The organism is Aquaspirillum soli, from assembly GCF_054781915.1.
The window spans coordinates 115,343-203,784 of the sequence record NZ_BAAGTM010000005.1 but is presented as its reverse complement, the minus strand read 5'-3'; the positions used below and the strand labels follow the sequence as shown (position 1 = coordinate 203,784).

General features: G+C 50.0%; 75 protein-coding genes (1 of these 75 cut by a window edge). 39 read left to right on the top strand and 36 right to left on the bottom strand.

Annotated elements, in window-relative coordinates; translation table 11 throughout:
• Window positions 1-2 precede the first annotated feature (2 nt).
• Window positions 3-107 (top strand): zinc ribbon domain-containing protein, encoded by a 105-nt coding sequence (locus ACYVJG_RS07310; protein ID WP_460430472.1) that lies wholly within the window; start codon window positions 3-5, stop codon window positions 105-107.
• A 321-nt stretch (window positions 108-428) separates the two neighbouring features.
• On the top strand, window positions 429-668 hold the full coding sequence (locus tag ACYVJG_RS07305; RefSeq protein ID WP_460430469.1) for a zinc ribbon domain-containing protein: 240 nt from the start codon (window positions 429-431) through the stop codon (window positions 666-668).
• Between the two features lie 173 nt (window positions 669-841).
• Here ACYVJG_RS07305 and ACYVJG_RS07300 read toward each other — a convergent pair whose 3' ends face one another.
• The 7 genes from ACYVJG_RS07300 to ACYVJG_RS07270 all read right to left on the bottom strand — a co-directional run bounded on the left by ACYVJG_RS07300 (window position 842) and on the right by ACYVJG_RS07270 (window position 6,534).
• A complete protein-coding gene (locus ACYVJG_RS07300; RefSeq protein ID WP_022653646.1) occupies window positions 842-1,027 on the bottom strand; it encodes a YgaP family membrane protein in 186 nt (61 codons plus the stop codon).
• An 81-nt stretch (window positions 1,028-1,108) separates the two neighbouring features.
• A complete protein-coding gene (locus ACYVJG_RS07295; protein ID WP_460430468.1) occupies window positions 1,109-2,287 on the bottom strand; it encodes a YbfB/YjiJ family MFS transporter in 1,179 nt (392 codons plus the stop codon).
• A 67-nt stretch (window positions 2,288-2,354) separates the two neighbouring features.
• A complete protein-coding gene (gene pyrI / locus ACYVJG_RS07290; RefSeq protein ID WP_460430467.1) occupies window positions 2,355-2,813 on the bottom strand; it encodes an aspartate carbamoyltransferase regulatory subunit in 459 nt (152 codons plus the stop codon).
• Between the two features lie 14 nt (window positions 2,814-2,827).
• A complete protein-coding gene (gene pyrB / locus ACYVJG_RS07285; RefSeq protein WP_460430466.1) occupies window positions 2,828-3,751 on the bottom strand; it encodes an aspartate carbamoyltransferase in 924 nt (307 codons plus the stop codon).
• A gap of 125 nt (window positions 3,752-3,876) precedes the next feature.
• Window positions 3,877-4,923 carry a Tim44 domain-containing protein gene (locus tag ACYVJG_RS07280; RefSeq protein WP_022653650.1) on the bottom strand — a complete coding sequence of 349 codons (1,047 nt, stop codon included), beginning with the start codon at window positions 4,921-4,923 and terminating at the stop codon, window positions 3,877-3,879.
• Window positions 4,924-5,000: 77 nt separating this feature from the next.
• Entirely contained in the window at window positions 5,001-5,705 is a 705-nt protein-coding gene (tsaA, locus tag ACYVJG_RS07275) for a tRNA (N6-threonylcarbamoyladenosine(37)-N6)-methyltransferase TrmO (RefSeq protein WP_460430465.1), read from the bottom strand.
• Between the two features lie 58 nt (window positions 5,706-5,763).
• Window positions 5,764-6,534, bottom strand: coding sequence for a GNAT family N-acetyltransferase (locus ACYVJG_RS07270; RefSeq protein ID WP_460430464.1), 771 nt, complete (start codon window positions 6,532-6,534; stop codon window positions 5,764-5,766).
• Window positions 6,535-6,726: 192 nt separating this feature from the next.
• Between ACYVJG_RS07270 and mnmG the strand changes: the two genes are divergently transcribed.
• The 15 genes from mnmG (at window position 6,727) to ACYVJG_RS07195 (ending at window position 20,092) form a co-directional block, all read left to right on the top strand.
• Window positions 6,727-8,625 (top strand): tRNA uridine-5-carboxymethylaminomethyl(34) synthesis enzyme MnmG, encoded by a 1,899-nt coding sequence (gene mnmG, locus ACYVJG_RS07265; protein ID WP_460430463.1) that lies wholly within the window; start codon window positions 6,727-6,729, stop codon window positions 8,623-8,625.
• 4 nt (window positions 8,626-8,629) lie between these two features.
• Window positions 8,630-9,256, top strand: a complete 627-nt coding sequence (gene rsmG / locus ACYVJG_RS07260) for a 16S rRNA (guanine(527)-N(7))-methyltransferase RsmG (RefSeq protein ID WP_460430462.1) — start codon at window positions 8,630-8,632, stop codon at window positions 9,254-9,256.
• 1 nt (window position 9,257) lies between these two features.
• Complete coding sequence (locus ACYVJG_RS07255; RefSeq protein WP_460430461.1) at window positions 9,258-10,040, top strand: ParA family protein; 783 nt, start codon at window positions 9,258-9,260, stop codon at window positions 10,038-10,040.
• Window positions 10,037-10,912 (top strand): ParB/RepB/Spo0J family partition protein, encoded by an 876-nt coding sequence (locus ACYVJG_RS07250; RefSeq protein ID WP_460430460.1) that lies wholly within the window; start codon window positions 10,037-10,039, stop codon window positions 10,910-10,912. Before ACYVJG_RS07255 ends, ACYVJG_RS07250 begins: the two co-directional genes overlap by 4 nt.
• Window positions 10,913-10,952: 40 nt before the next feature.
• On the top strand, window positions 10,953-11,363 hold the full coding sequence (locus ACYVJG_RS07245) for an ATP synthase subunit I (protein ID WP_460430459.1): 411 nt from the start codon (window positions 10,953-10,955) through the stop codon (window positions 11,361-11,363).
• 14 nt (window positions 11,364-11,377) lie between these two features.
• Complete coding sequence (gene atpB / locus ACYVJG_RS07240; RefSeq protein ID WP_460430458.1) at window positions 11,378-12,169, top strand: F0F1 ATP synthase subunit A; 792 nt, start codon at window positions 11,378-11,380, stop codon at window positions 12,167-12,169.
• Window positions 12,170-12,269: 100 nt separating this feature from the next.
• Entirely contained in the window at window positions 12,270-12,551 is a 282-nt protein-coding gene (atpE, locus tag ACYVJG_RS07235) for a F0F1 ATP synthase subunit C (RefSeq protein ID WP_460430457.1), read from the top strand.
• A gap of 52 nt (window positions 12,552-12,603) precedes the next feature.
• On the top strand, window positions 12,604-13,074 hold the full coding sequence (locus ACYVJG_RS07230; RefSeq protein WP_022653660.1) for a F0F1 ATP synthase subunit B: 471 nt from the start codon (window positions 12,604-12,606) through the stop codon (window positions 13,072-13,074).
• Between the two features lie 7 nt (window positions 13,075-13,081).
• A complete protein-coding gene (locus ACYVJG_RS07225; RefSeq protein WP_460430456.1) occupies window positions 13,082-13,618 on the top strand; it encodes a F0F1 ATP synthase subunit delta in 537 nt (178 codons plus the stop codon).
• Window positions 13,619-13,626: 8 nt separating this feature from the next.
• Window positions 13,627-15,171 (top strand): F0F1 ATP synthase subunit alpha, encoded by a 1,545-nt coding sequence (gene atpA, locus ACYVJG_RS07220; RefSeq protein WP_460430455.1) that lies wholly within the window; start codon window positions 13,627-13,629, stop codon window positions 15,169-15,171.
• A gap of 31 nt (window positions 15,172-15,202) precedes the next feature.
• Complete coding sequence (gene atpG, locus ACYVJG_RS07215; RefSeq protein WP_460430454.1) at window positions 15,203-16,069, top strand: F0F1 ATP synthase subunit gamma; 867 nt, start codon at window positions 15,203-15,205, stop codon at window positions 16,067-16,069.
• Window positions 16,070-16,107: 38 nt separating this feature from the next.
• Window positions 16,108-17,484 (top strand): F0F1 ATP synthase subunit beta, encoded by a 1,377-nt coding sequence (gene atpD, locus ACYVJG_RS07210; protein WP_460430453.1) that lies wholly within the window; start codon window positions 16,108-16,110, stop codon window positions 17,482-17,484.
• Window positions 17,485-17,499: 15 nt separating this feature from the next.
• Window positions 17,500-17,922, top strand: coding sequence for a F0F1 ATP synthase subunit epsilon (locus tag ACYVJG_RS07205; RefSeq protein ID WP_022653665.1), 423 nt, complete (start codon window positions 17,500-17,502; stop codon window positions 17,920-17,922).
• Between the two features lie 95 nt (window positions 17,923-18,017).
• Window positions 18,018-19,394, top strand: a complete 1,377-nt coding sequence (gene glmU / locus ACYVJG_RS07200; RefSeq protein WP_460430452.1) for a bifunctional UDP-N-acetylglucosamine diphosphorylase/glucosamine-1-phosphate N-acetyltransferase GlmU — start codon at window positions 18,018-18,020, stop codon at window positions 19,392-19,394.
• Entirely contained in the window at window positions 19,391-20,092 is a 702-nt protein-coding gene (locus ACYVJG_RS07195; protein ID WP_460430451.1) for a thermonuclease family protein, read from the top strand. Before glmU ends, ACYVJG_RS07195 begins: the two co-directional genes overlap by 4 nt.
• Window positions 20,093-20,166: 74 nt before the next feature.
• On the opposite strand, the gene ACYVJG_RS07190 is transcribed toward ACYVJG_RS07195, so the two are convergent.
• The 6 genes from ACYVJG_RS07190 to ACYVJG_RS07165 all read right to left on the bottom strand — a co-directional run bounded on the left by ACYVJG_RS07190 (window position 20,167) and on the right by ACYVJG_RS07165 (window position 35,766).
• Entirely contained in the window at window positions 20,167-30,606 is a 10,440-nt protein-coding gene (locus tag ACYVJG_RS07190) for a DUF5801 repeats-in-toxin domain-containing protein (protein WP_460430450.1), read from the bottom strand.
• Between the two features lie 261 nt (window positions 30,607-30,867).
• Entirely contained in the window at window positions 30,868-31,083 is a 216-nt protein-coding gene (locus ACYVJG_RS07185) for a hypothetical protein (RefSeq protein WP_460430449.1), read from the bottom strand.
• A 99-nt stretch (window positions 31,084-31,182) separates the two neighbouring features.
• On the bottom strand, window positions 31,183-31,893 hold the full coding sequence (locus ACYVJG_RS07180) for a pseudouridine synthase (RefSeq protein WP_460430448.1): 711 nt from the start codon (window positions 31,891-31,893) through the stop codon (window positions 31,183-31,185).
• Window positions 31,894-31,896: 3 nt separating this feature from the next.
• Window positions 31,897-33,036, bottom strand: a complete 1,140-nt coding sequence (gene ccsB / locus ACYVJG_RS07175; protein ID WP_022654176.1) for a c-type cytochrome biogenesis protein CcsB — start codon at window positions 33,034-33,036, stop codon at window positions 31,897-31,899.
• A complete protein-coding gene (locus tag ACYVJG_RS07170) occupies window positions 33,037-35,067 on the bottom strand; it encodes a cytochrome c biogenesis protein ResB (protein ID WP_022654175.1) in 2,031 nt (676 codons plus the stop codon). It abuts the gene before it with no gap.
• 78 nt (window positions 35,068-35,145) lie between these two features.
• On the bottom strand, window positions 35,146-35,766 hold the full coding sequence (locus ACYVJG_RS07165) for a c-type cytochrome (protein ID WP_460430447.1): 621 nt from the start codon (window positions 35,764-35,766) through the stop codon (window positions 35,146-35,148).
• Between the two features lie 89 nt (window positions 35,767-35,855).
• Between ACYVJG_RS07165 and yihA the strand changes: the two genes are divergently transcribed.
• From yihA to ACYVJG_RS07150, 3 genes are all read left to right on the top strand, one after another.
• On the top strand, window positions 35,856-36,527 hold the full coding sequence (yihA, locus tag ACYVJG_RS07160; protein WP_022654173.1) for a ribosome biogenesis GTP-binding protein YihA/YsxC: 672 nt from the start codon (window positions 35,856-35,858) through the stop codon (window positions 36,525-36,527).
• 131 nt (window positions 36,528-36,658) lie between these two features.
• Complete coding sequence (locus ACYVJG_RS07155; protein ID WP_460430446.1) at window positions 36,659-39,376, top strand: hypothetical protein; 2,718 nt, start codon at window positions 36,659-36,661, stop codon at window positions 39,374-39,376.
• The gene (locus tag ACYVJG_RS07150; RefSeq protein WP_460430445.1) at window positions 39,373-39,882 is read left to right on the top strand and encodes a DciA family protein; all 510 of its coding nucleotides are present in this window, start codon (window positions 39,373-39,375) and stop codon (window positions 39,880-39,882) included. The genes ACYVJG_RS07155 and ACYVJG_RS07150 overlap by 4 nt, the downstream gene beginning before the upstream one ends.
• Here the strand turns inward: ACYVJG_RS07150 and ACYVJG_RS07145 are convergent.
• The 6 genes from ACYVJG_RS07145 to bioB form a co-directional block, all read right to left on the bottom strand.
• Window positions 39,776-40,669 carry a patatin-like phospholipase family protein gene (locus ACYVJG_RS07145; RefSeq protein WP_460430444.1) on the bottom strand — a complete coding sequence of 298 codons (894 nt, stop codon included), beginning with the start codon at window positions 40,667-40,669 and terminating at the stop codon, window positions 39,776-39,778. The genes ACYVJG_RS07150 and ACYVJG_RS07145 overlap by 107 nt on opposite strands.
• Window positions 40,666-41,568 carry a malonyl-ACP O-methyltransferase BioC gene (gene bioC, locus ACYVJG_RS07140; protein WP_460430443.1) on the bottom strand — a complete coding sequence of 301 codons (903 nt, stop codon included), beginning with the start codon at window positions 41,566-41,568 and terminating at the stop codon, window positions 40,666-40,668. Before bioC ends, ACYVJG_RS07145 begins: the two co-directional genes overlap by 4 nt.
• Window positions 41,568-42,332: a pimeloyl-ACP methyl ester esterase BioH gene (gene bioH, locus ACYVJG_RS07135; RefSeq protein ID WP_460430442.1), complete on the bottom strand. Its 765-nt coding sequence runs from the start codon at window positions 42,330-42,332 to the stop codon at window positions 41,568-41,570. The genes bioC and bioH overlap by 1 nt, the downstream gene beginning before the upstream one ends.
• A gap of 16 nt (window positions 42,333-42,348) precedes the next feature.
• The gene (gene bioF / locus ACYVJG_RS07130) at window positions 42,349-43,521 is read right to left on the bottom strand and encodes an 8-amino-7-oxononanoate synthase (protein WP_460430441.1); all 1,173 of its coding nucleotides are present in this window, start codon (window positions 43,519-43,521) and stop codon (window positions 42,349-42,351) included.
• A 2-nt stretch (window positions 43,522-43,523) separates the two neighbouring features.
• Window positions 43,524-44,144 carry a hypothetical protein gene (locus tag ACYVJG_RS07125; RefSeq protein ID WP_460430440.1) on the bottom strand — a complete coding sequence of 207 codons (621 nt, stop codon included), beginning with the start codon at window positions 44,142-44,144 and terminating at the stop codon, window positions 43,524-43,526.
• 62 nt (window positions 44,145-44,206) lie between these two features.
• Entirely contained in the window at window positions 44,207-45,196 is a 990-nt protein-coding gene (gene bioB, locus ACYVJG_RS07120) for a biotin synthase BioB (RefSeq protein ID WP_460430439.1), read from the bottom strand.
• 25 nt (window positions 45,197-45,221) lie between these two features.
• Here bioB and ACYVJG_RS07115 point away from each other — a divergent pair, with 25 nt between their 5' ends.
• The 4 genes from ACYVJG_RS07115 (at window position 45,222) to ACYVJG_RS07100 (ending at window position 50,215) form a co-directional block, all read left to right on the top strand.
• Window positions 45,222-45,914: a ComF family protein gene (locus tag ACYVJG_RS07115; RefSeq protein ID WP_460430438.1), complete on the top strand. Its 693-nt coding sequence runs from the start codon at window positions 45,222-45,224 to the stop codon at window positions 45,912-45,914.
• 39 nt (window positions 45,915-45,953) lie between these two features.
• A complete protein-coding gene (gene trmL / locus ACYVJG_RS07110) occupies window positions 45,954-46,418 on the top strand; it encodes a tRNA (uridine(34)/cytosine(34)/5-carboxymethylaminomethyluridine(34)-2'-O)-methyltransferase TrmL (RefSeq protein ID WP_460430437.1) in 465 nt (154 codons plus the stop codon).
• Window positions 46,419-46,503: 85 nt separating this feature from the next.
• Window positions 46,504-47,439 (top strand): septal ring lytic transglycosylase RlpA family protein, encoded by a 936-nt coding sequence (locus tag ACYVJG_RS07105; RefSeq protein ID WP_460430436.1) that lies wholly within the window; start codon window positions 46,504-46,506, stop codon window positions 47,437-47,439.
• Between the two features lie 136 nt (window positions 47,440-47,575).
• Window positions 47,576-50,215, top strand: a complete 2,640-nt coding sequence (locus tag ACYVJG_RS07100; protein ID WP_460430435.1) for a beta strand repeat-containing protein — start codon at window positions 47,576-47,578, stop codon at window positions 50,213-50,215.
• A gap of 92 nt (window positions 50,216-50,307) precedes the next feature.
• On the opposite strand, the gene ACYVJG_RS07095 is transcribed toward ACYVJG_RS07100, so the two are convergent.
• The 4 genes from ACYVJG_RS07095 to dusA are packed head-to-tail and all read right to left on the bottom strand — an operon-like array spanning window position 50,308 to window position 53,527.
• Entirely contained in the window at window positions 50,308-50,691 is a 384-nt protein-coding gene (locus ACYVJG_RS07095) for a RidA family protein (protein ID WP_460430434.1), read from the bottom strand.
• A 23-nt stretch (window positions 50,692-50,714) separates the two neighbouring features.
• On the bottom strand, window positions 50,715-51,926 hold the full coding sequence (gene hemW / locus ACYVJG_RS07090; RefSeq protein WP_460430433.1) for a radical SAM family heme chaperone HemW: 1,212 nt from the start codon (window positions 51,924-51,926) through the stop codon (window positions 50,715-50,717).
• Window positions 51,923-52,522: an RdgB/HAM1 family non-canonical purine NTP pyrophosphatase gene (rdgB, locus tag ACYVJG_RS07085; RefSeq protein WP_460430432.1), complete on the bottom strand. Its 600-nt coding sequence runs from the start codon at window positions 52,520-52,522 to the stop codon at window positions 51,923-51,925. Before rdgB ends, hemW begins: the two co-directional genes overlap by 4 nt.
• Window positions 52,523-52,546: 24 nt before the next feature.
• Entirely contained in the window at window positions 52,547-53,527 is a 981-nt protein-coding gene (gene dusA / locus ACYVJG_RS07080; RefSeq protein WP_460430431.1) for a tRNA dihydrouridine(20/20a) synthase DusA, read from the bottom strand.
• 203 nt (window positions 53,528-53,730) lie between these two features.
• On the opposite strand from dusA, the gene ACYVJG_RS07075 reads away from it, so the two are divergent.
• Window positions 53,731-56,424, top strand: coding sequence for a glycosyltransferase (locus tag ACYVJG_RS07075; protein WP_460430430.1), 2,694 nt, complete (start codon window positions 53,731-53,733; stop codon window positions 56,422-56,424).
• Here ACYVJG_RS07075 and ACYVJG_RS07070 read toward each other — a convergent pair.
• The 6 genes from ACYVJG_RS07070 to ACYVJG_RS07045 are packed head-to-tail and all read right to left on the bottom strand — an operon-like array spanning window position 56,401 to window position 63,255.
• Window positions 56,401-57,174, bottom strand: a complete 774-nt coding sequence (locus ACYVJG_RS07070) for a PIG-L deacetylase family protein (protein WP_460430429.1) — start codon at window positions 57,172-57,174, stop codon at window positions 56,401-56,403. The two genes, ACYVJG_RS07075 and ACYVJG_RS07070, sit on opposite strands and share 24 nt — an antisense overlap.
• The gene (locus tag ACYVJG_RS07065) at window positions 57,125-58,333 is read right to left on the bottom strand and encodes a glycosyltransferase family 4 protein (RefSeq protein WP_460430428.1); all 1,209 of its coding nucleotides are present in this window, start codon (window positions 58,331-58,333) and stop codon (window positions 57,125-57,127) included. The genes ACYVJG_RS07070 and ACYVJG_RS07065 overlap by 50 nt, the downstream gene beginning before the upstream one ends.
• Complete coding sequence (locus ACYVJG_RS07060) at window positions 58,333-60,543, bottom strand: GNAT family N-acetyltransferase (RefSeq protein WP_460430427.1); 2,211 nt, start codon at window positions 60,541-60,543, stop codon at window positions 58,333-58,335. The genes ACYVJG_RS07065 and ACYVJG_RS07060 overlap by 1 nt, the downstream gene beginning before the upstream one ends.
• Complete coding sequence (locus ACYVJG_RS07055; RefSeq protein WP_460430426.1) at window positions 60,540-61,745, bottom strand: ABC transporter ATP-binding protein; 1,206 nt, start codon at window positions 61,743-61,745, stop codon at window positions 60,540-60,542. The genes ACYVJG_RS07060 and ACYVJG_RS07055 overlap by 4 nt, the downstream gene beginning before the upstream one ends.
• Window positions 61,735-62,544, bottom strand: coding sequence for an ABC transporter permease (locus tag ACYVJG_RS07050; RefSeq protein ID WP_460430425.1), 810 nt, complete (start codon window positions 62,542-62,544; stop codon window positions 61,735-61,737). Before ACYVJG_RS07050 ends, ACYVJG_RS07055 begins: the two co-directional genes overlap by 11 nt.
• Before the next feature lie 18 nt (window positions 62,545-62,562).
• Window positions 62,563-63,255, bottom strand: coding sequence for a Crp/Fnr family transcriptional regulator (locus ACYVJG_RS07045; RefSeq protein WP_460430424.1), 693 nt, complete (start codon window positions 63,253-63,255; stop codon window positions 62,563-62,565).
• Between the two features lie 167 nt (window positions 63,256-63,422).
• On the opposite strand from ACYVJG_RS07045, the gene ACYVJG_RS07040 reads away from it, so the two are divergent.
• The 9 genes from ACYVJG_RS07040 (at window position 63,423) to ACYVJG_RS07000 (ending at window position 73,287) form a co-directional block, all read left to right on the top strand.
• A complete protein-coding gene (locus ACYVJG_RS07040) occupies window positions 63,423-64,796 on the top strand; it encodes a FecR family protein (RefSeq protein ID WP_460430423.1) in 1,374 nt (457 codons plus the stop codon).
• A 4-nt stretch (window positions 64,797-64,800) separates the two neighbouring features.
• Window positions 64,801-66,693 (top strand): CHASE2 domain-containing protein, encoded by a 1,893-nt coding sequence (locus ACYVJG_RS07035; RefSeq protein ID WP_460430422.1) that lies wholly within the window; start codon window positions 64,801-64,803, stop codon window positions 66,691-66,693.
• Window positions 66,671-67,975 (top strand): tetratricopeptide repeat protein, encoded by a 1,305-nt coding sequence (locus ACYVJG_RS07030; RefSeq protein ID WP_460430421.1) that lies wholly within the window; start codon window positions 66,671-66,673, stop codon window positions 67,973-67,975. The genes ACYVJG_RS07035 and ACYVJG_RS07030 overlap by 23 nt, the downstream gene beginning before the upstream one ends.
• A complete protein-coding gene (tcdA, locus tag ACYVJG_RS07025) occupies window positions 67,969-68,745 on the top strand; it encodes a tRNA cyclic N6-threonylcarbamoyladenosine(37) synthase TcdA (RefSeq protein WP_460430420.1) in 777 nt (258 codons plus the stop codon). Before ACYVJG_RS07030 ends, tcdA begins: the two co-directional genes overlap by 7 nt.
• Window positions 68,746-68,975: 230 nt before the next feature.
• A complete protein-coding gene (locus tag ACYVJG_RS07020) occupies window positions 68,976-69,881 on the top strand; it encodes a glutamate/aspartate ABC transporter substrate-binding protein (RefSeq protein ID WP_460430419.1) in 906 nt (301 codons plus the stop codon).
• A 106-nt stretch (window positions 69,882-69,987) separates the two neighbouring features.
• The gene (locus ACYVJG_RS07015; protein WP_460430418.1) at window positions 69,988-70,734 is read left to right on the top strand and encodes an amino acid ABC transporter permease; all 747 of its coding nucleotides are present in this window, start codon (window positions 69,988-69,990) and stop codon (window positions 70,732-70,734) included.
• On the top strand, window positions 70,734-71,399 hold the full coding sequence (locus ACYVJG_RS07010; RefSeq protein ID WP_460430417.1) for an amino acid ABC transporter permease: 666 nt from the start codon (window positions 70,734-70,736) through the stop codon (window positions 71,397-71,399). The genes ACYVJG_RS07015 and ACYVJG_RS07010 overlap by 1 nt, the downstream gene beginning before the upstream one ends.
• The gene (locus ACYVJG_RS07005) at window positions 71,396-72,130 is read left to right on the top strand and encodes an amino acid ABC transporter ATP-binding protein (RefSeq protein ID WP_460430416.1); all 735 of its coding nucleotides are present in this window, start codon (window positions 71,396-71,398) and stop codon (window positions 72,128-72,130) included. The genes ACYVJG_RS07010 and ACYVJG_RS07005 overlap by 4 nt, the downstream gene beginning before the upstream one ends.
• A 74-nt stretch (window positions 72,131-72,204) precedes the next feature.
• A complete protein-coding gene (locus tag ACYVJG_RS07000) occupies window positions 72,205-73,287 on the top strand; it encodes an asparaginase (protein ID WP_460430415.1) in 1,083 nt (360 codons plus the stop codon).
• Window positions 73,288-73,360: 73 nt separating this feature from the next.
• Here the strand turns inward: ACYVJG_RS07000 and ACYVJG_RS06995 are convergent, their stop codons facing one another.
• From ACYVJG_RS06995 to ACYVJG_RS06985, 3 genes are all read right to left on the bottom strand, one after another.
• Entirely contained in the window at window positions 73,361-74,863 is a 1,503-nt protein-coding gene (locus ACYVJG_RS06995; protein ID WP_460430414.1) for a TRAP transporter large permease, read from the bottom strand.
• A gap of 1 nt (window position 74,864) precedes the next feature.
• Window positions 74,865-75,398, bottom strand: a complete 534-nt coding sequence (locus ACYVJG_RS06990) for a TRAP transporter small permease subunit (protein WP_460430413.1) — start codon at window positions 75,396-75,398, stop codon at window positions 74,865-74,867.
• A gap of 247 nt (window positions 75,399-75,645) precedes the next feature.
• Window positions 75,646-77,664 carry an oxidoreductase gene (locus tag ACYVJG_RS06985; protein ID WP_460430412.1) on the bottom strand — a complete coding sequence of 673 codons (2,019 nt, stop codon included), beginning with the start codon at window positions 77,662-77,664 and terminating at the stop codon, window positions 75,646-75,648.
• Window positions 77,665-77,902: 238 nt separating this feature from the next.
• Here ACYVJG_RS06985 and ACYVJG_RS06980 point away from each other — a divergent pair, with 238 nt between their 5' ends.
• From ACYVJG_RS06980 to ACYVJG_RS06970, 3 genes are read left to right on the top strand one after another with little or no spacing between them, the layout of a single operon-like run.
• The gene (locus ACYVJG_RS06980) at window positions 77,903-79,108 is read left to right on the top strand and encodes a multidrug effflux MFS transporter (protein WP_460430411.1); all 1,206 of its coding nucleotides are present in this window, start codon (window positions 77,903-77,905) and stop codon (window positions 79,106-79,108) included.
• A 42-nt stretch (window positions 79,109-79,150) separates the two neighbouring features.
• Window positions 79,151-81,388 carry an AAA family ATPase gene (locus ACYVJG_RS06975; protein WP_460430410.1) on the top strand — a complete coding sequence of 746 codons (2,238 nt, stop codon included), beginning with the start codon at window positions 79,151-79,153 and terminating at the stop codon, window positions 81,386-81,388.
• A complete protein-coding gene (locus tag ACYVJG_RS06970) occupies window positions 81,388-81,957 on the top strand; it encodes a YqiA/YcfP family alpha/beta fold hydrolase (RefSeq protein WP_460430409.1) in 570 nt (189 codons plus the stop codon). The genes ACYVJG_RS06975 and ACYVJG_RS06970 overlap by 1 nt, the downstream gene beginning before the upstream one ends.
• Before the next feature lie 51 nt (window positions 81,958-82,008).
• On the opposite strand, the gene ACYVJG_RS06965 is transcribed toward ACYVJG_RS06970, so the two are convergent.
• The 4 genes from ACYVJG_RS06965 to ACYVJG_RS06950 all read right to left on the bottom strand — a co-directional run bounded on the left by ACYVJG_RS06965 (window position 82,009) and on the right by ACYVJG_RS06950 (window position 85,576).
• Window positions 82,009-82,770 (bottom strand): cytochrome c1, encoded by a 762-nt coding sequence (locus ACYVJG_RS06965; protein ID WP_460430408.1) that lies wholly within the window; start codon window positions 82,768-82,770, stop codon window positions 82,009-82,011.
• A gap of 18 nt (window positions 82,771-82,788) precedes the next feature.
• Complete coding sequence (locus tag ACYVJG_RS06960) at window positions 82,789-84,108, bottom strand: cytochrome b (RefSeq protein ID WP_022653797.1); 1,320 nt, start codon at window positions 84,106-84,108, stop codon at window positions 82,789-82,791.
• A gap of 17 nt (window positions 84,109-84,125) precedes the next feature.
• The gene (petA, locus tag ACYVJG_RS06955) at window positions 84,126-84,710 is read right to left on the bottom strand and encodes a ubiquinol-cytochrome c reductase iron-sulfur subunit (RefSeq protein WP_460430407.1); all 585 of its coding nucleotides are present in this window, start codon (window positions 84,708-84,710) and stop codon (window positions 84,126-84,128) included.
• 119 nt (window positions 84,711-84,829) lie between these two features.
• A complete protein-coding gene (locus ACYVJG_RS06950) occupies window positions 84,830-85,576 on the bottom strand; it encodes a Nif3-like dinuclear metal center hexameric protein (RefSeq protein WP_460430406.1) in 747 nt (248 codons plus the stop codon).
• Window positions 85,577-85,811: 235 nt separating this feature from the next.
• Here ACYVJG_RS06950 and ACYVJG_RS06945 point away from each other — a divergent pair, with 235 nt between their 5' ends.
• Window positions 85,812-87,590, top strand: coding sequence for a type I secretion system permease/ATPase (locus ACYVJG_RS06945; protein WP_460430405.1), 1,779 nt, complete (start codon window positions 85,812-85,814; stop codon window positions 87,588-87,590).
• Between the two features lie 23 nt (window positions 87,591-87,613).
• A protein-coding gene (locus tag ACYVJG_RS06940; protein WP_460430404.1) for an HlyD family type I secretion periplasmic adaptor subunit crosses the window boundary here: on the top strand, window positions 87,614-88,442 show its 5' portion. It continues 527 nt past the right edge of the window; only the first 829 of its 1,356 coding nucleotides appear in the window; it begins with the start codon at window positions 87,614-87,616; the stop codon falls past the right edge of the window.

Here is an 88,442-nt window from a genome sequence, read left to right as displayed (position 1 = left end):
GGATTTGCAGCGAATGTGGTGCAACACACGACCGCGATACCAACGCTGCCAAAAACATTCTCGCGGCGGGACTTCGCCGTCTGGCAGCAGGAATCCTCGCTCTTTAGGGCGGGGAGGAAGTCAAAGGGGACATCAGGCACATAAGGGCACGTTTTGGGGTTTGGTTTTGAGGATGTAAAGCAAAAAAATAAATCGATGTAGGAATTGCCCAGTTCAACAGCCAAGTGCGTGGTCTGCAAGGCAACCAGCAGCAGGAACCCACCGAAGCGACTTTAGATTGTGTTAACCCAAAGCGTCGTAGGTATCCCCGTTCTTTAGTGCGGGAAGGAAGGCAAATAAACGACTTTAAGTCTTCAAATTTCAACTGATACCCAACGGCCAGCAGAAAGTACACGATTGTATGCATTGAAGATTTGCAGGTGAAAAGTATGTCTAAGTCGGCGGAAAGGAAAAATGTTCGGGCGAAATCTGGCCTGAACAAATCTATCCTCGATCAAGGCTGGGGTGAGTTCCGGCAGCAGCTGGATTACAAATTAGCGTGGAACGGCGGTCATCTCATCGCCGTACTACCGCAAAACACCAGCCGAACGTGTCCGAGTTGCGGTCATGTATCAGCAAAGAACCGCCAGACTCAGGCTAAGTTTGCCTGGGTGCGATCAATGTTTTAAAGCGCGGCCAAGCGATTTTAGCTGCCGCATAGGCATCAAAAAGGGCAGGACTTGCCCAGTTGTTGTGAGTGGTGCAGCAAGGGTCGCCAACAGCAGGAACTCAACAAAGCGACTTTAGGCTGTGTTAGTCCAAAGCGCCGTAAGAATTCCTGCTCTTTAGGGTGGAGAGGAGGTCATTTCTTGCAGGTATTGATACCCAAGATGGCATAAGGTGGGCACCATCCCAACAGGCCGGTTGCCACGGGAACCAAACCTAAAAATGCCCAAGGGCTGGCTGGCCCAACAAAAGCCAAACTCACGATACCTAATCCTGCAATCACGCGAATCACGCGCTCTGTTTTACCGATATTGCATTGCATTTTTGGACTCCTGTGACACAGTAGAAAGAAGAATGTCGTAGGTAAATAATACACTAAAAAACATTATGTAAAAAAATATATTTAAGCCTTTGGTGTCCGTAATGTCCACAGCCATGCCCACACCAACGCCACGCCACCCACCAAGTAGGTATCGGTCATGCTGGCGCCATGGTCAAGCCACCACCGTGCCATCCACGGCCCTGTCAGTTGGGTAAAAGCATATAACGTCACCAAACCAGCAGAAATTCTTGGCCCTTGGTGGGGGTGGAGGTTGCGGCCCAAGCGTTGGCTAAGCAAAACACTGCCGAGGAAAGTGGTGCCGACCAACACAGCACATAACAACACACCAACACTGCCGCTGAACAACAGCGGTGCAAATACCCCAGCGCCTTGAATAGCATAATTCAATAACAACGCTGTTTTGTCCCCTAAGCGTGCGCCGAGTTGATTCCACAGCCACGCCGCGCCCAAGGTGCAACACGCCAAAATAGTCCATGCTCCACCCAGTAGCCAGTGATCGGCAGGCAGTTGTTCTTTGGCGACAACCGGTAGAAAAGTGGTGGGCAAGATATAGCCTAAACCTGCACCAGCATAGGCCATAAAGAGTGGCAAACTTTTGCGGTCGATCAATGGTGTGGTGGTATGAGGCGTGGGCGCAGCGGCTTGTGGTGAATCCGGTCGATCTAGCCGCATTAAATGCCAACCACTGAATGCGGCCAGCGGAATAGCACATAAGGCCATTGGCCACCAGCGATCCATACCATGCAATATCTCATGCGGCCACCATGCCAACGCATTCGACAGTAACAATCCCGTCCCGACACCAAAGTATACCAACCCACTTAATGCCAACTTGCCATGCCGCGATAACCATTCCAACACCAAGGCCGGCGCTTGCACAAACACAATGCCATTGCTAATGCCGTTGAATAAACGCAGCAATAAAAACAGTGTGGGATCCGTTGCGATAATTTGTAGACTGGTGGTGATAGCACTGGTTGCCAGCGCGAGCGGCAGGGCACGGCGAATGTGGTCGGGATGGTGAAAGCGAATTGCTAACACGGCTCCCAGCAAATAACCGATGTAGTTCCATGTTGCCATCGTGGCACCGGTTTGCAAAGAAAAAACCCCGTCAGCAACCAACATTGGCAACAACGGGGTATAGGCAAAGCGTCCAAGACCGTGGACGACAATCAAGGCGATTGCTGTGGCAAGAATCGGCAACCACAGCTTAGGAGGAGGGTGGTGAGCAGGGGACACGACTGGCCTCAACAAAGTTTGGCCCCATACCCTAACGGTTTTTGCCTGCAAAGGCCAGTCGATTGGCCTAGCTTAAACCAGTAAAAACTTCTTTTGCGTAAGCCTTTTCACAGTATTTACATTTCAGGCGAATTTCACCGTGGCGGCTGCGGACACTAAAGTGACTTGTGACCGGTTCAACATGGCTAATACAGTTGCTATTTGGACACACTAACACCCCTGCGATGGATTCTGGGACGCCTAGTTTGTGTTTTGCCACTACCTCAAAGTCTTCAATGACATTCACTGTGGCATCAGGAGCGTACAGCGCTAACTGGTTAGCGTCTTCTGCGCTTAATAAGATATTTTCGACCTTAATCAGGTCTTTTTTTCCCGAGCGTTGGCTAGGGAGATTAAACCCCATATATACCCGCTGCCCGCTTTCTGATAAACGTAACAGCTTCGCAATCCGACGACCTTGACCCGCCGGAATATGGTCAATCACAGTGCCATCTTTTAAGGCTTCAACGGTAAGTTTGTGTTCCATTACAGCGGTCTTTCTTAAAGCGTCTCGTTAAGAACCAAAGCCAATAAGGCTTGGCGGGCATAAACGCCGTTTTCTGCTTGTTGGAAATAATAGGCATACGGGGTTTGGTCAACACCCGTTTCAATTTCATCCACCCGTGGCAAGGGATGTAACACCCGCAAGTTGGGACGGGCCTGCGCCAGCGTGTCTGCGGTCAACACGAAACGCGATTTGACCTGATGGAATTCCGTTTCTTCAAAGCGTTCTTTCTGCACCCGCGTCATATACAGAATATCCAGCTCTGGTACCACTTCTTCGATGTCTTCATGGTCGGAATAGTCGATATTGCGCTCGTCTAACTCTTCATAAAGATAGTCAGGTAAGGCTAAGGCCGGCGGGGCAATAAAATAGAAGCGACAGCCAAATAACGATAGGGCCTGCACCAAGGAATGCACTGTGCGCCCATATTTCAAATCTCCGACAAAAGCCACTTTCAACCCATCAAGCCGACCTTGGGTTTCATGCAAAGTAAACAAATCCAGTAGGGTTTGTGTTGGGTGTTGGTTGGCACCATCACCGGCATTGATGACTGGCTTAGTTGAACATTCTGCAGCCAACCGCGCTGCACCATCACGAGGATGGCGCATTACATAAGCATCCACATACGAGGTGATAATTCTCACCGAGTCGGCCAGTGTTTCCCCTTTTTTGGCGAGGGAGGTATTGCCTGCATCGGCAAACCCAATCACCGAGCCGCCTAGCCGTTGCACTGCGGTTTCAAACGATAGCCGAGTGCGGGTTGACGCTTCGAAAAAACAGCTTGCTACGACCCGATCTTTTAATAGGTCGTTGCGGGGATGTCGTTTGAGTTCAGCTGCAGTATGTACCACCAGCTCTAATTCTTCACGGCTCAGATCAGAGATGGAAATGATATGTTTCTGGTACAGCGGATTGGCCATCGCCTTACCTCTTCGCTTGGGGATGAAAGACAAAAGATGGTCTAGATTATACGCGCTGCGTGAAATTCAGGCCGAAAAAAAGCCCAACCGAAGTTGGGCCAAAGGGCTTTGCGGGAAGCCGCTAGTTAACCTTGTTGAATCCCTGCCACAATCCATTTGTTGTCGGTTTGTGCGGATTTGATGTAGTGCCATGTTTCGCTAAATGGCATCAAAGGTGCGTTCACCGACTCGCTGACCATACCGTGGAAGCGCACGCTTGCGACGTAACCGCCATTTTCCTGTTCTGCATTTAAGAAGTCGCAATTCAGCGTTGGGAAATCGGCAGGCTCCATGTTGTCGCTAATATCAGCACGCAAGGCATCAAACAGTTGGGGCGTCAGATACTTACGAATTTCATCCAAGTTGGCAGGATTATTCATGCTTTGCACATGCAAGAAGGTGGCTTTGGCTTGGCGCAAAAAGTGAGGTACTTCGGTGCCATCAGGCAAGCGACCAGAGGCAAAGTTAGAAGCCGCACTCATCCCACCGCCGCCTTGGGCATAGGGTGTGTTATTGAACAGTGAACTGCCGGGGGTTTGATTGCGTTGCATATCCTGACCATAAGGCACGCCACCCGCTGGCGCTAAGCCACCACCCAATGGACGTTGTGACAAAGGCGAGGCAGTTTTCTTTTTCTTCATGAACATCATGACTGCGCCACCTAACAACATCAGCAAAATCAAACCACCCCAAGGGAATCCCCCCCCTTCTTCAGTGGGAGCCGGTGCTGGGGTTGCTGCAGCGGCAGCAGGTGCAGCGGTGGTCGCAGCTGTCGCAGCGCTATTTGCTGCGCCTTCTGCGGTTTTCGCGGCAGTATCGGCGGCGGCTTTTTCATCATCGCTGAGGGCCTCGCTCAGCATATAGCCGGCGGCAGCACCCGCGACACCTGCGGCTACCATACCACCTACTCCGGGGCCAGAGGAGGCTGGGCGTGCGGTTTGTGGCGCCATCGGTGCAGGCGCTAACGGTTGTGGTTTTGCTGCTGGCGTTTGTTGGTTATAGCTTTGGGTCGGGGTACTGCGCTGCATTCCACTGGATTTCCCTTTCCCCAGTCGGGCGGCTTCTGCAAGCGGTGCCGCGAGCACTGCGGTCAGCGTCAAACATAAAACAAGGCGGCTTGGTTGCAAGGTCATGATGGTTCTCCAGCAAAATCTAAAAATGAGCGCGAATACGCACAGTGACAGTGTAGATGGTGGGCCTTAGCCGAGTCTTAAAGGGGGGGCTCAATGTCAATCACCTCCGCACCCTGTGGCAATACCCGCCAACGCACATTCCCTACTTTGAGTTGCATACCATAGATTCGTTCTGGCTCAGTTTGTTGATAACCGGGGCGAGGGTCTTGTTGTAACAGTTCGGTAATTAACATGCGATCTTGGCTAGGGTGTTGACTCAGTTGCAATAAAGCCTGTTGTGCCTGTGCTGTCCAAGTGACATGCTCAATAAAACGTTGTGGTGGTGGTGCGTAGCCTGTGGTGGCGTGAGGCAGGCTATCGGCATAGGGAAGATAAGGTTTGATGTCTAACACGGGTGTGCCATCAAGCAAGTCTACGCCACCGAGGGTTAAGCATACGCCCGAGGTGGTATCGACCTCTAACAGCTCGACTACCGATAAGCCAATCGGATTGGGGCGAAAAGTAGAACGGCTGGCAAACACACCAACCCGTGTATTGCCACCCAATTTAGGCGGACGAATCAGCGGTTTCCAGCCTTGTTCTACCGTTTGATGAAAAACAAACGTCAGCCACAGATGGGAAAACTGTTCAAGGCCGCGCACCGTGTCGGCTTGGTCAAATGGCGGCAATAGGCGCAGTCGGCCTTGTGCTGCCGCCACTAAACCGGGTTGGCGAGGAATACCGAATTTCTCGCAAAAGCAACTTTCAACAATACCAATTGGCTGTAAGGGATACGACGACACGGCCACACTCACATTTTCACCCAACAAAGCACGCTATTGTATGGCCTTGGTGCAGGTTTTAGGCTGCCTGAGCTAAAAAGTGTCGGCCATAACGTTGGCTGATTTGTTGCCGAGACCAGATCACAAAAAAATCGGCACAGTGAAAGTCACTATCCCATGCTGGCTCAGGGACGATTTTCGCTCCAGCGCGCAAATACCCTTTTATTAAAGGCGGAAGCGCGGGCAACTGGTCAGCTGTATCGAACGAAGACAACACCAATGGCTGATAGGGACAAATACCCCAACCGCTGGCTTGTTGTGCTGGGTGTTGATGTAAATGTTGTTGGACTGCAATCACTTGGGCTGCGTTGTCGGCCAAGCCCACACTGGCACATCCAATCAGATATTCATGACCACTATTGAGTAAATACTCGGCTAAGCCTGACCACAGCAAGGTAATCACTGCACCACTACGAAAATCTTTATGAACGCAAGAACGGCCAATTTCGATCAGGTGGTGGCGAATCGGTGCCAGCCCAGACAAATCAAACTCTTGTTCTGAATAGAGTTGGGACAGCTGTTGTGCCCGATGTGGGGGCAATAAGCGGTAGGTTCCTACCACTTGTCCACTCATCTCGTCACGGACAATCAGATGATCGCACACTGCATCGTAGTCATCCTCGTCCAGCTCTACATGGGCAGAAGACAGTTTTGCGCCCATTTCTTCAGCAAAGACTTGATAACGCAAGCGTTGTGCTGCTTGCACATCCCATTTGTTTTGAGCCAAACCGACGCTAAAGCGTGGGCGCGAGAATGTCTGAGACTGAAGCGTCGAGCCGTGTTGCAACATGGATTTCTCCCGAATTGAAACGACCGCTTTAGCCTAGAGAGGGAAAGTGAAACCCGAGTGAATGGAAGGTTAAAATCTTATGGCTTTGATGTGTAAGTGATTTTTTGTTTTTGCTGCATCTGTGTTGCTGACGTTGTTGGGCGAATTCCCGTACAATGCCGCACTTGATTTTTTGCAGATTAGCGACGGCTCATGTTGTTCCCAACAGAATTCGAAGTCATTGTCGTGGGTGGAGGTCATGCTGGTACTGAGGCGGCACTGGCCGCTGCTCGCATGGGACGGACCACCCTACTATTGACTCACAATATCGAAACCCTCGGCCAAATGTCGTGCAATCCCTCCATTGGTGGGATTGGCAAGGGACATTTAGTGAAAGAAGTCGATGCTTTAGGTGGGGCGATGGCCTTAGCCACGGATATGGGCGGGATTCAGTTTCGTACCCTCAATGCCAGTAAAGGCCCTGCTGTTCGCGCAACCCGTGCCCAAGCCGACCGTGTTCGCTACAAAGCCGCCATTCGCACGATGTTGGAAAATCAGCCAAATTTATGGCTGTTTCAACAACAGGTTGATGACTTGTTACTCGAGGGTGAGAGAGTCAGTGGTGTGGTGACCACCATCGGGATTCAGTTTAAAGCCCGTTCAGTGGTGTTGACAGCGGGGACTTTCCTCTCTGGAAAAATTCATGTCGGCTTAGAAAACTATACCGGCGGTCGTGCGGGTGATCCGGCTGCGGTGACACTCGGCGCACGTCTTCGTGAGTTGGCTTTGCCAGTCGGCCGCTTAAAAACTGGCACCCCACCGCGTATTGATGGCCGCACGATTCGCTTTGATATCTTGGAAGAACAACCGGGGGATAACCCCGAACCTGTTTTCAGCTTCCGAGGTTCTCGCGCACTACACCCAAAGCAATTGCCCTGTTGGATTGCCCATACCAACGAGCGCACCCACGACATTATTCGGCAAGGGTTCGATCGTTCTCCGATGTTTACTGGGGTGATTGAAGGCGTGGGGCCGCGTTATTGCCCCTCTATTGAAGATAAAATCAATCGTTTTGCTGATCGTAATAGTCATCAGGTATTTTTGGAACCAGAAGGGCTAGATACAAACGAGTTTTATCCTAATGGGATTTCAACCAGTTTGCCCTTCGATATTCAGTTGGCAGCGGTACGTTCGATTGTTGGCTTAGAAAACGCCCATATTCTGCGCCCTGGCTATGCCATCGAATATGACTACTTCGACCCGCGTAACTTAAAGAGCAGTCTAGAAACGAAATCTATCCAAGGGTTGTTCTTTGCCGGACAAATTAACGGCACCACGGGTTACGAAGAAGCAGCGGCACAAGGGCTGCTGGCTGGTATCAATGCGGCACGCTATGCCCGTGAGGAAGCCAGCTGGTGTCCAAGTCGAGCCGAGGCCTATATCGGGGTGTTGGTGGATGACTTGATCACCCGTGGTGTATCCGAGCCCTATCGAATGTTTACCAGCCGCGCCGAATATCGCTTGCAACTGCGTGAAGACAATGCTGACTTACGTCTGACTGAACAGGGGCGCGCTCTAGGTTTAATCAGTGATGCCCAATGGGAAGCATTCTGTCGCAAGCGTGATGCAATTGACGCTGAAAACGCTCGTTTGCAACACACTTGGGTCAATCCACGCTTGGTGCCCGCTGAGGAAGCGCTGGCCGTTCTTGGACAAACCATTGAACGTGAATACACCTTGGCCGACTTACTACGCCGTCCACAAGTGAATTATCAGACTTTGTCTGGTCTGACTGCCTTTGGTGAAGCGGTAGCAGCGGCAGAGGTGGCGGAACAGGTGGAAATCCAAATTAAGTACCAAGGCTATATTGCACGCCAACAAGAGGAAATTGCGCGCCGCGATCAGTTGGAAGATGTCCGCCTACCACAAAACATTGATTATGCTTTGGTTTCAGGTTTATCGAAGGAAGTGCAACAACGTCTGAACCAACATCGTCCCGAGACCTTGGGTCAGGCTTCACGGATTCAAGGCATGACGCCAGCGGCGATTTCTTTACTCCATGTCCATCTCAAGCGGGGTTTGTCGTCAACAACTCGCTCCACGAAAAATTAACACTATGTCTTCTTCTCGCGATGAATTGCAACATGGCCTTACTACACTGGGTCTTACTGCTAGCCTCGAACAAATCGACCAATTATTAGCCTATGTCGATCTGTTAGATAAATGGAACCGCGTATACAACCTGACAGCGGTACGCGAATCGGAACGGATGTTGTCTTACCATGTGTTAGACAGTCTGGCTGCCTTGCCACATATCACGGCTCGGCGAGTATTGGACGTGGGGTCTGGCGGCGGGATGCCGGGAATTTTATTCGCTATCTTACGGCCCGATTGGCAACTGACATTACTTGATGCCAACCACAAAAAAACCACTTTCTTAAAACAAGCAGTGATTGAGCTGGGCTTATCTCAAGTTGAGGTGGTCTGTGATCGGGTGGAAGCCTATCAACCAGCTGACAAGTTTGATGTCATTACCTCGCGTGCATTCGCTGAACTGAATGAGTTTATCCGCTTGACCCGTCACTTATTAACAACCGACGGTTATTGGGCCGCACTCAAAGGGGTGTATCCCTATGAAGAGATTGCACAATTACCGGCTGATATTCGGGTTCAAGCTGTTGAAGCTTTGCAGGTGCCGAACTTAGAAGCTGAACGTCATTTGGTCAAATTAGTGGTGGCTTAATATGCAGCATTGCATTGCAGTGGCAAATCAAAAGGGTGGCGTTGGCAAAACCACGACGGTCGTGAACCTTGCTGCCAGCTTAGCAGCCCGTGGTCAACGAGTATTAGTGGTGGATCTTGATCCACAAGGTAATACCACCACCGCCTGTGGCATTGATAAACACGGTTTGCGGCTCAGTGTGTATCACCTCTTGATTGGTCGGGCAATGGTGGCACAGATCTTACAGACTGCAGAAAAAGGTGGCTTTGCGGTGTTACCTGCCAACCGGCACTTGGCTGGCGCAGAACTAGAACTGGTCGAGTTGGAGCAACGCGAGTTACGGTTGCGGCAGGCTTTGCAGCCTATTGCAGCAGACTATGATTTTATCTTGCTTGATTGCCCACCCGCACTCAACCTGTTGACCTTAAATGGGTTAACTACGGCAGAGCGGGTGTTGATTCCGATGCAATGCGAATACTATGCCTTAGAAGGCCTGACTGATTTACTGAATACGTTAAAAAAACTGCGTGCTGCATTAAATCCACGCATTGAACTGCTTGGTTTGCTACGAACCTTATTTGATGCGCGTAGTACGTTATCAAAACAAGTTGTCGCTGAGTTACAACAACATTTTCCGGATCAAGTATTAGAAACGGCGATTCCTCGCAATGTGCGGCTTGCCGAAGCGCCTAGTTATGGTATGCCGGTATTGGCGTATGATAAGTCGGCACGAGGCACTAAAGCTTATCTCGCTTTAGCAGATGAAATTTTGGCCTATTACGGTAAAGCACAGGCGAAACCATGAGCAAGCCAAAGTTAAAAGGGTTGGGACGTGGTCTAGATGCTTTATTGGCCCATGAAAATCAGGGTGAAGATCGGTTGCAGTCACTACCTGTGACTGCATTGCAAGTGGGTGTGTATCAACCTCGCTCTCACATGGATCAAGCGGCGCTGGCAGCTTTAGCGGATTCAATCCGAGTACAAGGGGTCATTCAACCGGTTGTCGTGCGAGAAATTGGCTTGGGTCGTTATGAGATAATTGCCGGTGAACGTCGTTGGCGAGCCGCCCAATTAGCCGGTTTAGCTGACATACCGGCCGTTATTCGTACTGTCCCTGACCAAGCGGCTTTAGCGATTGCTTTGATTGAAAACATTCAACGAGAGCAGCTTGACCCGCTCGAAGAAGCCACTGGGGTGCAACGTCTGATTGATGAATTCCACATGACCCATGAAAGCGCCGCTGCTGCCTTGGGTCGGTCACGCAGTGCAATCAGTAATTTATTGCGATTGTTGACCCTGCCCGAGCCGGTGCAAGTCTTGGTGCATGAAAAAAAACTCGATATGGGACATGCACGGGCCTTATTGGCTTTGCCGGTATTGCAACAAATCGAGTGGGCACAACACGCTGCAACGCAGCAATGGTCAGTGCGAGAAACTGAACGTCGTGTCCAGCATTATCTCCATCATTCCGCAGTGCAAAAAAAGGTTGCACTGCAACAAGATCCCGATATTCGTCGTCTCGAAGAGACCCTATCTGACCAATTAGGTACCACCGTACATATTCGGCATGGAAAGCGTGGGAATGGTCGTCTGACCATTGAATATAGCGATTTGGCTCAGTTAGACGAAATTTTGCATGGCTTACAAAAAAAGACTGCGAAAAATAAGGGTTTATAAATACAATTTAATCATCTGATATAGGTCTGCTTGCGTTGACGTGAATGGCAGGCCTCCCGTACAATCCAGCGGTTTTGATTTGGCGCCAGACGTGATTACACGAGAGGTTGCAAAGGTTTTACGTTGGCAAGTCCGATTGACTGCGGTTTCCATGCTGCTAGGCAGCATTTTAGTGTCACCGCCCCTCATCGGATTGTTGTCAGCTTTGGCTGGGGGGATGTTAGCTATCCTCCCGGGCTTGTTGTACGCGAAATTGGCTTACTCGCGTCGCAGAGTTGCGCCCCAAGTTTTACTTAAGGCCCACTTCCGCGCCGAAGCAGCGAAATTACTACTGACCATTGCGCTATTTGTGGTGGTTTTGTTGGTTTTCAAGTCAGTTTCAGCACCAGCGCTCCTTGGAGCGTTTGTGCTTGCTCAGGCAGCGTACTGGATCAGTCTTCTATCTACATAAACCGAGAGCTGACTATGGCAGGTAACGCGACAGAGTACATCAAGCACCACCTTACACATGCGACAGTGCCGCATGATGGCGGGTTTTGGGCAATTAATATCGACACATTCAGTGTGTCATTGGCTTTGGGCTTTATCTTTCTATTTGTTTTCACGCGTGTGGCGAAAACATTTAGCATGGAAAATCCTGGCCGCCTGCAATTATTCGTTGAAATGATTGTTGAAATGGTGGCAAACCAAGTGAAAGATGTGTTCCATGCTAAGAGTGCAGTGATTGCCCCTTTAGCTTTGACCATTTTCGTTTGGGTGTTCTTAATGAACACCATGGACTTGTTGCCAGTTGACTTACTGCCTTACATCGCTCAACTGATTGGTGAGCATGTTTTTGGTGCAGATCCTCATCACGTGTATTTGCGCGTGGTGCCATCTGCTGACGTGAACGCAACTTTCGCTATGTCGTTGTCGGTGATGTTCTGCATTATCGGTTTCTCGATCAAAGCTAAAGGTTTGGGCGGTTACATTCACGAATTGTTCTCGGCTCCATTCGGCCCTAAAGTTGGTCCAATCAACTTTGTGTTCCAAATTATTGAGCTGTTGGCAAAACCAATCTCTCTGGCACTTCGTTTGTTCGGTAACATGTACGCCGGCGAACTGATCTTCATCTTGATTGCCCTGTTGCCATTCTGGGCACAGTGGTTGTTGGGTGCGCCGTGGGCCATCTTCCACATCTTGGTGATTACCTTGCAAGCTTTCGTGTTCATGATGTTGACCATCGTGTACCTGAGCTTGGCAGTTGAAGACCATTAATTTTCTGGGTTGATGCGGTGTATCACACTGCATCAACCCTAATAACCGTGTTTTTTTCGTGTTTTTCTTAACCATCCTTGACTTGATTTAGGAGATATCAATGGAAGCTCTCGTTACTCAGATCCAAAGCATGACCGTGCTGGCCGCTGCCCTCATCATCGGTCTGGGCGCTATCGGTACGGCTCTTGGCTTTGCCATTCTGGGCGGCAAATTCCTGGAAAGCTCGGCTCGCCAGCCAGAGCTGATTCCTGTGCTGCAAACCAAGCTGTTCATTATCGCCGGTCTGTTGGACGCCATCTCCATGATTGGTGTCGGTGTTGCTCTGCTGTACACCTTCAACAACCCGTTCCTGTCTGCTGCCAAGGCCGCGCTGGGCGCGTAATCCTTGAGGCCGCACAGCGGATGTCGTTGTTGAACTAAGGAGGAAAACAAGCGTGGATATCAACGCAACACTGCTAGGGCAAGCGATTACTTTCGCTATCCTAGTGTGGTTCACCATGAAATTTGTTTGGCCTCCGCTTACTAACATGATGGATGAGCGTGCCAAGCGCATCGCTGACGGTTTAGCTGCTGCAGAACGCGGCAAGCAAGATCTGGAACAAGCTTCTAAGCGTGTCGAAGAACAGATCCGTCAAGCGAAGCAACAGGCAACTGAACTGGTGATGGCTGCTGAAAAGCGTGCTAACCAGATCATTGAAGAGGCGAAACAAGCTGCGAAGGTCGAAGGTGAGAAAATTATCACCGACGCCCGTGCTGAGATTGGTCAAGAAGTACAACGAGCTAAAGAAGCTCTGCGTGCTCAAGTGGCCGATATCACTGTCGCTGGTGCAGAGAAGATTCTGCGCCGCGAAATCGATGCAGCTAAACACGCTGATTTGTTGGCTTCCATCAAAGCGGAGTTGTAATTACCCCATGGCAGAGCTCATTACCGTAGCAAGGCCCTACGCCGAAGCGGTATTCCGGTTGGCCAAAGAAGAGAAGCGTCTCCCCGCATGGAGCGAGGCGCTGGCTTGGCTGTCGGCGGTGGTTAACCACCCCGACGTACAAGGGATCGTAACCCACCCGGAACGTACCCCAGACGAGGTCGAAAAGTTGTTGGCCGGTTTGATTGGTGATCGTGCCGATGCACAGGTGAAAAACCTGCTCAGCGCTTTGGCTGAGAACCGCCGTCTGACGCTGCTACCGGAAATTGCCAGCCAGTTTGAACTCCTGAAGAAGCAGGAAGAAGGTGTGCTCGATGTAGTCGTGACATCCGCCTTCCCGCTCACCGAAACCCAAGCCGCCGAGCTTGCCGAAACGCTGAAAGCCAAATACGGCAAGCAGGTTGCTCTGACCTCGAAAGTCGATCCCGAACTCATTGGCGGGGTTTGCCTGCAGGTGGGGGATGACGTGATTGATGCGTCGGTGCGCGGCAAACTGCACGCAATGGCGGTAAGCCTCAAAAGTTAGGAGACATCATGCAGTTGAATCCTTCTGAAATCAGCGAGCTTATTCGCGAGAAGATTCAGAACCTGCCGTCCTCGACCGAAGCGCGTACCACCGGTACCGTCATTTCGGTGACCGACGGTATCGTCCGCATCCATGGTCTGAAAGACGTGATGCAGGGTGAAATGCTCGAATTTACCGGCAATACGTTCGGTCTGGCCATGAACTTGGAGCGTGACTCGGTCGGCGCGGTGGTTCTTGGTGAATACGAACATATTTCCGAAGGTTCGGAAGTAAAATGCACCGGTCGCATTTTGGAAGTGCCAATTGGCCCCGAGCTGGTTGGTCGCGTTGTTGATTCCCTCGGTCGTCCTATCGACGGCAAAGGCCCAATCAACACCAAATTGACCTCGCCTCTCGAAAAAGTGGCGCCTGGTGTGATCGCGCGTAAATCAGTTGACCAGCCATTGCAAACTGGCTTGAAGTCGGTTGACTCGATGGTGCCAATTGGTCGTGGTCAGCGTGAGTTGATCATTGGTGACCGCCAAACCGGTAAAACTGCCGTTGCTTTGGACGCGATCATCAACCAAAAAGGTACTGGCGTAATATGTATCTATGTTGCAGTGGGTCAAAAGGCCTCCTCGATTGCTAACGTGGTGCGTAAGTTAGAAGAACACGGCGCGATGGGTCACACCATCATCGTCGCGGCTTCGGCTTCTGATACCGCTGCTTTGCAATTCTTGGCACCTTACGCCGGTTGCACGATGGGTGAATATTTCCGCGACCGTGGCCAAGACGCGCTGATCGTGTATGACGACTTGTCCAAACAAGCCGTTGCTTACCGTCAGATTTCTTTGCTATTGCGCCGTCCGCCAGGTCGTGAAGCCTACCCAGGTGACGTGTTCTATCTGCACAGCCGTCTGTTAGAGCGTGCTGCTCGTGTGAATGCTGACTATGTTGAAGCTTTCACCAATGGTGAAGTGAAAGGCCAAACCGGTTCTCTGACCGCGTTGCCAATCATTGAAACCCAAGCCGGTGACGTGTCTGCATTCGTGCCAACCAACGTGATTTCGATTACTGACGGTCAGATCTTCTTGGAAACTGACTTGTTCAACTCTGGTATCCGTCCTGCTATCAACGCCGGTATTTCCGTGTCGCGTGTTGGTGGTGCAGCGCAAACCAGCGTGATCAAAAAACTGGGCGGTGGTATTCGTCTGGCTTTGGCTCAGTATCGTGAATTGGCCTCGTTTGCGCAGTTCGCTTCCGATTTGGATGAGACAACCCGTAAACAGTTGCAACACGGTGAAATCGTCACTGAGCTGATGAAACAGAAGCAATTCTCGACACTCAGCGTATCCGAAATGGCGTTGACACTGTATGCCGTGACCAAGGGTTTCTACGAAGGCGTGCCAGTGAAAAAAGCATTGGGCTTTGAAGCGGCATTCTTGTCGCACATGAAGGCCAATCATGCTGACGTGCTGGCCGACATCGAGAAAAGCGGCAAGCTGTCTGACGAGAACGACAAGAAATTGGCTAAGGCGCTCGAATCGTTCAAATCCGGCTACAACTTCGCCTGATCTTTCCAGACGATACTGAAAGGATTGGGATATGGCAGTCGGGAAGGAAATTCGCACCAAGATCAAAAGCGTGCAAAACACGCAGAAGATCACCCGCGCAATGCAGATGGTCGCAACTTCCAAGATGCGTAAGACGCAAGAACGTATGCGTCAAGCGCGTCCCTACGCGGAGAAAATCCGCGAGGTGATGGCGCATCTGGCTGAAACCAATACGGATATTAGCCATCCGTTTTTGGATGCCAGAGACGACGTCAAGCGTGTTGGCATCATTCTGATTTCCTCGGACAAGGGTTTGTGCGGTGGCTTAAATGCAAACGTATTGCGTCAGTTCTTTAATGACGCGCAAGCGTTGATGGACAAGGGCGTCGAAATTGACGTCTGCGCCCTCGGTCAAAAAGGCTACACCGCTGCCCAACGTCTGAAGATGAACATTGTGGCGAGCGCAACACATCTGGGGGATACCCCTCAGATGGACAAACTCATCGGCCCGGTGTCGGTGATGTTGAAGGCTTATCAAGAAGGTCGTATCGACGCTCTGCACATCGTGTACTCGAAATTTATCAACACGATGAAACAAGAGCCGAAGAGCGAACAGTTGTTGCCACTCAAACCAGAAGAGCTCGAACAAGAATATCCATATTCTTGGGAATATCTGTACGAACCGGATATTTCCTCTGTGATCGAGTTTTTGGTGAAACGCTACATTGAATCCGTGATTTACCAATCCGTTGCTGAAAATATGGCATCGGAACAAGCAGCACGGATGGTGGCGATGAAGGCTGCAACTGACAATGCGGCTAATGTGATCGAGACCCTCAAGCTCACCTACAACAAGGCCCGTCAGGCAGCGATTACCACCGAACTTTCGGAAATCGTCGCCGGCGCAGCCGCCGTGTAAGGCGCGCGGGAAACAGTATTGATTTATAGGAACCGATAATGAGCCAAGGCAAAATCGTACAGATCATTGGTGCGGTTATCGACGTGGAATTCCCGCGCGGTAGCATCCCCAAGGTCTATGACGCCCTTCGCGTGGTGGACACCGGTCTGACCATGGAAGTACAACAGCAGCTTGGTGACGGCGTGGTTCGTGCCATTGCGATGGGTAGCTCGGATGGCCTGAAACGTGGTCTTCCGGTCGTGAACTCCGGTACACCGATTTCGGTGCCCGTGGGTACCGCTACTTTAGGTCGTATTATGGATGTGCTGGGGACCCCAATTGACGAATTGGGTCCGATTGGCACCGAAGAGCGCATGCCAATTCACCGCGCTGCACCTAAATTCGACGAATTGTCCTCTGCCACCGAATTGCTGGAAACCGGTATTAAGGTGATTGACTTGCTGTGTCCGTTCGCTAAGGGCGGTAAAGTGGGTCTGTTCGGTGGTGCCGGTGTGGGCAAAACCGTGAACATGATGGAGTTGATCCGTAACATCGCTGCCGAACACAGTGGTTTCTCTGTGTTTACCGGTGTGGGTGAGCGGACTCGTGAAGGTAACGACTTCTATCATGAAATGAAAGAGTCGAACGTTCTCGATAAAGTGGCGCTGGTTTATGGCCAGATGAACGAACCTCCTGGCAACCGTCTGCGCGTGGCACTGACTGGTCTGACCATGGCCGAGAAGTTCCGTGATGAAGGTCGTGACGTGTTGTTGTTCGTGGACAACATCTATCGTTACACCTTGGCCGGTACCGAAGTGTCTGCGTTGTTGGGCCGTATGCCTTCTGCTGTGGGTTATCAACCTACGCTGGCAGAAGAAATGGGTAAATTCCAAGAACGTGTGGCGTCGACCAAAGTGGGTTCGATTACCTCGATCCAAGCCGTGTATGTGCCAGCCGATGACTTGACTGACCCATCCCCTGCAACCACTTTCGCCCACTTGGATGCAACCGTTGTGTTGTCTCGTGATATTGCTGCTTTGGGTATTTACCCTGCAGTGGATCCACTGGACTCCACCTCTCGTCAGCTCGACCCATTAGTGGTTGGCGAAGAGCACTACAACGTCGCACGCGGTGTGCAAGCAACCCTGCAGAAATACAAAGAATTGCGTGACATCATTGCGATTCTGGGTATGGATGAATTGTCTGAAGAAGACAAACTGGTGGTGGCTCGTGCGCGTAAGATCCAGCGTTTCTTGTCCCAGCCGTTCTTTGTGGCTGAAGTGTTTACCGGTTCGCCAGGTAAGTACGTGAGCCTGAAAGAGACCATCAAAGGCTTCAAGGCTATCTTGTCCGGTGAATACGATGCCCTGCCAGAACAAGCGTTCTATATGGTGGGTGGTATCGAAGAAGCGGTCGAAAAAGCCAAGTCGCTGTAATTGAGGGGTTAACCCATGAGTACGATGCATGTGGAAGTGGTGAGTGCCGAAGCCCAAATTTATTCTGGTGAAGCCGAATTTTTGGTTGCGCCAGCAGAAATGGGTGAAATCGGTATTTATCCACGTCATGTGCCGCTCTTGACCCGTATCAAACCTGGTCCGTTGCGCATCCGCGTTGCGGGTCAGGCACAGGAAGTATTGGTGGTCGTGTCTGGTGGCATGATGGAAGTGCAACCAAATGCGATTACCGTGCTAGCAGATACGGCGATTCGCGGTGAAGAGCTGGATGAGCAGCGTGCGCTTGAAGCCAAGAAAGCGGCTGAAGCAGAATTGGCAAAAGCCTCTGATGATAAAGATGTGGCACAAGCTCGTGCTGCGCTGAAACAGGCCATTGCCGAACTGCACGCGCTGGAATATCTGCGCAAGCGGGTACACTAACCGTACTGAGCATTTACGGTGTGACGGGCTGTTACTGAATCAGTAACAGCCCGTTTTTCGTTTAAGATCTCTATTTTTTAGTCTGATTATTAAGTATGAACTCTCTCTCGATTGTGATTCTTGCCGCAGGGCAAGGCAAACGGATGCGTTCAGACCTGCCTAAGGTACTGCATACGCTCGCGGGTCGTTCTTTATTAAGTCATGTCGTTACTACCGCTCGACGCTTGCAACCACAGCAATTGGTGGTGGTGTATGGTCATGGCGGCGAACAAGTACAACAGGCCTTCGCCACAGAAACAGATATTCAGTGGGCACATCAAGCGCAGCAATTGGGCACAGGCCATGCACTACAGCAAGCCTTACCCTTTTTGCCTAGTGATGGAACAACGCTAGTGCTGTATGGAGATGTACCACTGACTTCAGCCGAAACATTACAACAGTTGTTAACCCTTGCTGGTGACCAAGTTGCTTTACTCACCGATCACTTACCACAACCGCAAGGCTATGGTCGGATTGTTCGTGATGCCGCAGGTCAGATTCGCGCTATCGTAGAAGAAAAAGATGCCACGCCAGCACAAAAAATGATCACTGAGATCAATACCGGTATTTTGGCATTGCCCAATCGTTATCTAGCCGCTTGGTTGTCACGTTTATCAAACAGTAATGCACAGGGTGAGTATTATCTTACGGATGTGATTGCATTAGCCGTGGCGGAAGGTGTGGAGGTGCGCGGTTGTGTTGTACCAAACTCATGGCAAGCCGCAGGGGTCAATAGCAAATTACAACTGGCTGAATTAGAAAGAATTTACCAGCGACAACAAGCCAATACCTTGCTAGAAGCAGGGGTACAGCTTGCCGATCCAAACCGCTTTGATCTACGCGGTGAGCTGCGGTGTGGTAAGGATGTCTTTATTGACATCAATGTGGTGATTGAAGGTGTCGTTGACTTAGGCGATGGTGTGACGATTGGGCCAAATTGTGTCTTACGCGATGTCACCATTGCCGCAGGGACTGATGTTGCGGCTTTTAGTCATTTACAACAAGCCCAAGTGGGGGCTTCATGTCGTTTAGGGCCGTATGCCCGTTTGCGTCCCGGGGCTGAACTGGCCGATCAGGTGCATATTGGTAACTTTGTTGAAGTGAAAAAATCTCACATTGCCCAAGGGAGTAAGGTCAATCACCTGAGCTATATTGGGGATGCGGTAATTGGTGCAGGTGTCAACATTGGGGCGGGAACAATCACTTGTAATTATGATGGTGTAAATAAATTTACCACTCGTATTGCCAATGGCGCTTTTATTGGCTCTGGGACGATGCTTGTTGCACCCGTTGTGGTTGAAGAAAACGCCACCATTGGTGCCGGTTCTGTCATCAGTAAAACGGCGCCTGCCGATGCGCTTACGGTTGCACGGAGTAAGGCCATTACCCTTACCGATTGGAAACGGCCGCAAAAATTAAAGGATATAAAATGAAACAGAGTGTAGGTCGTTGGTTGGCCGTTCCCATCTTGGCTTTTGCTTTAGTGGTGCCAAGTTGGGCAGCAAAAACAATTGAGGGGAAAGTGATTTCTGTTGCCGACGGTGACACCTTGACTTTGGTTGATGCTAACCGCGAAAAGGTGAAAGTACGCCTAGGTCAGATTGATGCTCCCGAATCGGCCATGCCTTACGGCGGTAAAGCCAAACAAGCTTTGGCAGATAAAGTGTTTGGTAAACAAGTCTCTATCGCTGTGGAAACTAAAGACCGCTATGGTCGTGTGGTAGGTGTGGTGTGGTTACAGGGTAAGGAAATTAACTTACAGTTATTAGAAGAAGGGATGGCGTGGTGGTATAAAGAATACTCATCTGACCCACGCTACCAAGCTGCTCAAGAACAAGCACGGCGTGCCAAGAAGGGCCTATGGGAACAGGCTAACCCTCAAGCCCCGTGGGAATGGCGCAAACAGCAACGCAGTGGGCAGTTTGTTCCCAATAGCTCAGCCAAAACAGACCCCTCCATTCCTCCATTAGTCAAAACCCCACCAGCAGCCAACGGTACCGCTGATTGTCGTAAAACACGTTGCAGCGAAATGCGTGATTGTGCTGAAGCCAAGGCCGTATTACAGCAATGCCGTGTGCCCTCGTTAGATAAAGATGGCGATGGGGTGCCATGTGAGGCATTGTGTCGTTGAGCGGTATGATGATATGAACTAAGAAGCAAAAAACCCCTGTAAAAACAGGGGTTTTTATTGCGCTGAAGGCGCTGTTAGATTGGCGAAGTTGTGGGTTCTGGTGCTGGGATATCAGTTGGAATCTCAACAATAAACAGGTTATCGCTGCCTGTCGAATCCAGCCAATCACTTGCCGGTGCACCCGGATCACCTAAATCTGGGAAATCGAAGAACGGATCAACTGCCGAGTCAATTGCAGCCAAATTCTGTTCAATCGTTTCCAAAATTTGCTCTTCCGTGAATGGTGTTGGCGCAGGTGAATGACTGTCTGGTAGTTCTTGTCCTACTGTACCTGGCGTTGTCTGTACTACATCATTACCAGCACCACCGATCACAGTGTCGCCTAACGTTGTTTTGAAGGTATCGTCATACGAACCACCCAACATCACATCATTGTTAGCTCCACCATCGAGGGTATCGTTTCCTGAACCACCTAACAGTGTGTCGTTCCCTGTTCCACCATTCAGATTGTCATTGCCTGTTCCTCCAGACAAAATATCTTGTCCAGCTTGGCCAAGGATTGTGTCATTACCTGCTCCACCATCCATAATGTCATTACCATTACCGCCTTCGATACTGTCGTTACCATCGCGACCTGCGATTTTATCATTGCCATCGCCACCATAAACACTGTCGTTATCACTGCCAGCATCGATGATATCGTTGCCACTTTCACCATAGAGCTGATCACTACCACTACCGCCCATGATGGTATCGTTGCCTGCTCCAGCTCTAACAGTATCGTTACCCGCACCTGCATCGATGTTGTCATGACCGGTACCAGCAGTGATTGAATCATTGCCATCACCACCGGCAACAGTGTTGTTGCCATCACCGGCATTAATTGTATCGTTGCCAACACCACCATCAATGCTATCTGCACCACCACCTGCATTGATAGTGTCATTTCCAACACCACCAATTAGGGTATTGTTACCTGCTCCAGTAACGGTAATGCCATCGTTACCACTGCCACCATCGACAGAGTTATTACCACCATCGGCTGATAACGTGTCATTACCATCTCCGCCAATGATCGTATTATCACCACCACCTGCATTGATAACATCATTGCCAGAACCGCCATCAATACTATCGGCACCCCCGCCGGCATTAATCGTATCGTTACCAGTGCCGCCGGTAATCGTGTTCGAACCATTACCTGTTGTGGTGATTTTATCGTTGTCGTTACCGCCATCGATGATGTTATTACCAGTACCTGTAGTAATGGTATCGGTACCATCTCCACCTTGAATGGAGTTGTTTCCAGTCCCAACCGTAATGGAGTCGTTACCAGTCCCTCCGTCTATGGTGTTATTACCCGATCCCGCTGTGATGATATCGTTACCAATTCCCCCCACAATCGAATTATTACCATCAGTCACTGTAATTCGATCATCTCCATAGCCACCATCAATCGTGCTATTGCCTGTTCCACCGGTAATACTGTCATTGCCGATGCCGCCGATGATGCTGTTATTTCCGCTACCGCCAGTGATAGTGTCGTTACCAGATCCAGCATCGACCGTGCTATTACCACTCCCTAGGGTAATTTTGTCGTTACCTGCACCACCCTTGATAGTGTTGTTGCCATCACCAGAGTTCACATCATCATTACCTGCTCCGGCATCGAGTACATCGTTACCTGCACCACCCTGCAATGTATCGTTACCAACTCCACCGATTAGGATATTGCTTTGGTCATTGCCAATTAAGCGGTCGTTTCCTGAGCCGCCGGTCAGGTTTTCAATTCCATCAAGAATGGACGTTTTGCCATCGTGGGTTGCTTTTCCGGTAGTCAAATCTGCTGTGACATTTTTAGTCAGATTTTCAAACGAAGCAGTATCACTGCCACTTCCACCCGTTAAGGTGTCTTGGCCACCACCACTGATCAAAGTGTCGTTACCGGCATTGCCTTCTAACAGGTTATCCTCTGCATTGCCTTCTAAGCGGTCACTGCCCGCACCACCAATGAGGTTTTCGACATCAGACAACTCATCTTTACCTGCTTGGCTACCAGATGCCTTATTAGAAGAGAGAGAAGCATCTACGGCAGAGGTATTGTCAATATACGATACCGTGTCGCGGCCAGTACCACCACGCAGGGTGTCATTACCGGTACCGCCCATTAAGGTATCATTACCTGCGCCACCGTCCAACGTATCGCGACCCGCACCACCAGACAGCAAATCATTCCCATCACCAGCAGCCAAACTGTCGTTACCGACACCTCCATCTACTGTGTCATCACCGGTGCCTGCATCAATGGTGTCATTCCCTGCATTGCCCTGCACGCTGTCGTTGCCTGCTCCTGCATCGATACTGTCATTGCCAGCATTGCCTTGAATAGTGTCATTGCCAGCACCACCCGAGATAGTGTCATCATCATCTGCTGTAGGTTGTGGAGTGGGTCCCAGCAGAGGGTTGCTGCTAATCACATTGCCAGCAGGGTCACTTCCGCCCCCACCAAACACCAAATCATTACCATCGCCAGCATCAATACTATCTTTACCTGCACCCCCACGTAAGGTGTCGTCGCCCCCCAGTCCAACGATAGTATCGTTGCCGGCACCTCCAGAGATCACATTGGAATTGTTATTGCCAATTAATGTGTCATCCTGACTACCACCAATCAGGTTATTGATATCAGTTAATACATCCTGATCCACTGTGCCGTTGGTTTGGGTTGCTGTTGCAGCGCCAGTGGTTAAGTTGGCATTCACTGCAACATTATGGTCAGCATAAGAAGCCGTATCGTTACCACCGCCGCCGATTAAGGTATCGCTACCACGACCGCCAGTGAGACGGTTATCGCCGCCATCACCAGTCAATTTGTCATTACCGGAGCCACCAATGAGATGTTCTATTGCGACTAAGTCATCAACATCGTTACCGGTGATACCTTTATCAGTTTGCAAATTGGCATCGACATCTTCGCTGTGATCGTCATACGAAGCCGTATCTCCACCCCCACCACCATCGATAGAGTCGCTACCTTTGCCTCCGCGCAGGAAATCATCACCGCTACCCCCAAGCAGCGTGTCATTTTGACTGCCGCCATAGAGCTCATCGGCACCAGCGCCACCTTTCAAAACATAACCTTGGTCGTTGGCTGCTTGTAACACGTCACTATCGCCGTAAACTTTGCCAAGCGTATCCAAAATGCCGGTATTGATGACTTGCTCAGTTTCGGTATTGGTGGTGGCGGTTTGGGTATGACCAGCGATAATTTCGCCTTTTTCGTCATAAACATTAACGAGGGTCGTTGTCGTTTCTTTTACCACTACGGTCGATTCACCTGTATCGACAGCCTCAGCTTTACCATCACCATTGGCATCAATGGTCAGATGGAAATTGGTTTGCGCTTGATCGCCATCACCATCGGTTACCGTTGCAGTAAACGAAATTGTCACATCGTAGGCTTTGGTTGTTGTCGTTGTGGTTTGGGTTTGTTTGGTAGCGTCAACCTTAATGTCTTGTTGTTCCTGGTATTGGTATTTCACCCCAACACCAGCCACTGAAAAACCATCTGCGCTGGTTTTATCAGTTGGATCAACTTTTTCCATCTGTACATAGACTTTGTCGATGCCGTTACTATCGGTGACGTTCACCGTTTCGCGAGTATCAACATTATTGCCTTGTGTCGCCGTACCAATCTTTTCTGCGCTGACTTTAAGGCTGCCATCTGCATTTAACTCAGTACCCAACAAGGCTTTTTCATTCGAGCCAAGTTTGGTGGTTGTTACAGTTACTTCCGTAATTTTGATACCGCCTGTTGGATCCAGGTCGATAATTAAACGCTCGCCTTCATCACCGTCGTCATCACCTTTATTTGTTGGATCGTCATTATTGATTTGACGGTTATCAATGCCAACCAATGAACCGCCTGTTTGACCGTCGCTACTGGCATTAATTTGTTCGACAGCTGTTGTATCAGTAAAACCTTGTGCCGTTGAACTATCCTTTTGTGCCGATAGAGTGATATCAACGGTGCCAATCGATTTACCCGAGCCATCGACTAGGTCAACATTCGTGAGTGCTTTTTGATCTTCAGGTTGATTAGTCAGTTTATCGAGTGGTAACTCGACAGTTTTTTCTACGGTTACCGTTTGCGTACCGGTGGTAATTTTTGTTTCTTCAGTGGTAGTGGTTTTCGATTCCTCTTTCACTTCATAGGCATCGACCTGACCCTTCATCTCAACCGTGTACGAACCTTGGTTCGGCTTGACAGTGAACACAACCTCACCTGAGGTTTCTTTGACTGCACTGACCAAACCATTGGCATCAGTTTTATAGACTAAGCGATCACCACCAGAAGTGACATAAATCGCATCACCATTGGCTGCAACACCCGTGACATATTTCACCTCGGCTATTTCACCGCCTGCAGCTTGCTTGCTGTGTGTCAGCGACGTGTCTTTGCCATCATTTGGGGTGGTATCTGCAAACGGTTTCACCGCCAGCGTATCACCCTCAATCTTGGTCTCTTTCCAACCATCGGCACCAATGGCGACATTCAAACTCGCCGTTGCACTGGTATCCGTTTGGTTCGCAATGACTACGTTTTGTGATAGACCTGCCTCGGGGGCATCGTCTTGCACCTTAACGTTAAAGCCTTGCTTTTCAACAGTGCCATCAGCAGTTTTCTTTTCGGCAACAAACTGTAAGAACAAATCTTCGTTTTTGCCGGCAACAGGATCGTTATTGTTGTGATCGATAGCGCCTTTCAGCTCAACTTGGTATTCGCCCGTTGCTTTATCCATGGTCACCGCAACGACAGCCTCACCGCCTGCTTTCGTCCCGACTAAAATGGTATTGCCATCGCTGTCGGCGGATTTACTCCATTGCACCTCTTGGCCGCCAGAGGTGATTTTTTGCATTGGAGCGTTGAAGTCGTACTCTGCTGCACCCATGCCAAGTTTGCCCTGTGAGTTAGCCAGTTCAGCCTTCTCATCGTAGCTAAATACTTTCGGGAACCAATCAGCATTACCACTTACCAAACCATCTTCGTGCACCGTGGCAACGTTTTTATCATAGGTTTGATTGAGATTGATCGTCAGGTTTGCGCTGTCGGTATCACCGTCACCATCGGTTAACTGATATTGGAAAACCTCTTGTGTGTTTTCAGCCACTTCACCGGTGTAGGTCATGCCCTTCACCAGATAGTTACCGCCACTACCCGTGGCCTGATCTTGATTGACCTGATTTGAGGTTAATACTAAGTTTTGGAACAAAATTGGGTTGCCATCAATGCCGATGACTTCAATTTCGGCTGTGCCATCGGCATTCAGCAAACCATTTTGGCCACCGATATAGCCTTCACCGACTTTATTGCCCTCAGCATCAAATGCCTCCCAGCGGGCGGCTTCCGACTGATCAAGGTTGTCTAGTTTGACTTCGGCACGAACTACATTGCCATCAAACTTCACACCCACCGATTGTGTTTGGCCCACACCCACACCACCACCTGTTGTGACAGAGGCATCTGCCGGTGTAGTGTCCTGACCGTTGCTATCGGTGACATTGAGACTGGTGTTTTGATTGGTGACACGCCCGCTGTCTGTGGTAACAGCCTGATCGGCATAAGGGCTGTTGTTGCCGTAGCCTTCAATTGTCACACCGCCAACAGTGATCTTACCGTTGGCACCGACGGTGGCTTGCGATAAATCGACACTGTTTTCTTTACCGGTATAGGTATAGACATAGCTACCATCTGCGTTCATGGTCAGTTGGCCATGCTCGCCTGCGACTTGCAACCCGTCGGCATTACTCTCATCAGAGGTCGAGCCAAAGCTGATTTTAGTGACTTTCGCACCATCAGCTCCGAGAGCATCTTTACCAGTATCACCGCTGGTTGTTGCAGCACCGGTGATTACATTGCCATCTGTTTTGTTACCCAGTTGACTGCCACTGATTTGCACACTATCGGTATCGTCTTTGGCAACAGCAGTATCGTCTTCTACGGTAACAGTCATGGCTAATTTGTCTGTTAATCCGCCGGTTTTATCTGTTGTCACCAATTCGAATTTGAGACTGGTTGTATCCGAGTCTGCAGAATAAGCGTCACCCACTTTCGGATGGTCAATTGCCCCTTTGAGTTCAACATTCGCCGTATAGGATTTTTGACCATTCTGGTAATCACCCGTTACGGTGACTTCCAACACCGGCTTAGCCGTATCAGCATTACCATCAGATCCTTTTACATAACCCTTGGCGACGGCACCTTCGACCACCCACACGACATCCTCACCTCCGGAAGTGAGTTTGGGCAATACGGAGGGATTGAAAGTAACGGTTGGTTTGTCAGTTACATCTGGGTCGGCGATGCCAAAATCTTGCTTCCCAGAAGTGGTTTTTGCCCCTTCCCATTCAGCGACATGACCTGTGCTCAGCGCATCTTCCTGTACATTGAATGTTAAGCTGTCATTATTAGCATTGGAAAAATGAGAAACCTCACCTTCATCTTCATTGCCGTCTTTATCTCGGTCGATGAAAAGCTTTTCGACCTTATCACTGCCAACGATAAATTCGGGCGCATCGTTTGCGCCTTGCACCTTGACCGTGACATTTGCCGTGTCAGTATCCCCATCAGCATCTTTCATCTGATAGTTAAACTGTTCGGTGATTTCTTCGCCTTCTAATAGTGCTTTAGCCAGTAGGTCGGCGGTATAGGTTGCTGTGCCACCTTGGTTAATACTGAGCTCACCGTAGTACTTATTTCCGCCCGTAGCATCGTTACCTGTTTGACCTTTCGCAACAAACGTGTCTCCTGTGAGATCGGTTTGGGCATAGCTACGATCGATTTCGACTTCACCGCCCTCACGGTTGAAAGTCACTGCTGCTTTGGCACCGTCTTCTTTCCCTTCATGGGCGTCATTGGCTAAAACATCAATTTTACTGTTGTTGGATTTCGAGAGATCAACAACCAAACTGTCATCAACAGCAGCAGGCCCGCTGTCTTGAAAATAAATTTGTTTGCCCAGATCAAAAGAAGCAACATTCGATTGATCAAGGTCGTTATCCGTTGCTTGTGCAGTGAGACGAATGACATCCGAACCGATGGTCGTCAATTCGTGTGGATCATTAGACTCATGGACCACTGCGCGGAACTGCTCAATCGATACTTCACCGGTGGTTTTATCTACCTCGACCGCAAATACTTTCTGTTCTTTGCCATCGACAGTGATGTAACCGACGGCCTGACCGTCAACCAACTTCACCTGTACCAGTTCACCAGATGCAGAGTCTTTTAAGCCAGAGTCTGTTTTGGCAATTTGCAAACCAAAGGATTTACCACCGCTATCTAGCTCGCCATCGGCACCAAAATTGAATTGGAATTTACCAGCTAAAGCGGTATCGCCGAGATCTTGATCGTTATCAACACTGCTCCCCGCTGAGGCATCACTGTCTTTGACATGCAGGGTCATACCACTCCAAGACAGTTTTAGGTTGAGATCATCAAAATCTTTATCCGAACCTGTCCCATCTTGTGCCGTGACTTTTAAATCTTCCCAGTTAAAATTGCCGCCCAGCGTTTTACCAATCTCAGTATCGGAGCGTGTACCTTGAACGTGCGATTGCCCATCACTATTGAGCTTGCTATCCGAGAAGAACACTTGGCCATCGGCAGTCTTGATTTCAGTATTACCAAGCTGAGCAACCCACGTATCCCCTTGTTTAGTAAAAGAAAGCTTGGAACCTGTATCGAGCATCTGCAACGATGACTGGTTTGTTGGATTGGTTAAGTCATAAGGCAGCAGGAAAAAGCCGACTTGGTCAGGTGTCACACCTTCTGGTAAGGCAATATTGAAGGGTGACATACCTTCGCTTGGTGTATCCCACAACAAGGTGCCTTCAGTCGGGTTACCATTCGCATCTTTGACATACCAACCGAAACCGTGATCGTACTTCGCTTCGCCACGGCCCATATACTCAATGGTTAAGTTTGCTGCTGGTGCTTGGGTATTATCTACGGTCACCACGGGTACATCATCGCCGAAGGCAATTCGCCCCCCTAAATCAAGTTCAGCGACCGCCTTGTCATCATCTCCATCGGTTGCTGTGGCAACCACTTTTAATGCACCATTGGCCAGAGATTGTAATTCGTCACCCCCCCCTGGTTTACCGTCAGGGGCATCATGCTTAATGGCGCCTTGTTGCGTCAGGGTCACTTCGCCGCTAGTGCTGTCGATTTTCAGGGAGAAGATGGCGTCACCATTGGCGTTACGGCCTTCGACTTCGCCAGTCTCTGTGTTCTTATAGAGTTTGATGTCGCTACCGGTGGCGGTGTCTTTCAACCCACTGTTGGCTCCGTCCTCGAATTGGAAGCCATAGCGCATGCCATCAGCAATGGTTTTGCCATCGGCATCAACAGCCATTTTTTGGCCATCACCACCAAAATTGACAGTGAAACTGGTTTGGAAAGCACCTTTATCCGCTGCTTGTGGTGCACCAGTACCGTTCTGTAAACCAGAATCACGTTGGACCAAGCTAGGGCCTTGGTCTTGCAAGGCAGCGAGGTTCGGACCGTCATCTTGGAAGGCAATCCGACTGCCTAAATCGATCTCTGCCGCTGCCGTATCCGCATCACCATCGGTTGCGGTGGCGACAATTTTCAGTGCATCTTTTGCCAGTGATTGCAGTTCGTCAGCACCGCCTGCTTGACCATCAGGGGCGCTGTGTTGGATGGCGCCTTTTTGGGTCAGCGTGACTTCGCCGCTGGTGCTGTCGATTTTCAGGGAGAAGATGGCGTCACCATTGGCGTTACGGCCTTCGACTTCGCCAGTCGTTGGGTTGGTGTACAGTTTGATGTCGCTACCGGTGGCGGTGTCTTTCAACCCACTGTTAGCGCCTTCATCAAATTTGAAACCATATTGCATGCCATTAGCGACCAACTGAGCTTGATCACCTTGGCCAACCACGGTCATTTTTTCACCATCTGCACCAAAGCCCACTTTGAACGAGGCTTTGAACTCGCCCGTCGCGGCATCTTGTTGGCCAAGCGTGCCGTTAGCGAGACCTGCATCACTCTGGATAAATTGTGGTGCTTGGCTTTCTTCCGCCGCAATGCTTGGACCATCATCCGTAATGGTGATACCGATTTTGCCACTGGTCACGACATTGCCGTTGTTAATCACCTGAGTCACAAAATCATCAGGCAAGGCATTGTCTTGACCTTGTGTTTTATCGTGTTTGACTGCACCGTCGAGTTGATACTCATATTGGTATTTACCATCCACGAAGGACACGGTTAATTTACCATGTTGCCCTTCAACGACCACCGGCCCACCATCACGACTCAGCTCAACGGCTTGGCCATTTTTATCCAAAATAACCAGCTTATCCCCACCAGCAGAACCGGGGGTAAAAGTGAACGTGCCAGTTGTTTTCTCTGTGTCTAGCTCGGCTTCGCTTCCACCTTGGTCTAGCGCTTTTTCTTCTACTTCACTTTGTGCAGAAGATAAGTTCGGCGGGGTTGGAGCCGGTTCAGGTATGGGACGAGCTGGCGGCTCTGGCTTTTCCGGTTCCTTTGGCGTATCTGGTGTTGGCGTAGGGGCTGGCTCAGGTGTCGGGACCGGTGTTGGTGTAGGTTGCGGCGTAGGCACTGGCTCAGGCGTAGGCACTGGTTCAGGCGTAGGCACTGGTTCAGGCGTAGGCACTGGTTCAGGCGTAGGCACTGGTTCAGGCGTAGGGGCTGGTTCAGGCGTAGGTACTGGTTCAGGCGTAGGCACTGGCTCAGGCGTAGGCACTGGTTCAGGTGTAGGCACTGGTTCAGGTGTAGGCACTGGTTCAGGTGTAGGCACTGGTTCAGGCGTCGGGACCGGTGTTGGTGCAGGTTGTGGCGTTGGGGTGGGTTGAGGTGTCGGAACCGGTTCGGGTGTCGGTACTGGCGTTGGAGTGGGTTCTGGAGCAGGTGTTTCTGTGGTTTCAGGCGTCGGTGTTGGCGTGGGTTGAACGTCAACAATTGGATCTAGCACCGGATCGAGCTGGGTCGTTGAGTTTTGCTGTTGATCAGGGACAGAAAACGCCATGGCTTGTAAATCGCCGGCTAAGGCTGAAGCCACGACTGATTCATTGGCATCTCCAGCGTCTGCCAAACGTTGTTCTGCTGCGCTTTCTGGTACTTCAACCATCAACTGTTGAGCGACTTCAACCGGATTGGCAACAAAACCACGAGTCAAAGCTTGTGCTCGGGTACCTGTGGTTTCCCCTGCTGCAGAAGAAAAGCTTTGTGAAAGCACCGTGTTTTCGGTGGGGACATAACCTGTTGCCAACTGTGCCATTTCAAAACTGGCTTCCAGTTGACGCTTACTCATCATAATTTGGTCTAACGCTTCATCCCGCGCCGCTGCTTCAATATTTTGTGCAGCAGGATCGTCAGCCAAATTCACCGCACCTACGTCACGCGCTAAGGTGGTGAGTTCTTCGTTTAATTGGTGATCGTTATCGACGTTTGGGTTATTGACATTATCCATGATTCACTGCACTCCTGAATTGAAGCAAGGTTAGCTGGCTGACACGCCACGCTTTTCCTAATAGAAACAGTCCTCTTCCGTCATCTTAAATGCAAATCGGGTTGAGCGCATCTATTTTTTAATGCGTTAAATTTTTCGCCATACGGTTTAAAAAACAGAGCTGAAACAAAAAGAAGAATCGATTTTATCTTGGTAGAAACGTCTAATTCACAGAAAACAAAAAAAACGCTTTTTGCCTTCAGTAATAAAATCTATTTATGGCTAAAACTTGTCTTCTGAAGATAATAATGTGCTGGGTTCTTCAATGTCGGGGATGACCATTTCGTGAACCACCAGATCAAAAAACAAATCGTGTTCGCGATCGGCTTGATGTTCGGCCTGGCTAACTGCCTCTTGTAATTCCGCGCTGGACAAAGGGGAGACAGCAAGACGGACCTTAAAACACTGCGCGAGCTGTTTTTTCTTGCGGCGGATCATGGCATTTCCTTTTGACGTTCATACGAACAGCATCGTAAGCCAATTGACGCTAACTGATTTTTATCACACGTCATCTGACTAAACGCAAGGAAACCAGTATCACTTTGTTAAAAGAGAATGTTGTTGCGCTGAAAGTGTGGCCCATTGACCACAGGCTAAATCAGGTGGAAGCATAAGCGCACCAATCGCCTCGCGATGCAAAGCCACGACGCGATTGCCTACCGCGGCCAGCATCCGCTTCACCTGATGGTAGCGCCCCTCGGTAATCACCAAACGCAATTGGTGGGAATCGACCTGTTCTGCGGCTTGAGCAAACACAGGGTGAGGATCATCACGCAATACCACCCCCGCCAACAAATCCGCCAACATCTTGGGGGTGAGCGCATGGGTCGTAATGACCAGATAGGTTTTCGGAACGTGATGTTTTGGCGAGGTTAAAGCATGATTGAGAGCACCGTCATCGGTCAGCAATAACAGTCCGGTGGTGTCTTGATCTAAGCGACCGACACACTGTAAGCCACGTTGACGCAAGCGGATTGGCAATAGTTGATGGACGGGAGGGTGGTGGCTAGGATTGTGGGAACACTCGACCCCAGCCGGTTTATGCAGCAACACCGTCAGCTTGGTTTGGCTGAACCATTGTTCATCGTTAAAAGATAACAAAGTGCCATCGCGGGGAAATGTTTGCTGCGGATCGGTGACCGGCTGTTGGTTCACCGACACCGCTCCCGCCATAATCCAACCACGGCATTCACGCCGGCTGCCAAGCCCTTCGGCTTGTAGCAGGCGCTCTAGGGTAACAACTGACATCGCTTATAGTGCACCATAAGAATGTAGGCCAGACAGGAACATATTCACGCCAATAAAGGCGAAAGTGGTCACAAAAAGACCAATAATGGCCCACCACGACAACACTGCGCCACGCCAACCTTTTACTAACCGCACATGCAACCAAGCGGCGTAGTTAAGCCATACAATCAACGCCCAGGTTTCTTTCGGATCCCAGCTCCAATAGCCGCCCCACGCATCCGCTGCCCACATTGCGCCGAGGATGGTCGCAATCGTGAAGAATAAGAATCCAACCGCAATCGCGCGGTACATCACTTCTTCCATAATATCGGCACTGGGCAGTCGGTCTGCCAAAACACCACGCGACACAAGGCGCTCGGCAATTCCCAACATGGCAGCAATGGCAAAGGCACCATATCCAATAAAATTAGTTGGAACATGAATTTTCATCCACCAAGACTGCAAGGCAGGGATAAGCGGTTGAATTTCATGCGCCTGACGATCAAAGGTGTACCACAAGATGAAGCCGACGGCAGCACAGATAATCGGCAGCACAAATGCCCCCATCCGACGTGTTGCCACCCGCTCTGCGTAGTAGAGATACATTAAAGCAGTGATTAAACAAAACAGCACAAAGACTTCGTACAGATTCGACACTGGAATATGGCCGATATCAGGAGAAATCAGATAGCTTTCGTCCCAGCGGACAAAAAGCCCTGTCAGTCCCATGACCGAGGCTGCCCAAGTTAATCCCGTCGCGAATTGTTCTAAGAAGGCCGAGCGTGAAAATAATGCGGCCCAAAACACGGCCATAGCGAGGAAAAACAAGGTGCACATCCACATAATCGCCGATTGTGACGACAGCAGATAGCGCAGGAAAAACCGACTTTGGCCTTGGTTAATATCCCCTGCATAAAGCGCAATCGCAGCAAGGGCTAAGGCACCCGTTAAAGGAAAAAACCAGCGCCACGATTTCCAAAACCAACCTAAAGCAATCAAGCCGAGCGTGCTGCCAATCAAAATGGAGTGCTCATAAATATCCATATACTGGCCATATTGCTGCTCGGCCACCACAGCCGCCACCACAATCAGGGCAGCATAGAGCCAATCAAATACATCCAACCGCTTTTGGCTGGTGTTCAGTTGCGAATGAACCAATTCCATTTAGGCTTTTCCTTGCACGATTTCCAATAAACGAGCCTGATGACGGGCAAAATCTTGCTCGAGGTCGCGGTTTTTGCGGTTACTTGATACCGCTAGGCGTGTATCTTGTGCGCCAAGACGAACCCATACTCGCACCTCACGGATATAGAACATACACAAGATTCCCAAAACCAAGATTAAGGAACCGAAGTAGACGACATTTTTTCCGGGAGAACGAGTGAGCTGTAACCCTGTGGCTTGGACTTGTTCAAAGCCAGAAAGTTGTAGGAAAACTGGCGAACCGTAGTCACGCACTAAAATCCCTGCGGCCACCAAGCTATCTAGCAAAAAGCGGTAGTTATTTTCGTTAAGTTGAAACGGGGCGAGGCCAGCACGCTGATGAGCAATTTCCATCATGTCCACCACGACCGCCTGCAAAATCTTGATATAGGTTTGCCCCACTTCGGCTTGTTTATCCGCTGGCACTCGCGCTTGCACAAATTCATCTAAAGCACGGAATCCCCCCTCATGGAAACGATTGAGGACAAATTCAACGCTAAATTGAAATTGTTGTTGCATCTCGGGGCTGATAGACGAACCCGCTAACGCCTTCGCAGCCGCGCGGCGAGCAATCTCAGGATACAGGCTTGTATCGTGCAAAGTGGCATACAGCCGCATAAAGCTTTGCAGCGAGCCTTCTTGATCCAACGGTAGGCGCAAATAGGAGAATGGTTGACCGACTTCTTTACGTACACCGGTCACGATATAACTGCGCCCTTCTAAAACCAACGGCGACATATACGTGTGGTATTCAAACGCCTGACCTTGATTATCACGCAGTTTGAATTGAATGGTCGGGCCGGCATTAGCGAGGTTTTTCTCGTGTTGCACACTTTGCGCCTGTGACAGCAATTCGTTAAAAGTTTTGTTCACTGCAACGGTGGAGTTGTCGCGCATGTCTTGGATATTAAAAACACGCAACTCACCAAACTCAAGCGAATACGGTTTGCCATTGGCGATCAACGGTTGTTGATTCATTGACCGCCCCTCAACCTTGATCGGGCCCATTGCTGGTGCCGCGAGGTTCCATGCGGTCAGTGCTAGGGGCGACCCACCATCCCCAAAGCTGGCCTGATAAATGGCCACACCATCGACATGCACTGGATGGTTCACTTTGACGGTTTCTTCTCGGGTCTTACCGCTGGCCTTATCGGTAATCACAATATCGCTGGCAAAGAGCTTTGGCATCCCTGTTGGATAGTACTCAACGCGGAATTTCTTCAGGGTGATGATAAAGGGTAAATCCTGTACCAAATAGCCCCGCCCTGCATTCAAAAATACTACATCGGCACTGCTGTTTTCTGGGATAGTGACATTGCCACGAAAAGAGAGATTGCTCGTAGAGAGACGACTTTCTGCAGGCACTTGGCCTTGTGGAATATCGCGAGTTTCGGGTCGAATGGTGCCGACAAGTTCACCGATTTTGAGTGGCAAATTGCCATCCATGAGGCCACCAATACAGATCACCACCAACGCAATGTGGGCAAAGAAATAGCCTAATTTATTGCCTGCCCCACGCTTACCGACCACCATGGTTGAGCCATCTTCGCGTTGGGCGGTTTTGATTGCAAACCCTTGGCTGGTCAGGTAGGCCTGTACTGTTTCGGGTGTGCCTGTGCCTTGGAGTAGGGCAGTATGGCTCATGGCTGCCAGCGAACGCTCGGAAGCATGCTCACGCCACCCACGCATTTCTTTGAGAAAGCCGGGGGTGTTGCGCCAGATGCACAAGCTGGTGGAGAGCACCAAAAACGCTAACAGAATTAAAAACCATGCCGAGTGATAGACATCAAACAGCCCCAGCCATTCAAATACTGTGAACCAAAACTGACCAAATTCAATCACGTAGTTTGGATAGGGTTGGTTTTGTTGCAATACCGTACCGATGACCGAAGCAATCGCCAAAATGGTGAGTAAACCAATGGCAAAGCGCATAGAACTCAGTAAGTCAAACAGCGAGGCCCAAAAAACCGTAGAGCGAGTAGGTGTTTTCATAGTCATCAAAATGGAAAGAAGGGAGAGCCGCCAAGGCGTGCTCCCCCCTCTGATTGCCAAACTCGGGTTAAGTTGCGCTTAACGCAGGCCAGCAATATAGTTTGATACCGCTTTGATCTCAGCGTCGGTCATGCGCGAAGCAATATCCATCATCACGTTATTGTTAGCGCGTTCGCCTTTCTTAAACGCCAACATTTGTGCTTCGATATAACCCGCATGTTGTGCACCTAAGCGAGGGTATTCAACAGGAATCCCCGCACCGGTTGGACCGTGGCAAGCCATACAGGCAGGCACTTTAGACGCTGCAATCCCACCACGGAAAATCTTGCCGCCAGCCTCTTGCAACTTAGCATCAGGGGCTTCACGTGGCTTTAACTTTTGCTGAGAAAAGTACGCAGCCAAGTTTTTCATGTCATCATCTGACAAAGCAGCGGTCATCCCCAACATAATAGCGTTGTTACGCTTGCCGGTTTTAAACTCGACTAACTGCTTATACAGATACTCTGGGTGTTGGCCAGCCAGGACAGGGTTGGCCGCTGCCACGCTGTTACCGTCCACGCCGTGACATGCTGCACAGACCTGTTCGGCAATCGGCTTGGCGGCTGCCGCATTTGCCGGCTTTGTGCTAACTGCCGGATTGGCAAATGCAGCGCTGGCGCTTACCAGCCCGACCGCTGCCAACAGCATAGAAACTCTCATGGTTGCTCCTTGATTTTTCGCCTGAATCTTGTGGCACAGATGATAGCTATAAACCCGCGATTCTATACCAACTGACTTGACCATTCACCATGTCTCTTTTCCAAAACGCTCGTTTTCACATTACCGTTAACCACTTGAAGGATCTTCCTGACACTGGAGCCGAGATTGCTTTTGCCGGCAGATCCAATGCTGGCAAGTCCAGCGCCCTGAATACGATGGCCAATCGTACGCGTCTGGCATTCGTTTCTAAGACTCCGGGACGAACCCAACACATCAACTATTTTGACCTCGATCAAAACCGTTTTTTGGTGGATTTGCCCGGCTATGGCTATGCACAAGTCCCCGAAGCAGTCAGAACGCATTGGGTGGCGCTGTTAGGGCGCTATCTCCAAACTCGTCAACCGCTGATTGGGTTGTTGTTGATTATGGATGCACGGCATCCATTGAAGGACTTAGACTGGGCAATGCTGGATTTTTTCCGCACTACCGGTAAGCCCGTGCATATTTTGTTGTCCAAATCGGACAAATTAAACCAGCAAGAGAAGCAAGAGACTTTGCGTAAAGTCAGAGCGGCCCTACAAGACCGGCCTGAAATCTCTGTGCAATTGTTCTCAAGCTTGAAAAAACAGGGTATTACCGAAGTAGAGGCCGTGGTGGAACGTTGGTTCGCACATCACGCCGAAGAACAAGCCTCTCTGCAACGCGGCATGGAAGCGGCTCGCGATGAGGCTGCAGAGGGCGATGAAGTGGCTGATTCATAACACGGTTTCAGGTGGACATCTTTCGATAGCACGAAAAAATAGCAAAATAGCGGCGCTAATTGGTGTTGTTCTGCAAAAACTTGTGCTATCTCCACTAAAATAGCTTTCCTTACTAAGAATCCTGTCTGACTATGACCCACGCTACTCACCTTCCTGATGATGAACACCGCCTCTTTGCTGGCATCAGCCAACTTGCCCCTGCTTTACCTGCAGTGGCCTTTGATGCAGCGTTGTTTGCCACAGATCGGCAGCGTTATGAACGAGGGTTGCTAGCGTGGTTGCGTGGCGCAGATCCAGCAGGACTTAAAATCATGCGCGATTCGTTAGAGCGCGCGGCACGCCATGAGCCTGATCCGGTATTAGCGGGGTTTTGGAAACTAGCCAGTATCAATGTTGACACGTTTGCCGGTGATCACAGTGAGGGAGCGCGCTTGTTGCCTGCGCAGTTGGCACGGCAGCTGAAAAAACGGGGCGATGACAGCCAGCCTTATTCCCCGCCGGTATCGTTAGCGCGTCAGCTGTGGGAGCGTTTGTATCAACAAGAACATCATCCAGCGGTTGAAGCCAGTCTGGCTTTATTGGAGATTGGTGCCGATCATGCCGCCAGTTTGTTAGAGCAACTGGAAGATGAAAGTTTGCCAGCCGACACACCGTTATTGGTGGAGGAACCACCAACAGCGGTAAGTGTTGCACCTGCACAACACATTCGCCCAACGCCACCGCGTATTTCTGCCAGTGCAGCGGTTGTAGCGGCTTTTGCAACCACCGCTGCGGCATCTGCACCCGTACCTGAGCCGGTGTCTGAGCCAGTACCTGAGCCAGTGCCTGAGCCAGTGCCCGAGCCAGTGCCCGAGCCAGTGCCCGAGCCAGTGCCCGAGCCAGTGCCCGAGCCAGTGCCCGAGCCAGTGCCCGAGCCAGTGCCCGAGCCAGTGCCCGAGCCAGTGCCCGAGCCAGTGCCCGAGCCAGTGCCTGAGCCAGTGCCTGAGCCAGTGCCTGAGCCAGTGCCTGAGCCGGTGCCTGAGCCGGTGCCTGAGCCAGTGCCTGAGCCGGTGCCTGAGCCGGTGCTTGAACCCGTACCTGAGCCAGTGCCTGAACCGGTGCCTGAACCGGTGCCTGAGCCAGTGCCAGTGCCTGAGCCGGTGCTTGAACCCGTACCTGAGCCAGTGCCTGAGCCGGTGCCTGAGCCGGTGCTTGAACCCGTACCTGAGCCAGTGCCTGAACCGGTGCCTGAACCGGTGCCTGAGCCAGTGCCAGTGCCTGAGCCGGTGCTTGAACCCGTACCTGAGCCAGTGCCTGAGCCAGTGCCTGAGCCAGTGCCCGAGCCAGTGCCCGAGCCAGTGCCCGAGCCAGTGCCCGAGCCAGTGCCTGAACCAGTGCCTGAACCGGTGCCTGAACCGGTGCTTGAGCCCGTGCCGGCAATGTCTTTGCCGCCGGTACTAGAGGACATTCCCGAGCTAACCTTACCTGTTGAGGAAGATCCCTTGCCGGGCTATGTGCCGTATGACACGACACCGTTAACGCTGCCGCCAGCACTGGAAATCCCCGCGCCAGAGGTGCCTGCTGCTGCGATACCGGTCGCCGACATCCCTGTGCTTGAGCCCTTAGACCCCATCACAGAGTCCATTCCGACGGTAACAGATCAAAATGCACCGACAGCCCCTGCTCTACCTGCCGAGCCTCTTAAGGCGTTGGATGACTTTGCTCTAGAAGATTTTCTCAACCCCACTTTCCCAGAAGTGGCGTTGCAGCAAGTGAACACTGCGGCCAGTTTCACGCCGCCGTTAGCTCAAACAATGGCAGAGGGGGAGCCGGTGAGTGCGTCTCCGTCATTAGCCAACGTTGAGATGTCCGAATCCGAGCGCAGCGAACTTCCTGCATCTGAAGCAGCTTCGCCTGCCCACGAACGTGTATTACACACAAACATTTTTTCGAGCAAAGATGCGGCCAGTAGCAGCCTGATGCCGCCCAAACATATCGACCAAGCCTATCCGCGTTTAGTGGTCATGCGTACCCTAGCGGCAGCTTTACAGTCTAATTGGGCTCGTCTTGTCGCCGGCAGTACCTCTCACTTTGGCTTATTCCGTGATGCACTGACGGTACTAGAACAAGATGCCCCTGAACTCGATAATGCGTTAATTAGCGATGCCATCAGTACACTGGTCAACATGGCTGACAATTTGCCGCTGTCTGGGCCTAGCGATTGGCAAGCCCAACATACTGCTTCTGTGCTGGCTGAATTGGGTAAAACCTTGGATCGTTTCCCCACGGCAGATGCCACAACCTTGCAACAGCTCACTGAAGCGTTGGCACAGCTCAAAGCGGGGGATCCTAATCCACCACGTTTTACTTTTGCGCCCACACCGGTTGCATCAACAACTGCTCCAGCCGAGCCTAACACGCCGGCCCCGATGGCTGCGCCACCAGAACTACCCCTGTTAGAAAGCATCGCGATTGATGATATTCCCCATCTCAACACCCCTGTGGTTGAAGATGCCTTGGAAGACAGCGAAGGCCAAGCGGCGATTGAACATGCTGCATTTTGTGCACAATCGCGAGGTTTGTTCGCCGCCATCACCCGCGAACGGCTGACACATGGGGTGGAGTCTGCACAACGCATGGCCGCTGCTTCGCTGTTATTGGCGGAAGCCGCCGTCGTGGCAAAACAGATGGCGATTGCAGAATTAGCTGTGACATTAGCCGATACGCTGCAACGTCATGAAATTACTGGCAATCTGATTGAGTTGGTTGCCGATAGTGTCACGGTGTTGTCAGGGATGTTAGAGGAAGTGCGGCAAGGCCTACCGGCCACCCCTGCCCCCGATTTAATTGCAGCCTTGCGTGGATTATGAGTCGTCATCCCATCCATGACCTCGCTCGACAGGACAGCGGGTTAGGTCAATTACTGCAACAAGCGCGCACATTTGCCCGTATGAACCAACTGTTTTTAACATTACTGCCCACCAATTTACATGGCAGTTGTCAGCTGGTTTGTGCCCGTGAGGATGGTTTGGTGGTGTTTGCCCAATCGGGGATGGCGGCAAGCAAATTGCAGCGTTTTGAACGAGTCATTTTGCAGGGCTTTGCTGCACGAGGATTGCACTTTCCGGCGGTCAATATTGTGGTAAAGCCCAAGCAGCGCGATAGGACAGCCCCTAAAGCTGTCCCGATCAGCGACCAAACCTTAGCGGAATTTGAACAGCTATCTCATCGCATTCAACATCCTAAATTGCGCGCCAGTTTGGAACAACTTACCGCCCACCACCGCCGCGCCATGCCGCCAACTTGCGCTGAATCTCCGGCAGCGCCGCTTTGGCCGCCCGCTCCCCCTCCAACATCGCCTGATGTTTTTGGTTGAAATCTGCTGCACCAATACCCGCAATTGCAGGGCGAATCACCACATCGGCGCGGTTAAGTTCTTGTGCACTTAACTTTTGTCCCATGATGGTAAAGGTCTGATCGAGGATAGACAGTGCACCCTCTGGGCGGCTATGACCGGCTTTGCTAGAAATATCCACTGCGATCACCACATTGGCCCCCATTTCGCGTGCGGCTTCTACTGGGACTGGACTGCTTAACCCACCATCGACAAAGCGCCGTTGACCAATGACCACCGGTTCAAACACCCCAGGTACACTGCTTGATGCTCGTACCGCTTGGCCAGTATTGCCGCGTTGAAATAACACCCGTTTGCCGGTATCAAGATCTGTGGCAACCGCACCAAAGGGCTTGGCTAATTTTTCAATTGGGCGTTTGTGGACCAATTGATTGACATAGTCTTCGAGCTTTTGTCCCTTGACTACACCACCACTGCCAAAAGTCAAATCACGGACTTTCGACTCATCTAATCCAAAGGCCAGCGTTTGTAAGCGAAAGCCATCATAACCAGCGGCATACAGCGCCCCGACGACACTGCCAGCGCTGGTGCCGGTGACAATATGAACGGGAATGCCGGCAGTTTCCAAAACTTTAATCACCCCTACATGAGCAAAGCCCTTCGCGGCGCCCCCGCCGAGCGCCAGACCCACTTTTAACGGTGGTGGAGGCGTGGTGGACGGTGTCGTTGGTTGCAAGAGAGGGGACACATGGCCACACGCGGTCAGCATCGCTGTGGCACATGCGGCCAAAAAAAATCTTCGATTCATGATGTTTTTTGTCGAGGTTGAAATTCGATGATCTGACGGCCATCGGCAAGCGCACGTGGTTTTTTCGGTTCGGCTTTCCAAGCGTGGCCATAAATGACTTCATAAGTCGCCGGCAAGCGCCCTTCACGCCGTAGGGTTTCATAGCGTTGTTCAATCTGTTGCCATGCCCGTTTCCCCATCAAACCACGGCCACGTCCTGCCATCGCATTGTGTGCGCCAATGGCTTTCAAATCACGCATCACACTTTTGACATCTTCATAGGTCAACACGATTTTTTCCATGTCCATCACCGGCTCGGCAAAGCCAGTTCGCACCAGCGCATCCCCGATGTCGTGCATATCAATAAAACGGTTGACGTGGGTATGGCCATCGACACCAGCAAAGGCTTGCCGCAATTCCATCAATGTATCTGGCCCTAACGTGGCAAACATAAATAAACCGCCCGTATGCAACACCCGTTGTACTTCGCTAAATGCCGTGTCGGGTGTATTGAGCCATTGGATAGCGAGATTCGACCATACCAAATCAATACAGCCGCTGTGCAGTGGTAGAGCTTCTAAATCTGCACAGACCAAAGGTGGGTCTTTGTGTAATAAACGCCCGAAGAAACCACGCTCATGGCGCTGTTTGTCGCGAGATAAGGCCAACATACGCGGTGCCAAATCCAGTTCAATCACTTGTGCTGCTGCATAGTGTTGGCGTAACTGTTGTGCGCCATAGCCGGTACCACTGCCGGCATCTAACACCCGTTGAGGCTGATGGCGAATATAACCGAGCCGTTCTGCCATGCGGTCGGAGACTTCACGTTGCAACACCGCCGCACCGTCATAGCTGGCAGCCGCCCGATCAAACGAGGCGCGTACCCGTTGTTTTTCCGTATCAAATAAAGAGGCTTCCATTACACATGTTCCGCTAAAAAGGGGCGTAAAGCCTGTAAAAATTCCGTTTCATGCGACAAAAACGGTGCATGTGAAGCTTGCGGGAAGACCTGTAACCGGCCATCGGCCACCCCATTGGCCCACGTTTGCGCCGCAGCCAAAGGCGTCAACGCATCGCGCGCGCCTGCCAATACCAAGGTCGGTACGGTGATGTCAGCCAGATGGGGCCGATAATCCGTGTTTTGTAATAGCTGTAGCGCCGCTAATAAACCACTCGGACGGCCGTGGGCAAACACCAATTCTCGCAAGGCAGCTAGCGTGGTTTTGGCACTGTCTGAACCCAAGGTTTGCAGGGCTAAAAAACGTTGAATCGTGGTATCAAATTGTTGGTCAAGCTGCTGAGCCAGTTGGTTCACTGTCTCTGCTGCTTGAGCATGGGGCCAGTCCGGTTGTCGAATAAAACAGGGACTCGAGGCCACTAAGGTCAGGCTTTTGATGTGTTGAGGGTAGCGCCGCGCCCAATGTGCGGCGATTAACCCACCTAATGACCATCCCACCACTTGCACAGGCAAGGGAAAGCAGTTGTGCAAGCTTTCCACAATTTCATCCAACATAAATGCGGATACTGCTGAACTGCGGCCATGCCCGGGTAAATCTGGCAGATGCACACAGTATTCCTCCGCAAGCGCCTGTGCCACCCGTTGCCAGACGCCACCATGTAATGCCCAACCATGCAGCAATACCACGTCATGGCCAACGCCTTGGCTAGAAAAGTAAATCGACATTAGGTGTATTCCAAAATTAAGACTGGGCAATCTGCCACAAGGCCGCGACAAGTGCGGCGATATCGGCCTGCTGATGTGCGGCCGACAGAGAGATACGCAAGCGAGCACTACCCTCGGGGACGGTAGGAGGACGAATGGCAGGCACCCAGAACCCTTGTTGCCGCAGTTGTTGTGAGGCAGCCAGTGCTTGCTTGTCTTCTCCTATCACGACCGCTTGAATGGGTGTTCGTGATGGCAAAATTGGCCATGGTAACCCTGCCGTTGCCTCACGGAAGAAAGCGATATGGTTTTGTAAGCGTTGCTGTGCCGTGTTATCTCGAATCAGCGCTAAACTGGCTAATAAGGCACAGGCCAGCGCCGGAGGGGGGGCTGTGGTATAAATGGCTGTAGCAGCACGGTTTTCGAGCCAAACAATCAACGATTGTGACCCAACCACTACCGCACCAGCCACACCAGCTGCCTTACCCAAGGTTGCCATCACAACCACCTGTTCAGGCAGTTGGCTGGAAGCGGATAACACCCCCTGTTCAAACAAGGTACCTTTACCTGCACCGAGCACACCAAAACCGTGGGCATCATCGATATACAACCAAGCATGATGTTCTTCTGCCAATTGCAACAAATCTGCTAACGGCGCTTCATCACCATCCATGCTATACACCGCATCGACGGCAATCAGTTTGCACTTGGCTTCGCTATTGGCAAGTAAGTGGCGCAGCTGTGACATATCGTTATGGTGAAAACGGTGAAGTTGGGCCCGTGATAGCTGAGCGGCAGCATTAAGTGAGGCATGGTTAAGGCGGTCGGCAAAAATCGCATCTCCGCGCCCAACTAACGCCGGTATAACCCCTATATTGGCCAAAAAACCATCACCAAATAACAGCCCTGCTTCGGCCTGTAGCCACTGTGCTAAGGTATGCTCAAGTGTGGCGTGGGGGCGAAGATGCCCATTCACCAATGCTGAAGCCCCTGCCCCCGCACCCCATTGCGCTGCCCCATGTTGTAGTGCCGCAATGACTTCCGGATGATTAGCAAGGCCTAAATAATCGTTGCTTGCAAACGACAACAGCGCTTGGTCAGCCGTGGTGAGTGCACGTCCTTGCGGACTGTCTAAAACGTAGCGATGGCGCAGCCGATGAATGGCGGCAAGGTGGTCTAGGGCAGGGCTGAGTTCGGCTGGGGTAGGCATCTTTACATCACGTCAAAACTATCCAACAAGACAAGACCTGTGGCAGCTAACAAGAGCGCTTTACCATTGAGGCCATAGAGTACGGTGTTGGGCGGTAAATAAATATCCGGCAATACATGGGCCGGAATGGGTTGGGCATAAATCCACACATCAGTCGGCAGTTGTTTCCCGCGAATCAGTTTTTTCTGCCAACCGTGGGGTAATCCTTTACTGTGGGCAAGATGCTTCTGCAACCCAGGGGGGAGCCCATTAAAGTTGCGTGGATGTGAGGCATCAAAATAGTCGGGAAATTCTTTGGCAAATAGCATGATGTCGGTGCGGTGATGGCGCTGAAAACGCGGCATCCGTTGCATGGTGGACATGCTCTGCATCTCAACCATTGGCTGCATGTCCCTCATGGACTGCATTTGCTGCATCGGTGCCATGTCCCGCGCCCGATGTTCACGCAAGCTGGCCCCCGCATTGACTTCCCAACCACCACCATGCTGCGGATGGTGTTCGGCTTCGCTATGGGTTTCACGCTGTGGTTTGCTGCTGTAGCTACGGCTGTGGACGGGGGGATTGGCAAACGCCAAGCTGGTGGACAGCGCCAATAAGGTTGCCAACACGGTGGATTTGGTCATGCGAGGTCTCCTCCTCTGAGATCACAAAAGCAATCCGTGCCGGCGTGCTGATAGCCTATCGGTTATGACAGTGGGCGCAAATCGAGTTTGGCCATCAGTTTTCGGTCGTGGTCTGATTCCGGATTGCCTGTTGTCAGCAGCTTTTCCCCGTAAAAGATCGAGTTAGCGCCGGCCATGAAACACAGCGCCTGCATGGCTTCTGGCATCTCATGGCGGCCTGCTGACAGGCGAACATAGCTTTTAGGTAGGGTGATGCGTGCTACAGCAATGGTGCGGACAAATTCTGTCCAATCAAGGTCTTCTGCTTCCGCTAACGGGGTACCTTCGACTTTAACCAGTTGGTTGATCGGTACGGATTCAGGTTGTGGATCGAGGTTTGCCAGCTGTGCAATCAGTCCAGCGCGGTCTTGGCGAGTTTCATTCATCCCCACAATCCCACCACAACAGACATGCAAACCAGCATCACGCACTTTGCCTAAAGTATTGATACGGTCTTCATATTGGCGTGTATGAATAATATCGTTATATTTTTCTGGGGCGGTATCCAGATTGTGGTTGTAATAGTCGAGGCCAGCATCTTTCAGCTGTTGGGCTTGGTTATCTTTCAACATACCCAAGGTGGCACAGGTTTCTAAACCCAACGCTTTCACGGCACTGACCATTTCTTTTACCGCTTCAAGGTCTTGTTGTTTTGGTCCACGCCATGCTGCGCCCATACAAAAACGACTGGCTCCACGCTCTTTCGCCGCTTGTGCTGCGGCTAATACCTCATCTAGCGCCAATAGCCCCTGTTTATCCACGCTACCGCTGTGATGAGCAGATTGTGGACAATAGCCGCAATCTTCAGGACAGCCACCGGTTTTGATCGACAGTAAGGTCGATAGTTGAATGGTTTGTGGATCGAAATGTTCACGGTGCACACTGGCAGCACGATAGACCAAATCTAAGAATGGCAGATCGAACAAGGCTTCGATATCGCTCACCTGCCATTGGTTGGCCACAGGATGAGGTGTTGCGGGGGTCGCAAAACGAATGGGGGTCGCAGTAGTCATGGCAGCCAAATACAGAGAAAAGAAAATGCCTCAAGCATCGTCAGCTAGGGCGGTGCTGTCAAACTTATTTCTGGATTTTTTGAACAATAGCTTAAAAATTCATCAAACCTGTTTGCTCTGTGGTCAACGTTGTCAGGATGACTTTTGCTCTGCCTGTGAACAGGACTGGCAGCGACAACACCAACAGTGCCCACAAAAAAACGTTGCACCTTTACAACAGATTACAGCGGCCTTTCCCTACCACTGGCCACTGACCCGTCTCGTCCAACAATTTAAGTACCACCGCCAGCTCACTTTAGCGGCGCCCTTAGCACGTTTGATGCACCGTTATTTGCCTCCGCTCTCGCCTGATTTCGCCCCCGATTTTTTGGTACCGATTCCGCTACATCCACAGCGTTTTGCCAAAAGAGGGTTTAACCAAAGTGCTGAATTGGCCTTACAGCTAGGGCATTTGCGGCAAATTCCGGTTTCTTTTCACTGTCTGGCGCGTACAATCGCCACCCCAAGCCAAGTCGGTCTTAATGCACAGCAACGACAACACAATCTCGGTCATGCTTTTGCTGTCAGTTGCCCTGTCGCAGGGCAAAAAATTGTGTTGATTGATGATGTAATGACCACTGGTACCACCTTGGCTCAAGCAGCAAAAACGCTGTTAGCAGCAGGGGCAAAACAGGTTGATGCTTGGGTATTTGCAAGCACCCCTGCTCATTTTTCTTGACCAAGTCTTTGATAAACCGTAAAAATCGGCACGCTTTGTATGTTTACTGTTGTTTTGTACCAGCCGGAAATCCCGCCCAATACGGGCAATATCATTCGTCTATGCGCCAATTCCGGCTGTGAGCTGCACCTTGTAAAACCACTCGGTTTTCCCCTCGAAGATGCCAAATTACGGCGTGCGGGGCTGGATTATCACGAGTATGCGCAGATGGTTGTGCATGAAGATTGGCCTAGCTGTCTCAAGGCTCTTGAGGGGCGGCGAATCTTTGCCTTTACCACCAAAGGCCAAACCCGATTTGATCGGGTAGCGTATCAGGCAGGAGATGTCTTTCTCTTTGGTCCTGAATCGCGTGGTCTGCCTGCCGAGGTGCGAGACATCCTTCCTCAGGATCGTCAGCTTCGTCTTCCCATGCGGCCCCAAAGCCGCAGTATGAATTTATCGAATACGGTCGCTGTGGCCATATTTGAGGGATGGCGGCAGCTTGATTTTGCTGGAGGATGCTAAACCCAGTAAGCGATCTGTTTTTTGCCCTGACGAGGTAGAGTCAACAGAGCAAAGCCTTGGCGCAGCCGCATAAGGAGCTCAACTGATGCAAGCTAGTATCCGATGGTTGTGCTTAGTGTTTGCTGTCAGTCTTTTGGCCGCTTGTGCCACCCCTCAAACGGGGAAAAAGACATCATCTGCCAGCATTCGCAAAGCACAAACACCTTCGCCTACCACTTCCATCTCCTCCCCATCTTCTGTCACAGACGGTGGATATTTTCAAAATGACGGCCCGGCAGCGTTTGTGCCGGTTAACCTTGATGCCGTCCCCGATGCTTTGCCTAAAGTCGAAGCACTCAATCCGTGGGCTAATCGTCCTTACACTGCCCTTGGGCAAACTTTTGTGCCAGATACTACCGACCGCAGCTATCAAGCGCGTGGGATGGCATCTTGGTATGGCAGACAATTTCATGGTCGCAAAACCTCATCAGGTGAGCCCTATGATATGTTTTCCATGAGTGCAGCCCATCCTACGTTGCCCATCCCGAGCTATGCCAAAGTCACAAATGTGCGCAATGGCAAGTCGGTGATTGTCAGAATCAATGACAGGGGCCCATTCCATAAAAGCCGTTTAATCGACTTGTCGTATGCGGCAGCACATCGCTTGGACTATTTAGATAATGGTCGGGCGGAAGTGGTGGTGGAACGGGTATTGCCGACGGATGGTTTTGGGGAAGACTTGCGCCGAACTGGTTTGGCAAAAATCAATCAAACCGATTCGCCACTTTCTCGCCCCGAAACACTGCGCAGTGCTGATGGCAGCTCAGTATTTCTCCAGCTCGGTGCCTTTAGCACGCATGTCAACGCGGAAATTTTCCGCAGCCGGATGCAGAGTATGCTGGATGATCAAGACACGGAGGGAGAAGTGGAGATCATCAACCACGACGGTCTTTATAAGGTTCGTCTTGGGCCATTTATCACCGTTTCTCGTGCCCGCGATGTGGCACAACGGTTAAATGTGCAAACGGTCGTCATGCGTTAAAAAAGGCTGACCTCACACAAAAAAGCGCGCGTTGAGTGCGCTTTTTTTATTTTCGAGCGCCATTTGCGAGTCATGGTCAACATGGTAGATTGGCGGTCAACTGATTTCTGCTGATGTTTTATTAAGGATTTGATCAATGATTAGCGAAGCACAACAAACGCAACTGGTACAAATGACAGTCGGGCTGTTTAACGCTGCACCGGGTGTGACCTACATGAATGACTTTGCCAAAAGTCTCAACGCGGGTAGTGATGTGGCAAGCTTGGCAAAGGGGCTGGTGAATTCTCCTGCTTTTACAGCGCTCTATCCCTTATTTGACACCAATACCCAATTTGCTAACAAATATATGAGCAATCTGCTCGGCAATACGGTTTCAGTTGCGAATAAAGAGTGGGCCGCAAACTGGATGGCTGGGCAATTAAATGCAGGGGTATCGCGTGCAGATGCTGTGTTGACTACCTTGGTCACGCTGCTAGGTATCTCAAGCAGCGACCCTAATTGGGGGTTGGCAGTACAACAATTTAACAACCGTGTTGATGTGGCGAAATATTACACATTGACTAAAAACGGTAACGCTACCGACTTGGCCAGTTTGCAAGGGACGATCAGCAGTGTCGGCAGCGATGCGGCCAGCGTTACACAGGCTAAAACGCAAATCGATAATAATGGTGTTGTCATCACACCCCCTCCTCCGGTTACTTCTCCTGTTTTTGCGCTTACCACTGCCGCTTCGGACTCTCCTTCGTTAACAACAGGGAATGACACCGTGACCGCAGGTGTTGATGCGCTTAACTCAGGGGATTTGATTATTGATCAACAAACGACAGATGCAGATGTGTTAACCGCAGTAATTGGTTCTGGGAATGATGATCAAGCACCTACGATTCGCAAAATCGAAATGGTTAATCTCGATTTCCAAGGTTTTGGTTTAACATTTGATGCTATCAACACGCAGGATTCTACTTTTAATCTTTCTACATCTCAGGCAGGTAACAGTGCAGCGACTGTGACAGGTATTAACAACAAGAATGTTAACTTTGCTCCTGCTGCTAGCATTAAAACCCTGACTTTGGGCGGTACTGCTGTAACCACCGATGCAACCACTGTTAAGCTGGCTGGCAATCCCTTAGCATTGGATATTGGTGGTGATGATGCCCCCATCGATTTGGTAACGCTGAACAGCACCACTGCTGCCAATACTGTGACCCTGTCCGATACCAAAGGTGATTTTGACCTTACGACCAGCAAGCTGATTCTCACTGGTGACAAAGACATTACTGTCAAGTCGACTGATACGATTCTTAACACCGTAACTGTTACCAATAGCTTGACCAGTGGTGCCAAAGCCACTCTGGAACTGACGGCTGTTGCAGGTACAAAGGATCTGTCTTATGCGGATTCGACCGTTGGCTTGAAAATCACCGGTACCGCTGGCGGTGGTCTTACAGTGGCCAAGGGAGCAACCGTTGAGCTTGCAGTAGCAGATGCCTTGGGTACTCACTCACTCAATACAGCAGTTAAGTCTGTAGCGACAGATGGCACCTTGAACGTTAGCATCACCAAGGCAGATCAATCGACGGTGAAAACTGGGGCAAACGTTCTCACGCTGAATTTGTCTGCTGATGTTGCAGATTCCAAAATTGATACAAAGTTGGATACCTCTGCAGTAAAGAGCACCGTGAATGTCCTTGGTACAAATGCCCTTACTATTGCTGACTGGGCGGCGAAGGATAAGAGCGTCTTTAACGCCACTGGTACGTCAGCAAATGTGACGATCACTCAGGCTTCTGGCGTAACGACAGATGGTGTTGTTATTCTGGGTGGCGCAGGTGTTCTGACCGCGACCGGCACTGCTAAGGCTGATACCATTGTTGGTGGCGATAACGCTGACGTAATTGGTACAGGTAACGGTGGTACTGCAGCTGCCGATCAGTTGACTGGTGGTGCGGGTGCAGACACCTTTGTTATTGCCAAGGGTGATTCAACGGCTACTACTTCTGTCACGATTACCGACTTTGTGAAAGGTACCGACAAGCTGGTTCTGACGGGCACGCTCTCGACCGCTGACAATGTGGATCTGACAGCTGTTGCAGCAACCATTACTAACGGTGTTTACGCTTTTGGTGCCGGTACCGATTTCCAAGTTAAGCTGGAAAATGCCGGAACTGCTCTGTCGGCAACGAATATGGCTGATAGCGTTCAGTTGGGTAGCGCAACTGCAGCATTTGCTGCAAGCGGCACCTCTCTGAAGGCTGGTAACTATGCAGATAACGTCGATATGACGGGTGCTGCTGGCACTACCACCATCACTATGGGCCTTGGCGCTGACAAGATCAAAGTCGACGGCGATAAGTCGGACAAGATCGTAATCGCTGCTGGTGATAGCACGGTTTCTGCTTACGACTCGATTACCGGCTTTGATTGCGCTGGTAGCAGTAGCGGTGACAATAGTGCAGCTGACAATGATGTTCTTGACCTTGTTAGTACTGTTATTAAAGCAGATGGTATCTATACCAATAAATTTGCTGGTGCTGATGTCAGTTCTTCTCAAGGCATTCTGACCGTCCAAGGTCTGACAGTAACGAATTTCAATGCATTCCTGACTTATTTAGGGACTGAAGTTGCTGATGGTGATACTGTTGGTTTTGCATACGGTGGTAATACCTATGTGTTCCAAGGGAATGCTACTGCTGACATCTTTATTGAACTTATTGGTGTGACTGGCGTTACTGCATTAGCAGGCGCTGCTGCGGCTAACACTATTGTGATTGCCTGATCCTCTTTCTAAATCATTCATTATTGAGTAGCTTGCGCTAATCCTGATAAGCCGCCCCTCAATTGAAGGGCGGTTTTTGTTAGTGTGTTTGATTAACTCAACACCATCACCCCATCAGCCTCGACCATCACGCCGCGTGGCAAGCTGGCAACGCCGATGGCAGCGCGGGCGGGATAAGGTTGGGTGAAGTATTGCGCCATCACTTCGTTAAAGACAGCGAAATTGGACAAGTCAGTTAAAAAAGCATTTAACTTCACAATATCGTTCAGCGATCCCCCAGCGGCTTCACATACCGCTTGCAGGTTTTTGAACACTTGGTGGGCTTGTTCAGCAAAACCCCCTTCAACACATTGCATCGTGGTGGGATCTAATGGGATTTGACCTGACAAATAGACCGTGTTGCCAGCGCGAACAGCTTGGGAATAAGCGCCAATTGCTGCAGGGGCATGTTCAGTATGGATGATGGTTTTGCTCATCAAAGTGACTCCTTGTGGGAATGTTAGTCGGGAAGAAAAATGGCCAGTAAATCGTTCAAGAAACGACGCCCTTGTTGGGTCGGGATAATATCTTGAGCGGTATGCGTCAACAAACCACGTTGTTGTGCGGCATCTAACTCATACAAAATCGCACTGATTGATAGCCCTGTGCGCTCATGAAACAGACTTTTGGCAAAGCCGTGATTGAGCCTTAGAGCATTCATCATAAACTCAAAAGCTAAATCATCTGCGGCAATGACATGGTCCGTTTGAACGGGTTGACCTGCCTCAATCGCTGCCAAATAGGCTTGAGGTTGTTTAACGCGCATTTGGCGCACGATTTTATCGTGAAAAGACAGTTTACTATGGGCACCGGCGCCAATGCCGAGGTAGTCGCCGAATGTCCAATAATTCAGATTATGGCGGCTAGGCTGTTGCGGCAAACAAAACGCTGACGTTTCATAGTGCTCAAACCCCGCCTGGGCTAAGCGTTGTTCAATCGCCTGCTGCATGTCTGCTGACAATTCATCATCGGGCAGATCTGCCGGAGGTTGTGCTGCAAATAGGGTGTTGGGTTCGAGTGTCAGATGGTAAGCGGAAAGATGAGTTGGGCCAAAACTCAAAGCAGTTTCAATATCACAGATTGCCTGTGACAAGCTTTGCGCTGGTAAGGCATACATCAAATCAACATTGAAGTTGTCAAAATGTTGGCCAGCAATTTCAAGCGCTCGCCGTGCCTGTTCTCCGTCATGAACCCGACCTAAACGCTGTAATTTTTCAGCATCGAAACTCTGAATTCCAACGGACAGGCGGTTAATGCCACTGGCGCGATAAGCACGAAAACGTTCTGCTTCAAAAGTGCCTGGGTTGGCTTCGAGCGTAATTTCAGCATCGGGGTTGATTTTCAGTCGTGCATGTAAAGCCAAAAGCAGTCGGTCCAACGCAGCTGGCGATAACAGGCTTGGGGTGCCGCCACCAAAGAAAATACTGCCGATGCGCCGCCCCCAAATCGATGGTAAGGCCAGTTCGACATCGGTAATCAAGCTATCGATGTAGCGTGTCTCTAAGGCCAACTTTTCTGCTTCAGAGCCTTGCGGTAGCGCGTGAGAGTTGAAGTCGCAATACGGGCACTTCCGCAAACACCACGGAATATGGACATACAGCGACAGGGGCGGCAAGCTATTCAGTTGGGTAAGATGTTCTGGGCGTTGAAACTGTAAAGGTGAAACACTCATTTTTGCAGCGCTTGTAAACGATTGACCAACTGAGCCAAGGCTTGGGCACGATGGCTCACGCGGTTTTTCTCGACACTTACCATTTCCGCTACGCTTATCTCGTAACCCTGTGCTTGAAACAGTGGGTCATAACCAAATCCGCCTTCTCCACGTGGTGCGGGCAAAATATGGCCACGCCACACGGCATCGGCAATGATCGGTTGGGGATCTTCTGCAGAACGGACCAGCACCAAAACACAGTAATAATGTGCTTGCCGATTTTCCGTGCCATCGAGTGCTGCTAATAGCGCTTCGTTATTGCGCTGATCCGATTTGGGTTCACCAGCATAACGCGCAGACAGCACCCCAGGGGCACCGCCTAGTGCATCTACACATAAACCGGAATCGTCAGCTAAAGCAGGTAAGCCACTCAAGCGGCTGGCGTGGCGTGCTTTGGCCAAGGCATTTTCAATAAACGTCCCATAGGGTTCTTCAGCCTCGGGAATACCTAATTGCCCTTGTGGCACAATTTGTGAAATACCGAGTGGTGCCAATAGTGCTGAAAATTCTTTCAGCTTGCCTGCATTGTTCGAGGCAAGAAGCAGTTGAGTTAGCATGGTGTCACACATCCGAGAGAGGGTTTAGTCGGCACAGAGCTGGGCGGCGCGCAGCAGAAGTTGGCCGTCGGCATCTTTTAACTGGGTTGCATCCGACAACAGTTGACGGAATTTACGTCCCCCTGCTACCCCAGTCATTAAACCAAGAAGATGGCGTGCAATGTCGCGCATTTTACCTCCCTCAGCAAGATGGCTTTCGACATAGGGAAGGAATGCGTGCAAGGCTGCCTGACGCGAAGTGTTTGGGTTATGTGCTGCGGCAAAGAAGCGGGTGTCAGCATCATGGAACAGCCACGGTTGGTGATAGGCTTCACGACCAATCATGACCCCATCGACTTGCTGCAAATGTTGTTCGGTGTTTTGCCAAGTTTTAATGCCACCGTTGATGATGATTTCTAACTGTGGGAAATCCCGTTTTAATTGATAGACATAGTCGTATTTTAATGGCGGGATTTCGCGGTTTTCTTTGGGAGACAGCCCCTTCAAGATTGCATTCCGAGCATGAACAATAAATGTCCGGCACCCTTGTTCGGCAAGCTGACCGACAAAATCTAATAGCACCTGATACGACTCATCTTGATCAATCCCAATACGATGTTTGACCGTGATATCCAGCGTACAGGCATCTTGCATCGCTTTGAGGCAATCAGCGACTAAGTCAGGCTCTTTCATCAAACAAGCCCCAAAAGCCCCACGTTGTACCCGTTCGGAAGGACAGCCGACGTTGAGATTAACTTCTTGATAACCCCATTGTTCAGCTAATTTCGCGCAGCGTGCCAGATCCTTGGGCTCTGAACCACCGAGTTGCAGCGCCAAAGGTTGTTCGATTTCGCTAAAGCGCAAATGTCGTGCTGCATCACCATACAACACAGCGCCGGTATTCACCATTTCGGTATAGAGCCAAGTATGGCGGGAAATTTCACGAAAAAAGCGCCGGAAATGGCGATCTGTCCAATCAAGCATGGGCGCTACAGCAAGACGGCGAGGAGGAAAAGAAACAGACATATTCACGTCAGGCAAATCACTGGAGAGCAGAAACCGAGCATGATACCGCCTGTGTCGTGGGATTCGTGCTTTTTTGTTTGCTTAGACACCGTATGCTAAACTAGCGGGCTCTCTTCAAGCCATAACTTTTTGATTCAATTCTATTTTATTGTCAAAAGCTCAATTGGCTTCGTGTTATTTTTTAATTTTTAATTTCGCTCATAATGAAACCAGAAACACCGCTTGTCAGCGTTTTGATTCGTAGCACAGGTCGCCCAGAATTAACGCAGGCGCTAGAGTCAATTGCCCAACAACATTATCAAACAATAGAAGTGTTGATTGTTGACGCTGGAGGAGGTGTGCGCCCTCTGGATCAATATATCCCAGAAGATTTTCCTTTTTCACTAGAAATTATTGACAGTGACACCCCTTTGCAGCGCTGCGTAGCAGCTAATCTGTTGCTTGAAAACGCAACAGGCCAATATGGTATTTTTCTGGATGATGATGACTGGTTCCTCCCAGAACATATTGAAAAACTAGTCACTGCCCAACTTGCCCATCCTGAATCTTGGATATATAGCGGTATCCGTTGTGTTGAGAATAATGGTCAAGAAGTGAGAGTATTTGACGAGCCCTTCAACCCAACAAGATTGTTGATTGAGAACTATATTCCAATCCACGCGGTGTTATTCGATTGCAAAAAAATTCGACAAAAGAATATTCTTTTTGATCCTGCGTTTGATTTATTTGAAGATTGGGATTTTTGGCTACAGTGTTTGAGTGTTCAGCACTTTATTCATGTACCAGGTGTTTCTGCTGTCTATCGTATTCATGGTCAGTCGGGCGCTGGGGTCAAAATTGATCGTGCTGAACAAGCCGAACAAGCCTTACAACAGATTATTACTAAGTGGCGACAGCGTTGGACGGCACAACAACTACAAGATTTATTTGGTTATGCACGCTATGTCAAAATTTTAGAAAAAAATATTGCTGATTTAAGTGCTAAATTAGAACAGCAAAAACAGTTTTATGAAAATAGCCGATCATGGCGATTAACAGAGCCGTTACGGACTACAGCAAATAAGATACGTCAATTTGAAGTGCAAAAGACGATTAAAAAACTTCGAACCTATGTTGCTCGAACTGTATTAGATATAGCAACAGATATCTATCGCAATCCTGCTTTCTCACGTTTGATTGCGTGGATTCCAGCTGATGTTAAAAGACAGGTTCGTAACACCCTAATGGTGTATTCACAAACAGATACGCCACCAGTCAATACCGGGTTGCGTGTTTACCGTCCATTAGGTAAACAACCTTTAGTTAGCATTATTATCCCTGTTTATAACCACGCAAATTATATTGAAAAATGTATTCGCAGTGCTTTGGCGCAAGATTGGGAGAATTTAGAAGTCGTGGTGGTGAATGACGCTTCACCCGATCCTGAGGTGGGACGTATTTTACAACGCTTAGAAGGTGAGCCGCGATTACAAATCCACCATCTCAGTGAAAATGTTGGTATTTGTCGTGCTCAAAATGAAGCGTTAATGAGAACCCAAGGCGATATTATTGCCTTTTTAGATTGCGATGATTATCTCCCTGCTAACGCTATTTCCTGCTGTATACAGGCATGGCGTGATGATACGGTATATTTACACACTGGTCGTGTGAATGTTGATGAAAATGACCAAGAAATCAACCGTATTCACTTTATGAGTTTGCCTCGTCAGGATTATTTTGCCGAAAATTTGCGGGCGATGTATGCCACACATTTGAAGCTTATTCGGCGTGATGCTTTTTCTCGGGTTGGCTTATTTGATCCACGGTTTGACTCTGCACAAGATTATGAAATGCTGATGCGGATTGCCTTTCATTATCCTTCGAGCAGTTTTGTTCATGTACCAGATTTCCTGTATTTCCATCGTTTACATGGCCAACAAACCACACAAACCCAAAAACGTAAGCAAGATCGCTTAACTCAGTTAATTCAAAATGAAGCCCGTCTACGTGAAAACATCCGCCACGGTAAATTTGAACATTTTATTTCATTTATTATGCTTTCCTACGGTAAGCATACCCAAACCCTTAAAGCGATTCAGGGATTAACCGAGACGGTAACTATTCCACATGAAATTATCTTATATGATAATGGCTCTACAGCTGAAACTGTGGATTTTATTCGTGAGCATATTGATGGAAAATTTCCTCAGCTAAAAGTGCATTATGGTGATCGTAATCTAGGCCCAGCCCAAGGACGACGTCAAGCTCTTGAATATGCAAGTGGTGATTGGTTTATTATTTTTGACAATGATGAAATTCCTGAACCAGGTTGGTTAGAGGAATTATTACTGCGTGCTCATGCTTATGATGATGTCGGCGCAGTATGCTGTAGAGTAGTATTCCCTGATGGGAAATTACAATTTAGTGGTGGGAGAGTTTTATCACATCAAAATCAACGCGATGTGATTGATTTAGCGTTATTTGATCGTGGTGAGTCGTTTGAGGCACTGCCTTCTTGCCAATTCCGCCAAGTTGATTGGTGTCCAATTGGTGCAACGCTGTTCACGTTAAATATCAAAGAATACTTACATGATGGTTATCCTAATACCTTTGAGGATGCTGGCGTGTCGTTTGCTCTGAAAAAACGTGGCTTGCGCCTATTAAATGCACCTGGGGCATTAGTATGGCACGACCACATTACCTTTCAACCAAAAGCAGAAATGAAAGAGCAGTATTTACGTGACCGTTATCACCCAAAAATGATGTTAAAGAGTGTGGCGAGCTTTTATCACGAAAATGGTCTGCTGATTTATGATGAATATATTTGGCGTGAGAATGGGTTGCACGCCTTTTCTCGGCCACAAATTGAACAAAAATTACAAGAAGTCGCACAATTAAAAACGGATTTTACGCAGTAAAGATAAGCCAATTTGTTGAATCTGTTTTATTAAATCGGTGGAGAAGGGCAAGCTCTCAACATAAAATGCCTCGGCAAGTTTTCCTTTGCCGAGGTATAAGCCACGATAACGGTTTAATCCCAACATCGCTTCTTCATAATCTGCACAAGCCATGGCTGTTGCATGTGCTTGTAGTGCCTGTCGTTTTTGCTCTACTACAGCACTGATGTCAACCACGTGACTCGCCGGCAATGGCGCCCAAATTTCATAAAAAAGCAAGGTCTCAATGCTTTTTACACGCTGACACAGCCCCGATAAGGCATGGCTGAGTTTGACGTGATCGCGGTGATAATCCAAAGGTGATGGCAGAAACACCCAGTTTGGCTGATAGTCACGCAAGATTTGATCAAGATGAGTCATCACTTCTGCCGTAGCTTCGAATGCGCCATCTGGTTGCTGTAAGAGCAGATAATCGGTGATACCGAGATGGGCCAATGCAGAAATAAACTCTTGTTGACGAATAAGATCGCTACCTGCGGGCAATCCACCTGCACCGCTGCCGTCGGTCACTAACACCACCTTTACAGGGCAATGTTGTGCTAAGCGAGCCAGTGTGCCACCACACCCAAGGCTTTCATCATCAGGATGCGGCGCAAAAACCAGCACTTTTTTTGCCGCGTCGAGTGCTAAGGGACGTGGCAGGGGACATAAGGTCAACTCGCTAAGTGGTGGAGGAATGGTTTGCTGCCACCGTTTGATAAAGCGCAGCATAGGCGGCTCCTATTTGTTGTTTATCTGGCCACTGTTGAGCGTGTTGTTTGGCACATTGTTGCCAATACGCTAAGTGTGTTGGCTGTTGTAAAAAACCTTCGATAGCTTGTTGTAGAACGGTTTGCTCACCATGAATCAGTTGTGCACCAGCTCCCACCACCTCAGGCACACCGCCTACGGCCGTACACAAGCTGGCAGTGCCGGCGACTAAAGCCTCTAAGTTGGCTAAGCCAAATGATTCTGTGGCAGACGTGCTGATATATAAATCAGCAGCGGCAAGATAAGGGCTGACGTCTTCAGTACTTAAACAAAACAGTCGATCAGCAAAACCAGCCGCACTCGCTTGTGCGTATAGGTGATCTCGGTGTCCCTCACCTAGAATACACAATCGCAACTGTGGGTAGCGTGCAGCGAGTGCGGCACAGGCTGTGACTAATAAATCAAATCGTTTTAATGGCACTATTCGGCCAACTGCTAAGACATAAAACGCCCCTTTGTCCCATTGCAACTGCTGGCGTGCGTCATCTCGGCTAGGCACTGACAATTCTGGTCGGGCATGGGGAATGGCATACCAGTGGTGAGGAATGGAAGGCAACGCCAAATCGCGCGCAAGTTGTTCTAACGAAAGTTGGGTGGGTGCGACAACCCAGTGAGCAGCGTCTAAAGTGCGTGCCTCAAGGCGGCGTAACCAACGCTGTGCACGTGGTCCTTGAATTAAACCATCATCGTGAGTGGCACGGCTATAACAGCCAAATCCATGTTGAGTCACTCCCCAATAAACCCCCTTTAATCCCAGTCGCCGATAGGCCCATGCAAAGCCTGTGGCTAGCCAAGGATCGTGCAGATGGACAAAGCGATATTGTTCTTTGTGGGCAATTTCAGCAGCTAGCCACCCCATCTGCAGCCGTTCCGCCCAAGCACCCAACATCAAGCGCCGACCCATGTGGTGTCGCAATAACGGGACATGATTGAAATAGCGTAGATATCGCTGACGTTTTGCTAGATCGGCAGCGGTTAAATCGTGTTGACACAGGTAACGCACATGCCAACCTTGTTGCTCGAGTGCAGTTTGAATGGGGGTGATACTGCGCCCAAGACCATAGCGACGATCGGCCAAATGTTCACGCGTCACCATTAACAAACGGGATGAAGACTGCATTAGCGAAAATCCGTATCGCCAGCCATTAACCACCAATGATTTTCAAGGGTGGTAACGTCTGGGCCAGGTGACCAAATGTTGGTGGGAATGACAATATCGAGCGGGTGGCACGTTGCGGCAGTAGCGGTTGCAACAGCGGGTGCATGACTTTGAGTGAGCCAGGCAAATAATTTTTTTCGGCCAGCCCGCAAAGCAAAACGGCGGGCCACCCCCACTGCGATGGAAAAATGTTCGGGCGTGGCAATCATGTCCACCAATTCTACCGCCTCTTCCTGAGGTCGATCACGCAATATGACGACGGCCAAAGGCTGATGTCGCCAGCGGCGACGTACCAACAATAACTGATAAGAAACCGTAGGATGTGCTAAATAACGATGTGCAATAAAAGCCCAATCACGCACCCCAATAATGCTGTTCTGAAAAGCGGCTGCCATGTCCTCCCAGAGCGTGTTGACAATGCCTGCCTCGTTTGGGGTGATCGGACGAGCGTAAACACGTGGGCTCCATCGTCTGGCAGCAGGCGGCCAATGTAACGCCACCATCTGATCGACTTGTGCATACAGGCCTAACCGTGTTGCCAGTTTTAAAGCCTTACTTTCGGGAAAACCAAATCCCAATAAGTGGGGTTTGCCATAACCAATTTGATATTCCAAAAAGGTGGCAGCAGCGAGCTGGAACGGGCCATTCTTAGTTAACACCCCCCGTTCAGTGGGATGGACCATCACATCCCCAATTTGTACTGCTCGGCTAGGTTGTCCAAAATAGCGAATCGCACGCGGCATACCACCGTAAAAAGCCACCATTGTCTCTTCACGAAACACGGCGACTCCAAAGGGATTGGCATGGGCATATTTCCACTGCCGTTGAGCTTCGGGCATCACATAGCCAAAAGCCGCAGTAAACAAACTTGCCCAAGCCTGTTCATTTTTACCTTGTTCTGCCCATGCTAACGACCAGCGTGGCTGCCGCTGTTTTTTCCAGCAAGCCTGATCGCTGTCCCACATCCAACCAAAACGTTCTGCTAACGGCTGATGTTGTGGCGATAGCTGTGAGGCGCTGAGTGTGTGTTGTGCAGCAAACTGTTGAGAAAGATCATGTAACGGTTGCAGTAAAGTTGAATAGGCGGCTTGTTCGACAAGAGGCTTATCCCACTGAAACCGTTGGCTTTCACAAAGATCTGTCGCAGAGAAAGGGCTGAGTCGTGCCCAGTAGCGGCCACTGCCTAAACATTGCCAAACCTCGTTGCTGACTGTCGCAATGCTGCCTTGTCCACGCTGATAAGCGGCTGGGATAAACAAAGGATGTGGACTCAGTTCCAGCAACCAATCATCTTGCCATGCTTCCGGTACTGGCCACTGCGGCGGTTGTGAACATGACCCTAGCTCAGTCGCTGTCGGCAGTCTGGGTTCAGATGGCTGTGCCAAACGCCACTTATATTGTTGATAATCATCAGCAAAGTGTTTTGTCAGATAGTAGCGGTGGCTGGCTTGACTCAGTGCCATTTTGCTCGGTGCAGCCTGCCATTCATGTACCACTTGTGCGGTCGGTAAGAGATAGAGCGTTAAACCTAAGGCTTCGATACGGCGGCATAAGTCCGTATCTTCGTAATACATAAAAATAGCTTCATCAAACAAACCACCGAGACGATCAATGACCGCTCGAGTCAACATCAGGTGGGCACCAGACAACATGGTTTGCGGCACCGCAGCGGTTGTGTAGAGTGCAGCACAAGCTTGTTGTCGGCATTGATAGCTGGCAATTTGGCCTTGTTTTTGATCGGCCAATGCTTTTTGCATTGCATATTCTGTGCGTGGACTGACTGCTTGGCCGGGGGGAAGAAGCCAACGTTGTGCTTGATCCCAATAACTGATCGGAGAAACAGCACCCGCGTCGGGAGTCTGTAATAAGAAATGATGAAGTTGTTGTAGAGCTTCAGGCAATACTAAGGCATCTGGGTTCAGCAAAAAAATGACATCTTGTGTTGCAGCTTGATAAGCCAGATTACAACCACGACCAAAACCGAGATTGCGCTCAGCAATAATAAGACGGCAATTGGCAGACAGCGCCTGACGTAATCGTTCGGCTTCCTCTGGCGATTCACTGTTGTCTACCACAATCACTTCGGCAGACGGACATTCACGGAGTACGCTAGACACCGCACGAGAGGTCAAGGTAGCGCAATGATAGTTAACAATAAGGACGGAAATCATTTGACCGCCCCTGCCAGATGCCATTGCCGTGGCAAGTGGAAGATGCCTTGTTCCGTGCTGCTCTGTGTGACATCTAATACCAATTCGTGCGGCATCGCGTCATAAAAGTGTAAGCCGCGTTCACAAGTTAAATAGACACTCAGACTATAACGCCCCTTTAACAAAGGCAGCGCCTTGAGATGCAGTTGCACCGTGGCTGAGCCATCCGCTTGCCGTATGATTTCCCCCGCTTCTAACGACAAGGCACTGGCAACCATACGCCACTCGGCATTATCAATGGTGAAGGCGACAGCAGGCGCGGGCAGGTTAGGGTCGGATTGAAATGACACCTCACAGACAATGTCCGATTGCAAACTACGGGCAGAGAGCTGCTTACCTTCGACACCATCACATAGCAAACGAATCTTTGATAAGCGTGCATGTCCGTTTGCTGCGATTGGGATGTCGGTACTTTGCTCGGTTGCAGTGTCATTCAACGACGCTTGATAATCGGTGACAATTGCGGCTGGTGAGCCAAATGCTTTTTGTTGACCTTTTTCTAACCAAATTGCCGTATTACAAATGCTCTCAATTTGATACATCGAATGAGAACAAAATAGGATAGTCACGCCTTTTTCTCGCAAACTCATGATCCGATCAAATGATTTACGTGAAAAAGCACCATCTCCGACAGACAATGCCTCATCAACAACCAAAATATCAGGATCCACACTGGTCGCAATGGCAAAGGCCAAACGAACATACATACCGCTGGAGTAAGTTTTAACCGGCTGATGAATAAAATCGCCAATGCCTGCAAACTCAACGATGCTGTCGTAGCGAGCATCGATTTCGTCTTTAGACAGACCTAACACTGAGGCATTCAGATAGACATTTTCTCTGCCAGTAAAATCAGGGTTAAAACCCGCCCCTAATTCCAATAAAGCAGCAACCCGACCATTGACTTCCACGGTGCCATGGCTTGGAGTTAATGTCCCACAAATTATTTGTAATAAGGTGGATTTTCCTGCTCCATTACGCCCCACTAAACCCAGCACTTCACCTTTTCTCAATTCAAAATTGATATGGCTGAGGGCGTGAAACTCGCGATAATATTGGCGACGCTTCCCAAACAGCATCTGTTTTAGCCGGTCGGCTGGTTTTTGGTAGATATGGTAGTGTTTTCCTAAATCCTGCACACGGATAGCAATATCAGAGCACATCAGCAAATCCCTTCCGTGTTGCTTGGAAAAACAGACCACTGGCAATACAGAACAACATGGCCATCAGACTATACAGGCCCAAGCCAGCCCAGTCTGGCCATTGTTGATGCAACAGAATAGCGCGCAAGCTCTCAATAATGAGTGTCAACGGATTGAGATGCATCCAAAACTGCATCTGCGCTGAAAGTGCCTTGGCTGAATAAAACACCGGTGAAAGAAACATCGCTACATTCACGGCCAGCCCCATCATCTGTGCCACATCCCGTACAAACACCCCAAGTGCTGCGAACAGCCACCCTAAACCCAATAAAAAGGGTAAGAAAGGCAACAAAACAAACGGTAATGCCAGTGCCGTGAAAGGGATATGCTGTCGCAGCACCAGTGTTGCGGCTAATAAAATCAAACAGCTGAGGACAAGATGAAACAGCCCAGAAAGCACACTAATCCACGGTAAAATTTCCAGTGGAAACACCACTTTTTTTACCAGATTGGGTTGTTCAATAATCAGTCGTGGTGCGCGGCTGGCAATTTCAGCAAACAAGTTGAATACCATTAAGCCCGTGAAAATTTGTAGCGCAAACTCCAATCCACCACCCTGTTCCGCTCCCGGCCAGCGTGCTTTAAAGACACCGACAAACACAAAGGTGTAGACTCCCAACATCAATAATGGGGTGATAAACGACCACCCAATCCCTAACAGGGAACCACGATAACGCCCTAATACTTCACGACGGGCAAATTGCCAGACCAAGGTACGATGGCGAAACGGCAAGAAAAAAGAAAGTGCAGGCAAGGGCATGAAATGCGCCAGTCAAAGTTAATTTTTTGGGGGGTCGATTTTACCTTCTGCAATCTCGCGCAGAAAGCGAACATCATGCACCGTGAGGCTATTACCCTCACGACTGACCACTTGTTTTGTTTGTAGTAACTGAAAGGAGCGAGTGACGGTCTCACGACTGGTGTTAATCATGATCGCCAGCTCTTGTTGTGTTGGAAGATGACTGATTTCCGCTTGCTGACCTTCACCAGACAGTTGCAGAAGTTGAGCACACAAGCGTTGAAATGGGTTGGGGAGCGATAACAGGATGCGCTGCGCGGTCACTGCCCGCACACGTTGTGCTAAACGCAACATCATTTGTTCTGCCACTGTTGGCGAAGCAAAAATAAAGCTGCGAGCAATATCGCGTGGCAAAAATAGCACCTGAGACTTGGCCACTGCAATCACAAATTCGGCACCTGCTTGACCATCTACAACCGATAGTTCACCAAAATAGTCTCCCTGTTCAACGAAGTACAAACCCACCTCGCGCCCATCAACAGTAAAATCAACACCTTGCAAACGGCCTTCTAACAAAAATCCCAACCCCTGCCCAACTTCAGTCCGTGACAACGCCACCTCGCGTCGTGATAACGACTGCAAAGTCATATTTGCCGCGAGATGCTCAAGCGTGGTCGCCGGCAAATCGCGAAGAAGGGCAAAACGATGCAGAAAATTAACGTGAACTGGCATTGAGGGGCCAAGCTGGCGGCCGTAAAAATGGGGCGACTATAACAGAAAATTTTCTTAAGTAATTCATGCTTAAGGCATTTTTCAAAGATGTGCGCCCAGTCACATCTTTTTCCCTACGGTTACGCCATAATCTGGCTGTTATAGTCCCTGTGCTGTGAGGCACTGCCATGATTGCGCGAATTTCCCCGCTTACCGTAAGTCTGTTGCTTGCCTTAACGCCCTATGCGGTTTGGGCGGGTTCAACAGTGGGAGAAGCCACTTTAGTCATCGGCAATAACAAACAGATCACTGCCGAAGGTCAAGCTCAAATTCTCAACCGTGGTATGAGTATCAAGGTTGGTGATCGTATCGAAACCAGCGAAGGTGGCCATGTCCATATTCGTTTTGTCGATGGTGCTTTCGTGAGTGTTCGGCCCGGTAGCCGTCTGGTCATTGAAGACTATCGGCACAATGCACAAAACAGCGAACAATCCGCGATTAAATTCAAGCTTGAACAAGGCACTGTCCGGTCGATTACTGGCCAATGGGGCGAGGCGGCACGAGATCGTTTTCGTTTAAACACCCCCATTGCGGCAATTGGCGTACGCGGGACTGATTTTGTGGTCCAAGCTGATAGCGAGCGCCTGCGTGCGGCGGTTCATTCAGGGGCTATCGTGGTTGCGCCTTTGGGGGAGGGGTGTCGTGCTGATGCCTTTGGCCCATGCGCCACTCAAACAGCACAACAGCTTGCCGCAGATATGGGTAATGTGATGTTGGAGTTACAACGTCGTCAACTCAGTCCCCGTTTGGTGCCATTGAATGACTTACTCAATCCCGAAGGGATTAGCGCACCAGAAACCAGTACACGCAATAACGCTACCACGACCACCACAGCCGCCAACACCAATACCAGCAATCGTCGTACTGACTCATTGGCTGAACCATTGATTACGCAATCACTGGATAACGCTGTGGTATTAAAACCCAAAGAACCCACCGACAAACCTATTAGTGGCCCTGCCTTGGTTTGGGGGCGGCTAGGTGAGGCCAGTGTAGGGGATATCGTGTCAGTGCCTCTGGGCGAAGTTAGGGAAGGCCGAACCCCGCTGATGGGTAATCTGCGTTACACCTTAATGCGCGATAAGCAACAGCCAATTTTTCCTACTGGGGGTGGTAAAACCGAGTTTTCACTACAAGGCGCCTTTGCAGAATACCGCCCAAGTGGCAGCGACCAAGCCCAATTAGCGCGTGTCGATGGGGGCAATCTATCGATTAACTTCGATACTGCCCAATACAGCACACAACTCAACTTACATCATCGTGAGACAGGGGCTGTTGGTTTCCTCTCAGTAGGTCATATTAACGAACAAGGTTTATTTGTTGGTACATCGGGGAATGGCGCTATTTCAGGGGCGATTGGTGGTGCCGGCACCGAGGCTGCTTATCGTTTTGAACGCGTGGTCGAACAAGGTCGTTTCGATGGCATCTCGCTGTGGAAAAAGCCCGAAGTGCTGCAAAAAAGCGCAGAAACCTTTGCAACATTAAGTCAGCCGGTACGGTAATTCCATGTCTCGACAGCAACAACTTGCACGCTGGCTTGGTCGTTTTTCCGCGCTATTACTGGCCTATCTGTGTATGCTGCTTGTGCAGCATGGGTTTCCCCACCTCGTTCGTAATTTAGAAGAACGTGGTGGTGATTTGATTTGGCGTCTTGGTGCAGAACATCAGGTTGAACGCCGCTTTGTGATTGTCGACATTGATGAAAAAAGTTTGGCCGAAGTAGGCCCTTGGCCTTGGTCACGCGATACGATGGCTGCATTAAGCCAACAGTTAACCAACCTTGGCAGCCCATTGCACATCTACGATATTGTGTTTCCTGAGTCACGAGAGGGCGATGATGTTTTTGCCACCACGCTACAACGCACCCCCTCGGTTCTGGCGCAAGTGTTTGCAGTTGACCAAGGGGCTGCCGCCCAAGCCGGTGTGCTACAAGGCGCGTTACGGCAGCCACCATGTGCCACCTTGCCACAGGCTCGGGGTTATGTGGCAAATAGTGCGGTGTTAAAAGGTGTGAATGCCGGGCATATCACACCACGCATTGCACAAGATGGCATGATTCGGCAACTACCCGCTTTAGTTTGTTACCAAAACCAAGCCTATCCAGCCTTAGGTCTCGCTGCCATTTTGGCCGGTGCTAAACTGCCGGCACAGCTCAGTTTGTCTACTGGAGAGGATTGGCTCTCACCCGAGCAGTGGCTCACCAGCCCCGATGCCCCAGAATGGCGGCTGCCCCTAGATGCACAGGGCAATGCTCGATTATCGTATTTGTTAAGCCCAGAGTCGTTTATTTCGGTCTCTGCTGCTGATATTTTGCATGGCAAAGTCCCAGACGACTTGCTGCGTGGCAGTTGGGTCTTAATTGGTGCAACGGCATTTGGTATCGGCGATGCTGTACCAACGCCTCATGGTGGTGCAGTGGGTGGCGTCGGTGTACATGCCCAGTGGTTGTCGGCTTTATTAGATCAACGCTTACCATATACCCCGCGTGGTGCCTCGGTCATACAACATATTGCTGTATTGGCCATCGCGCTGATGCTGTTGGCGCTGTCTACTTGGCGTGGACGGGCGGCAATGGTCGTTTTGCCAATGACCGGTTTAAGTTTGGGGATGGTGTGTTACTTCGCTCAAGCTCATCTGCTGTTACAACAACAACTGTGGTTAGGATGGGTGTTTCCTGCCGGGTTTGCCATCAGCGCAGGGTTATTGCTGACTTTGGTCGAATATGCGCGCACTCGTTTTGAACGTGAACGTTTATTTGCTAACCTCACCAGTTACCTACCAGCACCTGTGGCCAACACATTGGCGCTCAAACGACCTTCTAGCACCATCGAAGCCGAACGCCGCGATATCACTGTTTTATTTGCTGACATTCGTAATTTCTCAGCTTTTTGTGAGAATCGTCCCCCAGAAGAAGCGGCGACGTTGCTGCATAACTTCTTTACTTGTGCCACTCGTATCGTAGAGAATTATGGCGGTGTGGTAGAGGCATTCCAAGGTGATGCCGTCATGGCGGTATGGAATGCGCCTTCTCGTTGCGACAATCATCCGATCCATGCCTTGGCTGCGGCTCGTGCTTTGTTGGTTGCAGTCGAAGCCGAGTTGCCAGAGGTGGAGCAATATGGTCTCGAACCTTTGGCACTAGGGATGGGGCTTGAAAGTGGTGAAGCCCTAGTCGGTTCATTTGGTCTGGCAACGCGCCGCGCCCACACCGCTTTGGGTCAAACCGTCACGATAGCCGCACGGCTACAAATGCTCACGCCAGAATTGGCACAACCCATTTTACTTGGTTCTGGTCTGGCCGCGCGATTAACCCCAAACAGCGTGGTCTCGCAGGGCTTTTTCTTACTCGAAGGACTGCGACATCCGCATTGTGTTTATGCGCCTGCTTTGGCTGATTAATTTTTTCGTCCTTCTTTCTTCTCCTCTGTTGTATGCAGAAAGTCTGTCCTGTCCTCATGGCGTCGGTGTCCCTGCAGCCCATTCATGGGAAGAACTTAAACAACGCGAACAAGCGGTGGCGGCTTATGCTGCGCGTTGTGAGCGTGATGCGCATTATTTAGCATGGCATGGTGCATTGTTAAATGCTCTCAATCGTCCACACGATGCTGCCGATCGGCTTGAGCGAGCGTTATTGCTTAATCCAGAATTGATGGTAGCAAAAATTGATTATGCCGAAGCTTTAACCAGCTTAGGTGAAACACGGGCCGCCCGTCAGTTATTACAAGAAGTCCTCGCTCGACCTGACCTCCCTCCCCATCTGGAGTCAGTTTTACAAACGCGCTATCAAGCCTTGGGGCATATTTGGCTCAGTCGTGCCTATCTAACTTCTCGTTTGGGCTACGACAGCAATTTAACCAGCGCCCCACGTATTGACCGACTGACACTTACCTTACCTGATGGCAATTTACCGCTGTTATTGGCAGAAAGTTACCGCCGGCAAAGCGGTCTCACGGCCAGCCTAGAGTTTAATGGTGATCTTTCCCACCCCTTGGATTCGGGCGGCAGTCTCTTGTTTTACGGTGATATGCGCCTACGTCATAGCCCGAGTGTACGCGGTGTGGACTATGCCCAAATTGATACCGTCGCGGCCTATCTTCATCCCAATACACTAGGGGATGCCTTATTGTCTGTTGGCAGCAGCTTTTTGCATTACAACGGCGAAACACTCTACCGTTCAGCGCGGATCTCGTTGGCACAAGATTGGCAATGGGCAGACTGCCGGCCACGGGTGGGTTGGGACAGTGAGTGGCGGCAATATCCACAAACCCCAGAATTAGATGGTCGTTTTGCGGCGCTGTCTGTTGGGCTTTCCTGTCATCATCAGGCGCGCACCAGCTTTATCCTCCGTGCGGGACGTGATGATGCCGCCCGCCGGCGTGCCGGCGGTGGCCAATGGCGTCTTGAAGCGCGTGCAGCAGCCAGTTGGCCGTTGGCTGGTGGTGTATTGGATACTGATTTGAACTACAGCTTACAACGCGATGATCGCAGCTATAGCCCCTTATTAGCCAACGGCCTCGCTCGCCGAGTCCAACGTTGGACGGCTCGCGCAGAATATCGCTATCCTCTGTCTCGTCATTGGCAGGCGTTAGGCAGTATTGAAGTCAGTCGACAAAATGCCAATCTCGAATTATTCGATGTCAACAGTCATGCCTTTAGTATAGGTGTTCGCCGAACATGGTAACCACAAACTACTCCGAACCGGATCTCAACCGTCGCTTTGGCGGCATTGGTCGTTTATATGGTGAAGCAGCGCAACAGCGTCTTACCACAGCACATTGCTGTGTGATTGGTATTGGTGGGGTAGGTTCATGGGTGGCTGAAGCCTTGGCGCGAACGGGTATCGGCGAATTAACATTGATTGATCTGGATAATGTTGCCGAGTCGAATGTAAATCGCCAAGTGCATGCCGTCAGTGGCGAGTTCGGGAAACCGAAAGTGCAGGCGATGGCAGAACGAATTGCACTGATTCATCCGGGATGTCGCGTGAATGTAATTGAAGATTTTGTCGAAGCCGATAACTTAGAACGCTACTTGGCCCCACGCTATGATTTTGTGTTGGATGCGATTGACAGTGTCCGCGCTAAAGTGGCCTTGATTGCATGGTGTCAACGACAAAGACAGCCTTTGATTGTCAGCGGCGCAGCCGGTGGGCAAATTGACCCAACTAAAATTTGTATTGATGATTTAAGCCGCACGACACAAGACCCGATTGCCGCCAAATTGCGCGCCCAACTGCGTAAACATCATGGGTTTCCCCGCGATATAAAGAAAAAGTTTGGGGTTCCCTGTGTCTATTCTACCGAAGTCTTGCGGTATCCAACCCAAAGCTGTGCCACTGCCAGTGGCTTGAACTGTGCCGGTTTTGGTTCAAGCATGATGGTAACAGCCAGTTTTGGCATGGCAGCCGCAGCCTACGCCATAGCGCAGTTGGCGGCGTCTGCTACACGATAACGTTCGGAATTCCGAACAGATAACGAAACGTAAATTCGGAATTTCGACTGTTAGCTTGATGGCTACTGTGAAGTGAATCACAGCCTTCTCTCTTTAATATATTGTTTTATTGTGTGTTTTATCTTCTTTTGTGGTTTGTTACAAAATTGGCACAGATTCTGCGTTATTGGACGGGTAAAGCCTGACTCAGAACAATCGGCTTATTTCGTACAAAAGAGGAGCTTTCTTTCATGCGTACTACCCCTTTCGCTTTGGCTGCTATCGCTGCTGCCCTATTATCGACGCCGGTTTTTGCAGCAGAATTAACCGGCACGCTGAAAAAAATCAAAGACTCGGGCACTGTCGTCTTGGGTCATCGCGATGCCTCGATTCCATTCTCCTACCTCGGTAACGATCCTTCCCAGCCGATTGGGTATTCTCACGACTTGCAACTGAAAGTGGTTGAAGCACTGAAAAAAGAGCTGAAACTGCCTAGCTTGAAAGTCAAATACAATCTGGTCACCTCTCAAACCCGTATTCCACTGGTGCAAAATGGCACCGTTGACCTCGAATGCGGTTCGACAACCAATAACCTTGAGCGTCAGAAACAAGTTGACTTCTCGGTAGGGATTTTTGAAATCGGTACCCGTTTGCTGACCAAGAAAACCTCTGGTATCAACGATTTCCCTGATCTGAAGGGTAAAAACGTTGTTACCACCGCTGGCACCACCTCTGAGCGACTGTTGAAAGCCATGAATGTGGAGAAACAGTTGGGCATGAACATCATCAGCGCAAAAGATCACGGTGAATCGTTCTTGATGCTGGAATCGGGCCGTGCTGCCGCCTTTATGATGGACGATGCACTGTTATACGGTGAAATGGCGAAGGCGAAAAACCCTGCTGACTGGGTCGTCACCGGTAAGCCACAATCGTTTGAAATCTACGGATGTATGGTGCGTAAGGGCGATGCTGCCTTTAAGAAAGTGGTGGATGATGCCATCGTTGCCACTTACAAATCAGGTGAAATCAACAAGATTTATAACAAGTGGTTCCAACAGCCCATCCCACCTAAAGGCCTGAACCTGAACTTCCCAATGAGCGATGAGTTGAAACAACTGATCGCCAAGCCAACCGACAAATCTGCCGAACAAATGTAAGCCAGTTGGTTTATAAACAACAAGGGGCTCGTCCCCTTGTTGTCAGTAGGGCGTACCGGTATGCCATGTTGTGCAATGCCGGTTTCTGCATGAAAAGGGGATGTCGATGGATTACAACTGGGACTGGGGTGTTTTCTTTAAGTCCACTGGAATTGGTCAAGAAATTTATCTTGATTGGTTTATTTCTGGCTTGGGCTGGACCATTGCCGTTGCGTTGATCGGCTGGTTAATCGCTTTATTCTTGGGCTCGGTATTGGGGGTATTGCGTACTGTACCAAACCGCTGGCTGTCTGGCTTGGCCACAGCCTATGTCGAGCTTTTCCGTAATGTACCGTTGTTGGTACAACTGTTTATCTGGTATTTCTTAATCCCCGATCTGTTACCCGAACCGATCGAGATGTGGTTTAAACAAGATTTAAACCCTGCTACTTCAGCCTATCTGAGCGTCGTTGTCTGTTTGGGATTATTTACCGCTGCTCGTGTCTGTGAACAAGTCCGGACCGGTATTCAAGCGCTGCCTAAAGGCCAAGCTGCCGCAGGCTATGCTTTAGGGTTCAAATTACCTCAAATCTATTCGCAAATTCTGTTACCGCAGGCTTTCCGCATCATCATTCCACCGCTGACCTCCGAGTTCCTGAATATCTTCAAAAACTCTTCGGTTGCCTCGTTGATTGGCTTGATGGAGCTGTTGGCACAGACCAAACAAACTGCTGAATTTACTGCCAATTTGTTTGAAGCCTTTACCTTAGCAACGATTATCTACTTCACTCTCAATATGAGCTTGATGCTGTTGATGCGCTGGGTAGAAAAGAAAGTAGCCGTTCCAGGCCTGATTTCGGTGGGAGGTAAATAATGGACTTTAGTGCAATTATTCCCGCCCTTCCCGGGATGTGGGAAGGGATGGCGATGACGCTCAAGTTGTTGGTATTGGGCGTGATCGGTGGGGTGGCATTGGGGACAGTCTTGGCTTTGATGCGCTTGTCGCACAATCCTCTGCTCTCGAGATTGGCCGGTGCCTATGTGAACTATTTCCGTTCGATCCCGTTGCTGTTGGTGATTACGTGGTTCTATTTTGCCGTGCCGTTTGTCTTGCGCTGGATCACAGGTGAAGACATGCCGATTGGTGCATTCACCTCGTGTTTAGTGGCTTTCATGATGTTTGAAGCTGCCTATTTCTGTGAAATTGTGCGAGCAGGGATTCAATCAATTCCCAAAGGACAGATGGGCGCTGCTTATGCTTTAGGGATGAATTACGGCCAAGTCATGCGGCTGATTATTCTGCCTCAAGCATTCCGTAAGATGACGCCGTTGTTGTTACAACAAAGCATTATTTTGTTCCAAGACACCTCGTTAGTGTACGCCGTCGGTTTGATGGACTTCTTGAACGCCGCCCGTTCACGGGGCGATATTATCGGCCAGCCGCATGAGTTCCTGATTTTTGCCGGTCTGGTGTATTTCACCATCAGCTTCTCCGCCTCGTTATTGGTTAAGCGTTTGCAAAAAAGGTTAACGGTATGATCTCGATTAAAAATGTCAGCAAGTGGTATGGCGAATTTCAAGTCTTGACCGATTGCACAACCGAAGTCAAAAAAGGCGAGGTGGTGGTGGTCTGTGGCCCGTCGGGTTCTGGTAAATCGACCTTGATTAAATGTGTGAATGCACTAGAACCCTTTCAGAAGGGTGATATTGTGGTCGACGGCACATCGATTGCCGATCCCAAAACCGATTTGCCAAAACTGCGCTCACGAGTGGGGATGGTGTTCCAACATTTCGAACTGTTCCCTCACCTGTCGATTACCGAAAACCTGACCATTGCCCAAATGAAGGTGTTGCGTCGTAGCAAAGAAGAAGCTACAGATAAAGGCTTAAAACTGCTCGACCGCGTTGGCTTGAAGGCACATGCACATAAATACCCTGGTCAGCTCTCTGGTGGTCAACAACAACGGGTGGCGATTGCACGAGCCCTAGCGATGGATCCCATCGTGATGCTATTCGATGAACCCACATCAGCACTCGATCCCGAAATGGTGAATGAAGTGTTGGATGTCATGGTGCAGTTGGCTCAAGAAGGCATGACGATGATGTGTGTCACCCACGAAATGGGGTTTGCCCGCAAAGTGGCAAACCGTGTGATCTTTATGGATCGTGGGCAAATTGTTGAGGATTGCCATAAAGAAGAATTTTTTGGCAATGTCGATGCCCGTTCCGATCGTGCGAAGCAATTCCTCGCAAAGATTTTGCAACACTGATTTTGTCCCCCTTGGCTGCTGAGTGAAATATTCAGCAGCTTTTTTTTGTTCGTTGTTTTCAAGAGGAAGAAACGATGAAAACCCTCCACAAGCTGGCACCTTGCTTTGCTGCGATGATGTTTTTGTTGCCTTACCAAGCCGCTCATGCAGAAGCGGCCAAGGCAAAATTGCCTAATGTGGTGATCTTAGCCACGGGTGGGACGATTGCAGGGGCTGGCGCAAGTGCAGCCAATAGCGCAACCTATCAGGCAGCTAAAGTTCCAGTCGACAAATTGATTGCTGGTGTGCCCGAGTTGAGTCATATCGCTCAGGTTCGCGGTGAGCAAGTTTTCCAAATTGCATCGGAAAGCTTTACGAACGATCATTTGTTGCAATTAGGCAAACATGTTGCCGAGTTGGTGAAACGTAGCGATGTTGATGGTGTAGTCATTACCCACGGCACCGATACTTTGGAAGAAACCGCCTACTTCCTTAACTTAGTTCAGCGTACCGACAAGCCTATCGTGGTGGTTGGTTCGATGCGCCCTGGGACTGCCATGTCAGCCGATGGCATGTTAAATCTTTACAATGCCGTTGCGGTTGCTGGCAGTAAAGATTCACGCGGTAAAGGGGTGTTGGTGGCGATGAATGATGAAATTCATTCTGGCCGCGACGTCAGCAAAGCCATCAACATTAAAACGGAAGCTTTCAAGAGTCCTTGGGGCCCTCTTGGTATGATTGTCGAGGGAAAAACCTATTGGTTCCGTTTGCCAGCTAAACGCCACACGATGAACTCAGAGTTTGATATCAAGCGCATTAATACCTTGCCGCCAGTTGATATCGCTTATGGTTATGGCAATGTAACCGACACCGCATACAAGGCGTTTACGCAGCAAGGGGCAAAAGCGATTATCCATGCAGGTACAGGTAATGGCTCTGTGGCTGCGAAGGTCGTCCCTGCATTACAAGAAATTCGCCAAAGTGGTGTGCATATCATTCGCTCTTCTCGTGTCAATGCTGGCGGTTTTGTTTTGCGTAATGCTGAACAGCCTGATGATACATATGATTGGGTGGTAGCACATGACCTCAACCCACAAAAAGCCCGTATCTTGGCCTCTGTTGCTTTAACCAAAACCCAAGACAGTAAAGAATTGCAACGGATTTTCTGGGAATATTAATTCTGGTCAATACCATTATTTAAGATAAATAAAAAAGCCCTCAATGTCTGAGGGCTTTTTTTGAGTCTATCATTTAATTAGTGTTATTCGGTGTTGCGGGTTCGGTGCTGGGTTCATCCCATGCGCTGCTACCGCTACCGTAATCATCCCCTCCTTGGCCGCTGCCTTGCTCCAACAGCTTCAGTGCATCCTCCGAGCTAATTTCTTGATTTAACTGGCTCTTATTCGGGTCGTGGAACGCTTCGCTATGGTTTTTATCCATAAAGAACGTAATGGTCTGCGGGAACGCCATCGCCAATACCACCATAAACACCTGAATAATAATAAACGGAATGACGCCGCGATAAATATTCATTGTGGTGACACTTGGTGGCGCGACAGATTTGAGGTAAAACAAGGCAAACCCAAATGGGGGTGTGAGGAAGCTGGTTTGCATATTCAAAGCAATCAAAATACCAAACCACACCAAATCAATTCCCAATTTATCTGCTACGGGTGCCAAAAGTGGTAACAAAATAAAGGCAATTTCAAAGAAGTCGATGAAAAAGCCAAGGGCAAAAACAATTAAGTTAACAACGATTAAAAAGCCCCAAATGCCGCCTGGAATCGATGTCATCAAATGTTCGACCCACAAATCACCATCTACTGCACGGAAGGTTAGGGCAAAGATGGTCGAGCCGATCAGGATAAAGATCACAAAGCTGGTCAGTCGAGTGGTCTGTGCCATTCCTTCCCACAACAATTTGAAATTTAACCGCCGTTTCAATGCTGCCAGTATCAAGGCGCCGACCGCACCCATTGCACCACCTTCGGTTGGTGTAGCGATGCCCATAAACAGCGTACCTAGCACCAAGAAAATCAATGCTAAGGGTGGGACTAACGACACCAAGGTGTGCAGCAATAGCGCCTTACCACGCCGAGTACGTGCTTCGGGAGGGAGTGCGGGAACGCTGCTTGGACGGACGATGGACATGATTAAAATAAAACCAGCCAACAACGCGGTCAGAATCAAGCCCGGCATCATCGCGGCACGGTACATATCACCAACTGACGTACCCAGCACATCGGCCAACACAATCAACACCAACGAAGGCGGGATAATTTGTGCCAAAGTACCAGAGGCACAAATCACACCGCTGCTAATTTCTTTTGAATAGCCATAACGCAGCATAATCGGCATTGAAATCAGGCCCATCGCGATGACTGACGCTGAAACAACGCCTGTGGTAGCGGCGAGTAAGGCCCCAACAAAAATGACCGCATACGCCAAACCGCCGCGCACTGGACCAAATAGCTGGCCGATGGTATCGAGCAAATCCTCCGCCATGCCTGAGCGTTCTAGCACAATGCCCATGAAGGTAAAAAACGGAATGGCCAATAGTGTTTGGTTGGCCATAATGCCGAAAATACGTTCGGGCAGGGCTTGTAATAACTCTGGCCCCAACATGCCCAGCTCAATGCCAATAAAGGCAAATACAATCCCGTTGGCAGCCAGTGCAAAGGCCACTGGGTAGCCCAACAATAAAAATACAATTAGGCCGACAAACATCAACGGCGCCATGACATCCATTGCCATATTAATGCCCCTGTGCTTGTGGTTGATAATCGGGGTGGCCGGCGATAAAGGCCAATTTCTTAATCATTTCACTGACACCTTGCAGACCCAACAGGGCAAAGGCAAAAGGAATGACCAGTTTAATTGGCCAACGAACCAGACCGCCCGGATCGGATGACATTTCACGAATTTCTAAGGAGTTCATTGCCATCGGCCATGCGTAGTAGGTTACGATCACACACATCGGCAACAACATAAATAAAGTGCCGAAGACATCCAGCCACGCTTGTCCTTTGGGTGACAATTTGCTGGAGAAAAAATCGACCCGAACATGGCCGTTTTCCATCAGTGTCAGGCTAGAGGCGAACAAAAAAACCACCCCAAACAAATACCACTGAATTTCTAACATGCCATTCGAGCTGATATTAAAGGCATAGCGTAGGCAGGCATTTAAGGCGCTGATGAGGATGGAAGCTAAAATCAACCAATACATCAGCTTGCCCAAGGGCCGGTTAATCGCGTCGATAAGGCGCGATAAGGCAAGCAAGGCGTTCACGAAATTCTCCTCTTGTGGATTCCAGATTGTTATATCCGAGTGTTTCGGTCGGAAATCACTCGGTGTAGAAAGAATACACAAGCAAATCAGCGCGGCAAGCGGATTTTTCAGTTTTTGTTTTGCGATAAACAAGCATTACGCACTTCGCAGAATCGTTAGGCTTGATAAAAAGCATTGGCAAGTTTTTCAGCATGAAAACAGCCAAAGCATCATGCTTTGGCTGTGTGTGGTGCAACAATAAGGCGGGTTAGAGCTGACTGCCGAGCTGGGTACCTTGGTAAATGGCACGTTTGGCATCTAATTCGCTGGCAACATCGGCCCCGCCAATCACATGCACCGTTTTACCAGCGTGTTGCAAGGGGGCTTCTAAGGCACGTTGGCTTTCTTGGCCAGCACAAATCACGATATGGTCTACCGCCAACAGATATTTTTCACCACGTAAGCTGATGTGTAAGCCTTGATCGTCAATTTTGTCATAACTGACACCTGACAACATTTCGACTTGTTTCATCTTCAATGCTTGGCGATGAATCCAACCGGTGGTTTTACCTAAGCCATCACCGACTTTACTGGCCTTGCGCTGTAACAAATAAATTTTGCGTGGGCTGGCGCTCGGCTGTGGGCCGCTTGGGGCAAGGCCGCCACGTTGCGTTAACTCCATATCGACCCCCCACTCACGCATAAAGGCGGCGGTATCGTTGTGTTGCTGTGGTTCGTGACATAAAAACTCAGCTGTATCAAAACCAATACCACCAGCACCGATAATCGCCACTTTTTCACCAACGGCGGCACCATGTTTTAACACATCGAGATAACTCAAGACCTTGGGATGATCGATGCCCGGAATGGCTGGTTGCCGTGGCAGAATGCCGGTGGCTAACACCACTTCGTCAAAGTCCTGTAAATCTTCTGCATCCACTCGCTGCCCTAGTTTCACTGTCACACCGGTGTGGCTAAGACGACGTGAGAAATAGCGCAGGGTTTCGTTAAATTCTTGTTTACCCGGAATTTGCTTAGCAATATTAAATTGACCGCCAATTTCAGACGCAGCATCAAATAACGTGACCTGATGGCCACGTGCGGCGGCAGTGGTGGCACATGCCAAGCCAGCTGGCCCTGCCCCCACGACGGCGATCTTTTTCGCTTCGGTGCAAGGTTGTGGATTGAGCTCGGTTTCATGGCAAGCGCGGGGATTGACTAAACATGAGCTGATTTTGCCGCTGAAAATATGATCTAAACAGGCTTGGTTACAGCCGATACAGGTATTGATATCGTCGGCACGGTTGTCGGCAGCTTTTTGTACAAACTCGGCATCGGCCAAGAATGGGCGCGCCATTGACACCATATCGGCACAACCACTGGCGAGAATGTCTTCGGCAATCTCAGGGGTGTTGATGCGGTTGGTGGTAATCAGTGGAATGGAGACTTTGCCCATCAGTTTTTTGGTCACCCAAGCAAAACCGCCACGTGGTACCAAGGTGGCAATGGTGGGAATCCGTGCCTCATGCCAGCCAATACCGGTATTAATCAGTGTGGCACCAGCCTGTTCAATTGCTGTTGCCAATTGTTCGATCTCTGGCCAATTCGAGCCTTCTTCCACCAAATCTAACATCGACAGACGATAGATAATGATGAAGTCACGGCCAACTGCCTCGCGCACCGCCTTGACGATGGCAATAGCAAACCGCATCCGATTTTCAAACGGGCCACCCCATTGGTCGGTGCGATGGTTGGTGCGGCTGGCAAGGAATTGATTGATTAAATACCCTTCCGACCCCATTACCTCGACCCCATCATACCCCGCTTGTTGTGCCAATTTTGCACAACGAGCAAAGTCGGCGATGGTTTGTTCAATCTCTGCCTCGCTCATTTCAACAGGCATAAATGGATTGATGGGGGCTTGTAAGGCACTGGGTGCATGGGGGTGGGGTTGGTAGCTATAACGGCCAGTATGCAAAATTTGCATACAGATTTTACCGCCGGCCTCGTGGACTGCATTGGTGACAATTTTATGTTGAGCTGCCTCGTGTTCATTGACTAATAATGAGCCGCCAGCAAAGACACGCCCTTTTTCATTGGGCGCAACACCGCCAGTCACAATCAAGCCAACACCACCTCGTGCACGTTCGGCATAAAACGCTGCCATCCGTTCAAAACCGTGGGGGGCTTCTTCTAAGCCGGTGTGCATCGAGCCCATGAGGACACGATTTTTTAAGGTGGTGAAACCTAGGTCGAGTGGGGCGAGTAAATGGGGATAGGCGCTCATCAGTGTCTCCTTCGTGAACGGGTGGATGCTTATAGGCATCACGTATTGACATATCTGCAGCGACAATACGGGGCAAAATTCTGGCTGTCAATCGAGCGTTTGAATTTGTTGGCCAATAAGCCATTTGCTTGATACATGGTGTTACCGTTCCAAACTAGCCGTTTGCATGGCGAGGGTCTAACATGGGGCCACGCCTTTTCTCTATTACGCTAGTGGTGATCCCGCTAGACGCCCTGTTATGTCAAATCCTGTGTCTCCGCGTTTATTGGCTTTTCTATTGGCAGCCTTGGCCACGATAGGGCCATTTTCTATCGACACTTTTTTACCGGCGATGGCCACTATTGGCCATGCTCTCGACGCCAAACCATTAGAAATTCAACAAGCCTTAACCGTGTATTTGTTTTGTTATGGTTTGATGATGTTGTGGCATGGGGCAATTTCGGATGCTGTTGGACGGCGGCCAGTGATTTTGACCGCTTGTTTGGTCTTTACCCTCGCCTCTTTGGGTTGTGCCACGGCGGATAGTCTGCCTGAATTGTTGTTCTATCGTGCTTTACAGGGGCTATCCGGTGGCGCTGGTTTGATTGTTGGGCGGGCGATTATTCGCGATACCTTTGAAGGGGCTGCAGCACAACGCTTGATGTCGCAGGTCACCATGTTATTTTCTTTATCACCGGCGATTGCTCCCGTGATTGGGGGATGGCTGTATCAGGGCTTGGGGTGGCGCTCGATCTTTGTTTTTATGGCTTTGGTGGGATTGTTTTTATTTTTACTTTGCAGTTGGCAATTACAAGAATCCCATCCAGCAGAACACAGACGGCCTTTGCAAATTAAAAGCCTATTGGCTAGCTATCGCCACGTGGCGGCAACACAAGCTTTCCGCTTTTTGGCTTTGGCAGTGGCGTGTAATTTTGCTGGTTTTTTCCTTTATATTCCGGCAGCGCCGGTGTTTTTAATGCGACATTTGGGCCTCGCGCCGACTGAGTTTTTATGGTTTTTTGGCCCTGCGGTAAGTGGCATTATGTTGGGTGCGTGGCTGTCTGGTCGGATGGCAGGGCGCCGCAGTGCGCGTGAGTTGGTGTCGATTGCCTACCGTATTATGGCAACCGCAGCGGTAGCCAATGTGCTGGTTTGTGTGATGTTGCCACCGGCTTTGCCTTGGAGCGTATTGCCGATGGCGTTATATGCGGTGGGGATGTCACTGGCAGCGCCAACAATCACACTGTTTTTGCTTGATCGGTTTCCCGATTTACGTGGTACGGTGTCATCGATGCAAGGGTTTACCCAAACGGCACTGTCAAGCTTGGTGGCTGGCGCCATTGCACCGCTTTTGTGGGATGATCCCCTCTGGCTGGCGTGTGCTATGTGCTTATTTCTGGCAGTCGGATATGGCATGTTAAGCTGTTTCCGCCGGACGCAGGAGGCCAACACTCAGCCGCAGTAGTCTCGCTTTGTTTGTCTTTGTTGTTTTTCTTGGGATGAGTTTATGTCTGCACAAACCTCTTCTATTCGCCGTATTGCTGTGCCATCTTCACCCCCGCCAGCCATTGACCCTCATCCCCTCGATCGTTTAGACGAGCTGGCAGCGTTATATTTGTTGCGCTTGATGGTGGCGTTGCCTTCAGCCAGCGCTTTGTTAATTAACCACGCTGAACAACGTTTGGCACGTTTGTTATTACCGTGGTTGCCTGAGGCTTTTAGTGAAGAAATTCGCCGTTATCAAATTGCTCATCAATTGGTGGACGAAGAAGATGAGGGATTGGATTTTCTGATTAAAAACATGGGCAGTGAGCGCCCTGAAGAACCACATCCGCTGTCGGTGGCCTTGTTGCGTCCACAACGTTTACAAGCCATGTTGCGCCGAGCGTTGCAACGAGTAGAACAGACTGCACAAGAAAAAACGTCACTGCCACCCATTGTATTAGAGCTAGAAAAGCGTTTAGGGCTAGATCGCAATAGTAGCCGCCTGTTGCAATTTACTGCAGTGCGCCATAACCAACAGGACTTTAGCCTGATTTTGCGCCGACTGCGCCAACCAAAAAATTTACGTGCCACCCAAGCGGTGGCGATTTTCTTAGGCATTGACGATCAAGCTGCCCGTACTGTATTGCGGCGTGACAATCTATTAGAAATGTATGGTCTTTTGCGGATTGAGCGCAGTGATAGTGATTTAGAAGATTTATTCTCGCTTGATAATATCGGGCAACAAATTTTCAATGAAGAAATTCAGGATATTGATGGTTTGATGCGGCGGGCGTGCGCGCCGGTGAGTGCGCCAGAACTAAAGCGTGGAGACTATCCCCACCTCGCCTCGGCGCTGAAACCACTGACTGCCTTTTTGCGTCAAGTGCTGCAAAAAAAGCAAGTTGGGGCCAATGTATTGCTGTATGGGCCACCGGGGACAGGTAAAAGCCAATTAGCACGTCTGTTGGTTAAAGAATTGCGCGCTGAAGGCTATAGCGTTAGCGCGGAAGATGATGACAAAGAGCCGCTGCGCCCCTCGCAACGGATGCAGTCGTTTGCATTAACCCAGCGTTTTTTGGCGCAAACGCGGCGGTCGGTAGTGGTGTTTGATGAAATTGAAGATGTCTTTCCCGATGATGATGAAAACCACCATCAGCGTTCCGGTTATCGTAAAGCGTGGGTAAATCAGCTTTTAGAAAGCAATCCGGTACCGGGGATTTGGATTGCTAACCGCGTGCATCAGATTGACCCTGCCTTTTTGCGTCGTTTCTCGTTTCACCTTGAAATTCCGGTTCCCCCGCTTGCTGTGCGTGGCAAAATTTTGGCCCGTCATTTGCACGACTTAACGGTGTCGTCGGCTACTGTGGCTCGTTTAGCGCAAGACGATAGCCTAGCGCCGGCACAAGTGGCCAGTGCAGCACGCTTTGCCCGTGCATCAGCAACCGCCGAGCAAGAAGCGGCTTTTATGTTGGCATTACAAAATGCAAAAGCCGCGTTACACCAGCCAGAATTGCCATCACAACACCATCAAGCCGCTGCCACCCGTTTTTCCACGGCTTTTCTCAATCTCAAAGGCGAGTTTTCTGCGGAAGAGGTCGTCGCGGCATTGCAACATCACGGCCAAGGTAGTTTGTGTTTGTACGGCCCACCCGGGACGGGTAAAACCTCGTTTGTGCAACATATTGCCGAACAGATGCAACGGCCTTTAGTCGCGAAAACGGCGGGGCAATTGTTGGATAAATATGTGGGCGAAACCGAAAAACATATTGCCGCTATGTTTCAAGAAGCCCAACAATCGCAAGCCATTTTGTTTTTGGATGAGGCTGACAGCTTATTGCGCTCACGTGAGGATGCGCAACGTTCATGGGAAGTGACTCAGGTGAACGAGTTGCTAAAACAGATGGAGCAGTTTTCGGGAGTGTTTATTTGTGCCACCAATTTATTCTCTGGTTTAGATCCGGCGGTATTGCGGCGTTTTGTGTTCAAAATTGAATTTCAGGCACTTAACATCGCGCAGCGCGAAACGCTGTTTGTGCAAGAGGCGTTACAAGGTAAAGCCGGTCGTTTGGGTTTGGAAATTAAACAACAGCTGGCGCGGTTGGATGGTTTAACCCCTGGTGATTTTGCAGTAGTGAAACGGCAGGCCTATTTACTGCGTAAAACGTTTTCTGCTGAGGGCTTCTTACAACGCTTGAGCGAAGAAGTGAAAACACGGCGCAGTCAGCGTGGTGGTCATGGTCAGATGATGGGATTTGTTTGATGAAAAAACTGTTGTACTTGCATGGTTTTTTATCCGGCCCCGAATCAGCTAAATCGCGGCAGTTGGCTGCAAAATTTGCCGAGTTGGGGCAATCTGAACAGTTATTCGCACCACAATTACCTGCCAACCCCGATGCTGTGATGCAGTTGTTGGATGGATGGTTGGCAGAACAAGATCTAACCCAGTTAGTCGTCATGGGTAGTTCATTAGGTGGGTTTTTCGCGACAGTGGTGGCTGAACGCTATGGCCTTGCGGCGGTGTTGATTAACCCTGCTGTCCGTCCCCATCAATTGGCCCATCATTTTTTAGGGACACATCGTTATTACTACTCTGCCCAAGAGGTCACCGTGACCCCCGAGATGATTGATGCCTTGGCTGTGCTCGAACCAAAGTCTATTCACCCTGAACGCTATTGGTTGATGTTGGCGAGTGGGGATGAAACCTTAGATGCGCAACAAGCGTTGGCTTACTATCGAGGTTGCCAGCGTTTGGACTATGTCGAGGGTGGTGATCATAGTTTTTCCTGTTTTCCCGAGTATCTACCTGCAGTGATAGACGTTTTGCGTTAGACATAAAAAATGGCGGGGTATCCCCCGCCATTTTTGCCACCATCGTGTTGCTTAGTGGATGTCTTTCCAGTATTCCTTCTTCAGGAAATAAGCGAAAGGTAACAGCAACAACACTAAGAACATCAAGACCACATAACCGATTTGCTGGCGTTTAACCTGCATTGGCTCTGCCATATAGACCATGTAATTGGTCAAGTCGGCCATCCGGCTATCAAATTCGGCGGTATTGGCTTTGCCGTTCTCGTCGATCTTAGTGAACGCACCCGCTTTCACCAATTTCAACTCGTGTGTGTCGTGGCCGTCTTTACCCTTGACGGTTTCCATGACTTGGTCGCCTTGCCATTCCCACATGATGTGAGGCATACCCACTTTGTCGAACACTTTATTGTTCCAACCGGTTGGGCGGCTTGGGTCGCGATAGAAGCCACGCAGATAGCTATACAGATAATCTGCGCCACGAGCACGGGCAATCAAAGACAAATCGGGTGGGGTAGCACCAAACCATTTTTTGCCGTCAGCCGGTGCCATTGCCACTTTCATGGTGTCACCGACTTTTTCGGTTGCAAACATCAGGTTTTCTTTGATTTGTTTTTCACTCAGTGCCAAATCGGTCAAGCGGTTGTAGCGCATGGCTTGCGCGCTGTGACAGCTTAGGCAGTAGTTAGTGAAAATCTGTGCACCGCGTTGCAAAGATTCAACGTTTTGAATGTCAATCGGCGCTTTGTCCAACGGCACCGAAGCACCTGCAGCAAACACCGAAGCCGGCACCGCGAGGGCTGCAGCGGCAATCAGATGACGGATAAACTTTTTCATTTCAGCCGGTTCCCTCGATTAAACAAACTTGGCAAACAGAGCAGCACCGCCAATTGCCAGTGCAAACAGCACCAAGAATTTCAACTGACGACCCAAATTGCTGTCGGTCACGCGTGCAGGCGGGGCGACAGGGCCAACGTCGTTCTTGGTATAGAACGGCATGCCAAGGAAGAAGGCAAAGTAGATGATCGACAGAATCTGTGCAATCACGGTACGGACGTTAGTGGATGGCAATGCACCCAAAATACCCAGACCGATGAAGCTGATCACAAACAACACCAACATGAACTTGAAGCGTGGACCGCGATAGCGCACCGATTTGACGGGTGATTTATCCAACCATGGCAGGAAGGCGATCAATACCACTGCTGCACCCATCCCCAACACACCCCAAACTTGGGTGCCGAAGAAGGAAGGAATAGCACGCAAAATGGCGTAGAACGGAGTGAAATACCACACTGGCGCGATGTGCGCAGGGGTTTTCAGCGGATCGGCTGGGTCGAAGTTTGGCCGCTCGAGGAAGTAGCCGCCCATCTCTGGTGCAAAGAACACGATGGACGAGAACACAATCAAGAACACCGCTACACCGAGAATATCTTTAACGGTGTAGTAAGGATGGAATGGAATGCCATCCAATGGGATGTGGGTTTCTGGATCTTTGTTCTTTTTGATCTCGATACCGTCTGGGTTGTTCGAACCCACTTCGTGCAGCGCTACCAAGTGAGCGACAACCAAAGCGATCAAAATCAGTGGAACAGCAATCACGTGCAGGGCAAAGAAGCGGTTGAGGGTTGCATCACCCACCACGAAGTCACCACGGATGAACACCGACAAATCTGGACCAATCACAGGAATTGCTGCGAACAAGTTCACAATCACCTGTGCACCCCAGAAGGACATTTGGCCCCAAGGTAACAGATAGCCCATAAAGGCTTCAGCCATCAGCACCAAGAAAATCAAGGTACCAAACACCCACACCAATTCGCGAGGTTGCTTGTAAGAACCGTAGATCAAACCACGGAACATATGCAGATACACCACCACAAAGAACATCGAGGCACCGGTGGAGTGCATATAGCGGATAATCCATCCCCCTGCTACGTCTCGCATGATGTATTCCACCGAATAGAAAGCGGTGGCCGCATCAGGCTTGTAGTTCATGGTCAGGAAAATACCGGTAACGACTTGAATCACCAACACTAACAGTGCCAGCGAGCCAAAGAAGTACCAGAAGTTAAAGTTTTTCGGTGCGTAGTATTCCGAAACGTGCGCCTTCCAGGTCGATGTCAGCGGGAAGCGGGCATCGATCCAGTCAAGGAGACCTTGTTGCTTGCTCATCTGTTTCTCACCCTTACTTAGTTATCGTCACCAATCAACAGCATGGTATCGCTGAGATATTTGTGTGGTGGAATTTCGAGGTTAGTCGGCGCAGGCACCCCCTTGTAAACGCGCGCTGCCAGATCAAACTTAGAACCGTGACAGGGGCAATAGTAACCACCTAACCAATCAGCACCTAAGTCGGCAGGTGCCAGATCGGGACGGTGGGTAGGGGAACAGCCCAAGTGGGTACAAATCCCGATGGTCACCAGAATTTCTGGTTTAATAGAACGATGTGCGTTTTTGCAGTAGGCAGGCTGCTGGGGCGCATCAGAAGCGGGATCGGCGAGGTTGCCATCAAGTTTGGCCAAGTTCTGTAGCTGTTCTGGGGTACGGCTTAATACCCAGACCGGCTTACCACGCCATTCAACAGTGACTTGCTGGCCAGGTTCGAGTTTACTGATGTCTAACTCAACTGGCGCACCGGCTGCTTTCGCGCGTTCGGATGGAAAAAAACTTAGCACAAAGGGTGTAGCAACGCCTGCTGCTGCCACGCCGCCGAGTGCACCAGTGGCTACGGTCAGAAACCGGCGACGCCCCTGATCAACGTGTTGTTCACTCATTACATTCACCTCAAAACGAGAAAAATCGAGCTAAAATCGCCTGATTCTACCCGATACCCTCCCACCTATTAAAGCGCGTATGCGAAAAAGTTAGTTGGTGGGTTTAGGACTGGTCAGAATCAGATTGGGTTCCAGAGATCGACAAACTCACAATCGAGCTCTTCATGTCGGTCTAGCCAAGCTGCCATTGCCCGCACGCCACCGCGTTCTGTTGCGTGGTGTCCGGCGGCAATAAATGCGACATCACTTTCTGCCGCGAGATGCGCGCAAGGTTCGGATGCCTCTCCCGTGATAAACAGATCCACCCCAAGTTCGATGGCTTGAGGAAAAAAGCTGTCTGCGCCGCCTGTACACCACGCAATACGGTGGATGGCTCGGTCGGTTTTACCGAGAACAAGGGGCGCACGTTGTAAACGCTGTTCAATTGTGTTGGCAAAGTCTGCCAGCGATACTGTGGCTGAAGGATGTCCATACCACAGCAAGTTGTTTTCCCCAGTACAACCATCAACAATCCAACCGCATTCTTCGGCCAGTTGCACATTATTGCCCAGTTGTGGATGGGCATCTAAAGGCAGGTGGTAGGCAATAAGATTGATGTCATGTGCAAGCAGCTTTGCTAAACGACGACGTTTTATACCGAGAATTCGGCTGTCTTCATTTTTCCAGAAATAACCGTGATGCACGATGATTGCATCGGCTTGTTTGGCGATAGCGACATCAATCAATGCTTCACTCGCCGTTACCCCAAACAACACCTTTGTAATCTCGGCCTTGCCTTCGACTTGTAGGCCATTGGGTGCATAATCTTTATAACGATGAGGTTCAAGTGCGTCATCAAGTATGCCAATCAGCTCACTGCGATGCATTGCCGGTGTATCCCTGTTTGCAAAAAGGAGATTATGACATACCTCGCCGCTGCTTTTTGACTTGGCGCACAAAACCTGTTGCTTGCAGGACATTTTTTGCATTAGTACAGAATATTTTGTTTGGTACAGGCGGTTACATATCCATTTTCAATGAGCGCGGTGTGGTGATGGCCCCATGTTAAAATCGTGGCCTTGTCATTCTTGGTAAGCCTGTGCGGCTTGTTTTGTCTTCGTTATGAAAAAACTGTTCGATAAACGTAGCGAGCTGGGCGAAATACTGTTCGGTTTTCGCAAAACCTTTTACAAGGTCGGTGCTTTCAGCTTTGTGATTAACATGCTGATGCTGATGCCTTCGATTTATATGATGCAGGTCTATGACCGCGTGCTGGCATCGAGCAATGAATTTACTTTGTTGATGCTGACCGCGATGACCCTCGGGCTGTATGCCTTGATGTCATTATTAGAGCTGGTGCGCTCCTCGGTGTTAATCCGAGTGGGTAACCAGATGGACATGCAGCTCAACAACCGTACTTTTACAGCGGCATTTGAGCGTAACTTGCGCCGTACTGGTGGTAATGCGGCACAAGCGATTCACGATTTAACCTCGGTGCGCCAATTCTTAACGGGCCAAGGTCTGTTTGCCTTTTTTGATGCGCCGTGGACACCGATCTATCTGATTTTCTGTTTCTTCTTCCACCCCTTGTTAGGTTCGATTGTGGTGGTTGGGGCGTTGATTTTATTTGCCTTGGCTTATGCAACAGAAATCGCAACGCGCAAACCACTGGCTGAAGCAAACCAAGCCTCGATTGCCGCTGGTGCTTTCGCCAATAACAACTTGCGTAATGCAGAAGTGATCGAAGCGATGGGGATGTTGCCTGCCATCCGTGAAAAATGGTTTGCGCAGCACATGCGAATTTTGGAAAACCAAACGTTGGCTTCCGACCGCGCTGCAAAAATCAGTGCCATCACCAAGTTTGTACGGATTTCTCTGCAATCGTTGGCATTAGGTGCCGGTGCGTTGTTAGCGATTGAAGGCAAAATTACCCCGGGGATGATGATTGCGGCTTCGATTTTGATGGGCCGTGCGTTGCAGCCAGTGGAAATGGCCATCGGAACTTGGAAACAGTTGATTTCCGCCCGTGCTGCCTATTCCCGTCTGGAAGGCTTGTTAAAAGACCATCCTGTCCGTGGTGAAGGGATGCCATTGCCAAAACCAGAAGGCAATATGCTGGTTGAAAATGTGGTGGCAGGTGCTCCCGGTGGCCAAGTCCCGATTCTGAAAGGCCTCAATTTCACGATTCAGGCCGGTGATGTGGTGGGTGTGGTTGGGCCTTCGGCTTCGGGTAAATCGACGCTGGCACGACTATTGGTCGGGGTGTGGCCGGCACAAGCGGGTAAGGTGCGTTTGGACGGTGCAGACATTTTCCAATGGAATAAAGACGAGTTAGGGCCCTCCATCGGTTACTTGCCTCAAGACATTGAGTTGTTTGAAGGCACGATTGCAGAAAACATCGCCCGTTTCGGTGATATGGACTCCAATCAGGTGATTGATGCCGCACAACGTGCCGGTGTGCACGAGATGATTTTGCGCTTCCCACAAGGTTACGACACCCGCTTAGGGCCAGATGGTGGCATGTTATCCGGTGGTCAAAAACAGCGCATCGGCTTGGCGCGTACGTTGTATGGCAATCCTGCCTTAATTGTGTTGGATGAGCCGAACTCGAATTTGGATGATGTGGGTGAAGCGGCGTTGGTAGGTGCCATTCGTGATCTAAAAGCACGAGGGAAAACCGTGATTTTGATTACCCATCGTACCAATATCATCAATGCTGTTGATAAGTTGATGGTGTTGCGTGATGGTGTGATGCAGTTATATGGCCCACGTGACCAAGTCTTAGCCGCTTTGATGCAGCAAGCACAGCAGGCACAACAAGCCGCCGCACAGCAAGCGGCAGCCGCCCCAACACAAGTGGTTCCCGCTGCCCGCCCTGCGGTTGGCGATGCGTCTGCTTGATGGTCAGAGAAGGACAATAGGCGATGAAGTGGTTAGAAAATTTATTTGAACGCGGTCGCAGCCAAACCCCCGAAGGACAAAATCCGAAAGTGGATACTGATGCAAGTCGGGTTTCTCGTTGGGGGATGTGGGTATTGGTCGGTGGCTTTGGTTTGTTTATGTTGTGGGCAGCCACTGCTCCGTTGGATGCTGGGGTGCCAGCAAACGGGACGGTCACTGTCGCGGGTAACCGCAAAACCATTCAACACTTAACCGGTGGCACCATCGATGCAATCGAAGTAAAAGATGGTCAGGCGGTGAAAAAAGACCAAGTGTTGGTGCGCTTGAATGCTACACAGGCCGAAGCTCAATTGGGTATGACTCAGGCGCAATACATCATTGCTGCCGCCGTAGAAGCGCGTTTATCGGCTGAACGGATGAATGCTGAGAAAATTGATTTTTCTCCCATGCTCGACAAAATCCAACAGCAAGATGAGCGGGTTGCCAATGCAATTGCTTTACAAGAGCAGTTATTTCAATCTCGCCGTACCGCTTTGCGTAATGAAATCAGCATTCTGAATGAAAATCTGGCTGGTGCACAGCAACAGTTACGCGGCTTGGAAGAAGTTAAGGTCAACCGCGAATCACAGTTGCGCTCGTTAAAACAAGAACTCGCTAATATCCGTGATATGGCAGATAAAGGTTTTGTGCCGCGCAATCGGATGTTCGAGTTAGAGCGTAATGTGTCGCAAATTGCCGCTGGTTTAGCGGAGGACATTGCCAATATCGGCCGGACTCGCAACCAAATTTCCGAGCTGAAATTGCGGGTGTTAAACCGACAACAGGAATATCAAAAAGAGGTTGAGTCTCAGC

Coding starts and splice junctions, on each gene's coding strand:
- ACYVJG_RS07305 (WP_460430469.1), top strand. CDS start 429: ATGTCTAAGTCGGCGGAAAGGAAAAATGTTCGGGCGAAATCTGGCCTG.
- ACYVJG_RS07300 (WP_022653646.1), bottom strand. CDS start 1,027: ATGCAATGCAATATCGGTAAAACAGAGCGCGTGATTCGCGTGATTGCA.
- pyrI (WP_460430467.1), bottom strand. CDS start 2,813: ATGGAACACAAACTTACCGTTGAAGCCTTAAAAGATGGCACTGTGATT.
- pyrB (WP_460430466.1), bottom strand. CDS start 3,751: ATGGCCAATCCGCTGTACCAGAAACATATCATTTCCATCTCTGATCTG.
- ACYVJG_RS07280 (WP_022653650.1), bottom strand. CDS start 4,923: ATGACCTTGCAACCAAGCCGCCTTGTTTTATGTTTGACGCTGACCGCA.
- ACYVJG_RS07270 (WP_460430464.1), bottom strand. CDS start 6,534: ATGTTGCAACACGGCTCGACGCTTCAGTCTCAGACATTCTCGCGCCCA.
- mnmG (WP_460430463.1), top strand. CDS start 6,727: ATGTTGTTCCCAACAGAATTCGAAGTCATTGTCGTGGGTGGAGGTCAT.
- rsmG (WP_460430462.1), top strand. CDS start 8,630: ATGTCTTCTTCTCGCGATGAATTGCAACATGGCCTTACTACACTGGGT.
- ACYVJG_RS07255 (WP_460430461.1), top strand. CDS start 9,258: ATGCAGCATTGCATTGCAGTGGCAAATCAAAAGGGTGGCGTTGGCAAA.
- ACYVJG_RS07250 (WP_460430460.1), top strand. CDS start 10,037: ATGAGCAAGCCAAAGTTAAAAGGGTTGGGACGTGGTCTAGATGCTTTA.
- atpB (WP_460430458.1), top strand. CDS start 11,378: ATGGCAGGTAACGCGACAGAGTACATCAAGCACCACCTTACACATGCG.
- atpE (WP_460430457.1), top strand. CDS start 12,270: ATGGAAGCTCTCGTTACTCAGATCCAAAGCATGACCGTGCTGGCCGCT.
- ACYVJG_RS07225 (WP_460430456.1), top strand. CDS start 13,082: ATGGCAGAGCTCATTACCGTAGCAAGGCCCTACGCCGAAGCGGTATTC.
- atpA (WP_460430455.1), top strand. CDS start 13,627: ATGCAGTTGAATCCTTCTGAAATCAGCGAGCTTATTCGCGAGAAGATT.
- atpG (WP_460430454.1), top strand. CDS start 15,203: ATGGCAGTCGGGAAGGAAATTCGCACCAAGATCAAAAGCGTGCAAAAC.
- atpD (WP_460430453.1), top strand. CDS start 16,108: ATGAGCCAAGGCAAAATCGTACAGATCATTGGTGCGGTTATCGACGTG.
- ACYVJG_RS07205 (WP_022653665.1), top strand. CDS start 17,500: ATGAGTACGATGCATGTGGAAGTGGTGAGTGCCGAAGCCCAAATTTAT.
- glmU (WP_460430452.1), top strand. CDS start 18,018: ATGAACTCTCTCTCGATTGTGATTCTTGCCGCAGGGCAAGGCAAACGG.
- ACYVJG_RS07195 (WP_460430451.1), top strand. CDS start 19,391: ATGAAACAGAGTGTAGGTCGTTGGTTGGCCGTTCCCATCTTGGCTTTT.
- ACYVJG_RS07190 (WP_460430450.1), bottom strand. CDS start 30,606: ATGGATAATGTCAATAACCCAAACGTCGATAACGATCACCAATTAAAC.
- ACYVJG_RS07185 (WP_460430449.1), bottom strand. CDS start 31,083: ATGATCCGCCGCAAGAAAAAACAGCTCGCGCAGTGTTTTAAGGTCCGT.
- ACYVJG_RS07180 (WP_460430448.1), bottom strand. CDS start 31,893: ATGTCAGTTGTTACCCTAGAGCGCCTGCTACAAGCCGAAGGGCTTGGC.
- ccsB (WP_022654176.1), bottom strand. CDS start 33,036: ATGGAATTGGTTCATTCGCAACTGAACACCAGCCAAAAGCGGTTGGAT.
- ACYVJG_RS07170 (WP_022654175.1), bottom strand. CDS start 35,067: ATGAAAACACCTACTCGCTCTACGGTTTTTTGGGCCTCGCTGTTTGAC.
- ACYVJG_RS07165 (WP_460430447.1), bottom strand. CDS start 35,766: ATGAGAGTTTCTATGCTGTTGGCAGCGGTCGGGCTGGTAAGCGCCAGC.
- yihA (WP_022654173.1), top strand. CDS start 35,856: ATGTCTCTTTTCCAAAACGCTCGTTTTCACATTACCGTTAACCACTTG.
- ACYVJG_RS07155 (WP_460430446.1), top strand. CDS start 36,659: ATGACCCACGCTACTCACCTTCCTGATGATGAACACCGCCTCTTTGCT.
- ACYVJG_RS07150 (WP_460430445.1), top strand. CDS start 39,373: ATGAGTCGTCATCCCATCCATGACCTCGCTCGACAGGACAGCGGGTTA.
- ACYVJG_RS07145 (WP_460430444.1), bottom strand. CDS start 40,669: ATGAATCGAAGATTTTTTTTGGCCGCATGTGCCACAGCGATGCTGACC.
- bioC (WP_460430443.1), bottom strand. CDS start 41,568: ATGGAAGCCTCTTTATTTGATACGGAAAAACAACGGGTACGCGCCTCG.
- bioH (WP_460430442.1), bottom strand. CDS start 42,332: ATGTCGATTTACTTTTCTAGCCAAGGCGTTGGCCATGACGTGGTATTG.
- bioF (WP_460430441.1), bottom strand. CDS start 43,521: ATGCCTACCCCAGCCGAACTCAGCCCTGCCCTAGACCACCTTGCCGCC.
- ACYVJG_RS07125 (WP_460430440.1), bottom strand. CDS start 44,144: ATGACCAAATCCACCGTGTTGGCAACCTTATTGGCGCTGTCCACCAGC.
- bioB (WP_460430439.1), bottom strand. CDS start 45,196: ATGACTACTGCGACCCCCATTCGTTTTGCGACCCCCGCAACACCTCAT.
- ACYVJG_RS07115 (WP_460430438.1), top strand. CDS start 45,222: ATGCCTCAAGCATCGTCAGCTAGGGCGGTGCTGTCAAACTTATTTCTG.
- trmL (WP_460430437.1), top strand. CDS start 45,954: ATGTTTACTGTTGTTTTGTACCAGCCGGAAATCCCGCCCAATACGGGC.
- ACYVJG_RS07105 (WP_460430436.1), top strand. CDS start 46,504: ATGCAAGCTAGTATCCGATGGTTGTGCTTAGTGTTTGCTGTCAGTCTT.
- ACYVJG_RS07100 (WP_460430435.1), top strand. CDS start 47,576: ATGATTAGCGAAGCACAACAAACGCAACTGGTACAAATGACAGTCGGG.
- ACYVJG_RS07095 (WP_460430434.1), bottom strand. CDS start 50,691: ATGAGCAAAACCATCATCCATACTGAACATGCCCCTGCAGCAATTGGC.
- hemW (WP_460430433.1), bottom strand. CDS start 51,926: ATGAGTGTTTCACCTTTACAGTTTCAACGCCCAGAACATCTTACCCAA.
- rdgB (WP_460430432.1), bottom strand. CDS start 52,522: ATGCTAACTCAACTGCTTCTTGCCTCGAACAATGCAGGCAAGCTGAAA.
- dusA (WP_460430431.1), bottom strand. CDS start 53,527: ATGTCTGTTTCTTTTCCTCCTCGCCGTCTTGCTGTAGCGCCCATGCTT.
- ACYVJG_RS07075 (WP_460430430.1), top strand. CDS start 53,731: ATGAAACCAGAAACACCGCTTGTCAGCGTTTTGATTCGTAGCACAGGT.
- ACYVJG_RS07070 (WP_460430429.1), bottom strand. CDS start 57,174: ATGCTGCGCTTTATCAAACGGTGGCAGCAAACCATTCCTCCACCACTT.
- ACYVJG_RS07065 (WP_460430428.1), bottom strand. CDS start 58,333: ATGCAGTCTTCATCCCGTTTGTTAATGGTGACGCGTGAACATTTGGCC.
- ACYVJG_RS07060 (WP_460430427.1), bottom strand. CDS start 60,543: ATGATTTCCGTCCTTATTGTTAACTATCATTGCGCTACCTTGACCTCT.
- ACYVJG_RS07055 (WP_460430426.1), bottom strand. CDS start 61,745: ATGTGCTCTGATATTGCTATCCGTGTGCAGGATTTAGGAAAACACTAC.
- ACYVJG_RS07050 (WP_460430425.1), bottom strand. CDS start 62,544: ATGCCCTTGCCTGCACTTTCTTTTTTCTTGCCGTTTCGCCATCGTACC.
- ACYVJG_RS07045 (WP_460430424.1), bottom strand. CDS start 63,255: ATGCCAGTTCACGTTAATTTTCTGCATCGTTTTGCCCTTCTTCGCGAT.
- ACYVJG_RS07040 (WP_460430423.1), top strand. CDS start 63,423: ATGATTGCGCGAATTTCCCCGCTTACCGTAAGTCTGTTGCTTGCCTTA.
- ACYVJG_RS07035 (WP_460430422.1), top strand. CDS start 64,801: ATGTCTCGACAGCAACAACTTGCACGCTGGCTTGGTCGTTTTTCCGCG.
- ACYVJG_RS07030 (WP_460430421.1), top strand. CDS start 66,671: ATGCGCCTGCTTTGGCTGATTAATTTTTTCGTCCTTCTTTCTTCTCCT.
- tcdA (WP_460430420.1), top strand. CDS start 67,969: ATGGTAACCACAAACTACTCCGAACCGGATCTCAACCGTCGCTTTGGC.
- ACYVJG_RS07020 (WP_460430419.1), top strand. CDS start 68,976: ATGCGTACTACCCCTTTCGCTTTGGCTGCTATCGCTGCTGCCCTATTA.
- ACYVJG_RS07015 (WP_460430418.1), top strand. CDS start 69,988: ATGGATTACAACTGGGACTGGGGTGTTTTCTTTAAGTCCACTGGAATT.
- ACYVJG_RS07010 (WP_460430417.1), top strand. CDS start 70,734: ATGGACTTTAGTGCAATTATTCCCGCCCTTCCCGGGATGTGGGAAGGG.
- ACYVJG_RS07005 (WP_460430416.1), top strand. CDS start 71,396: ATGATCTCGATTAAAAATGTCAGCAAGTGGTATGGCGAATTTCAAGTC.
- ACYVJG_RS07000 (WP_460430415.1), top strand. CDS start 72,205: ATGAAAACCCTCCACAAGCTGGCACCTTGCTTTGCTGCGATGATGTTT.
- ACYVJG_RS06995 (WP_460430414.1), bottom strand. CDS start 74,863: ATGGCAATGGATGTCATGGCGCCGTTGATGTTTGTCGGCCTAATTGTA.
- ACYVJG_RS06985 (WP_460430412.1), bottom strand. CDS start 77,664: ATGAGCGCCTATCCCCATTTACTCGCCCCACTCGACCTAGGTTTCACC.
- ACYVJG_RS06980 (WP_460430411.1), top strand. CDS start 77,903: ATGTCAAATCCTGTGTCTCCGCGTTTATTGGCTTTTCTATTGGCAGCC.
- ACYVJG_RS06975 (WP_460430410.1), top strand. CDS start 79,151: ATGTCTGCACAAACCTCTTCTATTCGCCGTATTGCTGTGCCATCTTCA.
- ACYVJG_RS06970 (WP_460430409.1), top strand. CDS start 81,388: ATGAAAAAACTGTTGTACTTGCATGGTTTTTTATCCGGCCCCGAATCA.
- ACYVJG_RS06965 (WP_460430408.1), bottom strand. CDS start 82,770: ATGAAAAAGTTTATCCGTCATCTGATTGCCGCTGCAGCCCTCGCGGTG.
- ACYVJG_RS06960 (WP_022653797.1), bottom strand. CDS start 84,108: ATGAGCAAGCAACAAGGTCTCCTTGACTGGATCGATGCCCGCTTCCCG.
- petA (WP_460430407.1), bottom strand. CDS start 84,710: ATGAGTGAACAACACGTTGATCAGGGGCGTCGCCGGTTTCTGACCGTA.
- ACYVJG_RS06950 (WP_460430406.1), bottom strand. CDS start 85,576: ATGCATCGCAGTGAGCTGATTGGCATACTTGATGACGCACTTGAACCT.
- ACYVJG_RS06945 (WP_460430405.1), top strand. CDS start 85,812: ATGAAAAAACTGTTCGATAAACGTAGCGAGCTGGGCGAAATACTGTTC.